The 99,678-nt window shown below is 42.4% G+C and carries 88 protein-coding genes, 5 tRNA genes, 2 rRNA genes and 1 riboswitch; of the genes, 57 read left to right on the forward strand and 38 right to left on the reverse strand.

Annotated elements, in window-relative coordinates; genetic code table 11:
- The 6 genes from FTU36_RS06035 to FTU36_RS06060 form a co-directional block, all read left to right on the forward strand.
- A 23S ribosomal RNA gene (locus FTU36_RS06035) occupies positions 1-2,352 on the forward strand; the annotation flags it as partial.
- Between the two features lie 176 nt (positions 2,353-2,528).
- Positions 2,529-2,643 (forward strand): 5S ribosomal RNA (gene rrf, locus FTU36_RS06040).
- Positions 2,644-2,804: 161 nt separating this feature from the next.
- Positions 2,805-4,004 carry an MFS transporter gene (locus tag FTU36_RS06045; protein WP_180109407.1) on the forward strand — a complete coding sequence of 400 codons (1,200 nt, stop codon included), beginning with the start codon at positions 2,805-2,807 and terminating at the stop codon, positions 4,002-4,004.
- A gap of 315 nt (positions 4,005-4,319) precedes the next feature.
- Entirely contained in the window at positions 4,320-5,150 is an 831-nt protein-coding gene (locus tag FTU36_RS06050) for a M48 family metallopeptidase (protein ID WP_180117092.1), read from the forward strand.
- Positions 5,151-5,379: 229 nt separating this feature from the next.
- Positions 5,380-7,791, forward strand: coding sequence for a YgiQ family radical SAM protein (locus tag FTU36_RS06055; RefSeq protein ID WP_180117094.1), 2,412 nt, complete (start codon positions 5,380-5,382; stop codon positions 7,789-7,791).
- A 432-nt stretch (positions 7,792-8,223) separates the two neighbouring features.
- Positions 8,224-8,766, forward strand: a complete 543-nt coding sequence (locus FTU36_RS06060) for a DUF2726 domain-containing protein (protein ID WP_180010722.1) — start codon at positions 8,224-8,226, stop codon at positions 8,764-8,766.
- A gap of 64 nt (positions 8,767-8,830) precedes the next feature.
- On the opposite strand, the gene FTU36_RS06065 is transcribed toward FTU36_RS06060, so the two are convergent.
- From FTU36_RS06065 to mdtD, 6 genes are all read right to left on the reverse strand, one after another.
- Entirely contained in the window at positions 8,831-9,187 is a 357-nt protein-coding gene (locus FTU36_RS06065; RefSeq protein ID WP_180117096.1) for a RidA family protein, read from the reverse strand.
- Positions 9,188-9,216: 29 nt separating this feature from the next.
- Positions 9,217-10,533 (reverse strand): shikimate transporter, encoded by a 1,317-nt coding sequence (gene shiA / locus FTU36_RS06070; RefSeq protein ID WP_180117132.1) that lies wholly within the window; start codon positions 10,531-10,533, stop codon positions 9,217-9,219.
- Positions 10,534-10,768: 235 nt separating this feature from the next.
- Complete coding sequence (gene dinB, locus FTU36_RS06075) at positions 10,769-11,824, reverse strand: DNA polymerase IV (protein ID WP_180117100.1); 1,056 nt, start codon at positions 11,822-11,824, stop codon at positions 10,769-10,771.
- 51 nt (positions 11,825-11,875) lie between these two features.
- The gene (locus tag FTU36_RS06080; RefSeq protein WP_180117102.1) at positions 11,876-12,901 is read right to left on the reverse strand and encodes an MBL fold metallo-hydrolase; all 1,026 of its coding nucleotides are present in this window, start codon (positions 12,899-12,901) and stop codon (positions 11,876-11,878) included.
- Positions 12,902-12,959: 58 nt separating this feature from the next.
- Positions 12,960-13,745 (reverse strand): GH25 family lysozyme, encoded by a 786-nt coding sequence (locus FTU36_RS06085; protein ID WP_180008098.1) that lies wholly within the window; start codon positions 13,743-13,745, stop codon positions 12,960-12,962.
- Between the two features lie 77 nt (positions 13,746-13,822).
- The gene (gene mdtD, locus FTU36_RS06090) at positions 13,823-15,214 is read right to left on the reverse strand and encodes a multidrug transporter subunit MdtD (RefSeq protein ID WP_180008097.1); all 1,392 of its coding nucleotides are present in this window, start codon (positions 15,212-15,214) and stop codon (positions 13,823-13,825) included.
- A gap of 200 nt (positions 15,215-15,414) precedes the next feature.
- Between mdtD and FTU36_RS06095 the strand changes: the two genes are divergently transcribed.
- Both FTU36_RS06095 and FTU36_RS06100 read left to right on the forward strand, forming a co-directional pair.
- Positions 15,415-15,552: a hypothetical protein gene (locus FTU36_RS06095; protein ID WP_180008096.1), complete on the forward strand. Its 138-nt coding sequence runs from the start codon at positions 15,415-15,417 to the stop codon at positions 15,550-15,552.
- A gap of 155 nt (positions 15,553-15,707) precedes the next feature.
- Positions 15,708-16,673: a hypothetical protein gene (locus tag FTU36_RS06100; RefSeq protein ID WP_078189479.1), complete on the forward strand. Its 966-nt coding sequence runs from the start codon at positions 15,708-15,710 to the stop codon at positions 16,671-16,673.
- An 84-nt stretch (positions 16,674-16,757) separates the two neighbouring features.
- Here the strand turns inward: FTU36_RS06100 and FTU36_RS06105 are convergent, their stop codons facing one another.
- Positions 16,758-17,378 (reverse strand): TIGR00730 family Rossman fold protein, encoded by a 621-nt coding sequence (locus FTU36_RS06105; RefSeq protein ID WP_078192607.1) that lies wholly within the window; start codon positions 17,376-17,378, stop codon positions 16,758-16,760.
- A 320-nt stretch (positions 17,379-17,698) separates the two neighbouring features.
- Here FTU36_RS06105 and FTU36_RS06110 point away from each other — a divergent pair, with 320 nt between their 5' ends.
- The 6 genes from FTU36_RS06110 to FTU36_RS06135 all read left to right on the forward strand — a co-directional run bounded on the left by FTU36_RS06110 (position 17,699) and on the right by FTU36_RS06135 (position 26,507).
- A complete protein-coding gene (locus tag FTU36_RS06110; RefSeq protein ID WP_180105626.1) occupies positions 17,699-19,270 on the forward strand; it encodes a TerC family protein in 1,572 nt (523 codons plus the stop codon).
- A gap of 389 nt (positions 19,271-19,659) precedes the next feature.
- Positions 19,660-20,127, forward strand: a complete 468-nt coding sequence (locus FTU36_RS06115; protein WP_180010708.1) for a YchJ family protein — start codon at positions 19,660-19,662, stop codon at positions 20,125-20,127.
- A gap of 59 nt (positions 20,128-20,186) precedes the next feature.
- Positions 20,187-20,831, forward strand: coding sequence for a trimeric intracellular cation channel family protein (locus tag FTU36_RS06120; protein WP_078189475.1), 645 nt, complete (start codon positions 20,187-20,189; stop codon positions 20,829-20,831).
- Between the two features lie 144 nt (positions 20,832-20,975).
- Positions 20,976-22,295: an MFS transporter gene (locus FTU36_RS06125; protein WP_180117104.1), complete on the forward strand. Its 1,320-nt coding sequence runs from the start codon at positions 20,976-20,978 to the stop codon at positions 22,293-22,295.
- A gap of 163 nt (positions 22,296-22,458) precedes the next feature.
- Positions 22,459-24,678 (forward strand): DNA topoisomerase IV subunit A, encoded by a 2,220-nt coding sequence (gene parC, locus FTU36_RS06130; RefSeq protein ID WP_180117106.1) that lies wholly within the window; start codon positions 22,459-22,461, stop codon positions 24,676-24,678.
- 149 nt (positions 24,679-24,827) lie between these two features.
- Positions 24,828-26,507, forward strand: coding sequence for a long-chain-fatty-acid--CoA ligase (locus FTU36_RS06135; RefSeq protein WP_168378241.1), 1,680 nt, complete (start codon positions 24,828-24,830; stop codon positions 26,505-26,507).
- 58 nt (positions 26,508-26,565) lie between these two features.
- Here FTU36_RS06135 and FTU36_RS06140 read toward each other — a convergent pair whose 3' ends face one another.
- A complete protein-coding gene (locus tag FTU36_RS06140; protein ID WP_180117108.1) occupies positions 26,566-26,955 on the reverse strand; it encodes a hypothetical protein in 390 nt (129 codons plus the stop codon).
- Between the two features lie 107 nt (positions 26,956-27,062).
- On the opposite strand from FTU36_RS06140, the gene FTU36_RS06145 reads away from it, so the two are divergent.
- Together FTU36_RS06145 and ppa are read left to right on the forward strand one after the other, a co-directional pair.
- The gene (locus tag FTU36_RS06145; RefSeq protein ID WP_078189470.1) at positions 27,063-27,461 is read left to right on the forward strand and encodes an MAPEG family protein; all 399 of its coding nucleotides are present in this window, start codon (positions 27,063-27,065) and stop codon (positions 27,459-27,461) included.
- A gap of 114 nt (positions 27,462-27,575) precedes the next feature.
- Positions 27,576-28,112 carry an inorganic diphosphatase gene (ppa, locus tag FTU36_RS06150; RefSeq protein WP_168378239.1) on the forward strand — a complete coding sequence of 179 codons (537 nt, stop codon included), beginning with the start codon at positions 27,576-27,578 and terminating at the stop codon, positions 28,110-28,112.
- 103 nt (positions 28,113-28,215) lie between these two features.
- Here the strand turns inward: ppa and FTU36_RS06155 are convergent, their stop codons facing one another.
- Positions 28,216-29,535 carry an OprD family outer membrane porin gene (locus tag FTU36_RS06155; RefSeq protein WP_180026517.1) on the reverse strand — a complete coding sequence of 440 codons (1,320 nt, stop codon included), beginning with the start codon at positions 29,533-29,535 and terminating at the stop codon, positions 28,216-28,218.
- A 716-nt stretch (positions 29,536-30,251) separates the two neighbouring features.
- Between FTU36_RS06155 and FTU36_RS06160 the strand changes: the two genes are divergently transcribed.
- Complete coding sequence (locus FTU36_RS06160; protein WP_168378237.1) at positions 30,252-31,028, forward strand: TorF family putative porin; 777 nt, start codon at positions 30,252-30,254, stop codon at positions 31,026-31,028.
- A 396-nt stretch (positions 31,029-31,424) separates the two neighbouring features.
- Positions 31,425-32,162, forward strand: coding sequence for a TorF family putative porin (locus tag FTU36_RS06165; RefSeq protein WP_180008086.1), 738 nt, complete (start codon positions 31,425-31,427; stop codon positions 32,160-32,162).
- Positions 32,163-32,205: 43 nt separating this feature from the next.
- Here FTU36_RS06165 and FTU36_RS06170 read toward each other — a convergent pair whose 3' ends face one another.
- Positions 32,206-33,696, reverse strand: coding sequence for a YifB family Mg chelatase-like AAA ATPase (locus FTU36_RS06170; RefSeq protein WP_180117110.1), 1,491 nt, complete (start codon positions 33,694-33,696; stop codon positions 32,206-32,208).
- A gap of 66 nt (positions 33,697-33,762) precedes the next feature.
- On the reverse strand, positions 33,763-33,990 hold the full coding sequence (locus FTU36_RS06175; protein WP_078189551.1) for an accessory factor UbiK family protein: 228 nt from the start codon (positions 33,988-33,990) through the stop codon (positions 33,763-33,765).
- A gap of 278 nt (positions 33,991-34,268) precedes the next feature.
- Between FTU36_RS06175 and glnK the strand changes: the two genes are divergently transcribed.
- From glnK to FTU36_RS06210, 7 genes are all read left to right on the forward strand, one after another.
- Positions 34,269-34,607, forward strand: a complete 339-nt coding sequence (gene glnK, locus FTU36_RS06180) for a P-II family nitrogen regulator (RefSeq protein WP_067763174.1) — start codon at positions 34,269-34,271, stop codon at positions 34,605-34,607.
- 61 nt (positions 34,608-34,668) lie between these two features.
- Positions 34,669-36,075, forward strand: a complete 1,407-nt coding sequence (locus FTU36_RS06185; protein WP_180022078.1) for an ammonium transporter — start codon at positions 34,669-34,671, stop codon at positions 36,073-36,075.
- 138 nt (positions 36,076-36,213) lie between these two features.
- Complete coding sequence (nrdR, locus tag FTU36_RS06190) at positions 36,214-36,672, forward strand: transcriptional regulator NrdR (protein ID WP_067763170.1); 459 nt, start codon at positions 36,214-36,216, stop codon at positions 36,670-36,672.
- A 36-nt stretch (positions 36,673-36,708) separates the two neighbouring features.
- Positions 36,709-37,812, forward strand: coding sequence for a bifunctional diaminohydroxyphosphoribosylaminopyrimidine deaminase/5-amino-6-(5-phosphoribosylamino)uracil reductase RibD (gene ribD, locus FTU36_RS06195; RefSeq protein ID WP_180117112.1), 1,104 nt, complete (start codon positions 36,709-36,711; stop codon positions 37,810-37,812).
- Positions 37,809-39,101: a DNA adenine methylase gene (locus FTU36_RS06200; RefSeq protein WP_078189462.1), complete on the forward strand. Its 1,293-nt coding sequence runs from the start codon at positions 37,809-37,811 to the stop codon at positions 39,099-39,101. The genes ribD and FTU36_RS06200 overlap by 4 nt, the downstream gene beginning before the upstream one ends.
- Positions 39,102-39,134: 33 nt before the next feature.
- Positions 39,135-39,794, forward strand: a complete 660-nt coding sequence (locus FTU36_RS06205) for a riboflavin synthase (RefSeq protein ID WP_078192598.1) — start codon at positions 39,135-39,137, stop codon at positions 39,792-39,794.
- Between the two features lie 112 nt (positions 39,795-39,906).
- Positions 39,907-40,452 (forward strand): VTT domain-containing protein, encoded by a 546-nt coding sequence (locus FTU36_RS06210; RefSeq protein ID WP_078189460.1) that lies wholly within the window; start codon positions 39,907-39,909, stop codon positions 40,450-40,452.
- Positions 40,453-40,514: 62 nt separating this feature from the next.
- On the opposite strand, the gene FTU36_RS06215 is transcribed toward FTU36_RS06210, so the two are convergent.
- The 4 genes from FTU36_RS06215 to FTU36_RS06230 form a co-directional block, all read right to left on the reverse strand.
- Positions 40,515-40,733, reverse strand: coding sequence for a hypothetical protein (locus tag FTU36_RS06215; RefSeq protein ID WP_180035948.1), 219 nt, complete (start codon positions 40,731-40,733; stop codon positions 40,515-40,517).
- A gap of 142 nt (positions 40,734-40,875) precedes the next feature.
- A complete protein-coding gene (locus FTU36_RS06220) occupies positions 40,876-41,514 on the reverse strand; it encodes a hypothetical protein (protein WP_180117114.1) in 639 nt (212 codons plus the stop codon).
- A 39-nt stretch (positions 41,515-41,553) separates the two neighbouring features.
- Positions 41,554-41,961: a DNA polymerase III subunit chi gene (locus FTU36_RS06225; protein ID WP_078189457.1), complete on the reverse strand. Its 408-nt coding sequence runs from the start codon at positions 41,959-41,961 to the stop codon at positions 41,554-41,556.
- Entirely contained in the window at positions 41,954-43,402 is a 1,449-nt protein-coding gene (locus tag FTU36_RS06230; RefSeq protein ID WP_111884849.1) for a leucyl aminopeptidase, read from the reverse strand. Before FTU36_RS06230 ends, FTU36_RS06225 begins: the two co-directional genes overlap by 8 nt.
- A gap of 159 nt (positions 43,403-43,561) precedes the next feature.
- Here FTU36_RS06230 and lptF point away from each other — a divergent pair, with 159 nt between their 5' ends.
- From lptF to FTU36_RS06250, 4 genes are all read left to right on the forward strand, one after another.
- Complete coding sequence (gene lptF / locus FTU36_RS06235) at positions 43,562-44,662, forward strand: LPS export ABC transporter permease LptF (RefSeq protein WP_180008067.1); 1,101 nt, start codon at positions 43,562-43,564, stop codon at positions 44,660-44,662.
- A gap of 1 nt (position 44,663) precedes the next feature.
- The gene (gene lptG, locus FTU36_RS06240) at positions 44,664-45,734 is read left to right on the forward strand and encodes an LPS export ABC transporter permease LptG (RefSeq protein ID WP_168378229.1); all 1,071 of its coding nucleotides are present in this window, start codon (positions 44,664-44,666) and stop codon (positions 45,732-45,734) included.
- Positions 45,735-45,856: 122 nt separating this feature from the next.
- Positions 45,857-47,404, forward strand: coding sequence for a 2,3-bisphosphoglycerate-independent phosphoglycerate mutase (gene gpmI / locus FTU36_RS06245; RefSeq protein WP_180004699.1), 1,548 nt, complete (start codon positions 45,857-45,859; stop codon positions 47,402-47,404).
- Positions 47,405-47,421: 17 nt separating this feature from the next.
- Positions 47,422-48,597: a S41 family peptidase gene (locus FTU36_RS06250; RefSeq protein WP_180117116.1), complete on the forward strand. Its 1,176-nt coding sequence runs from the start codon at positions 47,422-47,424 to the stop codon at positions 48,595-48,597.
- 22 nt (positions 48,598-48,619) lie between these two features.
- On the opposite strand, the gene FTU36_RS06255 is transcribed toward FTU36_RS06250, so the two are convergent.
- From FTU36_RS06255 to FTU36_RS06265, 3 genes are read right to left on the reverse strand one after another with little or no spacing between them, the layout of a single operon-like run.
- Positions 48,620-50,047: a sigma-54 dependent transcriptional regulator gene (locus FTU36_RS06255; protein WP_180117118.1), complete on the reverse strand. Its 1,428-nt coding sequence runs from the start codon at positions 50,045-50,047 to the stop codon at positions 48,620-48,622.
- Between the two features lie 19 nt (positions 50,048-50,066).
- A complete protein-coding gene (locus tag FTU36_RS06260; RefSeq protein WP_180117120.1) occupies positions 50,067-51,632 on the reverse strand; it encodes a PAS domain-containing sensor histidine kinase in 1,566 nt (521 codons plus the stop codon).
- Positions 51,633-51,654: 22 nt separating this feature from the next.
- Positions 51,655-52,290, reverse strand: coding sequence for a response regulator (locus FTU36_RS06265; protein ID WP_078189449.1), 636 nt, complete (start codon positions 52,288-52,290; stop codon positions 51,655-51,657).
- Between the two features lie 212 nt (positions 52,291-52,502).
- Between FTU36_RS06265 and FTU36_RS06270 the strand changes: the two genes are divergently transcribed.
- Positions 52,503-53,552, forward strand: coding sequence for a serine hydrolase (locus tag FTU36_RS06270; RefSeq protein ID WP_180004717.1), 1,050 nt, complete (start codon positions 52,503-52,505; stop codon positions 53,550-53,552).
- A 126-nt stretch (positions 53,553-53,678) separates the two neighbouring features.
- On the opposite strand, the gene thrC is transcribed toward FTU36_RS06270, so the two are convergent.
- The 4 genes from thrC to xerD all read right to left on the reverse strand — a co-directional run bounded on the left by thrC (position 53,679) and on the right by xerD (position 58,142).
- Positions 53,679-54,818, reverse strand: coding sequence for a threonine synthase (thrC, locus tag FTU36_RS06275; RefSeq protein WP_078189447.1), 1,140 nt, complete (start codon positions 54,816-54,818; stop codon positions 53,679-53,681).
- 62 nt (positions 54,819-54,880) lie between these two features.
- Positions 54,881-56,185 carry a homoserine dehydrogenase gene (locus FTU36_RS06280; RefSeq protein WP_180008061.1) on the reverse strand — a complete coding sequence of 435 codons (1,305 nt, stop codon included), beginning with the start codon at positions 56,183-56,185 and terminating at the stop codon, positions 54,881-54,883.
- Between the two features lie 130 nt (positions 56,186-56,315).
- Positions 56,316-57,128 (reverse strand): DsbC family protein, encoded by an 813-nt coding sequence (locus FTU36_RS06285; protein WP_180008060.1) that lies wholly within the window; start codon positions 57,126-57,128, stop codon positions 56,316-56,318.
- 96 nt (positions 57,129-57,224) lie between these two features.
- On the reverse strand, positions 57,225-58,142 hold the full coding sequence (gene xerD / locus FTU36_RS06290; protein WP_180117122.1) for a site-specific tyrosine recombinase XerD: 918 nt from the start codon (positions 58,140-58,142) through the stop codon (positions 57,225-57,227).
- Between the two features lie 172 nt (positions 58,143-58,314).
- Between xerD and FTU36_RS06295 the strand changes: the two genes are divergently transcribed.
- From FTU36_RS06295 to ftsW, 5 genes are all read left to right on the forward strand, one after another.
- Complete coding sequence (locus FTU36_RS06295; protein WP_111884859.1) at positions 58,315-58,578, forward strand: FeoA family protein; 264 nt, start codon at positions 58,315-58,317, stop codon at positions 58,576-58,578.
- Entirely contained in the window at positions 58,575-60,437 is a 1,863-nt protein-coding gene (locus FTU36_RS06300; RefSeq protein ID WP_180039942.1) for a ferrous iron transporter B, read from the forward strand. Before FTU36_RS06295 ends, FTU36_RS06300 begins: the two co-directional genes overlap by 4 nt.
- Positions 60,438-60,476: 39 nt before the next feature.
- A complete protein-coding gene (locus FTU36_RS06305; protein ID WP_180039944.1) occupies positions 60,477-60,728 on the forward strand; it encodes a DUF6587 family protein in 252 nt (83 codons plus the stop codon).
- A 159-nt stretch (positions 60,729-60,887) separates the two neighbouring features.
- Positions 60,888-62,234, forward strand: coding sequence for a UDP-N-acetylmuramoyl-L-alanine--D-glutamate ligase (gene murD / locus FTU36_RS06310; RefSeq protein ID WP_180117124.1), 1,347 nt, complete (start codon positions 60,888-60,890; stop codon positions 62,232-62,234).
- A gap of 21 nt (positions 62,235-62,255) precedes the next feature.
- Positions 62,256-63,452: a putative lipid II flippase FtsW gene (gene ftsW, locus FTU36_RS06315; RefSeq protein ID WP_180035957.1), complete on the forward strand. Its 1,197-nt coding sequence runs from the start codon at positions 62,256-62,258 to the stop codon at positions 63,450-63,452.
- On the opposite strand, the gene FTU36_RS06320 is transcribed toward ftsW, so the two are convergent.
- The 7 genes from FTU36_RS06320 to FTU36_RS06350 form a co-directional block, all read right to left on the reverse strand.
- Positions 63,441-63,701 carry a zinc-ribbon domain-containing protein gene (locus tag FTU36_RS06320; RefSeq protein WP_078189439.1) on the reverse strand — a complete coding sequence of 87 codons (261 nt, stop codon included), beginning with the start codon at positions 63,699-63,701 and terminating at the stop codon, positions 63,441-63,443. The two genes, ftsW and FTU36_RS06320, sit on opposite strands and share 12 nt — an antisense overlap.
- 86 nt (positions 63,702-63,787) lie before the next feature.
- Positions 63,788-64,705: a tRNA glutamyl-Q(34) synthetase GluQRS gene (gene gluQRS / locus FTU36_RS06325; protein ID WP_373686349.1), complete on the reverse strand. Its 918-nt coding sequence runs from the start codon at positions 64,703-64,705 to the stop codon at positions 63,788-63,790.
- A gap of 4 nt (positions 64,706-64,709) precedes the next feature.
- Entirely contained in the window at positions 64,710-65,237 is a 528-nt protein-coding gene (gene dksA / locus FTU36_RS06330; RefSeq protein WP_078189438.1) for an RNA polymerase-binding protein DksA, read from the reverse strand.
- Positions 65,238-65,446: 209 nt separating this feature from the next.
- Positions 65,447-66,250, reverse strand: a complete 804-nt coding sequence (gene cpdA / locus FTU36_RS06335) for a 3',5'-cyclic-AMP phosphodiesterase (RefSeq protein ID WP_180010667.1) — start codon at positions 66,248-66,250, stop codon at positions 65,447-65,449.
- A gap of 10 nt (positions 66,251-66,260) precedes the next feature.
- Positions 66,261-66,881 (reverse strand): NUDIX domain-containing protein, encoded by a 621-nt coding sequence (locus FTU36_RS06340; RefSeq protein WP_078192575.1) that lies wholly within the window; start codon positions 66,879-66,881, stop codon positions 66,261-66,263.
- A gap of 76 nt (positions 66,882-66,957) precedes the next feature.
- Positions 66,958-68,853 (reverse strand): phosphomethylpyrimidine synthase ThiC, encoded by a 1,896-nt coding sequence (thiC, locus tag FTU36_RS06345; protein ID WP_180117126.1) that lies wholly within the window; start codon positions 68,851-68,853, stop codon positions 66,958-66,960.
- 116 nt (positions 68,854-68,969) lie between these two features.
- A riboswitch (TPP riboswitch) is annotated at positions 68,970-69,096 on the reverse strand.
- A 102-nt stretch (positions 69,097-69,198) separates the two neighbouring features.
- Positions 69,199-70,185, reverse strand: a complete 987-nt coding sequence (locus tag FTU36_RS06350; protein WP_180117136.1) for a hypothetical protein — start codon at positions 70,183-70,185, stop codon at positions 69,199-69,201.
- Positions 70,186-70,499: 314 nt separating this feature from the next.
- On the opposite strand from FTU36_RS06350, the gene FTU36_RS06355 reads away from it, so the two are divergent.
- A complete protein-coding gene (locus FTU36_RS06355; protein WP_078189434.1) occupies positions 70,500-71,855 on the forward strand; it encodes a TolC family outer membrane protein in 1,356 nt (451 codons plus the stop codon).
- Between the two features lie 83 nt (positions 71,856-71,938).
- Positions 71,939-72,655, forward strand: a complete 717-nt coding sequence (gene phoU, locus FTU36_RS06360) for a phosphate signaling complex protein PhoU (RefSeq protein ID WP_078189433.1) — start codon at positions 71,939-71,941, stop codon at positions 72,653-72,655.
- Between the two features lie 58 nt (positions 72,656-72,713).
- Here the strand turns inward: phoU and FTU36_RS06365 are convergent, their stop codons facing one another.
- Positions 72,714-74,510 (reverse strand): ABC transporter ATP-binding protein, encoded by a 1,797-nt coding sequence (locus FTU36_RS06365; protein WP_180117128.1) that lies wholly within the window; start codon positions 74,508-74,510, stop codon positions 72,714-72,716.
- A gap of 171 nt (positions 74,511-74,681) precedes the next feature.
- On the opposite strand from FTU36_RS06365, the gene FTU36_RS06370 reads away from it, so the two are divergent.
- Positions 74,682-75,308 (forward strand): alpha-ketoglutarate-dependent dioxygenase AlkB, encoded by a 627-nt coding sequence (locus FTU36_RS06370; RefSeq protein ID WP_180008049.1) that lies wholly within the window; start codon positions 74,682-74,684, stop codon positions 75,306-75,308.
- Between the two features lie 230 nt (positions 75,309-75,538).
- On the opposite strand, the gene FTU36_RS06375 is transcribed toward FTU36_RS06370, so the two are convergent.
- Positions 75,539-76,315 carry an IclR family transcriptional regulator gene (locus FTU36_RS06375; protein ID WP_078189430.1) on the reverse strand — a complete coding sequence of 259 codons (777 nt, stop codon included), beginning with the start codon at positions 76,313-76,315 and terminating at the stop codon, positions 75,539-75,541.
- Positions 76,316-76,779: 464 nt separating this feature from the next.
- Here FTU36_RS06375 and FTU36_RS06380 point away from each other — a divergent pair, with 464 nt between their 5' ends.
- From FTU36_RS06380 to FTU36_RS06390, 3 genes are read left to right on the forward strand one after another with little or no spacing between them, the layout of a single operon-like run.
- Positions 76,780-78,879, forward strand: coding sequence for an FUSC family protein (locus FTU36_RS06380; protein ID WP_180117130.1), 2,100 nt, complete (start codon positions 76,780-76,782; stop codon positions 78,877-78,879).
- The gene (locus FTU36_RS06385; RefSeq protein ID WP_078192571.1) at positions 78,872-79,078 is read left to right on the forward strand and encodes a DUF1656 domain-containing protein; all 207 of its coding nucleotides are present in this window, start codon (positions 78,872-78,874) and stop codon (positions 79,076-79,078) included. Before FTU36_RS06380 ends, FTU36_RS06385 begins: the two co-directional genes overlap by 8 nt.
- 34 nt (positions 79,079-79,112) lie before the next feature.
- Entirely contained in the window at positions 79,113-80,117 is a 1,005-nt protein-coding gene (locus tag FTU36_RS06390; protein ID WP_180074134.1) for an HlyD family secretion protein, read from the forward strand.
- Between the two features lie 105 nt (positions 80,118-80,222).
- Here the strand turns inward: FTU36_RS06390 and ruvX are convergent, their stop codons facing one another.
- Positions 80,223-80,666: a Holliday junction resolvase RuvX gene (gene ruvX / locus FTU36_RS06395; protein WP_078192570.1), complete on the reverse strand. Its 444-nt coding sequence runs from the start codon at positions 80,664-80,666 to the stop codon at positions 80,223-80,225.
- Positions 80,659-81,213 carry a YqgE/AlgH family protein gene (locus tag FTU36_RS06400; protein ID WP_078189425.1) on the reverse strand — a complete coding sequence of 185 codons (555 nt, stop codon included), beginning with the start codon at positions 81,211-81,213 and terminating at the stop codon, positions 80,659-80,661. Before FTU36_RS06400 ends, ruvX begins: the two co-directional genes overlap by 8 nt.
- Before the next feature lie 308 nt (positions 81,214-81,521).
- Here FTU36_RS06400 and FTU36_RS06405 point away from each other — a divergent pair, with 308 nt between their 5' ends.
- Positions 81,522-82,247 carry a hypothetical protein gene (locus FTU36_RS06405; protein WP_180036126.1) on the forward strand — a complete coding sequence of 242 codons (726 nt, stop codon included), beginning with the start codon at positions 81,522-81,524 and terminating at the stop codon, positions 82,245-82,247.
- A 62-nt stretch (positions 82,248-82,309) separates the two neighbouring features.
- Here the strand turns inward: FTU36_RS06405 and recN are convergent, their stop codons facing one another.
- Positions 82,310-83,971 (reverse strand): DNA repair protein RecN, encoded by a 1,662-nt coding sequence (gene recN / locus FTU36_RS06410; protein ID WP_078189423.1) that lies wholly within the window; start codon positions 83,969-83,971, stop codon positions 82,310-82,312.
- A 597-nt stretch (positions 83,972-84,568) separates the two neighbouring features.
- On the opposite strand from recN, the gene FTU36_RS06415 reads away from it, so the two are divergent.
- From FTU36_RS06415 to FTU36_RS06425, 3 genes are all read left to right on the forward strand, one after another.
- Complete coding sequence (locus tag FTU36_RS06415) at positions 84,569-84,892, forward strand: pyrimidine/purine nucleoside phosphorylase (RefSeq protein WP_067763086.1); 324 nt, start codon at positions 84,569-84,571, stop codon at positions 84,890-84,892.
- A 177-nt stretch (positions 84,893-85,069) separates the two neighbouring features.
- On the forward strand, positions 85,070-85,828 hold the full coding sequence (gene rlmB, locus FTU36_RS06420) for a 23S rRNA (guanosine(2251)-2'-O)-methyltransferase RlmB (RefSeq protein WP_168378207.1): 759 nt from the start codon (positions 85,070-85,072) through the stop codon (positions 85,826-85,828).
- Positions 85,829-85,836: 8 nt separating this feature from the next.
- On the forward strand, positions 85,837-86,757 hold the full coding sequence (locus FTU36_RS06425; RefSeq protein ID WP_373686350.1) for a DMT family transporter: 921 nt from the start codon (positions 85,837-85,839) through the stop codon (positions 86,755-86,757).
- 14 nt (positions 86,758-86,771) lie between these two features.
- Here FTU36_RS06425 and coaE read toward each other — a convergent pair whose 3' ends face one another.
- The 4 genes from coaE to pilB are packed head-to-tail and all read right to left on the reverse strand — an operon-like array spanning position 86,772 to position 91,212.
- On the reverse strand, positions 86,772-87,374 hold the full coding sequence (gene coaE, locus FTU36_RS06430) for a dephospho-CoA kinase (protein WP_168378206.1): 603 nt from the start codon (positions 87,372-87,374) through the stop codon (positions 86,772-86,774).
- Between the two features lie 9 nt (positions 87,375-87,383).
- Entirely contained in the window at positions 87,384-88,244 is an 861-nt protein-coding gene (locus FTU36_RS06435; RefSeq protein WP_180004675.1) for an A24 family peptidase, read from the reverse strand.
- Positions 88,244-89,470, reverse strand: a complete 1,227-nt coding sequence (locus FTU36_RS06440) for a type II secretion system F family protein (RefSeq protein WP_168378204.1) — start codon at positions 89,468-89,470, stop codon at positions 88,244-88,246. The genes FTU36_RS06435 and FTU36_RS06440 overlap by 1 nt, the downstream gene beginning before the upstream one ends.
- Positions 89,471-89,502: 32 nt before the next feature.
- Positions 89,503-91,212, reverse strand: a complete 1,710-nt coding sequence (gene pilB, locus FTU36_RS06445) for a type IV-A pilus assembly ATPase PilB (protein ID WP_180004674.1) — start codon at positions 91,210-91,212, stop codon at positions 89,503-89,505.
- Positions 91,213-91,487: 275 nt separating this feature from the next.
- Here pilB and tpiA point away from each other — a divergent pair, with 275 nt between their 5' ends.
- From tpiA to FTU36_RS06505, 12 genes are all read left to right on the forward strand, one after another.
- A complete protein-coding gene (tpiA, locus tag FTU36_RS06450; RefSeq protein ID WP_180004673.1) occupies positions 91,488-92,279 on the forward strand; it encodes a triose-phosphate isomerase in 792 nt (263 codons plus the stop codon).
- A 13-nt stretch (positions 92,280-92,292) separates the two neighbouring features.
- Complete coding sequence (gene secG, locus FTU36_RS06455) at positions 92,293-92,622, forward strand: preprotein translocase subunit SecG (protein ID WP_078192560.1); 330 nt, start codon at positions 92,293-92,295, stop codon at positions 92,620-92,622.
- Positions 92,623-92,674: 52 nt separating this feature from the next.
- A tRNA-Leu gene (locus tag FTU36_RS06460) sits at positions 92,675-92,759 on the forward strand.
- 48 nt (positions 92,760-92,807) lie between these two features.
- Positions 92,808-92,884, forward strand: a tRNA-Met gene (locus tag FTU36_RS06465).
- A gap of 73 nt (positions 92,885-92,957) precedes the next feature.
- Positions 92,958-93,034 (forward strand) — tRNA-Met (locus FTU36_RS06470).
- 58 nt (positions 93,035-93,092) lie between these two features.
- Positions 93,093-93,169 (forward strand) — tRNA-Met (locus FTU36_RS06475).
- 90 nt (positions 93,170-93,259) lie between these two features.
- A tRNA-Met gene (locus FTU36_RS06480) sits at positions 93,260-93,336 on the forward strand.
- Positions 93,337-93,552: 216 nt separating this feature from the next.
- Positions 93,553-94,077, forward strand: coding sequence for a ribosome maturation factor RimP (gene rimP / locus FTU36_RS06485; RefSeq protein WP_078192559.1), 525 nt, complete (start codon positions 93,553-93,555; stop codon positions 94,075-94,077).
- A gap of 35 nt (positions 94,078-94,112) precedes the next feature.
- On the forward strand, positions 94,113-95,597 hold the full coding sequence (gene nusA / locus FTU36_RS06490) for a transcription termination factor NusA (RefSeq protein ID WP_078192558.1): 1,485 nt from the start codon (positions 94,113-94,115) through the stop codon (positions 95,595-95,597).
- Between the two features lie 10 nt (positions 95,598-95,607).
- Positions 95,608-98,301 carry a translation initiation factor IF-2 gene (gene infB, locus FTU36_RS06495; RefSeq protein ID WP_111884116.1) on the forward strand — a complete coding sequence of 898 codons (2,694 nt, stop codon included), beginning with the start codon at positions 95,608-95,610 and terminating at the stop codon, positions 98,299-98,301.
- Positions 98,301-98,708 carry a ribosome-binding factor A gene (locus FTU36_RS06500; protein ID WP_078189413.1) on the forward strand — a complete coding sequence of 136 codons (408 nt, stop codon included), beginning with the start codon at positions 98,301-98,303 and terminating at the stop codon, positions 98,706-98,708. Before infB ends, FTU36_RS06500 begins: the two co-directional genes overlap by 1 nt.
- A gap of 166 nt (positions 98,709-98,874) precedes the next feature.
- A complete protein-coding gene (locus tag FTU36_RS06505) occupies positions 98,875-99,540 on the forward strand; it encodes a M48 family metallopeptidase (protein ID WP_180039978.1) in 666 nt (221 codons plus the stop codon).
- Positions 99,541-99,678: the final 138 nt, after the last annotated feature.

Below are 99,678 nucleotides of genomic sequence, written 5' to 3' on the forward strand. Positions count from 1 at the left end.
GGTGACTGCGTACCTTTTGTATAATGGGTCAGCGACTTACATTCAGTAGCAAGGTTAACCGATTAGGGGAGCCGTAGAGAAATCGAGTCTTAATAGGGCGTTTAGTTGCTGGGTGTAGACCCGAAACCGGGTGATCTATCCATGAGCAGGTTGAAGGTTGGGTAACACTAACTGGAGGACCGAACCCACTGTCGTTGAAAAGCCAGGGGATGACTTGTGGATAGGGGTGAAAGGCTAATCAAACTCGGTGATAGCTGGTTCTCCCCGAAAGCTATTTAGGTAGCGCCTCGGACGAATACCATTGGGGGTAGAGCACTGTTTCGGCTAGGGGGTCATCCCGACTTACCAAACCGATGCAAACTCCGAATACCAATGAGTACTATCCGGGAGACAGACTGCGGGTGCTAACGTCCGTAGTCAAGAGGAAAACAATCCAGACCGCCAGCTAAGGCCCCAAAATTATAGTTAAGTGGGAAACGATGTGGGAAGGCATAGACAGCTAGGAGGTTGGCTTAGAAGCAGCCACCCTTTAAAGAAAGCGTAATAGCTCACTAGTCGAGTCGGCCTGCGCGGAAGATGTAACGGGGCTAAAACTATATGCCGAAGCTGCGGATTTACACATTAGTGTAAGTGGTAGGGGAGCGTTCTGTAAGCCGATGAAGGTGGATTGAGAAGTCTGCTGGAGGTATCAGAAGTGCGAATGCTGACGTGAGTAACGACAAAACGGGTGAAAAACCCGTTCGCTGAAAGACCAAGGGTTCCAGTCCAACGTTAATCGGGGCTGGGTGAGTCGACCCCTAAGGCGAGGCCGAGAGGCGTAGTCGATGGGAAATTGGTTAATATTCCAATACTTCAGTGTAATGCGATGAGAGGACGGAGAAGGTTAAGTCAGCCTGGCGTTGGTTGTCCAGGTGAAAGGATGTAGGCATGTATCTTAGGCAAATCCGGGGTACTTTATGCTGAGATCTGACAGCAAGCTGTACTTGTACAGTGAAGTGGCTGATACCATACTTCCAGGAAAAGTCTCTAAGCTTCAGTTACACTGGAATCGTACCCGAAACCGACACAGGTGGTCAGGTCGAGTAGACCAAAGCGCTTGAGAGAACTCTGCTGAAGGAACTAGGCAAAATGGTACCGTAACTTCGGGAGAAGGTACGCTGCTTTTGGTGATGGAACTTGCTTCCTGAGCTGAGAGCAGCCACAGAAACCAGGCCCCTGCAACTGTTTATTAAAAACATAGCACTCTGCAAACACGAAAGTGGACGTATAGGGTGTGATGCCTGCCCGGTGCTGGAAGGTTAATTGATGGGGTTAGCGTAAGCGAAGCTCTTGATCGAAGCCCCAGTAAACGGCGGCCGTAACTATAACGGTCCTAAGGTAGCGAAATTCCTTGTCGGGTAAGTTCCGACCTGCACGAATGGCATAATGATGGGGGCGCTGTCTCCAGCAGAGGCTCAGTGAAATCGAAATCGCCGTGAAGATGCGGTGTACCCGCGGCTAGACGGAAAGACCCCGTGAACCTTTACTGCAGCTTGACATTGAACTTTGATCTTACTTGTGTAGGATAGGTGGGAGGCTTTGAAACCGAGACGCTAGTTTCGGTGGAGCCAATCTTGAAATACCACCCTGGTAATATTGAGGTTCTAACTCTGCTCCATGATCTGGAGCGAGGACCATGTCTGGTGGGTAGTTTGACTGGGGCGGTCTCCTCCTAAAGAGTAACGGAGGAGTACGAAGGTGCGCTCAGCGTGGTCGGAAATCACGCGTAGAGTATAAAGGCAAAAGCGCGCTTAACTGCGAGACCCACAAGTCGAGCAGGTACGAAAGTAGGTCTTAGTGATCCGGTGGTTCTGTATGGAAGGGCCATCGCTCAACGGATAAAAGGTACTCTGGGGATAACAGGCTGATACCGCCCAAGAGTTCATATCGACGGCGGTGTTTGGCACCTCGATGTCGGCTCATCTCATCCTGGGGCTGAAGCAGGTCCCAAGGGTATGGCTGTTCGCCATTTAAAGAGGTACGCGAGCTGGGTTTAGAACGTCGTGAGACAGTTCGGTCCCTATCTACCGTGGGCGCTGGAAATTTGAGAGGATCTGCTCCTAGTACGAGAGGACCAGAGTGGACGAACCTCTGGTGTACCGGTTGTGACGCCAGTCGCATCGCCGGGTAGCTATGTTCGGAAGGGATAACCGCTGAAAGCATCTAAGCGGGAAGCCTACCTCAAGATAAGATTTCCCTTGGACTTTATGTCCACTAAAGAGCCGTTGAAGACTACGACGTTGATAGGTTGGATGTGGAAGTGCGGTGACGCATGAAGCTGACCAATACTAATTGCTCGTGAGGCTTGACTATACAACACCCAAACAGTTGTATGTAAAGCATCAATTGATTCGATATTAAGCAAAATAACTTGATTTAGTTAACGCTTAAGAACAAAATATGCAACTTAGATATGATCTGTTAATAACTCATTTGACCAAGCAACGGCACTGAAAAGATAAGACCAAATGCAAAGTCATAACAGTTGTGCTGGCGACAATAGCAAGAGTGAACCACCTGATCCCTTCCCGAACTCAGAAGTGAAACCTCTTAGCGCTGATGGTAGTGTGGGGTTACCCATGTGAGAGTAAGTCATCGCCAGCTCATTATTCGAAACACCCCCTGAGATATCAGGGGGTGTTTTTTTATGTGTGATGAAAAGGGAGGGAATGGGGAGAAAATAAAGAATTCTTCATTCATTTTTATGTGATTTTTAAATTAAAGGCAGAAAGGCGTATACTATCCTTGTCATTGATGGAAAGCTCATGTCTGATTTAGCCTCAAATTCTCCATATATTGAATATGGCACACGGCCATTTCTTGCCATTTTATTTTCTTTATTTTTAGCTGGCTTCGCAATTTTTTCATCGTTGTATTGTGTACAACCGATGATGCCCATCTTTGCGAATTTCTTTCATGTCAGTCCGACACATAGCAGCTTTCCTTTATCTTTTTCTACCATTGCTTTAGCGATAGGACTACTTTTCACTGGTTTGATTTCAGATCGATTCGGTCGTAAGCCTGTGATGGTCACCGCTTTATTTTTGGCAGCGTCACTTTCAATCATTAGTTCTATATTTCCACTTTGGGAAATATTTTTATTGAATCGCGTGCTGATCGGATTAAGTGTGAGCGGTGTTGCTGCAGTTGCAATGACTTATATAGGTGAAGAAATTGAGCAAAAAGATATAGGCTTTGCAATGGGCCTGTATATATCGGGTACTGCGATTGGAGGAATGGGTGGTCGTCTCATTGCCGGGGTATTGATTGATTATATTAGTTGGCAAAATGCCATGATGATTATTGGAATCATTAACCTATGTATAGCCACAGCATTCTTTTTATTACTTCCGGCATCTCAACATTTTCAAGCTTACCCCATTCGTTTCAACCGATTTTATGAATCTTTCGTTAAAAATTTAGCAGATCCAAAGCTGAGAATTTTATTCCTTCAAGGCTTTATCCTCATGGGATGTTTTGTCTCTATATTTAACTATATGAGCTACCACCTATTAGAAGAACCTTATCAACTTTCTCAAACTTGGATTGGGCTAATTTCAATAGCTTATTTGGCAGGAATATATAGTTCACCTCGGGCTGCAAGTTGGGGGAAACGCTTTGGACGGGCAAAAGTTTTACCTTCGATGCTGATCATGATGCTGTTGGGGTTGTTGATCATGCTCATTCCGGCATTTTGGTCAGTCATTTTGGGGCTGATTATATTCACTTTTGCTTTTTTTGCAGCGCATTCCACGGCAAGTAGTTGGGTATCAGTTCAATCCCTGCAGTACCGTGCCGTAGGTTCATCTCTGTATTTATTTTGCTACTACTTAGGTTCTAGTATCTTGGGTAGTAGTAGTGGTTTGGTTTGGGAAATGTCTGGTTGGATGGGGTTGACGAGCTTTATTGCTGTTATTTTGATGATCGGTTTATTTTTAGCAATACAATTGAATAAATTAAAATAGAAATATGTGAATAAGCTATTATTTAATATTCGTTTTACATCTATTTTTTAATATAAATAACGCTATAAAAATGGCGGAATTTACTATTTTTATGATTATACAACTTTGGTCTAATATTTCTTTTAAAAGGTGCCTCATAATAATGAAACGCATCACAATATAATAAATAAAATATTTTTGGTTATCATTTTTAAAATTTCATATATTTTTAAATAATTGATATTAAATGTTTATTTTTATTTTTTGAATGTTTTTGCATTTATTTTTGGTTAGAATTATATATAGATCATCATTGGTTTTAAACTGAAGGTGATTATGAAAAATATAACTATTTTAATGATGGCTTTAGTTTTTATCTTAATCTCAGCTTGTACAAGTACCACGAATTTAGGGACAGCAGGCGCAGAGCGAAAACAGTTTTTTATCGTTCCTCAAAAGTTATTAACTAAACAGGCGGATAGAACCTATCAACAATTTATTCATCAAGCGAAAGACAAGCAACTTTTGATCATAGATCCGAAATTGGATCAAATTTTAAATAAACTCAAGCAAAATGCGGAGTTTTACCGCCATGGTTCGAGTCAATGGGATTGGCAAGTCAGTGGGAATCTCAATAAAGATTTAAATGCACATGGTTTCCCGAGTGGGAAAATTGTTATTAACACGGGTTTGTATTGGAGTCTAAAGCTGACTGAAGATGAATTGGCATTTGTGATGGCGCATGAAATGGCACATGCATTGCGTGATCATCATCGTGAGAAGATTTCCTTGCTGTTTGCTAGTCAGGTGGCGATGATTTCTTCAACTGCAGGTATCGGCGCGCTTGCTACTGCGGCCAGTAGTGTGACTGGGCAAGCTGTTTTTTTGCCTAAAGTTTCAAAATTTGAACTGGAAGCAGATGTCCTTGCACTTGATCTGATGTCGAAAGCGGGTTTTGATCCAAATGCAGCATTGAGTTTTTGGCAGAAATATCAGCAGGAAACGACACGCCGTCAAATGCTTGATGTAAAACCATTAATGACTCAAGACAGTATAGATAAGCGTAAGATTTATATTGAAAAATATTTACCTGAAATGCACATTCAATTTCAACAGGCGCAGGCTTTAATGTTGAATAAAAATGCGATAACTCATGGCACATTCTAGGTTGATTTAAACTAAAGCAAAGTTACAAATGATTTATTTAAATCTTGTTTTATAGTCGTGCTACAGCACGATTACATCTGATGTCTATATAAAACAATTCAATGATTCTGTAGCTGTTGTATAAATTATAATCAAGCATGATGAATGGAATTCATGGTAAAATGATCGGCTTTCATCTTCTTTGATCTTTTTTCAGATCATTCCATCTGCCAGCCGAGAATTGCTAGCCATGTCTACTGCTTATACTATGCAGACTGCGCCAAAAGCGTTGTTTGATTACGACAAATATTGGGCGTCTTGTTTTGACCCTGCGCCATTTTTGCCGATGTCACGCGAAGAAATGGATCAACTCGGTTGGGACAGCTGCGACTTTATTTTGGTTTGCGGTGATGCCTATATTGACCATCCATCATTCTGCTCAGGCATTATTGGTCGTACTTTAGAAGCGCAAGGCTTCCGTGTCGGTATTATTGCACAGCCGGATTGGACAGATGTTGAAGCTTTCCGTGTGTTAGGTAAGCCGAATATCGCTTGGGGCGTGACTGCCGGCAACATGGATTCTATGATCAACCGCTATACGGCAGACCGTAAAATCCGTTCGGATGATGCGTATTCTCCAGATAATCAACCGAATAAACGTCCAGACCGTGCAGCAACGGTATATTGCCAGCGTGTGCGTGAAGCATATCCAGATGTGCCTGTATTATTGGGCGGTATTGAAGCCTCGCTGCGCCGTATTGCGCATTATGATTATTGGTCAGATAAAGTCCGCCGTTCAGTATTGATGGACTCGAAAGCCGACCTATTGATGTATGGTAATGGTGAACGTTCAATCACGGAAATCATGCATCGTTTGGCCCGTGGTGAAAAAATCCAAGAGATTACGGATGTCCGCGGTACCGCATTTATTGTGAATAAAAATAACCGGGCTTCAAAAGCGAAGTTTGTTGAAATCGCATCAAATGATGTCGATGCGATTGGCCGTGTCGATCCGATCATTAACCCGTACGTGATGACTGAAGACCTTGAAGGCTGTGAAATCGAGAAAGGCAAAGACAGCGTTACGCAATATCAGGGCTTCCAAAAAGAGGCGGTAGCAAATCCGATTGTTCGTGAAGGCGATAATTTAGACGCCGACACGCAAATCGTGCAGCTGCAACCTGCATCAAAAGCCATTAAGCATAAATTGCCGCCGCGTGAATTGGCGGTGATTCGTTTGCCTGCCTATGAAGATGTGGCGAATGATCCTGTGCTGTATGCACATGCCAACCGTATTTTGCATTTGGAAACCAATCCGGGCAATGCGCGCGCGATGGTACAAAAGCATGGTGAACGTGATGTCTGGTTAAATCCACCGCCGATTCCATTGACTACAGAGGAAATGGATTATGTGTTTGACTTGCCGTATGCACGTCTGCCGCATCCAGCTTATGGTGAAGCGCGTTTTCCTGCTTTTGACATGATTAAGTTCTCTGTAAACATTATGCGTGGCTGTTTTGGCGGCTGTACCTTCTGCTCAATTACAGAGCATGAAGGGCGTATCATTCAAAACCGTTCTGAAGAATCGATTTTGCGTGAAGTTGAAAAAATTCGTGATACCGCACCGGGATTTACTGGGATCATTTCTGACTTAGGCGGCCCAACGGCCAATATGTACCGTTTGGCATGTAAAGATCCTGAGATTGAAAAGAACTGCCGTAAGCCGTCGTGTGTATTCCCAGGTGTGTGTCAAAACTTGCACACAGATCATGCACCTTTAACCCAGTTATACCGTAAAGCACGTTCATTGCCGGGGATTAAAAAGATTCTGATCGGTTCTGGTTTACGCTATGACCTTGCGGTGTTAAACCCAGAATATGTCAAAGAATTGGTGACACATCACGTCGGCGGTTACTTGAAGATTGCGCCTGAACATACCGAAAAAGGTCCATTATCGAAGATGATGAAACCGGGGATCGGGACCTATGACCGCTTCAAACAAATGTTCGATCGTTTTAGTAAGGAAGCAGGGAAAGAGCAGTATCTCATTCCTTACTTTATTGCAGCGCATCCGGGTACGACGGACTATGACATGATGAACTTGGCGATTTGGCTGAAAAAGAATGGTTTCCGTGCCGATCAGGTGCAAACCTTCTATCCATCACCAATGGCAACCGCAACCACCATGTACTACACCGGTAAAAACCCGCTGGCTAAAGTGGCGCGTTATACCGAAAATGTCGATATCGTAAAAGGTGAAAAACGCCGTCGTTTGCATAAAGCCTTCTTGCGTTATCATGATCCAAACAACTGGCCATTGCTACGTGAAGCACTCAAAGAAATGGGGCGTCAGGATCTGATTGGGAACTCAAAACAGCATTTGATTCCGACTTATCAGCCTGCAGGCAGTGCTGAGGGTCAATACCAGTCTGCACGTAAAAAGAACTCAAGCATTGCAGGTGATTCACAAAAACGTACAGGTGAACAAGGCAATCGGACTAAGGCTGCTCAATCGCGTCCTTCGAATACCAAGAAGCGTCCTGAGCGTGGTCAAATCTTGACGCAGCATACTGGTCTGCCGCCGCGTGAAACGGGTGATGCGAAAAAACCTTTTGGTGGTCCGAAACCCAAAGGAAAATCAAAGCCTAAATCACGCGCTTAAAATGGATAAATAAAAAAGACACTTTGGTGTCTTTTTTATGGGAGTTATGCTCGGCAGCATCAGACAGTTTGTATTTTTATATCTTGTTACCATCTGAATGTAGCCTTTGAGTCAGTTATTTCAATGAAATAGGAGCGAAAAATTGACAGTTTATCGGAATTGTCTAACAGTGAGAGGAAATCCGCTTGCTGACGTTTTTACGAATGATCTAAAGTATCTGTATATAGCAATGGATGCTATTACTCTGAATGAAGTGGCATGTGATGTTTGACGCTTTAAGTTTGCAACTTTTTGTCAGTTTAAATACGTATTGTGTGAAAGTTAGAGTTATTTTTTTAATAGGAAATTAAAAAAATAATACTGGTTGTATACTTCGTATTCATAAGAAGTATGTCAAAAACCAAAAATATAAGAAATATAAAGGATTATGAGATGACTATATACATAGTAATAGGGAGTATTTTACTCTTCTGTGTGCTCATAATGGCTTGGAAAAGTTTAGAAAGTGATTCTAAGCAACAAGATAGCGCATTGAAACAACGTGCTATTTTCAACATTAATGAGCAATTAACTTACACGCGTTTAAAAGAAATTTTGCCTAAGCATACGATCCTTGCACATGTATCTTTTGATGCACTGTTGACCACGAAATATTATCGGACGCGGAACAAGTATCGAAATATGGTGGCGGACTTTGTCGTCCTTGATGAACAGCACCAAATCTTAGCGATCGTCGCTTTAGATGATCCAATGGTGCTCAAACGGATGCAGCAGTCGCAATATCAAGATGCTTTGCTCGCTTTGGCAGGCTATCGGGTCATTCGTTATGATGATGTGCCTGAGTACGTTCAATTACGCGAAGATTTCTTAAATGAGCAGCGTGTACAAGCGCCATTTGTACCGGTTAATGATTTGAAAAAATATCATTTATATTCAGATTTGGAACGTAAAAAGATCAAAATTATTGGATCTTAGGGATTCAAAGAGCAAAGCCTTTTGCAAAAAAAAGCGTGTCTTTAGACATGCTTTTTTTTAATGGTTATTTAGGCTTAACGGCTACGACGGTTAATTCTACCAGTACACGCGGGTCGTATAATTTGGCTTCAACACAAGTTCTGGGTAATGCTTCAATGTCTGACACCCACGCATCCCATACCTCATTGAATGCGGCATAATCCTGTTCAATATCTTTAAGATAAATGGTCACTGACATAATGTGGCTTTTATCTGTACCGGCATCTGCAAGAAATTGATCAATGATCTCAAATGTTTGCTGTGTTTGTCCTTTGATGTCTAAATCAAGGTCTGTTGCCAATTGACCTGCCAAATGAACCAATTGACCAGAAATAGCGATTTCGGAAAAGCGTTTTGAAACATGCAGGCGTTGGATGGTCATGCGTAATATCCTGAAAGCAAAAAGGTCACTTAATCTTGAGTTTTAGGCATTGTAGCGGCAACAAAGGCCGTCAATAAACAGCCGACAGCAAGGTAAATTGCCACATAATGCCATGAACCATCACCCCAAATCACCAAAGCTGCTGCAATCATTGGGGTAAAGCCACCACCGATAATACTGGCCACTTGATAGCCGACACCTGCGCCACTGTAGCGATAGGCGGTACCAAACAAGGAGGTAAAAATCGGCTGGTGTACACTCACCACCATATCATGGGCAATATTGGCAAGGAAAATTGCACCGACAATAATCAGCCAAGTATTTTGAGCATCAAGGGCCATGAAGAAGGGAAAAGCTGAAAGCGCACCAATCAATCCACCCAGCACGCACATTTTACGATGATCAAATCGATCTGCTAGCCACGCAAAGAGCGGAATGCTGAAGCAGCTAATTGCACCAACCATTAAGGTGATATTGAGGAAGAACTGTTTGTCCATGCCCAATTGAGCGGTGGAATAATTCAGTGCAAAGTTCGTCACCAAATACATGGTGAGTAACTCGGTCAGGCGCAGCGCAATAATGTAGAAAAAGGCTTTGGGGTGTTGGCTAATCGCTTGCAGAATCGGTAATTTTTGCGGCGTTTGCTGAGCTTTGACCACATGGTCGACGAATTCTTGAGATTCGTCTTGATCACGTCGGATCCACATCGCAATACCCAGCAAAACAATACTGGCAATAAAGGGGATTCGCCATGCCCAATCAGCAAAAGCATCTTCACCCAAAGTGGCAATAATCAACGACACAGCGCCTGTTGCCAGAACGAGTCCGACGCCATAGCCAATTTGTACACCACTACTGTAAAAGGCTTTTTTGCCTTTCGGGGCATTTTCTACGGCCATCAGAGCCGCGCCGCCCCATTCACCACCAACCGCAAAACCCTGTATTGCTCGAAGTGTCACGAGCAGGATCGGGGCCCACCAACCGATGGCCGCAAAATTGGGTAATAAACCGATACCGACAGTCGAAATGCCCATCAGGATGACGGTGAGCACCAACATTTTCTTACGACCCAGCTTGTCACCAAAATGTCCAAACACAATGCCGCCTAATGGACGGAATAGGAAGCCGACGCCAAATGTGGCTAAAGCAGCAAGCGTGCCCATATTGTTGCCAATACTAGGGAAAAACTGATCTTTGAAAATGAGTGCGGCAACAATGCCATAAAGTAAAAAATCGTACCAATCGACTACGGCACCAATGAAGCTACTTAATGCGGCTTTACGCGCACGTTGTTCTTGATTTTGTGAAATATTTTGAGGATTTGGAGCAGTTTTTGCAGAAGGCATACAGCGGGGTATTCCATGATTGACAACAGAGTTGCCCTGTAATATTCGGATTTGATCGTCACGCCAATCACAGGACAGCATGCTGAAAGTAAAGGTGATTTTCAGCATCTCAGCGCATACACGGATAATGTAGTGCGCTGATAGAGTACTCTAATTTTAGGCTTTGTGAATAGAAAATTGCTTTAAATTTGTTCTTCTGCCTAAATCTTAAGCAAATACAATCTTCATGAAGTTTTTAGAGCAGCGAAAGTTGTGTTTCTTGGTTTTGCGCACTTAATTGATAGACCCCTATGCCAATCAGGCGAAATTGATCTTCCTCAGAAATATGCATTTCATGCAGTAATTGCTGCAATACCTGCGCAAGGTCTTCACGATGATTCAGTGACGTTTTAAAACTTTTACTGTGCTGTAGCACTTGGAAATTCTTCAGTTTTAATTTGGCCGATACACCGCGCGCGCTTAACTGCTTTTTTTCTAAACTAGACCAAACTTGGTCAATCAGTTTGGGCCAATAGGGCTGACATTGGCTCAGGGTGAGATCATCATCAAAAGTGGTTTCTTTGGAAATCTGCTGACGCTCGCGGCTAGATTGGACTGGTCGTTCATCAATCCCTTGTGCATACAGATAGAGTTGTCGGCCATATTTACCGAAATGATGAATCAGAACGGCTTCATCAATTTGTTGTAAATCACCCAATGTATTGAGTTGCATGGCTTTTAATTTTTCTTGAGTCACTTTTCCCACACCGGGTATTTTTTTCAGTGCCAAGTCATGGATGAAATGCAGAACTTGTGAAGGTTTGATAATACAAATGCCATTGGGTTTGTTCCAATCAGAAGCGACTTTAGCCAAAAATTTATTGGGCGCGACACCTGCGGAGGCAGTTAAACCAGTGCTTTGTAAAATCTCTGCCTGAATTCGCATAGCGACTTCGGTGGCGCTCGGAATGTGTTGTAAATTTTCTGTGACATCCAAATAAGCTTCATCTAAAGATAGCGGTTCAATCAGCGACGTATAGCGTTGAAAAATGGAATGAATTTGCGCCGAAACGGCACGATATTTTTCAAAATTAGGTTCGATCACCACGACCTGTGGGCAGAGTTTACGGGCCTGTGCCATCGACATCGCCGAGCGTAAACCAAACTCACGTGCAGGATAGGACGCGGCACAGATGACTGCACGAGGGTGATGTGAAGACACAACAACAGGAACCTGCTTGAGTTCTGGACGTTCCCGCAGCTCTACTGATGCAAAAAATGCATCCATGTCGATATGTATGATTTTCCTCATGCCTAGTTAGATCAGTGCCTAAAAATTGAATTTCAGTATCGCACAGTCAATCTAGCGCTTTCCTGAATTTTTTAACTCAAACGACACAGGTTGACTGAGTAAAACCACCTTGGTGTTTTGAGCTGCTGCCGACTGTATCAATAGATTTAGACTTTGAGGGGTATCATCGGCAAAGCGAGGTAAAAATTCGAGCTCAGGATTCAGTGGTTTGAAAAAATTATCCCAATGAATTGGAATCACTGTGCTGGGTTGAAGAGTCGCTAAGGTTTCTTTGAAATATTGCTGTTGAAACGCTGCCGTTTGCTTGGAAAGTTGGGCGATGCCTAAAAATAAAGTATCGACTTTTAGTTTTTGCAACTGTTTGGGCACAGCACCAGTACTGGCTTTGACTAAACTGTAATGTGGCCCATGTTGGATGAGATAGTCATATGATCCACCTTCTTTAAACTGACTAAAATGTGCAGGGAGTTGCAGTGGCTGCGAAATTTCTTCCCCCAAATCATCATTAACAGCCGTTGGCGGAGTATGTTGCGAGGGGATGGCAGTAATGGTGAATTTACCGATTTGCATCGGTTGCCAAGCTTGAACTTCGTGTAATTGTGATTCAGTGATTGGCATTGCCCGTGCGATATTTAAGGTGCTTTTAGAGCCGACAATCATGGCCTTGGGGAGCTGGTGGGCCAACATTGGAATATCGAGCGCATGATCATAATGTGAATGAGTCACGAAAATAGCATGTGTACGTTTTAAGTCGTATTGGTCGATATAGCTGTGTAATAAAGGCTGATCACTTTGAATCTGAGTGAATATGGTTTGACTGAGCGAAGGTCGGCTAAAGAAGCCATCGATGAGGATTTGCTCTTGGCCATCGTCAAACAGTAAAGTCGAAACGCCAAAGAACTTTACGTGATAGGGCGCCACTGAGTGAGTATCTGTAGTGCTTTGTGCGGGATGTTGATAATGCCACGTTTTAAACGCTGCCAAGGTCCCTGAAGGTTGGATCAAATAAGCCAATATCCCGAAGGCGAGGACTATAAAGACTGAAAATATAATAAGAAAAGTTTTTAAAATACGCATCCTGCGACTCAGTTTTCATGGATTATTTTTTCGATGTTGTCCTGCGTCGGTGAATAAATCAACGGGGTTTGATCGGGGAAACGCCATTTTTGTCTAAAAAATCAGTCCATGCCTTGGCATCACCTGAAAATACATTTAAATCGACGGTGGTCGAGATGCCTTGAATTTGTCCTTGATTGGTATGTTGCCAAATCAGCCATTTCGGATTGTTTTTTAGATCGGGTAGGCCTTTATATTCGCGGACCCACAGCGGCGTCTGTTTAAACTCGCCAGCTAAGACAATATTATAAAAAGACTTCGAAGTATAAAAAATCGGTTGTTTGCCATAATGGCGGTGTAAGCGATCATGCATATAAGTGATTTCTTTGAGTAACTGCTCTTTGCTATAGGTGTTAATGCAGTTGGTGTCATATTCCAAATCAATCACGGGAGGAAGGGCATCGGCTTTTTTCGGCACGGAAGCAATAAAATTTTCCGCCTGAATCTTGCCATCACGGCACAGACGGTAAAAATGATAGGCCCCAACTAAAAAGCCGTTTTCCCGTGCTTGTAACCAGTTATCTTGAAATTTTCGATCTTTAAAATCACCACCCTCTGTGGCTTTAAGATAAACAAATTGGTATTTTTTAGGTGAAATTTTTGACCATTGAATATCTTTTTGATGATGAGAAACATCAAAGCCTTTGACGGGATATTCTTCTGCAGATGCAGGGCGATGTGGCATCACAGCTAAATAACCCAATCCAGCCACCACCATGACGCCGCTGATAGCGCTGAGTGCAATAATCGGGCTGTATTTTTTGAGTGAACTTTTTGTGGTACGTGATTTGGCTTTTTTAGGCATGAAAATGTATCCAAGTGTCCTTTTTATCATAACCCTTTAGGGGCTGAACTGTCATAGATTTGCCCGATGACACAGGTTTAGACATCCACATGTTTAGGAATTTGCCAAAAAATCGCTGCGGTAATCAGGTTAATGCAGCCGAGTAAAATCAAGGTGCTATGGAATGCCGTTTCGATTTGTGCAGGACCATAATAGGCCGTAAACACGTTGACTAAAGTCCCTGCCAAAGCCACACCGATACTCATCGACACCATCATAATCATCGACAAGAAACTGTTGCCACTGCTGGCATCTTGTTGGGGTAAATCTTTGAGGGTTAAGGTATTCATCGAAACGAATTGCAGCGAGTTTAAAATACCAAAAATAAAAAAGTGTAAGGCACGTAACCATGTGGGGGTTTCAGCCGTAGAGAGCGCAAAACTGCAAATACAAGCGCCGACCAAGCAGGTATTTACCAATAACACTTTACGATAGCCAAAGCGTTGAATAATTTGACGAATAATCGGTTTGGATGCCAATGAACCGAGTACCGTCGGTATCATCAATAAACCTGTGATAAATGGCTCAAAGCCAAAAGCCACTTGTAGCATTAAGGGAATCAAAAATGGCATGGCATTGCCGCCAAGGCGGGCAAAGAAGTTGCCGATAATACCGATGGCATAGATCCGATTTTGAAATAATTTACTGCGAAACAGCGCATTGGCGTGGGTATGTGCATGAAAGGCATAGATCAAACTGGCGATGATGCCTGCTGCGACTAAAAGCAGGCTCCACCATAGCGGCAGATGCGGGCTGGCAAAGTTTTCAATGCCTAACGATAACCCCACCATGGCGACGACCAATAAGACAAAACCCATAAAGTCGAAGCGTTGTACGCTCGGTTCGGTCACATTGGGCATGGCTTTAAAGGTAATGAGTACCCCTAGCAGTCCCATTGGAATGTTAATTAAAAAGATCCAATGCCATGTTGCGACTTCCACCATCCAACCGCCAAGGGTAGGGCCAATTAAGGGGCCCATTAAACCAGCAAGGCTCATCAGACTCATAGCCGATAAAAACTGTGTCCGAGGAATCACTTTGAGCATCGCCAAACGCCCAACAGGCAGCAGTAATGCGCCACCTATACCTTGAATTACCCGATAAACCAGCAGCTCATTCAGGCTATTGGCCATGCCGCAGCCTAGCGATGCTAACGTAAAAATAATAATGGCTGTGAAATACGTATTTCGTACACCAAAACGATCGGCCAACCAACCACTTAAAGGAATACACGCCGCAACGGACAAGACATAGGCCACGACCACACTATGCATTTGTAGCGGGTCTTCGCCCAAACTTCTTGCCATCGCTGGGATTGCTGTATTGACTATGGTCGTATCCAGCCCTTGCATAAAAAAGCCAATAGAGACCAATAGCACAAGAAGTCTAAATTCGGGTTGTAAAGCCTGATGCGTTGGCGTGCTATTCATAAGTCAATAAAGCTGAGATTTTTAAACAGTTTAAATGAATATTGCCATTCGGATGTAGTAAAAGCTTTGCATAATTGAGCCAAAAAATTGCAAGAAAAATGCAATGAAAGTTTCATCTCTATGCAACCTAATGTTTATAACTTGGTCATATTTTAATAAAAGACGAATGAAAACATGAAACTACAAATTTCGGCACTGATGTGGTTAAACAAGGCGATGTGGGACCTGAAGGTCTGATTTTTATTGCCGCCAAAGATTCGCCCAATGCTCAACCTTTGTTGGTGGTTGGAAATGAAGTGAACGGTAGCACTGCGGTTTATCAGATTAAATTGAAATAATTAAATTTTAAATTGTTGTTTTATCTAAATTTTTATTTTAATGTCGAGAAAAGCACGGCACAAAATTGTATGAACGCCAGATAAACTGTCATAATGCGCTCAAGTCCTTCATTTATTGGAGGGCTTTTTCTTTATGGCAAAGGTGTTTTGTTTTCATGACAATCGAAATTCTGATGGTCATAGGCTTCTGTCTCGCGGCCTATTCTATTGTCGGTAATGATGTGCCACAGACATTGGGAACCTTTATTTCATCCAATGCGCATCGCCCTTGGTGGCTGTTGTGGATCTATGTCAGCAGTATTTTAGCCATTGTATTGGTTTATGGTTGGTACAGTTCTGGTGTGGGGGATGCATCTTATGGTCGTTTAGAAACGATTCCATTTCCCGCAGAAGGGGTCACGTGGCTCTATATTGTGCCACCGATCTTACTGATCATTTTGACTCGCTACGGAATTCCGGTCAGCACCACATTCTTAGTGTTAACGATTTTCTCTCCGAGTAGTCTCGGCTCGATGTTAACCAAGTCCATGATGGGTTATGCGGTAGCTTTTGTTGTCGCGATTATTGTTTATCGTTTTGTGATTAAAGGCATCTCGGTTTATTTCAGTAAAACACGTGATGAAACACCCTCGAATATTTGGGTGGGACTACAGTGGGTTTCGACGGCATTTTTATGGAGTCAGTGGCTGATTCAGGATTTGGCCAATATTTTTGTCTACGTCCCTCGTCAGGTGCCGCTGGAGTTCCTGATTTTTGCAATTGTGGTGTTTATCGTACTGCTTGGGATCATTTTGTACCAACGTGGTGGGGCGATTCAGGGCATTATCGACACCAAAACGGGTGTGGCTGATATCCGCTCGGCAACCATTATCGACTTTATGTATGCCTTGATTTTATTGGTGTTCAAAGAGTGGAGTAATATTCCAATGAGTACCACTTGGGTGTTCTTGGGCTTACTCGCAGGACGTGAATTTGCCATGTCCATGCATTTACATGAAGTGAATAAATATCGAACTTCACGAAATGTCAGCAAAGATGCGATGAAATTGATGCTTGGTTTGTTGATGAGTATTTTCTTAGCGACAACATTGCCATGGTTCTATCGTGTGGTGTCAGGTTAAGTCGACACGATCTTGATTTGAAGTAACATCGAGCAATAAAAAAAGGGGAATACTTTATTCCCCTTTTTGACATCTAAAATACAGTTAGACCACGAAATTTTTCGGGCAATCTAAATTTTTCAGTGCGCTAAAGATCTGCTTCGAAGAATTACATACGATCAGTTTGGCACGATGCTGCGGCGGCAAGAAACCTTCAGCGACCGCATGGTCTAATTGTGCAATTAGTGCATCATAGAAGCCATTGACGTTATAAAGCATCATCGGTTTTTGGTGTTGATTCAACTGTCCCCAAGTGGCGATTTCTAAAATTTCTTCGAATGTACCGAGACCACCGGGCAGAGCAACAAAGGCACTTGCACGTTCTGCCATCATGGCTTTACGCTCATGCATACTGCGTACGACGTGTAATTCAGTCAAATGATTATGTGCAATTTCATAATCCAACATAAACTCAGGAATCACACCCACAGCTTCGCCGCCATGATCGACCACAGCGTCAGCAACTTGACCCATCAGGCCAATACTGGCGCCACCATAGACCAGACCAAAACCATGTTCAGCCAAGCCTTGCGCCAACGCGATGGCTTTTTCTTGATAAATTGGATTGTTCCCAGAGCGGGAGCCGCAATACAGTGCGATTAAAGGTTGTGTTGTAGCAGGAGAAGGATTACCACGTTTTTCTGTCATTTTTAATCCGCTATTCATTACGTTTTAATTTTACCTTAGCATGTTATTTTTTATGACACTACATTGGCAGCTAAATATGACAATTTAATGTCATCATTGGGTTTAAATTCTTCCATACTGAGATTGTACTTTGGTAAAAAAGGGTGAATTTTTACCTTAACTTGCTATACTTAAAACTTCATTTCAAGCTAAAGAACCGTCATGGGTAGTGGTTGTTGTCACTCAGCACACATCAAAATATTAGAAAGAACGCCATTAAAAGCGTTTGCGCATGTCCAATGCATTTCATCTTCAAATCAGCATGATCTACGTGTGAATAACATTCAGGAGATACAACCATGATCTTTGAATGGATGTCCGACCCATCTGCATGGGTGGGTTTATTGACACTGGTGGTGCTTGAGATTGTTTTAGGTATCGATAACCTGGTTTTTATTGCGATTCTTGCGGAAAAATTACCGCCAGAACAGCGTAATACCGCACGGATTGTCGGCTTATTGCTTGCACTGTGTATGCGATTGGTCTTACTGGCCTCAATTGCATGGGTGGTGACTCTAACCAATCCACTGTTCCATATTTTCGACCATCCATTCTCCGGTCGAGACCTAATCTTACTGTTTGGTGGGGTGTTCTTGCTATTTAAAGGCACCATGGAACTGCGTGAACGTCTTGAAAATAAGCCGATGCTCAAGGAAGAAAATCCTGTGCATGCGACGTTTTGGATGGTGATTGTGCAGATTGTGGTGCTCGATGCTGTGTTCTCGCTCGACAGCGTGATTACCGCTGTCGGGATGGTGAAACACCTGTCAGTCATGATGATTGCGGTCATTATTGCTGTCGGCATTATGCTGTGGGCATCTAAGCCGCTGATGAACTTCGTGAACCGTCATCCAACGGTAGTGATTCTGTGCCTGTGTTTCTTGATGATGATCGGTTTCTCGCTCTTAGTCGAAGGCTTTGGTTTCCATATTCCAAAAGGCTACTTATATGCAGCCATTGGTTTCTCCGTACTGATTGAGTTTTTGAACCAAACCATGCGTCATAATCAGGAAAAAATGGTGACAACCACAGACTTACGTTATCGCACAGCCTCAGCAGTGATGCGTATGCTCGGTGGGAAAAATGTTGCAGACAATCAAAATGAAAATGAAGATGTGCTTGCAACACGTGCTTTTGCTGATGAAGTCTTTGATGAAGACAATGGGGTTTACCACAGTGTCATGGTACAAGGGGTACTGGGTTTATCTGAGCGTCCAGTAAAGTCCGTGATGACACCTCGTCCTGAACTGGAATGGATTGATTTAGATGAAGAACCTGAGGCGATTCGTGCTCAATTACTCAGTACCACGCATTCACGTTTAATTGTGGCACATGGTGAGTTAGACAATATCGCGGGTGCGGTACTGACTCATAAAGTCATGAATGACTATATTGAAACGGGCGTACTCGATTTCGAAAAACATCTCCGTGAGCCAGTGGTGGTGCATGAAAATGCTCAAGTTTTGATGGTGATGGAACAATTGCGTCAAGCGCCGTTGCAAATGGCTTTGGTGTTGAACGAATACGGTTCAATTGAAGGGATTGCAACACCGATTGATGTCTTAGAAGCGATTGCTGGTGAGTTCCCTGATGAAGATGAACCAGAGACGGCAGCAGAAAGTCTCGATGATGGTTCATTGTTACTCGATGGCTCAACCGATATTCGCCACGTGTCTTTATTGTTGGGTCGTGACTTGGTGGATGATGCTGAACAGTATTCGACATTGTCCGGATATATCTTATTTCATTTGGGCCGTTTACCAGCCAATGGTGAAAAATTCAAAGCGGATGAACACATCTTTGAAGTGGTCACAATGGATGGTCATAAGATCGAAAAAGTGCATGTCATTCCCATGCCAACTGAAGATTAAGTTGCGTATCGGGGGGTAATCTATATAGATCACTGATGTTACGCACGTAAAAGTAATTACGCATTTTTAAAATGATTTTTAAGTCTATTCGACGGAGTCTTACATCTAGGGTTTAAATAAAGGGATTAGCCTTCGGCTGGAGGTACTTTTGTTTCGGCAAAAGTACCCAAAACCATTGTCATCCGCAAAACTCGTTCACTACCGTCAAATTATTCAAAGCATTGCAAAAACATTTTTGATTAGAAGTGGTCCTGTCTCAAACACTTGCGGATGACCTTACCGTGTATCATTCTTTTATTTGAATCGATACGGATCTACTGATGAAAATTGTGTGGAAAGATCCGTTAAAATAGCCTGCATTGTCAGGCTATTTTTTTATGGAAACAAACATGTCACAAGTCCAATGTCCATGTGGCAAAGGTGAGTATGCCAACTGTTGTCAGCCCTTACATGCGGGGCGTGAAAATGCACAGAGCGCAGAGCAGTTGATGCGTTCACGTTATAGTGCTTTTGCACAGCATGAGATTGATTATATTGTACAAACAACTGCGCTTGGACAGCAGCAAGCCTTAGATGTCAGTGCCATTGCAGCGTGGAGTCAGGTCAATCAATGGTTAAAACTTGAGGTGGTACAGGCTCAAGAAAAGCTCGATAAAAATCATGCTCAAGTTGAATTTAAAGCCCATTATCACGATGGGCAGCAAGCGCAGGTACATCATGAAATTTCACACTTTGTGAAGTTCGAGCAGCGCTGGTATTTCCTTGATCCGACCACAGAGATGAAAATCACCATGAAGCAACCCTGTATTTGTGGTTCTGGACGAAAATTTAAACAATGTTGTGCGCAATTTTTATAACATTTGAGCAGATTTAGCTTAGAATAGCGCGCATCTCAACCCTCAGTGGAAGAAGGGCGATGTTACTTACCGTTATTTATATTATCGCAATCACGGCAGAAGCAATGACAGGTGCATTGTCTGCGGGTCGGCGGAGTATGGACTGGTTTGGGGTAACATTGATTGCCTGTGTCACGGCACTGGGGGGCGGTTCGGTTCGTGATGTGCTACTTGGCCACTATCCGCTGACGTGGGTTAAGCATCCCGAATATCTCATGCTGACCTGCTTTGCTGCATTTGTCACCATCCTGATTGCAAAGTGGATGCGTCATCTTCGTAATATCTTCTTGGTTCTCGATGCCTTGGGTCTCATTGGTTTTACCATTATTGGCTGTCAAATCGCTTTAGAAATGGGACATGGTTTTGTGGTTTCTGCGGTAGCAGGGGTACTAACTGGTGTCTCTGGCGGTATTTTACGAGACATTCTATGTAACGATGTCCCGCTGGTGTTCCGTCGTGAACTTTATGCCAGTATTTCTTTTGTGTCCGTGATTTGTTATTGGCTCTGCATTGAGATTGGCTTATCGCTAGAATTGACCGTCATTGCGACGCTCATTTTCGGTTTCACCTTACGTCTGATCGCCATTTACTTTGGCTTAGAAATGCCTAAATTTATTTATAAAGATGATGATGATCAGTCAGTATCTTCAAAAGATTTGTCGTAGCCGCGTTGCTATAACATCACATTAAAATGCTGAAAAGACGGATCAATGGTCGGTCTTTTGCATGGATCTATACTAAAAAACGCAAAATCATACATCCTGTTGGGAAAGCAGTGTTCATCCTTCCACCAGTTCAGAGATCTTGTTATGGACTTAGTCTCACGTATACAACGCTTACCCATCGGTAAGTTTCACTACACTTTACTTTGGGTTATTGGCCTTGGCTGGATGTTTGATGCCATGGATACGGGACTCATTTCATTCATCTTAGCGAAAATGGCTGAAGATTGGGCCATGACACCAAATGATAAAAGTTGGGTGGTCTCGATTGGTTTTGTTGGGATGGCGATTGGCGCGGTGTTTTCTGGAGGACTGGCAGATCGCTTCGGCCGAAAAACAGTGTTTGCATGGACATTGGTGATTTATAGCTTAGCCACCGCTGCATGTGCGTTTGCATCTAATCTAACTTGGTTGTTGGTATTTCGTTTTATTGTCGGCTTAGGTTTAGGGGGGCAACTCCCTGTCGCGGTGACTTTGGTCAGTGAATATATTCCGGCGCAAGTGCGTGGCCGTTTTATTGTCTTACTAGAAAGTTTTTGGGGACTAGGCTGGTTGGTTGCTGCATTGGTCTCACGCTTTATTATTCCTGATTTTGGTTGGCATGCAGCGTTTCTAATTGGCGGTATTCCTGCATTATATGCAATCGTGATTTGGAAAATGGTGCCCGAATCGGTGCCTTATTTAATCAACCGTGGACGTTTTGATGAAGCACACGCATTGGTGAAAAAGATTGAAGCCAAATGTGGTGTGCAAGTTGTTGAAATTTTTGAGGTCAAACCGGTTGCAGAAAAGCACAACATCAGTTTTTCACAGCTTTGGTCAGGCATTTTTGCACGTCGTACTTTAATGCTTTGGCTCATTTGGTTCGGTATCGTTTTTTCTTACTACGGTATTTTTACGTGGTTACCAAGTTTATTGGTCAAAGAAGGCTACACCATTGTTCAATCCTTTGAATATGTCTTGGTCATGATTTTGGCACAATTGCCGGGTTATATTGCAGCAGCATGGTTGGTCGAAAAATTGGGTCGTAAAGCTACTTTGGCGGGCTTCATTGGGATGTGTGCCATTTCGGCATATTTCTTCGGTCAGTCTGGCAGTGTGACAGAGATTGTGATTTGGGGCTGTTTAATGTCTTTCTTTAATCTCGGTGCTTGGGGCGTACTTTATACCTATACACCAGAACAATATCCGGCCAATATTCGTGCCTTTGGTTCGGGCTGGGCGGGTGCCATTGGTCGGATTGGGGGCATTGCAGCACCTTTTGCCGTGACACATATGATGGATATGGATCAAGGTTTTAGCTATGTCTTTATGATGTTTACAGCAGTCTTAATTGCAGTTGCCGTGGTGATTTTGGTTTTAGGTGAAGAAACTAAGGGCAAAACTTTAGAATCCATCGGTCTATAAAGACTGTTGAATTTTTAGTTGATCATGGTGAATAAAATGGATATTTTTACGCCATAAGACACAATTTGTCGCAGAGTGTTAGATCATCCCCTTGTATAGGGGACACCTGCGACATAGCATAAGAACCCAATAAAGAACGAACAATTTAGGATTACAGGTTGTTATGACAAGCCTTGCGCATCATGCGACAGAAAACCGTTCCGTAGCAGAATTTACCGAACAAGCATATCTCAACTACGCCATGTACGTGATTATGGATCGTGCATTGCCACATATCAGTGATGGTTTAAAACCCGTTCAGCGTCGTATCGTCTATGCGATGAGCGAACTCGGGCTAAAGCCAACGGGTAAGCCAAAAAAATCTGCACGTACGGTTGGTGATGTACTGGGTAAATACCATCCTCACGGTGACTATGCTTGTTATGAAGCCATGGTACTCATGGCGCAGCCGTTTAGTTATCGCTATCCATTTATTGAAGGTCAGGGAAACTGGGGTTCACCAGATGATCCGAAATCCTTCGCTGCTATGCGTTATACCGAAGCGAAACTGTCTGCGTATAGTGATTTATTGCTGTCAGAATTAGGACAAGGGACCTGTGATTGGCAGGATAACTTTGATGGCTCGATGAAAGAGCCGGTGAATTTACCCGCACGTGTACCGAATATTTTACTCAACGGCACAACGGGTATTGCTGTGGGTATGGCAACCGATATTCCACCGCATAACTTACGTGAAGTGGTGAAGGGTACCATCGCCTTAATTCGCAATCCTAATTTAACCGATGAAAAAGTCGCAGAATATATTCCTGCACCTGATTTGCCGACACGTGCTGAAATTATTACCTCTCCAGAAGAATTACTTAAAATTCAAACCACGGGTCGCGGTAGTTATCGAACTCGTGCAGTGTACAGCATTGAGAAAAATGAAATCGTGATTACGGAGCTGCCGTATCAGGTTTCAGGTTCAAAAGTGATCACGCAGATTGCAGATCAAATGCAGGCGAAGAAGTTGCCATTGGTCACGGACTTACGTGATGAGTCAGATCATAAAAACCCAACACGTTTAGTGATTGTCCTGCGCTCAAACCGTATTGATGCTGAATCGGTGATGAGTCATCTATTTGCAACCACTGACTTAGAGTCGAGCTATCGTGTCAATATGAACATGATTGGCGCAGACGGTCGTCCGCAAGTGAAATCGATCCGCCGTATTTTGTTGGAATGGATTGAAATCCGTAAAAATACCGTAACACGTCGTTTGACTTATCATCTGAATAAAATTGAAAAACGGTTACATATACTTGCAGGCTTGATCATTGCCTATCTGAATATTGATGAAGTGATTCGTATTATTCGCGAAGAAGATCAGCCTAAACCGGTGTTAATGACGCATTTTAATATCGATGAAATTCAAGCCGAAGCCATTTTAGAACTCAAGTTACGTCATTTGGCAAAACTTGAAGAAATGGAAATGCGCCGTGAACAAGAAGAACTGGAAGCCAAAGCTGCCATTATTCGTGAACAATTGGCGAATCCTGAATCATTAAAAGCCTTGATCATTAATGAACTGAAAGAAGATGCGAAGAAATTTGGTGATGACCGCCGTTCTCCAATTGTGAAACGTGCAGAAGCCCATGCGATTAATGAACAAGATATGCTTCCTGCAGATCCTGTGACTGTGGTGTTGTCTGAAGCAGGTTGGATTCGCTCGGCGAAAGGTCATGAAGTCGACGCTGAGAACTTAAATTTCCGTGCAGGTGACCAATATCTCAGCCATGCACAAGGTAAATCAAATCAACGCGTTTATGTATTGGATGATGCTGGTCGAAGCTATGCTTTGGGCATCAATACCTTGCCATCTGCGCGTGGTTTAGGTGAGCCACTGAGTTCTAAGCTTGCACCTGCAAGTGGTGTCGGCTTTAAACAAGTGTTTATTGCTGAAGATGAAACAGAAGTCTTGGCAATGAGCAGTAAAGGCTATGGCTTTAAAACTCAAGCTAAAAACCTTGATACCAATGCCAAAGCGGGTAAAGCCTTCCTTAGCTTGTCCGAAGGGGCGGCGGTTATGAATTTAACAGCGATTGAGAATGCAACACATCTTGCACTCCTCAGTTCTGCGGGTCGTTTGCTGTTGGTTGAACTTGATGAATTACCAGTATTGAATAAGGGTAAAGGTAATAAATTGATACAACTTGAGGAAAAAGATCAAATTGTATCCATGACAACTTTGAATTTAGATGAAATAATTCAAGTGCTTGCAGGTAATCAACAATTAAAGCTTAAAGGCGACGATCTGCAAAAATATGTGGGCAAACGCGCATCGAAAGGCGTGTTGTTACCACGTGGATATCAAAAAGCAAATAAACTGTTCATTCAAAGATAATACTAGCATCCATGGAACGAAATACGTTATATATGCTGTTATTCGTGAAATGGATGCAATATTAAGCACAAACAAGTTAAATAATGACCGCTTAATATTGAAAAAAAACAGTTGGATTATTAAGGATTACGACAGGAGAATTGGGCGTTATGGAAAAGATTTGGTTCGCTGAATACCAAAAGACAGGGATTCCAGAAACTGTAGAATTACCCGCAGAAAATACCTCATTGGTCGATATTTTTGAGCGTAATTTCCAGAAGTTTGGCTCAAGAGATGCCTTTATCTTTATGGATAAAGTCTTAACTTTTAAAGAACTTGATGAAGCTAGCCGTAAATTTGCAACTTATTTGCAAAGTTTAGGTTTGGCCAAAGGTTCACGCGTTGCAGTCATGATGCCGAACGTTCTTCAATATCCTGTTGTCGCATTGGGTGTATTCCGTGCTGGCCTGGTATTGGTCAACGTGAATCCACTGTATACCTCTCGTGAACTTGAGCATCAATTGAATGACTCTGGAACAGAAGCTCTTGTTATTATTGAAAACTTTGCATCTGTTTACCAAGCGATTATTGGTAAAACCCCAGTAAAACACGTGATCGTGGCATCTGTGGGTGACATGCTTGGTACGCTGAAAGGTACATTGGTTAACTTTGTATTACGTTCAGTACGTAAACAAATTCCAGCTTGGAACATTCCAGGTCATATTCGCTTTAATGCAGCAATGTCTAAAGTGAGTGCAAACAATTACAAACGTCCAAACTTAACTTTAAGTGATACTGCTGTACTTCAGTATACCGGTGGTACAACTGGCGTATCTAAAGGCGCAGAATTGACCCATCGTAACCTTGTGTCAAACATGTTGCAGTGTGATGGTATTTTCCAAAGTAAATTTGGTCAGAAAGATGGTCAGCCAGATGATCGTATCTTCTGTGCATTACCGTTGTATCACATCTTTGCATTTATGGTGTGTGCACTTTACGGTATGTACAAAGGTCAGGCGAACGTATTGATTCCTAACCCGCGTGACCTACCTGCGGTAATGAAAGAATTACGTAAATACCAACCTTCATTCTTCCCAGCAGTGAACACATTGTTCAATGCTTTGGTGAACAATGAAGAGTTCAAGCAACTTGACCACAGCAAGCTAAAAATGGCGATGGGTGGTGGTATGGCAGTACTTCCTTCGACTGCAGAAGCGTGGAAGAAAGTTACAGGTACCAATATTATCGAAGGTTATGGTTTATCAGAAACTTCACCTGTTGCAACCGCAAACCCTCCAGCATCAATGGAATTCAGCGGTACGATTGGTATTCCATTGCCACTGACTGAAGTTGCTATTTTAGATGATGATGGCAATGAAGTTGCTCAAGGTGAGCAAGGTGAAATTTCGATTCGTGGTCCTCAAGTCATGAAAGGCTATTGGAACCGTCCAGATGAAACTGCCAAAGTAATGACGGCAGACGGTTTCTTCCGTACAGGTGACATTGGTGTCATGGATCCACGCGGTTATGTGAAGATTGTAGACCGTAAAAAAGACATGATTTTGGTGTCTGGCTTCAACGTTTATCCTTCTGAAATTGAAGAAGTTGTTGCAAAACATCCAAAAGTGCTAGAAGTTGCTGCGATTGGTGTTCCTGATGAAAAATCAGGTGAAGTACCTAAATTATTCGTTGTGAAAAAAGATCCATCTCTAACAACTGAAGAAGTTTTGGCATTCGCAAAAGAAAACTTAACTGGCTATAAACGCCCACGTTATGTTGAATTTATGGATGAATTACCAAAATCGAACGTTGGTAAAATTTTACGTAAAGATTTGCGTAAAACTGCATAATACGATGCATAAAAAAAGCGCCTTCGGGCGCTTTTTTTATCGCTTTAAATTTAGATCATTAAAGCTTACCTTTATTCATCGACCAGCGATCAAAGTAGCGACGTCCTACTCCAAAAACACCTAAGAAAATAAACATCGCGCCGAACTGACGACTAAAGCCGGATTGGTTATAGTTGCCATAGGTCAGGATATTGTCGACTAAACAATATAGTGCAATGACAATGACCCAATGCCAAAGGGGAAGTTGCTTGATGGAAACTGCATAGAATGCAATCCACATGATGACAAAGCTGAAAACAGTCGACCAGACATTTAAGTTGGCGCAGATCACAGCAAGTAAAAATGCAGTCACAGGGATGACGATTTTTAAGGCACGATCGACGCGAAGCTGATGGCGTTTTTGCTCTTCAAGAACTTCAAATAATTGATCTTGATCAGAAGTGCTCATAGAGGATCCTTTCATCTGCCGATTATAAAAACACTATATTTAACAAAAATTATTCACGAAATGCCATGGTATTATAGCAGCCATAAAATCTTCCTGAGAAAAAACACATGCACAGCATCAGTGGGATCATCTATCTCATTTTGGCCGCTTGTTTACTGCCATATGTATTTACATTTATTGCGAAGCGAGCTGCAGGTTTTAAGTCGAGTGATAATCAAAATCCACGTGAAGTTTTAGCGCGCTCTACAGGGTTGGCGAGCCGCGCACATGCAGTGCAGCAAAATAGTTTTGAAAGTTTACCTTTATTTATTGCGGCTATTCTAATGGCCGAATACATGGTGATTCATCAACAATACATCATGACCTTTGGGATAGCCTATCTCGTTTTACGCGTTATTTATGGGCTATGTTATTTAGCCAATTGGGCAACTTTACGTTCAATCATTTGGACCTTGTCGATGTTATGCCCGATTTGCCTGATGTTATTGGTCATTAAATTAAGCTAAATGTTCTGCTTGATGATTAAATTATCAGCATGATCGCTAAAATCACAAAAAAAGCGATAAAACCGTTATAATTGTGCCGGATTAAAAGATTTAACTTGTTTAAAGAGTGATGCTATGAGCTACAGCAATATCCCAGCGGGTAAAGATGCACCAAACGACATCTATGTCATTATTGAAATTCCTGCAAATGCAGCACCAATCAAATACGAAATCGATAAAGATTCTGATGCGTTATTTGTAGACCGTTTCATGGGTACTGCAATGTTCTACCCAGCGAACTATGGTTATGTTCCAAATACATTATCTTTGGATGGTGACCCACTAGACGTACTTGTGGTTACTCCACATCCAGTAGAGCCAGGTTCTGTAATTCGTTGCCGTCCTGTTGGTAAATTGAACATGGAAGATGACGGTGGTGTTGACGCAAAACTGGTTGCTGTTCCACACGACAAATTGACTCCGCTTTATAAAGATGTTCAAGAATATACCGATCTTCCTGCATTGTTGATCAATCAAATTGAGCATTTCTTCCAACACTACAAAGACTTAGAGCCTGGTAAATGGGTTAAGTTAAGTGGTTGGGAAGGTGCTGATGTTGCGAAACAAGAAGTACTGAGCTCAATTGAAGCTTACCAAGCTGCGAACAAATAATATTGTTTTAAGTTGAGCATCGTTTTTATATGAAAACGATGCTCATAAAAAAAACCTGCACAGTGTGCAGGTTTTTTTTCGCTATCTTAGACTAGCTGCGAAATTAAAATAATTTCACAGGGATGTCTAACCAAATACGCCATTCATTGGTATCACCAATATAGTTGTTTTGGTAGTTATTACTAGCGCGGTAGTAAGAATGACGAAGGCGTAAGCTTGCATCTTTGGCAAAACCAGATTGAACGGTATATTTCACTTGGTTAAAGAATTCGCGTTCTTCTTCATTGTCGCTAATCATTGTGCCAGCATTATTAGTGGCTTTAATATCCCAACCGTAAACAAATGCTGAAGTCCAAGATAGGCCTGGAACATTTAATGCGCCAAAGTCATAGGTATATTGAAGTTGTACAGACTTTTCATCATTACCAATAAAGTCAGATAGATACGAGTTTGGCATGTAAATAGATTGTTTACCATCACCAACGTTTGTACCTAAGCCATAGTCGTAACCGGTATTACCAAAGTTTTGTTGGTAAGCAACCATGACATTGTGTGGACCACGATTATATGTTGTAGAAAGGGCAGCGATTGAGTTATCGAATGAGTCGTTGCTTTCACCAATTTGAGAATATAAGTATTGATTAGCATCTTTATCCCATTTTGTGTGATAAGCGCTTAAATCATAAGTCAATGAGCTTTTATCAGCTAAACCTTGAGTAAAATTGGCATTGATATAATGACGATCTAAACGATCTTTAATATCTGTACCATAGTAAGCAAGATTTAATTGATCATTTGCTTTATATTTTGCACCCCAAACAATTGCGCGGTCTAACTTAGCACCATCAGAATTAATTTGATTTGATAATTGATTTTCAGTGAATTTACCAGCGATCAGGTTAAGATTATTAATCTCATTACTTTCAACCAAAACACCTGTGTAGTATTCAGGTACTAGTCGTGCAGTATTACTTGCTAAAACAGGGATGTCGAGAAGTTGTGTACCGTAAGTTGCAGTCGTATTTGAAATACGTGCTTTTACATATGCACCGCCACGCGCCCAGTGATCATAAGCATCAACTTTACCATTCGCATCTTTGCTACCATGCGTTGGAATCATATCGTTACCGGTATGAGCATTTTCACCAAGTTTGATTGATGCATCGCCTATGATACCCGCTGCAAAACCAACAGTGCCTTTGGTAAAACCTGAATCAAGATTTACGATAGCAGTTTGCGCAAAAGAGCTAGTATCATCTACGCCATTTTTTTTATCACGATGTAAATAACCTGTACGGAACAATACAGAGCCTTCGGCATCTTCCACAAAGCCTTTAGATTCGCTTTGTTCGCTAGCAAAAGCAGTAGAAATAAGAGCAGCGTTTACTAATACTGCAAGTGTTAGTTGTTGAGCTTTAAGCATTGGGAGAGAGCCTCATGCAAATTTGGTTAATATGTAGTGCGATTGTATATTTTTTCTTAAAAAAATCACTATTTTTAATGCGCTTATTACACTAAAGTTAGAAAACATTCAGATCATCGGTCAATCTGTAATAAGCAAATGTTTCGTATGTTATTGTTGTTTAACAAATAGTTTATTTAAATTGAATATATATTAAGCTAAAGAGAAGTTTCTTCATTGCTTATCATAAAAAAATATAAAAAACGGTAAAAACTTTCATTTAACTTGCTGATTTATCATTACTCTTCGCGACAATTTGTGCTGAATCTAAATTCGTATTTTGATCAAAAAGTATAAAAACTGCTGAGGTGCATGGCATCAATGTTCAGGCTAAGTAAGCACTGTTGGCGTATTTTTAGTAAATAGAGAATGACTTTTAGCGAAGTCGTCAGAAATGTTTTCCTTAAAAATCTAGCTCAATAAAAGATGATAATAATCGTGATAAATACATATAAATGAATGCATTAAATCATTGTTAAAGACTGGAACACGATAAAAGATATTTTATGAATCAAAAGCTTATTTTTTACTATTTTATATAATCTTAGCTTTGTTTTTAAATGATTTAATTGATCAAAATAAGAAAAAAGGGGCTATACAGTGCCGTAAAATCGATTAAAATCGGCGCTAAATTTTACTCAACCCAATCCACGATCGATCCGATGTGGGGACTAAACATGATTCAATTTTATAAAAAAGCAATTTTAAGTATTTTAGTGACCCTAGGTACAGTCCCTGCATTTGCAGAACAAACTGAACAAGCCACAACTGCACAAGGGAATTGGTCTGGAAGTTTGGGCGTGGTAAACAAATATGTGTACCGTGCGAGTGAAGAAAATGATCAAGCGGCATTACAAGCCGGACTTGAATATGCACACAACAGTGGGCTGTTCGCGGGCTATTGGGGTTCTACACTCAACTATGACCCTACGAACGACAGTCAGTCACATGGTTTTGAACATGATTTCTATGTTGGATATGGACGTGAACTGAATGAAGATTGGAGCTATAAGTCACAAGTGATGGCCTATGTCTATCAAGGTGGCGGTTCAGTGTATAACGACGACCGATCTGAAAAGCGTCGCACAACGGGCGTCGAATTTATTCAGGACATAAGTTATAAAGATTTAACTGCAAGCATGGCTGTATTGTTGTCTGATGTTAATTATGGCAACGCAGGAGATGTATATCTGAATGCTACTTATAGCTATGCATTACCTTATGATGTTTCATTAAATTCATCGCTTGGTGTTTCTGTTTTTAATGACAGTCGTGATGACAGCCTATTAACAACTACAGAAGATGTGGTGTTCACTGAAGCACGTTTAGGCTTGAGTAAACCGATTGTAGATACTGGGTTTGAAATTGCTGCTGACTATGTATGGGGCGGTAAAGATCGAGAAGGCGAGCAATTAGACGATAACGTTGTGGTTGGATTGACCTATTCTTTCTAACATTAACGAGTTGATCGTATTCGGTCATATTCTTGAAAGTGCATAATGGTGATTGTGCACTTTTTTTATGCATTTTTGAGATCGGTGTTGAAAAAATATACTCAAAAAAGCGCATTTTTAAAATCCTGTTACATCTATCAACCTGAAGATTTAAATAATCTAAATAGATGAAAATCTGCATTCTAAAAAAAATCGTAGAGAAAAATAGTTAAATAGGATAATTAAAAAATAATTAATAAAAACAGTATTATATTGATTTTTGATAAACCAAAATCGTGACTTTTATAAAAAAAATATGCGCTTATTTTTAAACATGGCACAGCGCTTGCTAATATCTCATTGAGTTCAACGAAATAACCAAAAAATACGTCGTCGCACGATGTGGGGGAACAAACCATGAAATTTGCACTTAAAGCTTTATCAATCGCTGTACTTGGAGCAGCATCGACGTTTACATTTGCTGAAGCACCTGCTTCAGAGCATTCTGTATCTGGAAATATCGGCGTACTGTCTAGCTATAATTTACGTGGTATTACCAATGTGCCTGAAAATAAAGATGCGACAATCCAAGGTGGTTTGGATTATAGCCATGCATCAGGCTTCTATGCAGGTTGGTGGGGTTCAACATTAAACTATGGTGATGACCTACCGAATGGTTTTGAAAATGATTTTTATGCGGGCTATAACGGTTCAATTAATGATGATCTTGGTTACACAGCAGGTCTAACTTACTACTATTACTATGATATTGATACAAGTGATGCAAACGGTTTAGAAACAATGCTTGGGCTAAGCTATAAAGATTTTGGCTTAACAGCGCAAACTTTGCTTGAAGATGTTTCATGGGGTAATGCAGGTGATACTTATATCAAAGCATCATATAGCTATGCACTTCCTAAAGACTTCAGTCTAGATACCGCGCTTGGTTTATATGCATATCAAGATTCAGGTGATTTTGAAGATAATTTAGGAACAACAGAAAGCTTTGGTTTCCGTCACTTTGATATTGGTCTAAGCAAGCCTTTAGCAGATACAGGTGTTACCGCAAGCATGAATTACACAGTTGGTGGTTATGACCGTGCGGATGAAAAACAAAAGAATAAAGTCGTATTTGGTTTGAAATACGAATTCTAATTTTAAAGAGCATTAAAAATGGCGACCTTAGGTCGCCATTTTTTTAAGCATTGAGTTGGCTTCGATAGGACAGCGCTTCAGAAACGTGTTGAGCTTGAATGTGTTCACTTTGAGCCAAGTCGGCAATGGTTCTGGCAACACGTAACACCCGATGATAGGCACGCGCAGATAAATTCATTCTCTGCTGGGCTAACTGTAAAATATTCTGTGCAGTAGCATCCAAAACCGCTTGTTGCTCCAATTGCGTCGGCGTGAGTGCCATATTGGATTTTTGCTGACGCTCTATTTGTAATTCATAGGCACGAATGACACGATGCCTAACTGTACTTGAGCTTTCAACCTCTTGCGAACTTTGTAATTCATGTGCTGCTAGTGGCGGGACATCTATATGTAAATCAATACGATCTAATAATGGACCTGAAATACGGTTTTGATAGCGTTTAATACTTTCAGCACTACATTGACAGCGGCTGTCTTGGTTGAAGGCATAGCCACATGGGCAAGGATTCATTGCTGCGATCAATTGAAAATTTGCAGGGAAGGTGATTTGACGAGAAGCCCGTGAAATCACAATTTCTTTGGATTCGAGTGGTTGCCGTAATACCTCCAATACCTTTCGATCAAATTCAGGCAGCTCATCTAAAAATAAAACCCCTAAATGTGCCAAGGTGATTTCACCCGGTTTAGGATTTGATCCTCCACCGACGAGGGCGATCGCAGATGCAGTATGGTGTGGCGCACGAAATGGACGCTGCCCAAAATGATGATTTGCACCTGCAATGGAATAAATACTCGCGACTTGCAAATTTTCTTGCATATCTAAGGGCGGAAGAATGCTAGCCAAACGTGAGGCGAGTAGGGTTTTTCCTGTACCCGGTGGGCCACGAAATAGCAGGGAATGACCGCCAGCCGCCGCAATTTCTAAAGCACGACGTGGTCTCAGTTGACCTTTCACATCAGATAAATCAAAAGGGTAACTGTGTTGATTGGCTGACGATGTTGAAGGGTGGCTACTGATTAAGGCTGAACGACTTAAATGTTCACATACATCCTTAAAATGCTGTGCAGGAAAGACTTGGAACTCCGGCAGTTGCGCCGCTTCATCGGCATTGAGTGCTGGTAGAATCAGATGATGCCCGATATGCTGACAGGCAATGGCTATACTTAAGATGCCACTGACAGGTCGTAAATAACCATCAAGTGCCAATTCTCCAATAAATTCAAAACCATCTGCTGCATTTTCAGGAAGTTGTCCCGACGCGATCAGAATCCCTAAAGCAATGGCGAGATCTAAACGTGAACCATCTTTGGGTAAATCTGCGGGTGCTAGATTAATGGTCAGACGTTTGGTCGGAAACTGAAAGCCGCTATTAATAATCGCAGAGCGGACACGGTCTTTACTTTCACGGACGGCGGCCTCAGGTAGGCCCACAATGGTCAATGACGGTAGGCCTTGGCTGACATGAACTTCAACTTCAATTTGGGGTGCATTTAAGCCGAGCAAACCCCGAGTATAGATTTTGGCAAAAGACATATTATTGTTCCGTTATGGTGCATTATTTTTAATCGTTATGCGTCTTTTGTTGCACTAAAAAGGTGCTTATTTTTTGTTCTGAATTTTTTGTTCGAGTTCTTCGACGTGTTTCAACAATTCATTTAAACGTAAATTGGCATTATTCAGTGCAGTACGTTGGCGTTCGATTTCTTCTTTAGATACGAGATCCATTTTGCTCACAGCTTCATTGAGTAAGCTGCGAAGATTATGTTCGACGTCTTTTTTCGGCTGATCGATTTGTTCTAATATCGCTTGTAATAAGGTTTCAATCATTGTTTTGACCATCCTCAGTGAATTGGTGGCAGCAGTTTAACATCGCCACATTCATGACCATAGTGCTTTTATTTAAATATGCGTTTAATCGATCAGTAAAATCGTAATTCTTCTAGTAAAAACGTCTATTTTTATAAGCATACGCAAGATTATCCGTATAAAATAGGTTATAAAGAAATCTCATGCTGGGCTGACTATTTTCCCCCGACTGTAGTCATATTGGCATGAAAATTGAACATAAAACCTTACAGGTGAAATAAGCCGAAGGAAAACAAAACATGAAGCTCGTAACTGCAATTGTAAAACCTTTTAAATTAGATGACGTGCGTGAAGCACTCTCTGAAAATGGTGTTCAAGGGATCACTGTCACTGAAGTTAAAGGCTTCGGTCGCCAGAAAGGTCACACTGAACTTTATCGTGGTGCTGAATATGTGGTTGATTTCTTACCAAAGGTAAAAATCGAAATCGCAATCAGTGATGAAATGGTCGATACCGTAATTGAATCAATTACTCGTGTTGCAAGCACAGGAAAAATTGGCGACGGTAAAATTTTTGTAAGCAATCTGGAACAAGTCATCCGTATCCGTACTGGTGAAACAGGTGCAGATGCCGTTTAAAAAATTGGCATGAAGTTTGCTGAGTAGCTAATAACTCAGAAAATCAGGTCGGGGGATACGAATGAAAAAAATGCTAATTGCACTCGGCTTGTCCAGTGCACTTTTAGGTGGTTCTGTTGCGTGGGCTGAAGAAAGCGCAACAGCACCTACAGAAGAAGTCACAGTAGTTGATACTGCAAATACAACAACGCTAAATACAACAGAAGCTGCAGTTCCAGTTGAAGCAGCGCCAGCACCTGCAGAACCAGCACCTACAGAAGAAGAACCTAAGCTCGATACAGGTGATACAGCATGGATTTTAGTATCCACTGCACTTGTTCTACTTATGACAATTCCCGGTTTAGCATTGTTTTACGGCGGTATGGTCCGTAAGAAAAATGTACTCAGCACGATGGCACACAGTTTTGTTGCGGCAGGTGTCGTGAGCTTAACGTGGGTGATTGTGGGTTATACCTTAGCATTTGGTGAAGGTAATGCCTTTATCGGTAGCTTAGACAAATTTATGTTGTCGGGCATCACCACAGAAGCCTTGTCCGGTACGATTCCAGAGATTCTTTTTGTTATTTTCCAAATGACATTTGCCATCATTACTGTTGCCATTATTAGCGGTTCGATTGCAGAACGTATGAAATTCGGTGCTTTCGTTGCGTTCATCGCAATTTGGAGTGTCGTGGTTTATGCACCAATTACCCACTGGGTATGGGGCGGTGGTTGGTTAGGTAACGACGGTGCGCTTGATTTTGCGGGTGGTACAGTTGTTCACATCAACTCAGGTGTTGCGGGTCTCGTTGCAGCGTACATGCTTGGCAAACGTATGGGGCTTGGCCGTGAATCTATGGCACCACATAACCTAACGCTAACTGTCATCGGTGCAAGCCTTGTATGGGTAGGTTGGTTCGGTTTCAACGGTGGTTCTGCACTGGGTGCAAATGGTTCCGCTGGTTATGCATTGGTGGTAACACAAGTTGCAGCAGCGGCAGCAGCAGTGGCATGGTTAATTACTGAAAAAGTGGTTCGTGGTAAAGCGTCTGTTTTGGGTGGTGCTTCTGGTGCAGTAGCAGGTCTTGTGGTGATTACACCTGCGGCTGGTTTTGTAACAGTTGGCGGCGCTCTAGCGATGGGTCTGATCGGTGGTGTGGTTTGCTTCTGGGGTATTACTGCGCTGAAACGTGCGTTGAAAGCGGATGATTCTTTGGATGCGTTTGGCCTACATGGTGTCGGTGGTATCGTGGGTGCGATTCTTACAGCATTCTTTGCCAGCGAATTCATCATGGGTGATAAAGCACCGAGCAACTTAATGCATCAATTATGGGTTCAAGTCGAAGGTGTACTAGCGACTATTGCTTACTCAGCAGTGATGACATTCATTATCTTGAAAGTGATTGATCTAGTGATTGGCATCCGTGTTGAAGCTGATGACGAACGTATGGGTCTAGACTTAAGTCAACATGGTGAACGTGTAGAATAATAAGATCACAGTAAATCAATATATTGTGTAAAACAGCCCGAAAGGGCTGTTTTTTTTCCATATCTAGCGTAAAGCTCTACAAATTTCAAAATTTTTGCTACACTCTAAATCCATTCGGATTAGTTCAATTTAACCGTTATGCATTGTCCATTTTGCAACGCTGAAGACAGTAAAGTGATTGACTCACGTCTTGCTGCTGAAGGCTGTCAGATACGCCGCCGCCGTGAATGTATTAGTTGCGGTGAACGTTTTACAACTTTTGAAAGTTATGAAGTGGTGATGCCGCGTGTCATCAAGTCTGATTCAAAGAGCGAACCTTTTGATGAAGCCAAGCTCCGCCGCTCGCTGATGCATGCCTTGCAAAAGCGTCCAGTAACGCAAGAGCAAATTGAAACGGTACTCAGTGATATTCAATTGCAAATTCGCCGTTTGGGTGAACGTGACGTGAAATCACGCACCATTGGTGAAATTGTCATGCAGTCTTTGTTTGCTTTAGATCATGTGGCTTATGTACGTTTTGCTTCTGTGTATCAAGACTTCCAAGATGTAGAAGCTTTTCGTCGTCAAATTGAACAAATGCAGCAGCGTGAGCACTAATGCACATCTGCTTCCATTTTTATCATGAGTGATTACATGTCTGAGTTAGATCAAGTGCCTTTGCAGCAGCATCAACAGTGGATGCGGCGTGCAATTGCATTGGCACAGCAGGGGCAATACAGCACTCGTCCCAATCCCAATGTGGGCTGTGTAATTGTCAAAGACGGTCAATTGGTTGGTGAAGGCTTTCATCCCAAAGCGGGTCAGCCGCATGCCGAAGTCTTTGCAATGCGTGATGCAGGTGAGGCCGCACGTGGCGCAACTGCTTATGTGACTTTAGAGCCTTGCGCACACTATGGACGTACGCCACCTTGTGCCAAAGGTTTGGTAGAAGCAGGTGTTGCTCAAGTCGTTGTAGCATGTCCCGATCCGAATCCATTGGTTGCGGGTAAAGGTGTACAAATCCTACGTGATGCTGGCATTGAAGTGATCACAGGTATTTGTCAAGCAGAAGCGCATCAATTGAACTTGGGCTTTTTAAAAGCCATGGCGACGGGCATGCCTTATGTCCGGCTCAAAGTCGCATCGAGCCTGGATGGGCGTACTGCCATGGCCTCGGGTGAGTCTAAATGGATTACCGGTGCAATGGCGCGACAAGATGTACAGCATTGGCGTGCAATCTCCGGTGCTGTGATTACTGGGATTGAAACAGTATTAGCAGATGATTGCTTACTCAACGTACGTCAACTCGATGATGCTGTTGATATGCGAAGCGTGGTTCAGCCGAAACGTATCGTGCTAGATCGTCAAGGCCGCTTGCCATTAAGCGCAAAAATATTGCAGCAACCTGAAACCGTGATGGTCATGGGGCCATATCGTCAGGAACTTGCTGACTTGGGCGTGGTACAATTTGAAATTCAGCCTTTGGCCGATCTGTTAGCAGCATGCGTTCAACAGTTCCAAATTTATGATGTCCTTGTGGAAGCCGGTGCGACACTTTCGACCGCTTTCTTACAAGAACATTTGATCGATGAAATGATCAGTTATGTTGCACCGACCTTGTTGGGTCAGTCAGCACGTGCGATGTTTAATGCGGAATTTGACCGCATGGCAGAGCAGCTTCGATTTAAGCTGAAAGATGTCACTCAATTGGGTGATGACATCCGCTTAAGGTTAATCCCTTCTCAAGAGACGCTATGAATTCAGAGTCTACGGTTTATCACAAACGTCGTCATGCGGCTCGTACCACAGACGAATATCTTTTCCATCAGTTGGTTCCTTATTTGGGAAACAAACGCCGCCTATTACATCTGATTTTAGAAGCACTTGAGCAAACGGGAACCTTAAAACGCGAAGATGGTCGTGCGCCGATATTTGCAGACTTTTTTGCAGGTTCGGGTGTGGTATCACGGTTGGCTCGTCAAAACGGCTATCGTGTTATTGCCAATGACTGGGAACCCTACAGCCATGCCTTGAACAGCGCGATTCTCTCTTGCGTTGAAGCACCTGCTTTTAAAGAGTTGGGTGGCTATCAAAAAGCCATCGATTATCTGAACCGTTTGCCAGAAGTTAAAGGTTGGGTGACCCATAACTTGTGTCCACGTAATGATGAAATCTACGATCCTGCACGTGACCGTTTATTCTTTAAACGCCGTAACGGTATGCGTATCGATGCGATTCGTCAGCAAATTGCAACTTGGCAAGCTCAAGGCGCGATTGATGATGTGGAAATGAGTGCTTTGTTAGCGCCGTTATTGTATTCAGCAAGTTTTGTCAGCAATACCAGCGGTGTATTCAAAAGTTTCCATCATGGTTGGGGCGGTAAAACCCAAGCGGCCTTAGATCGTATCGGCTCATTGTTATGGCTGACTCCAAGTCGTTTTTGTGAAATTGGTGATCCGAAAAAACCCGCCGCTGAAATGTGGTGTGTCGACGCACAGCATTTGGCTAATCAAATGAGTGGCTTTGAAGTAGATGTGGCTTATCTCGATCCACCATATAACCAGCACGCTTACAGCAGTAACTACCATGTGTTGAATGCCTTAACGTTATGGGATCAGGTGGATTTACCAACACCAGACACCAAGGGTTTTAAGAGCGGAATCGATCGTGCATGGCGAAAAGAGCGTCCAAGTCCATATAATTCTTCAAAGCATGCGAAAGAAGCTTATGAAAAATTATTAGAAACCATCAATGCACGTTACATCCTGACGAGCTATTCAACCGATGGTAATATCAGCGCCACAGATTTGTTACAAGCCAATTTAAAACGTGGCAGAGTAAGCTTATTGACGCAAGATGTACCACGTTACCGCGTGAGTAAGCAGCGTCAGTCTGAACGTGCACGCGTACTAGAGTTTATTGTCATCACGGATACGCATGCCAAATCAGGTCCACCAATCCGTCAGTTGTTGAGTCAATTGCACCATTTTGCAGAATTAGGTGGTGTCGATACCTCTGGCGTGAGCACGCAACTTGATTTGTGGTAAAAATCATCGCCCCATATTTTTCAGGGATTGAACATGTTTACAGGCATTATTGAAAGTCTAGGTAAAGTTGAAAGCATTCAAAACGTGGGTGGCGATGTCCGCTTGCGTATCCAGACAGATTTAGACATGTCGGATGTGCATTTGGGGGACTCGATTGCCACCAATGGCATTTGCTTAACCGTGATCGACTTTGGCAGCAATTGGTATGCAGCCGATGTTTCACGTGAAAGTTTAAATCGAACCACCTTGGAACACTGGAAAGCAGGGCAGGCGGTGAATGTGGAAAAAGCCATGTTGCCGACTACGCGTTTTGGTGGACATATTGTCAGTGGTCATGTCGATGCAGTGGGTGAAATCACTCAAGTTCGTTCAGATGCGCGTTCTATTTATTTTGAAGTGACCGCACCGAAAGAAATTGCACGCTATTTAGCGGAAAAAGGCTCTGTGACCGTGGATGGTATTAGTCTGACAATTAACCATTTACGTGGCAATGTGCTGAGCTTAAATTTAATTCCGCACACGGCTGAACGAACCAATATCGGTACGTGGAAGGCTGGGGCTAAAGTGAACTTGGAAGTGGATGTTTTAGCACGTTATATTGAGCGTTTATTGCTTGGTGATAAAGCCGCTGAGACCACAGCGCAATCGAAAATTAGCTTAGATTTTCTCGCTGAAAATGGCTTCTTGAAATAAGTTGATACCGAAGAAAACCAAACAGTCTGATTGAAAAATTAGACTGTTTTTTTATTTTTGGTGATAATGCGTCGCGGAATGACATATATGATGAATAATCAGACAGGTGATAATGATTGATTTCTTACTGAATCTGGAACAGTGGTTACCCATGTTATTGGAAAATTATGGTGTGTGGATTTATGCCATTTTATTTCTGGTGATATTTTCAGAAACGGGTTCAGTATTTATGTTCTTCCTGCCGGGAGACAGCCTGTTGCTTGCCATTGGCGCATTATGCTCAACGACGGAAGTGGTGCATTTACACACCATGGGGCTGATGTTATTTGTCGCATCGGTCTTGGGCTACTGCGTCAATTACTATACGGGCAGCGTGTTAGGCATTAAGTACTTTAATAAGCACACACGTTACTTTAAGCCCGAATATATGGTCAAAACCAATAAATATTTTATGAAGCATGGCGGTAAAACGATTTTAGTCGCACGCTTTGTACCTTTTGTACGTTCTTTTGCGCCTTTTGCCGCTGGGTCTGCGCGCATGAGCCTCGGTACATTTATGTTCTATAACGTGCTGGGTGGTTTCATCTGGATTGGATTATTACTTGGTATTGGTTATTTCCTAGGACATACCGTTTCTGCAGTTGCAGATTTGGTCTAAGCCAAACTTAGACATAAAAAAAGCCCACTGTTGTGGGCTTTTTTTATGGAGTCGATGACAACTTAGTGTTTTGTAACGGTCACCACATCAAGGGTTTGAAAAATCGAGCTGCGGGGCAGTTGCTGAATGCTAAAACCACCTTTTTCTGATTCACGGCTGAGATACACCGAAATACTATGAAAGTCTGAATGACTCAGCCAAAGATCTTTGGCACGAATGTCCCATTGTTCTCCAGCAGATAGAGAGGATATTTTCTGGGTAATCTGGTGAATGATGTCCATATTGAATTCCCATCTGGATGCATGATTATATTTTTAGGATGCCTGAAGCATTGTATTTTGAGGGACAATGCTTCAGCCATATGAACATCATGTTGCAAATACATGTCAGTTTAATGACAGTGACCAGATTTCGATCGACAGCTTACGATGCTTGGGATGATGTAGATTCTGTCGAAAAATTGGAGTTTTCTAAGATATAGTCAATTTCTTCTTGTGCTGCAGCTTTCAATTTTGTACGGAAATCACTGACTGCCATTTCGATTTGCGTTTCTGCCTCAAGTTCCAAACGCACGCGTACACTTTCAAGTTCTGACAACATTTGTCCTTCGCTGACCGATAAGCTTTGGCTTAATCCTGCTAAACCCGTTTCAGGATTTTTATGATAGCGAGCGGCATAGTGTTGTACTTCACGATCAAGATTATGCTGCATCATGGTGAGCGCTTGCGTTTGTGCAGCAAAGCGTAACTCTTCGTCACGTTTCAGTTGTTCTGCATAGGCTTGTTCAGCTTCACGTTTTTCTTCTAAGGCTTTTTCTAAAGCCAATTGTTTACGAATGCGAGCATCTTCTATCAACTGTGCTTTCAAATCTGCATAGGCAGACTCAATTTTGTCAAAAGACATTTGCTGTTGCTGTTGGTCATTGACTAGCCATTGTTGAATGTCTGTACTGGGATTGAGTACATCGCAAACGCGACCAAGGTCATCAATAAAGGTCTGACGAATAGCTTCAGGTACTTTTAACCAGCGCTGTTTAAAGTCTGGACCGACATTCAATGCCATGGTGCATCTCCTTGCAAATAGGGTAAAACCAATATCACGTTAAAGTTTGTGGGTCTGTGGTTGAACGCCCAAACGTCGATATTGTTTATATTTTTCACGCCCGATAATTTTAGCGGGTTCGTTATTTTCAATAATTTCGATAATGTGACTAAAACTTGCGAACTGTTCAAGTGCTTGATCGTTAAAATTAAACACAATCCAGTCGGCTTGCTCAGGCAATTGGGCAGAAATACAGACCGTTGCCTCGGCTTGATCGATACCATGGGGAATGAAACCTGTGTGATCGAAACTCCACAGGCGTTCATCAAGTTGTTGCTGTAAGTCTGGGTCAGCACAATGTAGCCAAATACGTACAGGCTGACGCAGAATCTTACGGCATAAACGACAAGTGCTTTCGACTTGTCGTTCAGGACTTTTTTCAAATAAATAAAAGCTAACTTTAGCCATTCGCTTGAGCACGATTCGCTAAGAATTGCATTAATAATGGCACAGGACGACCTGTTGCACCTTTATTTGCACCTGAGTTCCATGCAGTACCAGCAATGTCTAAATGCGCCCAACGATATTCACGCGTAAAGCGTTGAAGGAAACATGCAGCTGTTACAGAACCTGCTTTTGGACCACCAATGTTGGCAATATCTGCAAATGGAGAATCAAGTTGTTCTTGATAATCTTCAATTACGGGCATGCGCCATACGCGGTCAAAGCTATGTTGACCTGCAGCAGTCAATTCAGCCGCAAGTTCATCATCCGGAGTGAACATACCAGTAAGGACTGAACCCAATGCCACAACACATGCACCAGTGAGGGTTGCAATATCAATCACCAGTGCAGGGTTAAAGCGTTTTACATAGGTCAAGGTATCGCACAGAACCAAACGACCTTCGGCATCGGTATTTAAAATTTCAACGGTTTGACCGCTCATGGTTGTCACGATGTCACCCGGGCGAGTGGCATGACCAGACGGCATGTTTTCTGCAGCAGCAATTGCGCCGACAACATGAATCGGTAATTTCGCTTCACACAGCGCACGGATTGTACCCAAAACTGATGCAGAACCGCACATGTCGAATTTCATTTCGTCCATGCCAGCACCCGGTTTAAGTGAGATACCACCAGTATCAAAAGTCACGCCTTTACCAACAAGCACCACAGGTGCTTCTTCACGGTTTGAAAGGTATTCGATGGTAATAATACGGCCTGGACGGTCAGAACCTTTGCTCACAGCAAGGAAAGCACCCATACCGAGATCAGCCATTTGCTGTTCATCGAGTACAGTCACTTTGAGTTGATCTGGGAATTCAGCTGCAAGTGCTTGAGCTTGTTCGGCTAAATATTCAGGAAAACAGATATTGCCCGGACGGTTACCTAAGTCACGAGTAAAACTTTGACCTGATTGCACTGCAGAAATTAATTCAAGCTGTGCAGTGGTTAATGGGCTTTCAGTAGCGATTAAATGGATCTGCTCCAAAACAAATTCATTTTTTTTAGACTTGTATTCATCAAATGCATAAGCCGCTTGGGTCAGGCTAAGTGCAAATAAATAATGTTGTTCTTGTGGTAGAGCAGAGATATCGACACTGATCTGTTTGAATTTTTTTTGTGACGCTTTAATAATGGTTTGTGCAATTTTTGCAAATTTATTGACCTGTAATTCAGCAACTTTGCCGAGGCCTAAAAGAGCGCTATTGCGACAAGCGGCAATGTTCGCCACCAAAGGCAGGCTTTCATTGAGTGCTGCTTTAAATTGAGTTGCTTCAATTAAATTATCTAAATCATTGATTTGATATGAAGTAGCTGCATTTGTAACGTGCTCAGAATCTACTAATATCAACAAATATTGGCTGGACGCATTCGCTTGGAATGACGTATTAATAGAAAGTTTCATGTGCGGTATTTATGCCTTTTTAAATTTATAAACCATTAAACCATTGAAACATTTATATGAATAGAGTTTCAATGAGCAACAAGGGTATAGGTTTTATATTTTCTACATTCGGGTAAACTAACGCTAGTTTTTATTGGCCCTATTTTTGGAAGAATTAATTTGATTATTCGGCGTTATCTGGTCAAGCAAGTGGTGTCGACATCACTGGTTGTGATTGCCTTATTGACCTTGATCATGATGGGTGGTCGTTTGATCAAGTACTTTGGTGTGGCGGCTCAGGGCCGTTTAGATGCAAGTATTTTATTTAGCATCATTGGCTACCGTTTGCCTGAATTTTTAACCTTAATTCTTCCGCTCGGTTTCTTTATTGGTCTGATGTTGGTCTTTGGTCGTCTGTATGTCGATCATGAGATGGCTGTGCTCAATGGTAGCGGTGTCAGTCGAAATCAATTGTCACGTTTATTGGTGCCGATGACCGTGGTCTTTATGGCTGTTCAAGCATTTTTGATGCTGTGGGCGTCGCCTTGGGGCATCCGTCAGTTTGAAGCATTAACGACTTCACAAGCTGTACGAACAGGCTTTGACTTGGTTCGACCGAAAGAGTTTATTTCCTCTGGGCCCTATACTATTTATGCAGGCGACTTGTCAGAAGACCGTAAAAACTTAAAAGATATTTTCTTCTATCAACGTGCAGAAAAAGAGGGTAAACCCGATGTCATTATTTTGGCGAAAGAAGCCACGCGTGTTGAAGTGCCCGATGACAATGCCAATGTGGTTGACCTAGTTGAAGGTCGTCGTTACGAAATTTATCCGGGGCAACCGCGTTATTCTCAAGCAGAATTCCAAAGTTATCGTTTACGTTTAGAAAATGATAAAGAAGCAAAATTTGAAAGTACTGAAGTAGAAGCTTTACTAACCTCGAAGTTATGGGATAACCGTCATGATCCTGTGGTTGCCAGTGAACTTGGTTGGCGAATCTTTGTGCCGTTCGCTATTTTGGTGGCGTTATTACTCGCTACCGCTTTGTCTGAAGTGAGTCCTCGTCAAGGGCGTTACCTGAAACTGTTCCCAGCTTTACTTATTTTTGCCAGTTTAATCGTAGCCTTAATGGCGATCAAAACGCGGATCAGTAAAGATGAAATGGGCATCTGGGCTTATCCACTGGTCTTAGTGATTTACGGCATTGCAGCAGCATTGTTCTCGCGTAAACAAAAATTAGCGCCCAAAATTAAGAAACAAATTCAGCGAGTGAGGTCTTAAAATGTTGGCACGTCGTATAGTTGCAAAACATGTGACCAAAACTACTGCTTTAGCCATGCTTGGTGCGACCGCGGTATTGGCTGGCTTACAAGTGCTTTTTACTTATTTAGGTGAATTGGGCTCGCTGAAAGAAGGCTATAACGCATGGAATGCTTTGCAGTATGTGTTATGGAGTTCACCGAATTATTTATATGAAATTTTGCCGATTTCAGCCTTGATTGGTGCAGTACTGGGTTTAGGGACTCTAGCTTCAAACAGTGAATTGATTGTGATGCGTTCGGTCGGCATCAGCCTTTGGCGGATTGTGGGCTGGGTGATTCGTTCGGCACTCATTTTGGTGGTTTTATCCTTTGCATTAAGCGAATGGGTCATTCCCTATACCAATGAACAAGCCAAAAGCGTCAAAAGTCACCGCACTGCGGCTGAACTGGGCGAAGTCAAAGGCTATTGGTCACGTGAAGGCCAGCGCTTTATTTATATTGACTATGCCAATTCACAAGGTCAAATTAAAGATGTTCAGGTTGTTGATTTTGATGAAAAATATCGTTTGCGAGGCACTTTGGATGCGGAGCAAGGGAATTTTGTCAAAAATGGCTCTTGGACACTGCAAAATTCAACCCAAGTCGACCTATTAGCGACGGGTGATGCTGTAGCTAAGCAAAATGCTGAACAGCCGCTTTCATTGGCATTGCAACCTAAATATGTGCATATGGTTACCATTGACCCTGAAGATTTATCACCAAGTCAATTGGTGAGCTTTATGAGCTATATGCATGAATATAGCCAAGTCCCGAAAACTTACCAATTGGCGTTTTGGCAAAAGTTTGGTTCGCCCTTTGCTTTAATTGCCTTAGTGGTGATTGCGTGTTCATTTATTTTTGGACCTTTACGTCAACAGTCGATGGGTTTCCGCTTGGTGATTGCCTTATTTGCTGGACTGGGCTTTTACTACTTACAAGATTTCTTGGGTTATGCAAGTTTGGTGTACGCTCCATCGCCTGCATGGTTCGTCTTTATACCAATTATTTTGATGTTTGTAGCGGGTGGCTATCTGCTGCACCGCGCACGTTAAGTGCATGCAAGATTGAGTAAAACAATGTTGATGACCTAGATAAACCATGGTTGTCACATAGAGTCTTCACCGAAAATTCGGTAAGATAGTATGATTAATTTATAAACGAAAGAGTGTTCATTATGACGGATGCAACTGCTGGCAAAATCCCACACGTATTAGTAATTATGGATGGTGTGGGTCATCGCGAAGCGGTCGAGGACAATGCCTTTTTAGCAGCAAAACGACCAAACTTGACTGCAATGCAGGAAAAGCATCCGCATGGATTGATTTCAGGCTCTGGCGAAGACGTTGGTTTACCTGATGGTCAAATGGGTAACTCTGAAGTGGGCCACATGAACCTTGGTGCAGGACGTGTGCTGTATCAAGACTTTACTCGTATTACCAAAGATATTCGTACCGGTGCATTCTTTGAACATGATGTTTTAGTTGATGCGGTTGAAAAAGCCAAAGCTGCAAACCGTGCTGTACATATCATGGGCTTGTTGTCTGAAGGTGGCGTGCATTCACATGAAGATCACATTGTGGCGATGGCTGAATTGGCATTAAAACGCGGTGCAAAAGTTTATCTTCATGCATTCCTTGATGGTCGTGATACGCCACCAAAAAGCGCACAACCTTCGCTTGAAAAATTAGATGCGCTGTTTGCTCAGTATCCGGGTCAAGGTCGTATTGCCACCATGATTGGTCGTTACTTTGCAATGGATCGTGACAACCGTTGGGATCGTGTTGAGCAAGCCTATCGCCTATTAACTGAAGGTGAAGCAGTGCGTACAGCAGCGACTGCTGTTGAAGGTTTAGAGCTGGCTTATGCTGCTGAAGAATCAGATGAATTTGTAAAAGCGACGCGTATTGGTGATTTAGCACCGATCCAAGATGGTGATAGCGTTGTCTTCATGAACTTCCGTGCTGACCGTGCGCGTGAAATTACCAAAGCTTTTGTGGAAAAAGATTTTGCAGGTTTTGAACGTAAAGTGGTTCCTGCTTTATCAAAATTTGTCATGTTGACACGTTACCAAGCAACAATTGATGCACCTGTGGCTTATATGCCAGAAGCGTTGCATAACTCGATTGGTGAATACCTGTCTAATTTGGGTAAAACACAACTTCGTATTGCTGAAACTGAAAAATATGCACACGTGACCTTCTTCTTCAGTGGTGGTCGTGAAGATGAATATCCGGGTGAAAAACGTATTTTGATTCCATCACCAAACGTTGCGACTTATGATTTAAAACCAGAAATGAGTGCTTATGAAGTCACTGATGAATTGGTTGCCGCAATTAATTCAGGTGAGTACGATTTACTGGTTGTGAACTATGCCAATGGTGATATGGTTGGTCATACTGGTGTGTTTGATGCAGCAGTCAAAGCAGTTGAGGCCGTAGACACGTGCTTAGGTCGTGTATATGAAGCTGTGATGGCAAATAAAGGCCACATGCTAGTGACTGCCGATCATGGTAACGTAGAGCAAATGCAGGATTACCAAAGTGGTCAGGTGCATACTCAACATACCACTGAACTTGTGCCATTTATCTATGTTGGTCCGACCAATGCAACAATTGCAGAAGGTGGTGTTTTGGCTGACGTAGCGCCGACACTTTTAACTCTTATGCAGATTCCTGTACCAACAGAAATGCAAGGTCGTAACTTGATTACTCTTGAAGCTTAAAATGTAAGGAAGCATGAATGACTAAAGCACACTGGACGTCAGTTGTAAGCCTTACAGCCTTGCTGCTGTGTTCTAGTCATTCGACATGGGGAGCCGACAAAGCAAAGTCGGCTTTCGATGAATTTGATGGCAGCTATGAACAAAGTTATGCCGAAGTACCTGTCGAATCGATCCAACAATTTGTTCAAATCTATGGCATTGTCAAAGAAAATTATGTAGTTGAAAAAAATGACGATGCATTATTCCAACAAGCCATCAAAGGCATGGTCAGTGGTTTAGACCGTTATTCACGATATCTTTCACCTGAAGACTATAAGCAGCTTTTGCAATACACCGAAGGGGATATTGCGAGTGTCGATTTCAATTTGCGTTTTGATGCAGGTCTACAGCAATGGGTCATCACCAATTTAAAGCCTGATGCCGATTCAGCAAAGCTAGGTCTGAAAAATGGCGCGGCGGTGTTTAAAATTGATGATCAAGAACTCAAAAAACTCAATCAAGATCAAGTGCGACACTTACTCACCGGCAGTATCGGCTCGACGCTGAATCTACAGCTGATAACTGCAAGTCAACCGATCAATTTGGTCAGAAACACTAAAGTTGAAACAGATATAGAATCTAAATTATTAAATAATCAGGTTTTAGTATTACACGTTAAAGTTTTTCAACAAGATACTGCCAATGAAATAAAGCGTTTAATTGAAAGTCACGGTTCACGTGTCAAAGCCGTATTGTTTGATTTAAGAAATAACCCCGGTGGGTTACTGTCCGCAGCAGTAGAGTCTGCCGATTTATTTTTGAGTCAGGGCATTATTGTGTCGACTCGAAGTCGATCTGAGGGTGACCAACAATTTCAGGCTTTACCAAGTTTTGAATTTCAAAATATGAAAGTCGGCATCTTAATCAACAATCGTTCTGCTTCTGCCGCAGAGGTCTTTACCGCAGCCTTAAAAGAGCATAAACGTGCATGGGTAGCGGGTGAGAAAAGTTATGGTAAAGGTGTGGTTCAAAAGCTATTTCCATTGAGTAATGGTGCGGCTTTACAAATGACTGTGTCGCAATATCTGACACCGAATGGCAAAATGATTGAAGGAATTGGAGTGCAGCCAGACTATAACTATCCGCTGCAACATGATGCACGTGAAGATCACTATGTCGATCATGTTGCAGAGTTATTGCTGAATCAAAAATAAACAGCAATACGCTGGAAAACTTTTACTCTTCGTCTTCGGTATCTAAACCGAATTTTTTCAAACGATAGCGCAATGAACGGAATGACATGCCTAATTTTTTTGCGGCAAGGGTTCGGTTCCAGTGGGTGATGTTCAACGCATTCATGAGCACTTCTTTTTCGATATTTTCTAAAAAGAGCTCTAAGCCTTCTTCAGGTAGTTTGCGAGGGACCACACTCTGTTCGTTGCTGTTTGCAGCAAGCTGAGCAGAATCATTCGTTGTTGGAGCGGAATTGAACTGAGCACTCGGTTGTCTTAATGGCGCACTTTGCAGATGTTGAAGATCAATTTGCTCATCATCGCAGAGGGTCATGGCACGTTCGATAATATTGCGGAGTTCACGGACATTACCCGGATAATATTGGTTGAGTAGGAAGTTTTTCGCTCGTTCAGTCAGAGGCTTAGTGGCAATTTCCCATTCATGGCTAATTTTTTGAATAAAATGTTGTGCCAATAAGAGGATGTCGTCGCCACGTTCACGTAAGGCAGGCAACACTAAATCCATCACATGGATACGGAAGAATAAATCTTGGCGGAATCTACCTTGTTGGACGAGAGCTTCTAAGTCCTGATGACTGGCGCTGATCACACGGAAATCAACATCAATTTCACAGTCTGAACCTACGGGGCGAATACGTTTTTCCTGTACCGCACGTAGCAGTTTAACTTGCATGGCTAAAGGTAATTCGGCAATTTCATCCAGAAATAAGCTACCACCATGTGCAGATTGAATCAGACCTTGTTTGTCTTGGGTGGCACCACTAAAGCTGCCTTTTTTATGGCCAAAAAGTTCACTCTCCATTAACTCTGTGGGAATTGCCCCACAGTTAATAGCAATAAAGGGCCCTTCATTACGGTTGCTTAAACGGTGAACCAGATTGGCCACGACCTCTTTACCGGTACCAGATTCACCCGTAATAAAAACAGGTGCTTGTGAACGCGCAATTTTCTTTAGAGTTCGACGCAATTGCTGGATTGGGAGTGATTCACCAATCAACATTTTATGTTCTAAAGCATCTTGCGAAGTAATGTCTTCGGCCAAAGGCTTATTCAGGGCTTTTTGTAGCAGTTGTTCAAGATGTTTTGGATTGATCGGTTTGCTGACAAAATCGAAAGCTCCCGCCTTTAATGCGGCAATGGCAATGTCCATGTTGCCATAGGCTGTTAGCACAGCAACGGGTAGGGCAGGACAGTGTTCATTCATCCAATCTAAGAGCTGTAGACCATTACCATCCGGTAAGTTGAGATCGGTTAGGCAGGCATCGTAGCTATAGGTAGACAAGGCTTTTTTAGCTTCGTCGAGGCGATGTGCAACATGCGTTTTAACCCCCATCCTTGATAAAGACATCTGCATCAGCATACATAAGTCTTCTTCGTCATCAACTAACAATACCAGTGGTTGTGAATCCACAGTTTTCCCCTAAAAACAATTAAATAACAGCTTGTAAGCACTCAATCCTAAAGCAAGCTCCCTGTTTTTTTTCTACATAGGAAAGCTGTGCTTGATTCGCTTCACAGAAGCTATGAGCAAGATATAATCCTAAACCAGTTCCAGTAATTTCGGTACTAAAAAATGGTTGAAATAACTGTGCGCGGTTTTGTAAAGCAACCCCATGACCGAAATCTCGGACATCGATCTGGACTTTTTTCTGATCCGTACGCGCCACCACTTCGATATACGACATGTCCGGATTGTTATGGCGAATCGCATTACGAATTAGGTTGATTAAAATTTGTCTGAACTGTGCCTCATCAAAATCGATTAAAGTCTTGGCTTGTACATTGAGCCGAATGTTCTGTTGAATGTCTGCCAGATCTTCGTGCAGGAATAACGGTAAAAATTTTTCTAGATTCAGACGAGTCGGATGGGTTTCCTTATTGCGCACCATATTTAGGGTGTCTTGAATAATTCGGTCAATCCGCACCGCTTGACGTGAAATCATATGATTCAACATGTGCTGTTGTTCGGTATCACTTTGCGGATATAAATCATTGGCATGCACAATTGCGGCTAAAGGATTACGAATTTCATGTGCAATACTGGCGGAGAGTTGCCCTAAAGCGGCTAATTTTAGTTGTTGCACTTGCTGATTGAGTTTTTGTGCATCTTGTAAAATCAGCAAGGTCAGCATTTGATGCGGCACAACGAGTTTTTGTACGAGTACCTGAATGTGGTATTGGCTTTGTTGCGATTCAAATTGAAATTTTTCCCCGCTTTTTAAATCTTCAAACTTGAGTAATTCAAATAAGTCGGGCTGCGTGGTATACAGCGGATATTGGTCATGATGATAAGAATTTGGCATGCCGAGTAAATGGCAAGCAGCAGGATTACTCAGCACCACATGACAGTTTTCATCCAAAACCAAATAGCCCGTATCAATCTGTTCTAAAATATAGCGGTTAATGTTTTGTAGTCGATGTAGCTCTAAAGATTGCGAAAAATTCAGATTTTCTAATAACTGGAAACGTTTCACGGCAATTTGCGCACTGCCATACACTACACAAAATAAAAAAGCCAAAATCGCACTGTTGGTTAAATTTTTAAGTGAGGTAAATTCAAGAATTGAACCTAAAAACAGTTGATATACTACACAGATCACAGCGATGAGGGTGATGACCAAGGCTTTTTGGGCATCTAATAACAGGGATGCTGCAAAAATCGTAATCACAAACAGCAAACTCAAATGTAAATTGGGTCCATCGATGGCTAAGGTCAGTAAGCTCAGCGAAATCACATCTACGATGAATAACAGCAGTAGCTGGTTTGGGATCCGGACTTTGAAACGTCCAAGCGACATGAATTGAATGCTGGTAAACAGCAAATAAATCGTCAATACATATAGGTATAAACGTGGGTATTCATAATCTGAAGTGAATTGAGTGTAGGTCAGTAAAAAGACCAGTAACAGACAGGCACTGATGATAAAGCGATAAGCACTGTACCAAAGGCCCAAATGATACTGGTTCAATTCACTATGAATTGAACGCTGTGTCATAAGTAACTGGATGTACGTGGTGTTAAGGTTTGATTAACCCGTAGCGAATTGCCAAGTGAGTTAGTTTGACATCACTATCAATATTCAGTTTTTCAAAAATGCGGTAACGGTAGGTATTCACTGTTTTAACACTAACGAATAATTTATCAGAAATTTCTTGTGCACTTATACAATTGACCACCATCATGGCAACTTGCATTTCACGCTCAGACAGGGCGTCAAAAGGTGATTGTTGTGTATCAGACAAATATGAGCTGGCCAGTTGTTCCGCAATGTCTGCACTGAAATATTTGCCACCTTGCATCACTTTATTAATCGCACGGACCATTTCAGTAACTGGTGCACCTTTGGTGATATAGCCTTTGGCACCTGCTTTTAACAATAAAGACGGGTAGGGTTCTTCAGCAAGTCCACTGACTGCGAGGACTTTTGTATCTGGCGCTGTTTGGAGTAGGCGACGTGTGGTTTCTACCCCCCCGATCCCCGGCATATTGACATCTAATAAAACGACATTTGGATGGTGTTGGCGAACAAGTGTAATCGCATCTTCACCCGATTCGGCTTGTCCAATGACTTGGACATCTGCATGGTCTTCGAGCATACGGCAAATACCAGTACGGACTAATTCATGGTCATCTACCACCAAAACTGTAATCACCTACACTCTCCCTCAAATCAAAATCTGTTTTTTTTGTTACATAAAGCAAAATAAGCTTGCAATGAAACGACAAAATTAGCAATCCTATTCTTATATGAAATGAAAAACTTCATACACAATGTGTGAGCAAAAAATGTTCGTAGTTGTGACCAATGTACGGCATATTGCTGGTCTTGCGCAAATGTTTAGTATCCTGAGTTGAGTGAGCAATGGTGAAAAAATTAAATAAATCCTTCATGCACGTTTTGGGCATGTCAATTTTATTCAGTATGAGCAGTTTCAGTTCTGCTGAAATTGTGATGAATAGTGCTGCAAATCAGCAGTCAAATATTAGCTGGTCATCTGAAGATGCAAACCAGTTACTCAACGGTGACGTGTCTTATAGCGCTGAAGAGCCATCTCCTCAAGGGTCAACGAAAGTGACTACTTCTGTACGTAGTACAGGCGGTGTGGTACAGACAGCACCATCGAAAACGGTCCGTATCATTGATACCAATCAATACGCAGGTCAGCCTTCTGTAAATGCACGTGCGGCATTGGTTATGGATGGGCAAACTGGTGAAGTGCTATATAGCAAAAATAGCAATACCGCTTTACCGATTGCATCGATTACCAAACTCATGACAGCAGTAGTGATTTCAGATGCCCGATTAAACATGTCCGAAAAGATTACCTTACAACAGTCTGATTTCTCATGTTCAGGTTGTAAAAGCTCAAGTTCAACACTTCGTGCTGGCGACAGTATGAACCGTGCAGAAGCATTGCTGTTTGCTTTAATGAAGTCTGAAAATCCAGCGGCTTCGGCATTAGCACGTACTTATCCAGGTGGTCGTTCTGCATTTATTTCAGCGATGAATGCGAAAGCACGCTCATTGGGGATGAACTCGACTCATTATATGGAATCGACTGGCTTGCATCCAGGCAATGTTGCTTCGGCACGTGACTTAGGTATTTTGGTGAATACCGCTTCGCAGTATGGTTTGATTCGCCAATTTTCAACCACACCAAGTTATGACTTTAATTTGGGCTACCGCGTGTTGAAATCAAACAATACCAATGCTTTAGTACGTAATGGTGGTTGGAATATTAATATTTCAAAAACAGGATTTATTAATGAAGCAGGGCGCTGTGTTGTGATGCATACCACACTGAATAACCGTCCAGCGGTGGTGGTGTTATTGGGTGCGGATTCTTCAGTGGCACGAACCAATGATGCGACTCGTTTAATGAACTGGGCGAGCCAGTTACCAAAACGTATTTAACAAGATTTCAGATTTTTCATTCTTTCAGTATTTAGATTTACTCAACGTTTAAATGCTGAAGTGAATGCAAGATATAAAAAAAGCCCTGCAAGAGCAGGGCTTTTTTTTATTCAGTCAGCATATAAATTACATATTTGACAGAATTGAATCACGAACTTGATCCATAGTTGCATCAATCGACAACATTACGGCATCTTGGCATTGCTTGATGGCAGTGTCAGGATCTTTTAAACCGTTACCTGTTACAGTACATACGATCACAGAACCTTCAGCAATTTTACCTGCTTTGATGTCACGAATCGCGCCACCGATAGAAGCTGCAGAAGCAGGTTCTACGAATACACCTTCGTACATAGATAGTAGACGCTGTGCTTCTAAGATTTCAGCATCTTGCAGTTCGTCAAACCAACCTTCTGAGTCGCGGACTACGGCTTTAGCATGGTTCCAGCTTTGTGGATTACCAATACGGATCGCAGTTGCTACAGTTTCAGGGTTTTCTACAGGTGCGCCGCGTAGGAATGGTGCCGCGCCAGCAGCTTGGTAACCCACCATTGTTGGTAGACCCGCAGGTTTTGGACCTGTGAATTGATCAGTTTCAGGATCATAAACCACTTGTACAAATTCTTCTTTAGGCTGATTCGCCACAGCTTCGGTATAACCCATCCAATGTGCTGTGATGTTACCCGCATTACCTACAGGTAGGCAGTGGTAGTCTGGTGCACGACCTAATTCGTCAACGATTTCGTAAGCAATGGTTTTTTGACCTTGCAGACGGTATGGGTTGATTGAGTTTACAATCGTAACTGGTGCTTGATCCGCAACTTCTTTTACAAGACGCATACCGTCATCGAAGTTACCGTGGATTTGCATCGTTACCGCGCCATACATCATCGCTTGTGCCATTTTACCCATGGCAATTTTGCCTTCTGGGATTAACACGAATGCTTTAATACCCGCACGTGCAGCATACGCCGCTGCGGCAGCAGATGTATTACCTGTAGAGGCACAAATAATCGCTTTTGAGCCTGCTTCCACTGCTTTTGTTACGGCCATGGTCATACCACGGTCTTTAAATGAACCAGTCGGGTTTAAGCCCTCGTACTTCACATAAATTTCAACATTTTTGCCAATAATGCGTGGAATGTTCTCAAGCTTAATCAGTGGCGTATTACCTTCGCCCAAAGAAATTGCGCGAGTAGTTGCAGATACGGGTAAACGGTCGCGATAGCGGTCAACTAAACCAGTATAACGATTGGCATTAGACATGATGATGTTCCAATTGTGTGTAGAGCTTGGCGAGAGGAACTGAAATATTCCCCTCGACCCGATTAATTATCAAGCGATTCTAAACGAATTCGTACAATTTCGCCATGAATGACAGGCAATGCTTGAATTTGTTGAAGGGCTTCATCCATTTTAGATTCTTTGACTGGATCAGTCAGAATCACGATAGGAATAAGGTCTTTTAAGCGCGGCTGTTGCATGATCGCATCGATGCTGATTCCTGCACGGCTTAAAATCGTAGTGACATCAGCAAGAACGCCAGTTTGATCTTCGGCATTAATACGGATGTAGTATCCTGTGGTCATTTCTTCACGTGGAAGAATTGGTAAATCGGTCAGTGCTTCAAAAGCAAGCTGTGGAATTGTACCAGCGCCATCTTCGGTATATGAGATGTCACGGACAATATCGACAACGTCAGCAACCACCGCTGATGCTGTCGGGCCTGCACCTGCGCCTGCGCCATAGTAAAGCGTTGGACCAACAGCATTGGCTTGAACCAATACAGCATTTTTAACGCCATTTACATTGGCAATCAGTTGGTCTTCAGGGATCAGCGTTGGATGAACACGAAGCTCAATACCCGTTGCAGCACGACGTGCAATACCTAAATGTTTAATACGGAAACCAAGGTCTTCTGCATATTTGACATCTTGCGCAGTGACTTTGCTGATGCCTTCAGTGAAGACTTTGTTAAACTGGAGTGGGATACCAAAAGCAATAGAAGCCAACAATGTTAACTTGTGCGCTGCATCGATTCCTTCGACGTCGAAAGTTGGATCTGCTTCGGCATAACCGAGTTCTTGCGCTTCTTTGAGAACGTCTGCAAAGGCACGACCTTTTTCACGCATTTCAGTCAGGATAAAGTTACCTGTACCGTTAATAATACCTGCAAGCCAGTCAATTTTATTGGCTGCCAAACCCTCACGGAGGACTTTAATAATTGGGATACCGCCTGCGACAGCTGCTTCATAAGCAATCTGAACGTGATGATCATCGGCCAATTTAAATAATTCATTGCCGTGTTCAGCTAATAAAGCTTTGTTGGCTGTAACCACTTGTTTGCCATGAACGATTGCTTCACGAATCACTTCATACGCAGGGTGAATGCCGCCCATAACTTCAACCACAACGTCTACATCGGGTTGACGGACGATATCTAATAAATCAGCACTTTGCTTCACTGAAGCAGGTAGTTCTAAATCAGGACGAGGGCGACGCGTACCCACATGGGTAATTTCAATTTCACGACCGGTGCGACGTTTAATCTCAGCAGCATTTTCTTTTAGTAGTTTAAGGGCACCACCACCCACAGTACCAAGACCGAGGATTGCCAGACGAACTGGTTTCACGTCACACTCCATTTATTTCATCATTGCTTTAAGTGAGTTTAGATCATAGCTAAAAAAACGTTCGGACTCTAGGGTAGAAATCACTTTATTCCTACCCATAAAAAATATTCATTTAGCCTATAAAAATTAGTTATTTAAGCGCACTTTCAAGTTCGGAAGCCGACATGTAAGCACCGATGTGTTTGCCTTCTGCGTTATAGATCGCTGGCGTACCATTCACACCGATATTCAGACCCATTTCATACATGCTGCGCACTGGGTTTTTACATGATGCTGGCTCGATTTGCTCACCGGCAATGGCTTTATCAAATGCGGCACGACGGTCTTTACTACACCAGATATTTTCCATCATTGGCATGTGTTGTTCACCACGTGGCCAAGCGATGTAACGGACTTCAATGCCACGGGCATTAATATCATCCATTTGTTCATGTAACTTATGGCAATAAGGACAGCTGACATCGGTAAACACATAAACCACGTGTTTGGTTTTACCTTTGGCTTTATAAATCAGTAGGTCTTCAGTTTTTAATTGATCAAATAATTTTTTGTTGGCCTCTGCTTGTAGGGTATCGCCTACATTAAAGAGTTGTTTTTCACCTAAACGAACCACGTCGCCTTGGAAAATGTATTTACCATCTGCTGTAGCATAGACTGCAGGCATGCCTTCAAAGCTGACCCAAAACAAATTAGGAACTTCAGTCGCTTTCACCCCAGTGACTTTGGCATTGATATTGGCTTTTTGCAGATTGGATTGCAAAGTATCAATTAAACGCTGCTGAGCATTACGTTCAGATAAATTCGAAGCTTCACCAGTTGCAGGTGTACTTGCCGTTAATGTCGCGTCTTTCTTTTCGTCATTATTTGAATTAGAACAAGCCACTAACGCCATACTGGCAACAAGTGTCGATGCGAGAAAAATTTTTGAACGGGTAAATAACATAAACAACCCTTTTCTTTTAGCTTTATCAAACAGGTGAGTAAGCATAGCAAAAAATATCGGGCACAATAGAACTTCTTGGTCTGATATTTCCTGCCGTTAAGCTCTCGGATGATAGTCTGCATGTAATTTTTGCATACGAATCTGCGCGACATGGGTATAAATTTGCGTGGTAGACAAGTCACTGTGGCCGAGCAGCATCTGCACGACACGTAAGTCGGCACCGTGGTTGAGCAAATGCGTGGCAAAGGCGTGGCGTAAGGTATGTGGTGATAATTCGGCTTGAATGCCTGCAATGAGCGCATAGCGTTTAATCGCGTACCAAAAGTTTTGGCGACTCATCATTCCACCGAGTTGAGTGAGAAATAAAGCATCGGTTGCGCTTTTGTATAAGACGGGGCGTGATTCGGCTAAATATTTCTCGATCCATTCCACCGCCATTTGACCTAAAGGAACTAAGCGTTCTTTATTGCCTTTACCGGTAATTCGTAAATAGCCTTGTTTAAGATTGATCAGTTCTAATCTTAAATTTAATAACTCAGAGACACGTAAACCACAGGCATACAGCACTTCGAGCATGGCACGATCACGTAGACCCAATGCGGTGCTGAGGTCTGGGGCATTAATCAGGGCTTCAACATCTGCTTCAGATAAATCCTTTGGTAGGGCACGACCCAATTTGGGTGTTTTATGGATTGCAACAGGATTGTCACTGCGTATTTTTTGTTCACGCAAGAACTTGAAAAATGAACGCAGTGCAGAAAGTGAGCGGGCGATCGAGCGAGGGCTTTTTCCTTGTTTAGTCAGGCTGAGCAAGACATCTGAAATGTCGTCACTACTCCAATCTGTCATGATATGCGTATGACACTCACTGCATTGAATTAAATCAGATAAATATGCATTTCGAGTGTGTGGACTGACGGTTTGAGCAATTAAATCATCACGATATCCGTGTAAAAAACTGAGTGATTCTGGAATTTGGACTGGGGTTGGAATACGTGGTTTTTTATTTAACATGTGCCGCTCATTTTCGAAATTAAACCAAGAAATCACAATGGTTTAATGCAATGTAATTTAAAAAAATAGTCGTGTCGATGCTAGATTGTTAAATGAGAATTGAAATCGAATCCGATTTGTTAATTATTCTCATTTGTTTGTATAATATTCAAAATTTTTTAGGGTTAGTTGCGTGCGATTATCTGATTTGAAAGTGAAACAAAGCGCAGTCATTCATAAGGTACATCGTAACCAGAATGGCAACAATGCTCCGGCTGATTTAGTCGCTAGCCGTTTAGAGACTTTGGGTTTTGTTCCCGGAACAAAAGTACAGGTGATTACCAAAGGTATTTTTGGTGGTGACCCGATTTTAATTCAAGTTGGGTTTACTCGTTTCGCACTGCGAAAAATAGAAGCTGAAAAAGTGGAAATAGCAATGGAAGGTGCATCAGCATGAGTGATGCGTTACGTATTGCCCTCGTTGGTAATCCAAACTGTGGTAAAACTTCATTATTCAATCATTTAACGGGTACACGTCAGAAAGTTGCGAACTATGCTGGGGTAACGGTTGAGCGCAAGGTTGGTCAATTTACGTTGCCATCGGGTAAATCTGTTCGAGTTTTGGATTTGCCGGGGACGTATAGCTTAGAAGCGACGAGTCCTGATGAAGCCATTACGCGTGATGTCGTGCAAGGTAAAATTGCAGAAGAAGGGCATCAAGATGTCTTTTTATGTGTAGTTGATGCGACAAACTTAAAATTGCACCTCGGTTTGGTCATGGAAATGATCGATTTGGGTCGTCCAATTTTACTTGTCCTCAATATGATGGATGAAGCACGCCGTCGTGGCATGCAAATCAATACCCAAAAGCTGTCTCAGCGTTTGGGCGTTCCTGTTGTAGAAACCGTTGCTGTACGTAATGCGGGTATTGAAAACTTAATGGGTGCTTTGGATGCTGAAGGTTTCAGAAAACCAGATGCGTCATTAAGTGATACCAATCTTTCTGGGACTAACCACGAAAAAATTGAACAAATTTTAAAAGACGTGGTGATGTTTGTTGATCATGAAGATAAACGCTCAGACTTCCTTGATAAAATTTTTCTACATCCAGTCTTTGGTTTAATTACCTTAGCGGTGATGATGTTTATTATCTTCCAAGCGGTGTTTGCGTGGGCTGCGCCGTTTATGGAAGGTATTGAATGGGTGCAGGATTGGGTTGGTGAAGCCGCAGGTGGCATGATTTCCAATCCATTACTACAGAGCTTGGTTGTTAAAGGGATTATTGAAGGTGCGGGTGGCGTAATTGTCTTCCTCCCACAAATTATTATCTTATTCTTCTTTATTTTGGTTTTAGAAGAATCAGGCTATTTACCACGTGCAGCATTCTTGCTAGATAAGCTGATGTTTAAAGCGGGTTTGAGTGGACGTGCTTTTATTCCTTTGCTGTCGAGCTTTGCCTGTGCTGTACCGGGCATCATGGCAACCCGGAGTATTCAAGACCCCCGAGATCGTCTGGTAACGATTTTAGTTGCTCCATTGATGACCTGTTCGGCACGTTTACCGGTTTATGCTTTGTTGATCTCGGCATTTATTCCACAGCAAATGGTCTGGGGCGTCTTTAACTTACAAGGCTTGGTGCTATTTGCATTATATGCAGCCGGGATTGTGAGTGCCTTAATTGTGGCAACAGTGCTGAAATTCTTCCAAAAAGATAAATCACAGCATGCCTTATTGATGGAACTTCCAAGCTACCGTTTCCCAGATATTAAGAGTGTTTGGATTGGTTTACTGGACCGTGCCAAGATCTTCTTGAAACGTGTTGGTGGCATCATCTTCGCTTTATCGATTTTGTTATGGTTCTTGTGTACCTTCCCGCAACCGCCAGAAGGCGCAACCTTGCCGGATATTGATTATTCATTGGCAGGTATGCTTGGGCATGTGCTACAACCGATCTTTGCACCATTAGGTTTTAACTGGCAGATCTGTATTGCCTTAATTCCAGCGATGGCTGCACGTGAAGTTGTTGTAGCGGCATTGGGTACGGTGTATGCCTTGTCTGCAACAGATGAGGATGCCATGTCTCAAGGTCTGGCAAATTTAATTAGTAGCGATGGGTCATTGGGTTGGTCATTGGCAACCGGTCTATCATTATTGGTGTGGTTTATTTATGCGCCACATTGCTTGGCGACACTGGCGACAGTTAAACGTGAAACTGGTTCCTTGAAAACGGTGAGTTTCATGACCATCTATTTATTTGGTTTGGCTTATTTAATGGCATTCATCACGTATCAAATTGCAACACGCTATTTTGGATAGTGAATCTTGAATGGCAAAAGCTGAACAAAGGAGAGAGACATGCTTGAATCAATAATTATTGCGGTATTGGTGATTTGGAGTGCTGTCGTGGTGTTTAAGAAGGTATTTCCAAAAACATCAAACTCAGTCTTCACAACTTTATCTGAGCACTGTGCAAACCGTGGTTGGAACAGTTTAGCCAAATGGTTAAAGCCCAAAATGGTCGCAGGCTGTGCAGGCGGTTGTGGATGTTCAGCTTCGGATAATCCATCTGCAAAAAAAGCTGAAGTACAAGCGGTGAAATGGAAATAAGCTCACCGTCAATTGCTTGAAGAAACCGCCCAAGATGGGCGGTTTTTTTACGAGCGGACACAAAAAAACTGCGAGAAAGTGAAAACATAAAAAGCATTCAAAACAGCAAAGTGCTAACATTTTGTCAGATTTAAAAACCGACCAAAAAATGGGGCGAAAATGTTAATACAGCGTGGTGGATTGAAGGTTGTTGCCGGATTAGGGATTTCTGGTGTTTCCGCAGTGAATTTCTTACATAGCCATGGCTACCGCGTTGCAGTCACCGATTCACGAGCAGTCCCACCGGGTCATGATCAAATTCCAAGTGATGTACAAACTAGTTTCGGTCAGTTGGACCAAGATTTATTACTTCAAGCAGAAGAAATTATTATCAGTCCAGGGCTAGATCCAAAATTACCGCAAATTCAGGCGGCCATTGCAGCCAACATTCCTGTGGTTTCAGAAATTCAAATTTTACGTCGTGCGACAGATAAGCCAATTGTCGCGATTACAGGTTCGAATGCGAAAAGTACCGTAACGACTTTATTTGGTCTTATGGCAGCAGATGCAGGCAAAAAAGTGGCAGTGGGTGGCAACTTGGGTCGTCCAGCTTTGGATCTCACCAAAGATGATCCTGAACTTTATGTTTTAGAGCTTTCAAGTTTTCAATTAGAAACCACGTCGAACTTGGCCGCAGAAGTGGCTGTTGTGTTGAACATGAGTGAAGACCATTTGGACCGTCATGGCGATATGATGGGCTATCACACTGCGAAGCATCGTATTTTCCAAGCGGTGAAAAAAGTCGTGTATAACCGTGATGACTCATTAACACGTCCATTGGTTCCAGATATTACTCCAATGCAAAGCTTTGGCCTAAATGCACCAGATATGAATCAGTTCGGTATTTTACGTGATACTGATGGCACAATTTGGTTGGCATGTGGTCGTGAGCGGTTACTGAAAAGTACAGACATGTATATTCAAGGGACTCATAATGTGGCAAACGCCTTGGCATGTTTAGCTTTGGGTGAAGCGATTGGTTTGCCACTAGAGGGCATGTTGGAAACTTTGAAAACATTTAAAGGTTTAGAGCACCGCTGTGAATTTGTCAAAGAAGTGCATGGTGTTCGTTATTATAATGACTCTAAAGGCACCAATATTGGTGCGACTTTAGCTGCGATTGATGGTCTAGGTGCTGCGATTGAAGCCAAAGGCGGTAAAGTGGCGATTATTTTAGGTGGTCAAGGCAAAGGGCAGGACTTTACTGCGCTGCGTGATTCACTTTCAAAATATGCCAAAGTTGCGGTATTGATTGGTGAAGATCGTCCAATTATTGAAAAAGCGATTGAAGGGACAACCACGCTGATTCATGCTGAAAGTTTGAAACAAGCGGTTGAGCTGTGCCAACAAAATGCGGTAGCCAATGATGTGGTGTTATTGTCTCCAGCGTGCGCAAGTTTTGATATGTTTAAAGGTTACAGTGAGCGTGGACACCAATTTGTTGATTGTGTGAATGCACTCGTTTAAAAGAACGATAAGGAAAGTTGTATGGCTGGGTTAGCTCAGACGACCATAAATAGAATAAATGAAGTTGTAGAGCGTTGGATTCCTCGGTTACCTGCCGAGGTCAACGTGCGCAATGTTTTAATGTTCTGTGTTTTGGCATTGTTGTGTATTGGGTCGATCATGGTGGCATCTGCTTCGATGCCTTATGCAGAGCGCATGCATGAAAATGCCTTCCATTACATTTCACGACACGGGATTTCGATTGCCGCTGCCGCCATGGCTGCGTATATCGCCTATAAAGTGCCGTTAAATGTGTGGTTTAACAACACCTTCTTTTTATGGATTGTGACCATTGTCCTGTTAGCTGCCGTTTTGGCGGTAGGTACTGAAGTCAATGGTTCTAAGCGTTGGATTCGGATCGCAGGTTTTACCTTACAGGCTTCGGAAGTCGCCAAAGTCATGATGGCGATATTTACCGCAGACTATGTGGTACGGCGTGCCGAAGAAGTCCGCAATAACATCAAGGGCTTGGTACGTTTGGCAGTGATTATGGCTGCAACTGTCGGTTTGGTCATGGCTGAGCCCGATTTAGGGGCGACGGTGGTGATTGCCTTAACCATGCTAGGGGTATTCTTCCTCGCAGGAGCACCGTTGATTCAGTTCGCAATTGCCTTTGGTGCGATCATCATGGCCTTTGTGTTCTTGATTTTATTTGAACCTTATCGTTTAGAACGTTTGATGTCCTTCTCAAATCCATGGAATGATCCATTAGGCGCAGGCTACCAGTTGTCGAATGCATTAATGGCTTTTGGTCGCGGTGAATGGTTTGGTGTCGGCTTGGGTCATAGTATTCAAAAAATGTCGTATTTACCTGAGGCTCATACTGACTTCATGTTGGCGGTTTTGGGCGAAGAATTTGGCTTCTTTGGGATTTTGACCGTATTGACGCTGTCATTTGTGATGTTGATCTGCTGTATTCGCATTGGTCATCGTGCTTTACGTCATCAATACTTACGTGCAGGCTACTTGGCTTATGGCATTAGTATTATCTTCTTGCTGCAAATTTTGGTGAATGCCGGCATGAACATGGGCATGCTTCCTACCAAGGGTTTGACCTTACCGTTTATTAGTTATGGAGGGTCTTCTCTGATTATCTGTGCGGTTATGGTGAGTCTGATCTTAAAGATCGATGCGACGACCAAAGAAGTGAACCCAAGTAAAGAAGAATCAAGCTTCTAAATTGGTATCTCGTTGCGGATCGGGAGATGCATGGTGCAGTACACTCGCCGGCATCTCCGTTCCACAATGGAGACATTTGACCAAGCTCGCCTTGGCTTTAGATAGTGGAATCAATGGAATAAAAAATAAAGAAAAATAATTACGTTGCTGTTTCAACTCATACTGAGTTCTGCTGCGGCAGACAGGGCAAGTAAATTGGCTCTTTTCAATGACTTTGGTTTTCGGACCAACTCCAAAAATAAAAAACATTAGGCTCTCCAATGGTCAATTGATCACTTTAATTAAAGGATAATTCAATTGAATATCGAGTGATTGGCTCAGATAGGGATGTGGGTTTATTGATAGATTTGAGGCAATGCTGTGCCATGGGGAATTTGTTGAATATCCCACTGCGCAATCGCCTGTTGTAGCATAATGCGCGGCGTGTCTAAGTCGACTGGCGGTTGATGTAGGGCCTGCAATGCTTGTTGCAATAAAGGTGCTGCTTGGTTTAAATCAAGAGCTTGAGCCATATTCTGTTTTGACAGTTTTTGTCCCTGATTATTCATTGCCAATGGCAAGTGCATGTATTCAAGGCGTGGATAACCCAAAACCTGTCCGAGCCAAATTTGACGTTCGGTATTGTCCAAAAGATCAGCCCCACGTACGACATGGGTCATCCCTTGTAGGTAGTCATCCACCACGACAGCAAGTTGATAATTGATAATGCCATCACGGCGTTTTAAGACGAAGTCGCCCAAATCTTGTTGCAGATTGGAGCAATGCGTCCCTTGTAAGCGGTCGGTAAAACAAATGTTCTGTGCATCGACTTTGATCCGAATGGCCTGATCCTGAAGGGGAAGGCCTAGATTGCGACATGTGCCTTGATAGATATGATTCGAACCAAGCATTTTTCGGGTGCATTGACAGGCATAGACCAAGCCTTGTGCATGCAAATGCGCAATGACTTGCTCATAGATTTCAAGGCGGTCTTTTTGGAAAATGATCCCGGTATCTGGTTCGAATTGAAATGCATCAATACAACGTAAGATATGTTCTTCGCTGCCGGGGAATATACGTGGAATGTCGGTATCTTCGATACGAACCACCCATTGCCCTTGATGGGCACGGGCATCGCAGTAGCTTGCAACTGCTGTAATTAAAGAGCCAAAATGCAAAGGGCCGGTTGGCGATGGCGCAAACCGACCCACGTAATGCTCTGCAGCTTTCCCTCCCTTTTTTAAAGGTAGGGCTAGAGAGGAATTACTCAACACAGAATTAACCGTTATTTTGCTTCTCTTTGATCTCTGCAAGTGTTTTGCAGTCGATACATAAAGTCGCTGTTGGACGTGCTTCTAGGCGACGTAAACCAATTTCGATACCACACGTTTCACAGAAACCGTAGTCATCATTTTTGATCGCTTCAATTGATTGTTCAATTTTACGGATCAGTTTACGTTCACGGTCACGTGTACGAAGTTCAATCGCAAATTCTTCTTCTTGCGTTGCACGGTCGTTCACATCTGGAAGCGCAGTATTTTCGTCTTGCATGGTATTCAAAGTACGGTCTACTTCTGACATTAACTCAGCTTTCCACGCCAATAAGATGTGGCGGAAATGCTCAAGTTGCCCTTCAGACATGTATTCTTCATTCTTTTTAGGCTGATAAGGTTCAATACCAAATAAGCTTGCAGTAGAACCACCTTCAGTCGCCTTTGGCTTTGATTTGCGCACGCGTTTGGTAGACTTTTCGTCTACTACATCAGTTTGTTCGTCTAAGACTTGATTTTGGTTGTCATTCGCCATATAGGGCATTCCTCATCATATGCATATATCTATACGCAAAAAATATGGTGATATGCAAGTTTTTTATCCACCCAACACAGAGTTTCCTTCTGTGGGGGTCGTCATCATATAGACTTTTTCTGCTTATTGATAGTCTTTGATGTTTGGATTCTAACTATCACTTTTCCTTTAGAAGGCATAAAGTAAAGCAAAAAAATCAAATTGAAAAGTTAATAACCTGAAATTTCAACATTAATTTGAGGTTGTTTCAATTTGACCCGAACAACTTCTGTTTTAAATTCACCATTATCATTCAGATAGAGTGCACGATACCCCGGTAAAGCTTCATCTAAGGCAAAATTTTCACTATGCGGTTTGAACTGAACACTGGTCGAAGGTGTCGATAAAAACTGAATATTGTGCCATTGATTAGATGAGTCTTGATGCACGTGTCCGCATAGTACAATTTTGACATTGTCATGGCGTGAAAGCACATCCATCAGATGTTCAGCATTTTTTAATTTGTGCTGATCTATCCAATGCGATTGCATGGCAAAAGGGTGGTGGTGGCATGCCACAATGATGTGTTGCTGTGGGTGTGTTGTGAGCAACTGGTCTAATTGTTCCAACTGCTGTTGTGATACCCAACCATCCACTTTTCCCTTGACCGCACTGTTCAGTAAAATCAGACACCAGTTGCCTAATTCGATGCAGTGTGCCCGATCTTGCTGTTGATGAAATGGGAAGCAAGATGCTTCGTCATGGTTACCCGGAATCTGATAAAATGGAAACGGCTGCTGTTGCATATATTCGCGATAACGCGCATAGGTGCGCTCTACCGGCACTTGTGCAAGATCGCCAGTATGGACAAGCGTATCGATGTGATGATGGTTCAACTGAATTTGTTGAATCACATCGTGAAAACTCTGCTCTGGATTCATGCGGACAAACTCAAGATCTTCCTGATCCATTAAATGTGTGTCCGAGATCTGGATCAGTGTCCAGTCGTATTGTGGTGTGTCCCTTAAAGTCATGTCCTTCCCCTTAGACATTCCTTGTAGTATGTATTTGTTGTTGTAACCATTGCAAGGCCATAATGACAGGTGCGTTTTTTAGCCGACCATTGGTTAATAATTCAGGAATATCAGCATAATCTAAGATATGCAATTGAATATTTTCTCCTTCATCAGGCATACCAAAGACTCCACCATGTTCAGGCAGTTCAGCTTCAGCACTATATAGGTGGAATAATTCCGCGCAGGCACCCGCAGAGGGATAAAAACTAAATAAATGCTGTAGCGCATCTAATTCACAGCCTGATTCTTCCAAACTTTCACGGCGGATACAGCTTTCAGCAGATTCATCACCATCGAGCACGCCGGCAATGATCTCAAGTTGCCAAGGTGAAGTTTCATCATCAATCGCCCCAATGCGGAATTGTTCAATTAAGGCAAATTTTTGTTGTTGATGACTATAGATCAGCACACCTGCTGCTTCAGGACGATGAATCAATTCACGCTGAATGGTTGGAATCATGCTGTCTTGATGGAATAAGCGGTGTCGAAGCTGAACTTTTTCAACTTGAATAAAGCCTTTATAAAGATGTTCACGCCCTTCAATGCTGTAATCTTTTTTGTTATATGTGGCCTGTTTAATAATATTCATAAGCGCTAATTAGGATGAAATCTTCCATTTCATCCTAACCGAGATTTTGTTGAATACAAAAGATTTTTTTTAAGCTTTACACTTTGTGGTACAACTTTTGACCATGTTCATGATAGGCCGCTTTCATGCTCTGTAAACCTGTTTCAATTTCAGGATTAGATTCTGAAGAAAGCTGCATATCTTGCTGATTTTTTGCATAATCTCTCACATTTTGTGTGATTTTCATCGAGCAAAATTTAGGTCCACACATGGAACAAAAATGGGCCGATTTATGTGCTTCTTTCGGCATGGTTTCATCATGCATGCTGCGCGCTGTATCAGGGTCTAAGCTCAGATTAAATTGGTCTTCCCAGCGGAATTCAAAGCGTGCTTTCGACAATGCATTATCACGAGCCTGCGCACCGGGATGACCTTTGGCAAGGTCTGCGGCATGGGCTGCAATTTTGTAGGTGATAATGCCATCTTTGACGTCTTTTTTATCTGGTAGACCAAGGTGCTCTTTCGGGGTCACATAACACAGCATCGCGGTGCCATACCAACCAATCATTGCTGCACCTATCGCAGAGGTAATGTGGTCATAGCCCGGCGCAATATCAGTGGTGAGTGGTCCAAGGGTATAGAAAGGTGCTTCTTTGCATACCTCGAGCTGTAGATCCATATTTTCTTTGATCATGTGCATAGGGACATGGCCTGGGCCTTCAATCATGACTTGTACATCATGCTCCCATGCACGGTGAGTCAATTCACCTAAGGTGCGTAATTCACTAAATTGGGCTTCATCGTTGGCATCTTGAATACACCCCGGACGTAAACCATCACCTAAACTAAATGACACGTCATAGGCTTTCATGATTTCGCAGATTTCATCAAAATGCGTATACAGGAAGTTTTCTTCATGATGCGCTAAGCACCACTGCGCCATGATGGATCCGCCACGTGACACAATCCCTGTTAAACGGTTGGCGGTGAGTGGGACATAACGAAGCAGCACACCTGCATGGATGGTAAAGTAATCGACACCTTGTTCGGCTTGTTCAATCAGTGTGTCTTTGAAAATTTCCCAGGTTAAGTCTTCTGCGACACCGTCAACTTTTTCTAAAGCTTGGTAAATCGGTACGGTGCCAATCGGTACAGGGGAGTTGCGAATAATCCATTCGCGGGTCTCATGGATATTTTTACCTGTCGATAAATCCATAATGGTGTCAGCGCCCCAACGAGTTGCCCAAGTCATTTTTGCCACTTCTTCATCGATGCTTGAACCAAGTGCTGAGTTACCAATGTTGGCATTGATTTTCACCAAGAAGTTACGACCAATAATCATCGGTTCACATTCAGGGTGGTTAATGTTGGCAGGGATAATGGCACGACCTTCAGCCACTTCTTGACGTACAAATTCTGGGGTGATTTCAGTTAAATTGCGTGCGCCAAAATTTTGACCGGCATGTTGGCGCATATCAACACCTTCATGTTGGCGCTGATTTTCACGAATCGCAATGTATTCCATTTCAGGAGTGATGATGCCTTGTTTGGCATAGTGCATTTGAGAGACATTGTGTCCACGACGAGCGCGACGGGGTTTTGAAATATGCGCAAAACGAATCTCTGCAGTACGAATATCTCGAAGACGCTCTTGTCCAAATTTTGAAGTTAAGGTATCGAGTATTTCCGTATCATTTCGAGACTCAATCCAAGATTCACGGACATTAGGTAGACCTTGATTCAGGTCAATTTGAATATTGGGGTCGGTATAAGCACCAGAGGTGTCATAGACCATAAGCGGTAGATTTTTTTCTCCACCCAGACCTGTAGGCGTATCTGTAAGGCTAATTTCACGCATTGGTACGCGAATATCTGGACGTGAGCCTTGGATATAGACTTTCTTTGACGCGGGGAGAATACGAGTGAGATCTTTAGCATCTTGTTCATGTTGAGCAGCGCGATCTGAAGCGGTGAGATTCGTTAATTGGTTCATTGCAATGATCCTTATGAATGACATCAACGAATCAAGCACGACCAAAAACGTGGCAGTTTATCTGATGGATTCACCTGAAAATAAAGGCGTAAAACCAAGAGATAAGAAGGGCTTAAGTTTTTAGATGGCTTGATTCCTACGCAGGTATTAACCTGATCAGGTTCAACGGTACTCATCCTTAAATTTAGCGAACTAAATTTAGATGATCTCAGCAGGAAATTACCTGCGCTCCGTCAAGCTTTGTGCAGATATTAGCATGAAGGCTGTTTTAAAACAGTGTTATTTTTCATCGATTTTGCAGTGCAGAATTTTAGGCAGGCCCGTGTGCAATTGAACTTGCATTGGCTAAGTAGAGGACTGATTTACACAGATGGCGTCACTAAAACAGTCTTTCTTATAATGCGGATCAGGATTGCGGACACCAATGAAATTCAACAGCTGCGCTTCTGATCGCTGATTAGATGCAGCAGTATTTTGATCTAATAATTTTAAAAATAAACGCGCCTGATCTGCCAATGTGGAGTTTTTTAGTTGAGCCAAGCGTTCAATTTCTTCTAAAGAACTGGCTTGAATACTGAGGCGGTCTGAAAAATCATTAGAAACGGGACTATGTGTCGAACCAATAAATAACAATTTGCTATATTGATATAGCAATTGTTGTGCATCTTTTTTGTAGGGGCTATTTGGATATTGTTTGAGATAGTCTTCCCAAAAAATGGCACGTGTCGCAATCTCTTGTGGCTCAATGGCTAAACTTTGTTGCAGCAAGGCAGGTTGTGCATTTTGTTCAGCCAGTTTTTCAATAAAGACCTGCTCAGATTCTTGCATATAAGGCGCAAAAATTTTGGCTAAATATTCAGGACTACGGCGATAGCGTAACTGTCCTTCACCTGCATCGAACAATTCCACATAGGCTTGGCCTTTATGTTTCAGTAAATACTGATCTCGGGCGGTGAGCTGCTCATAATGATTTTGTTGAATGGTGGGATGCTGAGCCATATCAAAGGCAAATTGTTCGAACGCCATTTGCTGTTGAGCCGTACGTTCAACATGTAAAAAGTTGCGATACATTTGATTGGACAAGCGCAGTAATTTTTTTTGTTCGTCCGCTTTTAACAGCGGTAAGCAGACTTTGAGATCTTGGTTGATTTGTTCTAAAGCGAAAGTTGTGCGTTGATCGTCTATTTCCAGCATGTTTTTTTCCAGTTTTTTGCACAGCAAAGACAAATCGACTGCTTCTTTTTGAACAGTCTTATTGTTGGGAAACTCTGGTGCAGGTTGTGGTTCAGGCTGTTGTTGGCATCCATTCAACATACTGAAACATAAAAACATTGCACTAAACTTTGCAGGCAGCTGAAAAAATTTTGACACAGGAACTCGATGCGCTATAGAAGTGGTATTGTCCGATGGAATGTCGACTATTCTATAGATGAAACACGTGCAATATGTGTACTATTGTACAGTTCTTTGTTATAGCGTTGTGAGTAATGTCCGAAAACGACTGAAATTATCTGATTTTGTCGCATTTGATATAAAAAATTAATAAAAATCATACGGAAATTTGCAAGGATATGATTAGTATCTGCTTAGTTTTAGGCTTGAATATTCAATCTCGGGTATTTGAATATTAGGAATTTACAAAAAAAATGAACAAAAAAGTTGTGGTGGGTCTTTGTTTGCTTTTCACGAGTCAATGGGCGTGTGCGCTAGATCTTGTGCAAGCTTATGAACGCGCAAAACAAGAAGACCCCAATTGGCAAGCCAATAAACTACAATATGAAGCGGATAAATTGAATTTGGGGATTGCCAATGGGAACTTACTCCCGACGGTAACAATCTCCGGAAATGTGACCCGAAAAAATCAAAATTCCAACCAAAGCGGCGCTCAAGCCGGGCTGATCATGCCAGACAGCACCACAACAAGACAAATTGCGCTCACTGCCCGTCAGCCCATTTTTCGTTGGGATGCATGGGAAGGGCTGAAGCAAGTCAAGACCTCGATTAACTTAAGTGAAATCAATCTGCGGATTCAAAAACAAGATCATATTTTAAATGTTTCTGAAGCTTATTTTAATGTCCTACGTCAACAAGCTTTGACGGTTGCCAACCTACAAGAAGAACAGGCGCTATCTGAACAGTTGCGTATGATGAATGGCAAATTAAAAGAAGGTTTGGTGGCAAAAAGTGATGTCAGTGAAGCCAATGCACAATATCAAAATGCACGGGCTAACCGCATGGCGACCAATGTTCAATTGGTTTTGGCGCAGGAACAATTACAACAGTTGATTGGACCATATCGAGAAAATTTGGCGGTGTTACGTGAAGATTTTCAGTTTGAAAAACCGATTCCAAACAATGTACAAGCGTGGGAAGAACTTGCTCAGGGGCAGAACCTAGGCATTTTACAAGCGCGTATGCAACAACGTTATGCGGAAGATGGTAAACGCGTTGAAAAGGCCGCCTTATATCCTCAGATTGAAGCGGTAGGGACCTATGGGTATAACAAGCAAAGTCCACAATCCATCATGTCGCAAGATGGTCAATTTGATCAGGTGGGGATTGAAATGAACTGGAATGTGTTTAATGGTGGACGGACACAGAAATCCATTAAGCAAGCAGCGATCAATGTTGAAAAAAGCCAAGCACAGGTGGATGCAGCGATTCGAAAAGCACAAACCGATGTAAAAAAATCTTATATGCAAGTCGAAACGGATCAAAGTAAATTACAGGCACGTAAAGCCGCAATGGATTCTTCCGCGCAAGTGTCTTTGGCTTCACAAGCCCAGTACCAAGAAGGTCTGAAAACTATGGTTGATGTGCTACTGGCACAGCGTAATGCTTTTTCAGCCCGTCAAGATTATTTAAATTCCAAGTACGATTATTTAATTCATGTTCTACAACTTAAAGCCTCCGTTGGGAAATTAACGGAAGCTGATTTAGTGGAAATGAATGCGTGGTTGGTCGATCAGAAAAATCAGCCATCGATCCTATTAAAGAAATAAGCCATGGTCATAAAAGTTTCACAATCAATATGCTTTAATATGGCACTAAAATCTGCCGATTCACGTTGTAGTGGAGACTCGCTTTGCCTAATAATCCTGTTTTAAACCATCATATTTCTTCGCAATTCAATGAAGAGTTGCAGGATGTGCATACCAAATTTATGACCATGGGTGGTTTGGTTGAGCAGCAGGTTGCAAATGCCATTCATGCCTTATTGGATACGGATGCAACGATGGCGATCGATGTTCAATTTCAAGACAATACGGTGAACCGTATGGAAACTGAAATTGATGAAGCGCTTACCCTAATTTTGGCGCGTCGTCATCCTGCAGCGATTGATCTGCGCATGGTGATTGCGATGTCGAAAGCCAATACCGATTTAGAACGGATTGGTGATGAAGCGGCAAAAATTGCCCGTATTGCACAAAGCTTGTGTGAAGAGGGGGGGTCACCGCGTGGTTATATGGAAACACGGCATATTGGCAACCAAGTCCGTGTGATGATTCATGATGCGCTCGATGCCTTTGCACGTTTGGATGTAGATCAGGCTTTACGTGTCCTTTTGGCCGATGCCGATATTGACCGTGAGTACCAATCGGCAACCCGTACCCTCATGACGTATATGATAGAAGATCCACGCCACATTACTCGGGTCATGAATGTACTTTGGGTGCTGCGTTCACTTGAACGTATTGGTGACCATGCTCGAAATATCTCTGAACAAGTGATTTATATGGTGAAAGGTCTAGATGTCCGTCACACCAGTGTTGAAGAAATTGAGCAAAAAGTTCAGCGTTAATTGATAAAAACCAATATGAACGAAGCCCATCACACGATGGGCTTTTTTTTGTCTAAAATTAACTATGTGTTTCTTCGTCTTCCTCAAAAGCTCGGGCAATTTTGTCAATATTCAAACTTTTCGCCATCGCATCGAAGATTTGCTTATAGGCACCTTCTTGATGGTACAAATCATGATGCTCCCCGTGTTCTACGATTTGTCCATCTTTCATGACGTAGGTGTAATCGGCATCGATAATTTGCGACAAACTATGCGAAATCATGATGACGGTACGACCTTGCTTAATTTGATCCAAACTATTTTTAATTTGTTCAGCAGCGATAGCATCTAAACTTGCAGTCGGTTCATCCAAGAAAATAATCGGCGGATTTTTCAAGAACATGCGTGCCAAGGCAATGCGCTGTTGCTGTCCACCTGAGAGCAGTAAAGCATCGGCTTCATAGGCATGCGGAAGTTTTAAGATCTGATCATGGATCGAGGCTTTCCGTGCTGCATCGAAGACTTCTTGCTCTGTAGCTGTACTTTTGCCATAGCGAATATTTTCAAAAATTGAACCTGGGAAAATATGATTTTTTTGCAATACCAAACCAATATTTTCACGTAAATACTGTGTATCAATCTGTTCTAAATCGATGCCATCGAGTTTGATATTGCCCACTTGAGGATGATAAAACTTATCCAGTAAGCTAATTAATGTCGATTTACCAGCGCCAGATAAACCAACCAAGGCGGTAATTTTATTTGGTTGGATGCTCATATTGATACGGTGTAATGCCTGAAAACCATTGGGATAACTAAAGTCGACATTGCTCAATTCAAATTGACCTTGAATCGGAGGTTGGGCAGTACCACTGGTTTCAATTTCATGATCCGCTTCTAAGATGTTAAAGAAGCTTTCTGAATAAATCATCGCAGAGTTAATTTCATCATAGATACGATGCAGCGAGCGAATCGGGGCAGAGACATTATTAAATAACAACACGTGATACATAATCATCCCGATACTCATTTGCCCATCCAAAACAAAATAGGCCGTCAGAATGATGATCAGCACTACACCGACCTGTTCAATAAAGGTTTTGAGTCCGTCAAAGATATAACTGGTTTGCCGTGTCTGCATCTGGTTTTCAGTCAGTGACTTTTGCAGATTTAATTGCTTTTTCGATTCGACGGCTTCTTTGTTAAAAGATTTAATGACCGTTATCGAATTGATAATACTCAGAATACCTTGATTTTTCTTTTCAAAATTATCGCGTAGGGCACGGCGTTTGCCTGCCAGTTTTTGTGATTGTTTAAAGGTCAGCCAAAAATAAATCGGCACGATAATTGTGGCCACCACGCCAACCCAAACATTGGCATAATACATTAAGCCCAGTGCAATAATCGCACTGGTAAAAAGCGGTAAAATATCAATAAAAAAGATTTGAACTAGTCGTGTGAGCGAGCTGACACCCCGATCAATTCGAGTTTGGAGCTTACCTGCTTGGTTGTCTTGTTGATCGAAGAATGCCAATCGATAGGTGATAAATTTTTCAATAATGCCTTGGGACAAATCCTGAGAAATTAAAATACGTAATTTTTCACCAAACGATTTTTGTCCAAATTGCACGATGGCATTGATGACTTCTTTTCCCAGTAAAACTACGGTGATGGTGATTAATATATGCCAACCATTGGCTAGACCGAGGCCTTGCTGTAAAAGCTGATTGATGCTGTCTACGGCATATTTGAGTGTCAGGGCATTCACCTGTGCCGTGAGTGAGCCAATTAAGGTCAAGATCAGCGTCACGACCACCAGCCAGCGGTATGGCTGTACGAATGGACGTAATTTTTGGAAAAGCTGCCACAGGTTCATAAGCAATTATTTTTATTGTGAATATGAGCTTTAGTCTAAGACTGAAAATTCTATGCGACAAGCGATGACAATGTTTTGATTTGTGACGAGAGATTTTCAGCTAAGATATTTTTAAATGTGCTCACGACATCAGCATCACGGTGCTGCGCCTAACAGTGTTGAGTTGAACCGATGAATTTTGAATTATTTACGCCTGAACCGCATGCAAATCTGTTGCCCTATGATGGTGAAGTTGAAGATTATGGATTGATCTTCAATGCTGAAGACAGTGAAAAATATTTACGCTATTTCCTCACGCAGTTGGCTTGGCAGCATGATGAAGTCATTTTGCATGGACAGTATTTTCAAACGGAACGAAAAGTGGTTTGGTATGGAGATGCTCATTATGAGTATCACTATTCAGGCATGCAAAAGCAGGCATTGATCTGGAATCCAGCTTTACTGCGCTTAAAGCAACATATTGAGCAACGGGTGGGTCAGACGTTTAATTCCTGTTTGGCCAATTTATACGAAAATGGTACGCAAGCGGTGGGGTGGCATAGTGATGATGAGCCATCTTTGCTTTCACCCACACAGCAGGTGGTGATCGCATCTTTGAGTTTTGGTGCAAGCCGAAAGTTTTGCTTTAAACATAAAAGCACTCAAGAGAAAGTACAGCTTTTACTGCAAAGTGGCCAGTTGATTGTGATGCGTGGGAAAACCCAACGGTATTGGAAACATGCCCTAATGAAGTCGATGAAAGTGACCGAGCCGAGGGTGAATTTAACCTTTCGTTATTTCTATGATCAACAGCCGTAAAAAAAGCCCATATCTAGATGAGCTTTTTTCTTTCTCTGAGGAAGAGTATAGCGACAATCAACTGAAATCATGGAACACATGGTTGAGATGGCTGCTAAAGAACAATAATCATATTATGATAATCTTTCTGGGATTTATAATTAATAAATTCAATTAATAATATGAATTTATCAGATTAATTAAATATCATCTTTACAACATCGCATCAGTTGTGCGCAAACTGATCAGATTTAAATGGCGTCCGATTCTTCCATCATACTGCTGTATTTTTTCTCAATACGCGCTGTACAGTCTTGCATCATTTCTACGACTTTTTGAAAGTTCATAAATTCAAAACGATTTTTAGACGCCAATAGGGTCAAAGCAAGTGGGGGTTCTTTACTGGAAAATTTAATCGGAATCGATAGGCTCGACATATTCGGGTCAACTTCACCATTGGAAAAATAATAACCCTGCTTTTTAATCTTTTTCATTTGCTGCATAAATTCTTCTTCATTATGCGCAAAACCAACTTGAGATAACTCGTCCGCAAAACGGTGGTAATAATCTAAAATCCGTTGCTTAGGTAACTGAGACAAAATTACTTTAGACGATGAGCCTTTATACATTGGACGCGGGCTACCTCGACCATAAGCCAATGCGGCATAGTCTTTATAAAGTTCATGATGTACATCAATGCAAGAGTCGATATTTAGATGCGTCAATAAGCAGCAAGACTCTGTGCGTTCCACAATTTCTTTCATGAAGGGGATGCTAATTTGCACCAATGGATCGGTGGTGCGAGAAATAAAATCAAGCACAGCAATTTTTGAACCCAGTGTGTAATCGCCAGAAGTCCCACTGAGGCGCTGCAATAATTCAGCAGAAACCAGTTCTTTTAAATAGCGATAGCTCGTTGGTTTAGATAAGCCTAATTCTTCACTAATAATGTCGACATTGATGATGGGACGAGCAACTGAAAATAAGTCGAGTACGGTGAGAATTTTACCAAAACTGGAAAGCGCCATAAGAACCTGCTTGGTCACAATAAAAAATGAATCGTTAAGTTACTTTATAACAAATTGCTCGGCCTGATGTTGCGCTTTTCTACATTTGAAATGAAACAAATCTGAAATATCACAGGGTTTCTTAGGGCATCCTGATAAAAGCATAAGAAAAACCTAAAATATGCATTTAAAATATAGTTAAATTATCAAAATAAGATATTTATATTGACTATTATTTACTTTTTTAGCAAAATTGCTATGAAAATATCCTATATTGAATAAATATTGCTCATCCATGTGATGCACAGGCAATGTTGTACATTACTTTTTGTATTCAAATGGTTTGAAACACGATTTGAATCGCTTCTTTACTTATTGAAATTTCTAGTCATTCCTGTGCCGTGATACAGGCTGTGCTATCGAATGTTTAAGCATTCGATACGAGGCCGTTTTCACTAAAAAGAAGCAAGCCACCGAGATCCATCATGCTGCTGACGAAACAAATACTCGCTTTTCGGCCCAATAAAATGGACTGGATTTTTGCGACCAAAACGTTCATCGCGGGCATGCTTGCATTGTATGTGGCCTTTGTACTGAATTTGGCATATCCGATTTGGGCGATTGGCACCGTTTTCGTGATCGCGAATCCATATTCAGGGATGACGTCTTCAAAAAGTTTGTATCGTGTATTAGGGACGTTCTTAGGGGCGGCCGTGTCGGTGGTGGCACTGCCACATCTCATTCACATGCCTGTACTGTTTACGGTGTTTTTAGCGGTTTGGGTTGGGTTTTGCCTGTATTTGTCACTGCTAGACCGTACGCCTCGTAGTTATGTTTCCATGTTGGCGGGTTATACCACGGTCATTATCTGTTTTAACGTCGTGTATTTTATTGATACCGCTTCGATCTTCGATATGGCCTTGGGGCGTTTTCTAGAAATTACGGTGGGTGTGGTATGTAGTGCCATCGTGACCACGACATTATTTCCAATGCATATTGGCCCTGCAGTCGAAACACGCGTGAGCAAAACCTTTGCCGATACCAAAGAAATATTTGATCAGATTTTATTAGAGCCTGCCGAACTAGAAAATTATTCTAAAAATCTTGGCAATATTGCACGAGATATCGCGGATATACATGTCATGGCGGTGCATTTGTCATATGAAAAATCTACCTTAAAAGGCATGACACGTCCATTGCAGGAAATCTTGCATCAGTTGAGTTTGTTGGTCAGTAACTTGGTGGCCATGTCTGAACGGATGAAACAATTAGACGGTCTGGACACACATTATCGGACGGCACTCAAGCAAGCCCATGAACATATTGCCGCGTTTTTATTAGATCAACATCAGATTGAGGAAAGTGAACTTAATCAATTGCCTGAACAGTTTGAGCAAGATTTTCAACAGATTCAGGCACAGGCATTGCCATCACAACAGGTGATTTTGGGCAGTCTAAAAATGGATATTCGCCATTTTATTCAGAATATTCGTGCGATTCGCTTGCTTTGGCAGCGGGTACAACAAGGCGACTCCACTTTACCGGCCACACTAACCGCCTTGGGCAATAGTCATTATCCGACTTTGTACCGAGATGCGGGGGTTGCCATTCGTGGCGGGGTGTCTGCATGTTTGATTATTTTAATTTCTACGGGTTTTTGGATCGTTAGTGGTTGGAAAGCTGGATTTATGATGGCCGAAATGGCTGCGATCAGTGCCTGTATTTTAACTGCAATGGATAACCCTGTTCCTGCATTGAAAATGTTTATTCGCGCCAATATGTATGCGGCTTTTATGGTGTTCATCTACGCCTATGGCATTTTCCCGCATGTGACCGCTTTTTGGCAGTTGATCGTGGTGTTAGCACCATTTGTGATGTTCTGTCTGATGCTATTTTTACATCCGCCTTTGATTGGGATCAGCTTGCCGCTTTTGATGGGCACCATCATGGGACTGAATTTTCAAAACCGCTTTAGCCTCGATCAGGTGTTTTTCTTTGATGCATCGATTGGGACGGTTTTGGGACCCATTATCTCGGTATTTATTATTCATTTAGTACGTGCAATGTCACCAGATATGACGGCCCAACGCATACTTTCACAGCATTACAAGGCACTGCGTCAGGCTTTATATCTGCCGTACGGCTTACCGTTTCGGGTGCATTTACGTAGTATGTTGGACCGAATCGGCATCCTAAACAGCAAAATGGTGCAATCAGGGAACTTGAAACAACAGATCGAGTGGGCTTTGGTGGAAGCCAGTGCGGTGATTGATTTGACCCGCTTGCAAGAACTGATGAATAAACTCGATCCGAATGATGCACTGCTCAGCGAACTCGAAGAGTTACAACAAGATTTAGATGACTATTTTCGTGCCATGGAACAAGGGCAAAAGAATGTGTCTATGAGCTTGAAACAGCAAATTGTAGAGCGAATTCAACGATTGAATCAGGCCGTTCAGGGTATTGAGAATGATGATGTTTTACATCGTATTCAGTATTCACTGAACAATATTCAAAGCAGTTTGTGTCATGTCCTAACACAGCAGATTCCAAATCATTTACAGATCGAGGCACAACATGGGTGAGCTAAATGTGTATGGCGTCTATGTGCCCATTCTATTGATTCAAGCGGTATTGGCCTATCTGTTATTGCGGATCATCATGCGTTTGCTTGACCGATGGATGGCGCAAGATTGGGTGCCGATGCCCAATATTTTTTATTTGGGTGTATTTGTGATGTTGCTTTGGCTGGTGCATGAAATCTTTATTTTCTGCCAGTTCTAAGCCCCTAAAAAAATGAAATGATTGAGGTAATCGTATGACCAATTTGAATGTCCGAAAATATGTTCGGCCTGTATTGTTGATAATCGTGCTATGTGGCGCATTACTTGCGCTGAAACATATTTGGGACTATTACAATTCGGAACCATGGACGCGTGATGGACGGGTACGTGGTGACGTGATTCAAGTGTCATCGGATGTTTCAGGTTTGGTCACAGACGTTTTAGTTCAAGACAACCAACAAGTGAAAAAAGGCCAAGTGTTATTTCGTATAGATGTGGCACGTCAAGCTTTGGATGTTGAGCAAGCCAAATCTGACTTGGCGAAAGCCAAAGCAGGACTGGCAGGGGCTGAAGCGCAGCTTGCTGAAGCTAAAGCCAATCTAGTGAAGTCACAAGCCAATATTAATCTTGCAGATAAAAATGCAAATCGTTATGCAAGTTTGATGGACGGTGCGATTTCAAAACAAGAACAAGATCAAATGTTTGCAGTACGTGATCAATCACATGCAGAGCATGAACAAACTCAGGCCGCGATTGAGCAAGCCAAAGCCAGTGTGGTGCAGCAAAAAGCCCTGATTGAAGCGGCGAATAGCAGTTTGCATTTGGCAGAATTGAATTTAAAACGTTCGGAAGTGGTTGCACCGACTGATGGAACATTGTCTAACTTTGAACTCAAAGCAGGGAATTACGTCAAAGTAGGACAAGCCGTAGCGGCCTTAATTGACCGTCAACAATTGTATGTTGTGGGATATTTTGAAGAAACCAAACTGGATAAAATCTATGTTGGCGCACCTGCAACAGTCCAACTGATGGGAAGTTCTGAAGTTTATAAAGGCCATGTACAAGGCGTTGCAACAGGGATTGAAGACCGTGAACGTACATCGACTGATAGTTTACTGGCCAATGTCAATCCAACCTTTAGTTGGGTTCGTTTGGCACAGCGTGTACCAGTGAAAATTGTACTGGATGAAGTGCCGCATGATCAGTTGGCTTTTGTCGCGGGTCGAACCACCACGATTCATATTGTGGATAAAAACTAAGTTATCCCCAATCATTTCATTTGCGCAGCATTGAGTGATCAATCTTGCGCATAAAAAAGCATCCTTTTTCGGATGCTTTTTTATTTGCCTGTTTGTTGAAAGCGCTTAAGGTTTCAGTCCCACTGGATTTCGATACCAACTTTCAATAAATAATGCTGCAGCAAGGCTGTCGGCAGAAAGATTCTTCGCACGGCCTTGGGCTTGATAATGATCTAATTCATCACGCGCTTCACGTGTAGTTAAGCGTTCATCGACCATCAAGGTTTCAATATTGGTTTGGTGGCGAAGGCGTCGTGCAAATTTACGCGCACGTGTGGAGAGTTCAGATTCGCTATCATCCATATTGAGCGGTAGACCCACGATAAACAAATCCGGCTGATACTGTTTCACAATCTTGAGTAGATTATCCCAATTGGGAATGCCATCTTTCATGGGAAAGAGTGGTAGAGGATTTGCACTTTCAATCAGGGCTTGTCCCACAGCCATTCCTGTTTTTTGTGTGCCAAAGTCAAAGGCCATAATCATTTGATATTGTGGTAAATCAGGCATGTCCAATCTCAGATGATAACCACATGCGGTCTACCCCCATTTTTTTATAGGCAGCGTCCCAGCGGTCGTCATAAGGTAAGTTAAATATTAAATCCATGTCTGAGTCACAAATGAGCCAATCACCCCGAGCAATTTCTTCTTCTAATTGGCTTTTACCCCAACTGGCATAGCCTAGAGCCACCTGATAACGACCAACACCTTCATTGTGTGCAATCGCATCTAAAATATCTTTAGACGTGGTAATGCAGACATTTTCACCTACAGCAATAGACGAATGCCATGTCGGTTGACCTGTATGAAGAACAAAACCTGCCTCTGGGCGCAAAGGACCACCTTGCAACACTTCATGAGGATGCACATTATCTGCCTCAATTTCCAAATCATTCAAGAGTTCTTTGATCTGCAAGCCCGAAGGACGATTAATAATGATGCCTTGAGCACCATCTTCATCATGTCGCGCTAAATAAATCACCGTATTGGCAAAGAATTCATCGTTCATTTCAGGTGGAGCAATCAGGCAGCGGTGTGTGAGGTATTGTTTAGTCACCTAATGGCTTCTCCTTATTGGGGTAAGTTTCATTCTTGGGGTGAATTGCATTCGAATAACGTTGTATTTATCAACATACTAGACTCACAAGTTTTCAACAATGAGTTTTTCTGCAAATTCAATATTTGTCATGCTCGACCAGTGAGGGACATGCTAAAAATCTTCATCGTAAAGGCAGGTCTACAATGCGGTGAATCGTGAAGCGATGATTGGTAATTTGAACAACAGCAGTACAAAAGCGAGGAGAAGATATACGTGATGGATGACTGAGATTGCTTAAAATAGCAGGATAAACTGAGGGTAAAACAATGACACATTTTTCAAAAATAATAGGGATTGCACTCTGTGCAAGCCTACCTATTTCAGGCTTTGCAGGAAGTGCTGACTTACAAAAACATGAATCTCAGGTGATTAAAAAATATAAAAACTTAAATTTTTATGAGGTCAATGAAGCGATAGAACGTGAAATTGTGGATGTCATTGCGGCAGATCCGAGCAGTTTTCACTACGGATTTACGCAACTCGAAAAGCAAGGTTTTGTTCATGTGCAATATTCTCCGGATAAAAAACTAAAATTTTATAGTTTTGATGTGTCTGGCGGAGGCACCATGGGGGAGTGGAGCAGCTATGTGCAATATGCAACGGGAAAAACGCAACATTTAGATCAATTTGACTCAGGCTATATCAATCAAATTTTGCCGATCAACATCCAAAATAAAACCGTATATTTGGTGAAGAGTTATTATAAAGGTGATAATTGCAGTGGATTACATCATCTAAGAGCTGTTGAAGTTGGGCCAAAACAGTTACTTAAATCTTATGTATTTCAAACTAAGCAAAAGAAACTAGATCAAATCTCGGTAGATTATGACTGCCATTATGAAACCGATCGTCGTAGCGGTAATGAATATCTCAAAATCAGTCCGAAACACGTGGATGTAATGTTGCTCAATCAACAACATCAGCCGCAATATAAATATTTACGCTATACCTTAGGCTCGAAAGCCTTTGTGTATCAGGGAGTTGTCAAATAGTGTGTTTAAGAAAAAAGCCTGTGTTGTTTTTAATCCACAGGCTTTTTTGAAAGCATCAAAAATTAACTATGTTGAAATTTTAATTGTCGCAACTGTTTTGCGTGTTGTAAGGTCGTTTGACTAATCTCCACACCACCGGTCATTCGAGCCAGCTCTTGAATCCGATCATCTTCTTCTAATTCGATAATGGTACTGCTTGCAGGATCCGTTTGACGTTTTTTCACCAGGAGATGTTGGTCAGATTGAGCAGCGACTTGGGCTTGGTGAGTAATACATAAAATTTGAACATGCTGTGCCAAATCAGCCAACAAACGTCCGACAATTTCTGCCGTTCCGCCACTGATCCCGACATCAATTTCATCAAAGACTAACACTTCGGATTCGGTTTTTTCAGCATTCATCACTTGCATGACTAATGCAATACGTGACAATTCACCCCCCGATGCCACGCGTGCTAAAGGCTGAGCAGGAATCCCTTTGTTTGCGGTGAACAGAAGTTGAATAAAGCTTAAACCTTCACTTGAAGCTTGTTCTAGAGGCTCAAATTTAAATTCAAAATGAGCCTCTGGGAGCGCGAGCTGCTTCACTTGTTCAGTCAACTGCTTCGCCAATGGGGTAGACGCTTCACGACGAATATCATCCAAATGCTGTGCTTTGGCTAAAAAGTCTTGATGAGACACTTCTACTTGTTCAGCTAAGGTTTCAGGATCTTCAAGTTGATGTAATTGTTCTAGCTCAAGTTGCCACGCATCATAATCATTTTTTAAGTCTTCAGGCTGAGTACGATATTTACGCGCTAAGCGATGAAAAACTTCGAGTTTAGTGTTTAATTCGTCCATACGTTCAGGATCGAAACTTTGACGATCAATAAACTGACGTAAATTTGCGGTGGCATCTTCAATTTCACTTTGAGCGTTCAGTAGCGACGTATAAATTTCAGAAAGTTGTTCACTACGTCCTGCATGCGATTCAATCCGACGAATGATCGCGCCCATTTCTTGATTGATATTTTGCTCGGCGTCATCGAGGGCATTTAGACCATAGCTACAATCTTGCATGATATGTTCATGATGACTGAGACGGTCAAATTCTTGCTCGATTTCTTTGTAGTCCGTTTGCACAACGTCTTCAAGTTCTTCCAATTGAAGTTCAAGCGTTTCTATCCGTTGCTTACGTGTGGCTTGGGCGTCGAGTGCTGCTTGGTGCTGACGAATGTCCTTTTGCCATTTGCTATAGGCATCACGCACGGCTTGAGCAGGCTGATAAAAATTGTAATAGCGATCTAGCCAATGTTTTGGGTAGGGCGGTTCTAAGAGTTGTTGTTGGCTGTGTTGGCTATAGAGTTGTACCAATAAGCGGCCAATTTCTTTTAATTCTGATAAGCTGCTCGGACGTCCATTAATCCATGCTTTGCTGCGACCTGTTGCAAAAATTACGCGACGTAAATGGATTTCGCCAGACTCATCATCTAGTTCGTGTTCTTTGAGCCAAAGCGCTTCAGGACTGTGCTCTTGATAGCTAAAGGTCGCTGTCACATCGGCTTTGTCTGATCCATAGCGCACATAGTTGGTGTCTGTACGTTCACCTAAGCAAGCTGATAATGCGTCTAGAAGTAAAGATTTACCTGCACCCGTTTCACCCGTCAGGACATTAAAGCCTTGTTCAATGTCGATGGCTAAATGGTCGGCTAATGCAAAATTGATCAGAGTTAAATGTGTCAGCATAAACGCATCCGAGCTGCGAAAAGTTCTAGTTAAAGATAATTAAGTTTTGTTTTAGTCACAAGACAAGTTTTATTTTAAGATGACGAAAAACCTCATAATTCTATCTTAAATTCAGTTTAACAAGAAATTAGTTTCTTATCCGCTGTATCCATGCAGTGTTGTGATGCAAAGGGTAGATGATCTTGCATAACGTGAGCTGAAACCATCCAATATCCTGCCAATTCCTCACAAAACACGTTTGTGTATGTATTCTTGTATTTAATCTAGCGTGTTATTGCCATAAAACGTCATGATTTGGTCACTCAAATCCACCAATATGATTCATTACGCTGCTATTTTTTTGAAATGAGTTTGCAGCGTTTCAATTAACCCTAACTAGGACTTTAGTGGATGAAACAAAAAAGTATTTTGTACAACAGCACAGCTTGTTTTAGACTCTAAATGTTGAGGTGGTGGGATGAAATAGGGGCACATCCAGTACTCAGATTTTTGTAATTATCTATCGCACAGTTTTCAACACAGATTGATTAGTTTTTGCAGCACAATTAAACTACATCGATCAAAATATTATAAATATGCTTTATCTGGAGAAAACGCATGTCAGCACAGTTTGATCATGTATCGGTAATCAAAAAATCAAATGTTTATTTTGGCGGTCTATGCATCAGCCATACTGTGCAATTTGAAGATGGAACAAAGAAAACACTGGGTGTGTTGCTTCCAACTGAACAAGCGCTGACTTTTGAAACTCATGTACCTGAACGTATGGAAATTATTTCAGGCGAATGTCGTGTTCAAATTGCAGATAGCGAAGAAAGCGAATTATTCCGTGCGGGCCAATCGTTCTACGTGCCAGGTAATAGCCGTTTTAAAATTGAAACAGATGAAGTCTTGGACTATGTGTGCCACTTAGAAGGCTAATGATTCAATCAATTTAGGCACAGTTTTTTAACCTTAAATCGGTTAAACTATGTGTCATAGCATAAATCCTGTAAAGCTTGCTTTGCAGGATTTTTCTTTTTGGCAGCCTATGCTGTGCTCTAGGGATATCATACCCTGTTCAAAAGTTTATCGAAGTTTGCAATTTAGAGGTCGTTCATGGCGAAACCGGAATATTATTATGGCGTTCATTCAGTGGAGTCATTACTGGAACTTGAGCCAGAACGCGTTTTAACTTTATTTGCGTTAAAAGGACGTGATGATCAGCGTTTAAAACGTATTTTTGAGTTGGCAGAACCGTTTGGTGTCAGCATTCAAAAAGCTAGCCGTGATAGTTTGGAAAAACTTGCGGGACAACCGTTCCATCAAGGTGTGGTCGCAGCTGTACGCCCACATCCAGTCTTGAACGAAAAAGATTTAGAGGCTTTATTACAAGCCAATCCAAATGCGTTGCTATTGGCATTAGATCATATTACAGATCCACATAACCTTGGTGCATGCATTCGTACAGCGGCAGCCATGGGTGTTGAAGCCGTGATTGCACCGCGTGATCGTTCAGCGACACTTACCCCAACAGCCCGTAAAGTTGCTGCTGGTGGTGCTGAAAAAGTGAAGTTTATTCAGGTGACCAACTTGGCACGTACATTGGCTCAAATCAAAGAAGATTTTAACGTGCGTGTGGTCGGCACCATGCTAGATGAAAAAGCGTTGCCGATTCAAAACTTTGACTTCACAGGTACGGGTGTATGTGTGGTGATGGGCGCTGAAGATACAGGTTTACGTCCCATTACGCAGGCGCAATGTGATCAAACTGTGTACATTCCAATGGCCGGCAATTTGCAAAGCTTAAATGTCAGTGTCGCAACAGGTATGGCATTGTATGAAGCATGTCGTCAACGTAATAATGAATTGAAATAGCAGTGATGATGTCTCCCCAAAAGCAAGGTTATTTATATGTTTTCATTACCATGTGTATTTGGGGGGGATTCACCTTAACGGCGCGTTTAAGCGCCAATTGGGGAATCAGTGCTTGGGATATCACGGCACTTCGGTTTGCTTTGGCATTTTGCATCTTAATGCCAATTTTGATTTATAAAAAAGATACGGCTTTTTTATGGAAGAAAGAGCCTTTTATCCTCGCTATGCTCGGTGGGGTGACCTATTGCTTAACGGCCTATAGCGCATTTCATTATGCTCCTGCGGCCCATGCTGCAATCTTCCTCAATGGTTGTATTCCCTTATGTACGGCCATAGCCGCATTCCTGATCTTCAAACAGCCACTCGATAAGCATACCTGGATCAGTGTGGTGATTATGGTCTCTGCCATTAGCTTAATGAGTTATTTGATGTATGTGGAAACCGGTGTAGCGTTTGGTTTAGGTGATTTGCTGTTTTTTATCAGTGCCATTTGGTGGGGAATATTTACGGTATTGCTTAAGCAATGGAAACTCTCTGCTTGGCATGCCATGGCAGGGGTTGCGATTTGGTCTGCCGTGGTATTTGTGCCAATTTATCTAATATTTTTCCCTAAACATTGGTCCGATCCTGAGCCATTGCAACTCATTGGACAAGTTATCTTTCACGGTATTTTTGTGGTGATTATTGCGACTTTAACGTATGTAGAGGCGATCAAGCGCCTGGGTGCATTTAAAGCCGGAAGTATCGTAACTTTGGCACCTTTTATTGCTGCAATTTTAGCGGTACCGCTGCTGAATGAACCCTTAAGTTTTGCAATTGTGTGTGGATTGGTCGGGATGGGGATTGGAGCGATTCAACCGTGGAAATGGTTGGGACGAAAGGATAGTCTAGAGCAGCAACTCGAACAACAAAAACAGCAGTCTGAGTAAGACTGATTTTTTATTTAGCTTTTTTCAGCGTGCGCTAAGTACTTGAGATGCAACGGCCGAAGCTGTGCATAAAGATGATCTAAATGACCATCATTCAGCACGATATCATCTGCAATTTTTTGCTTTTCCTGACGTGACATTTGAACTTGAATAATTTTTTGGATTTGCTCGATATTTTGACCATCACGCTGTGATGCACGCTGAATTTGCAATTGTTCTGTGGCATCAATCAGCAAGGTGTGATTGGCCAATTCATGTTGATTGGTTTCAAATAATAACGGCGAAACCAAGATGACATAGGGGCTGGTGGCTTCGTTTAATTGTTGGATAATGGACTGGCGTATTGCAGGATGGGTAATGGCTTCAAGTGCTTGACGTGCTGTAGGATCTTTAAAGATATGCTCGCGTAATGCACGCCGATTTAACTCACCATTTGCAAGTAAAACCCAATCACCAAATTGTTGCTGAATTTGATTCAGTGCGGGTTGCCCCGGTTCGACAACTTCCCGTGCAACGATATCAGCATCGACGACTTGAATGCCTTGGAGTTCAAACCAATTGCTTGCAGCAGATTTACCGCTACCAATACCACCTGTTAAACCCAAGACAAATGTCATACAACGACCTTACTGACCCAAATAAATTTTCATAATTTGATCACCCCATAAAAAGGCGATCCATCCGGCGATGGCAATATAGGGACCAAATGCAAAAGGTTGGTTTTCTTTACGAACCTTGAGCAAAATAATGCCAATGATTGCACCTACCAGTGAAGAGAGTAATACAATCAGTGGAAGCAGGAAAGGGCCCATCCATGCACCCAAGGCAGCTAAAAGCTTAAAGTCACCATAGCCCATACCTTCTTTGCCAGTGATAATTTTAAATAAATAGTAAACGATCCATAGGCATAAGAAGCCGATGATATATCCCCAAATGGCTGAGGTTGCAGAGGTATAAATGGCATAGCTATTCACGCCAAGCCCGAGTGCAGCTAAAGGAAGGGTATAACGGTCAGGTAAAAGTTGGGTGTCAAAATCAATAAATGTTAATGCAATCAATACATAAGTCAGCACCAGACCAAACAGCATTTGGATGGTTGGGCCAAAAACAGCAACAACAATCAGCGCGCAGATCATGGTGAGTAGCTCGATCAGTGGATAACGGCTACTGATCGGGTTTTGGCAACTTCCACATTTTCCGCGTAACACAATCCAACTGATGACCGGAATGTTTTGATACCAACGAATGGGCGTTTTGCATTTTGGGCAGGTTGAAGCAGGGGTACTTAGTGTGATCTTTGTTTCATCAATAATCGGTTGGTCTGGATGTAAAAACAGTTGGCAATCTGTGCGCCATTCTTGTTCCATCATCTTTGGTGTGCGGTAAATCACCACATTCAAAAAACTACCAATACAAAGACTAAAAATCCCAACTGCGAAATACATCGCAATTGGGGTATTGATTAAATATGTTATTAATTCTTGCATTAAACCACAGAACCCATTTGGAAGATTGGAAGATACATTGCAATCACAAGACCACCAACGAGGACACCCAGTACCGCCATAATTAAGGGTTCCATCATCGAGGTTAAGCCATCTACGGCATTATCAACTTCGTTTTCATAATGCGTTGCCACTTTATCTAGCATGGCATCTAAAGCACCTGATTCTTCACCAATAGCCACCATTTGAACCGCCATAGAGGGAAATTTATCGGTGACACGCATGGCGAATTGCAATTGCTGGCCGGTCGCCACATCTTCACGAATTTTTAACACAGCTGTTTCATATACCACGTTGTTGGTTGCACCTGCAGTTGATTCAAGCGCATCAATTAAGGGTACACCGGCTGCAAATGTGGTTGCCAAGGTACGGCTGTAGCGGGCAATAATTGCTTTATAAACCAAATCACCAAAAATCGGTGCTTTCAGTGCAGCTTTGTCCAAGAAGTCACGGAAAGCCTTGCTACGTTTTTTCGCTTCCATGAAACCAGCAATCACAGCTCCAATTCCAATGATGAGGAAGAACCAATATTTTTGCATCCATTCCGACATGTTGACCACCATTTTGGTAAAGGCAGGTAAGTCTGCACCAAATGATGAAAACAAGTCTTGGAATACGGGAACCACTTTTACCATCAAAATAATCGTCACAATAACAGCGACAACGATGACCGCTGCTGGGTATTTCATGGCTTTTTTGATTTTTTGCTTAAGCAATTCACTTTTTTCTTTGTAAATGGCAACACGGTCTAGCATGGTTTCAAGTGCACCCGACTGTTCACCTGATTCAACCAAGGAGCAAAATAGGTTATCGAAATACTGCGGATATTTGCGCAGCGCACCAGCAAAGGTATTACCGCCTTCAACTTCACCTTTGATCCCCAAGACCACTTCACGCATGGCTGGGTTTTCTAGGCCTTCCGCCACGATTTCAAAACCCTGAACGAGCGGTACACCGGCTTTCATCATGGTTGCAAGTTGGCGCGTGAATACCGTGATATCCAAAGTGGATACTTTCTTTTTCATCAAGCCTTCGAGAATATTTTTGCGTTTTTCTCGAATGGTTTTAATGGTGATGCCTTGCTTACGTAAAGTGACTTTGGCTAAAGCCATATTACGCGAAGGCATTTCCCCTTTGATTTTCGCCCCTTTGCGATCCACGCCTTCATAACTGAAGGTTGGCATCATCTGCGCTTTTTTTACAGCCATGAATTTATCCTTATTTTTAAATACTAATTCACTTACTCACTGGTCACACGATTGACTTCTTGAAGTGAAGTCACCCCCTGCATGACCTTAATTAAGCCTGAACGGCGTAAATTGTTAAAACCTGCTTGATTTGAAGCTTCGGCAATTTGTAAGGCATTGCCATCTTCCATAATAATTCTTGAAATTTCAGGTGTCACTTTCATGACTTCATATATACCGACACGACCTTTATAGCCTTCGCGGCATTCGGAACAACCGACAGGTTGGTATATTTGAAATTCTGGTGTATTTAAATCGTCTTCAGTAAAACCAAGTTCCAGTAGACTTTGTTTTGGTACCTCTACTGTTTCTTTACATTGTGAACATAGGCGACGCGCAAGTCGCTGCGCAATGACAAGGTTCACGGATGTCGCAATGTTAAATGAGGGCACGCCCATATTGCGTAAGCGTGTCAATGTTTCAGGTGCACTATTGGTATGTAGTGTAGACATCACCATGTGACCCGTTTGAGCTGCTTTAATGGCAATTTCAGCCGTTTCTAAATCTCGAATCTCACCGACCATCACAATATCAGGGTCTTGACGTAAGAATGACTTCAATGCTGCAGAGAAGGTGAGGCCGACTTTATTATTTACGTTGACCTGATTGATCCCTTCTAAGTTAATTTCCACAGGGTCTTCGGCCGTTGAAATGTTGGTATCTTCACGGTTAAGAATGTTTAGACCTGTATATAAAGATACGGTTTTACCGGAACCCGTTGGACCGGTAATGAGCAACATGCCTTGCGGTTTTTCTAAAGCCTGCATGAACAGTTCTTTTTGATCCGGTTCATAACCCAACGCATCAATCCCTAACATCGCACTAGAAGGGTCAAGGATGCGTAGAACAAGTTTTTCACCAAACAAGGTCGGTAAGGAGTTCACACGGAAGTCGATGGCTTTGTTCTTTGACAGCTTTAACTTGATACGACCGTCTTGTGGAATACGTTTTTCCGAGATGTCCATTTGTGACATGACTTTTAAACGCGAAGCAAGTCGAGTCGCAAGTTGCAAGGGCGGATTGGTAATTGTTCTTAACACGCCATCGACACGGTAGCGGACGCGATAGGTCTTTTCGTAGGGTTCGAAATGTAAGTCAGATGCACCCATACGAATCGCATCGACTAGCAGCTTATTGATGTATTTAACAATCGGCGCTTCATCACCATTGTCTTTTTCATCTGCTTGTTCAGCTGGGTCTATCGTTTCCTGTTCTAAATCAAGATCAAAGTCATCATCAAAGTCGAAAGTACTTTCTTCAGCGAAGTTCTGCTCAATTAACTTTTCAAGTTTGTCATGTTCAACAATAATGGTTTCGGTATTGAGCTTACTACCAAATCGGATAGCATCTACAGCTTCAATATTGGTGGGATTACTGATCGCAACGAATAACAAATTGCCATGTTTAAAAATGGGCAAAATACGATGCTTGGTAATTAACTTATCTTCAAACTCATCACGAATGATTAAAGACGTGTCATAAGTTGAAATATCAAAAACCGGTTCACCGAACTCTATCGAGATGGTTTCTGCAATCAGGCGTGCTGAAAGTTGATATTCCTGAATCAAATGCGGCACGATATCTTGATGAGCCTTTTTTGAATTTTGCAGCGCTGTTTGCATTTTTTCGGCAGACAGATGCCCTTCGTCAACTAAGCGACGAATAAACCCCGTAAATCTTGAAGAACCTTGAACTGCTGTCATGCTTTTACTTGCCTATGCTTCAGTCTGTTTATAATTGGTATAGCAAAATTATACTTTTGTTGCACAAAAATACCATATCTTAAAGTGTTGTCACTAGCTAAGAATTGGTAAAAAGCATGAACCAGTCCTTAAATCTGCTTAATTTTTTTACAGAAAAGTGAAGATCTTGGAATGACTAGAGTCATTCGAACACGCAAATGTGTTGAAATTTATCTTCAAAATTATGAATTACGTGTAGAATGTGCCCGATTTCATCTTTGTCATGTGGGATAAATATGTCGGGTTCGACGATTACGCCTTGGGTAGTGGGTAACTGGAAAATGAACCCATTGCAAGCCGATGCTGGCGCACTTCTTAAGAATTTTAAGCAATTATTAGATGAACAAAATATTGCTGAAGCGGCATGCCATATTGGGGTTGCACCAACAGCTATTGCTCTGACCACGGTGCAAAATGAATTAGCACAGGCTAGCCGTCATATTATGACTGTTGCACAAGATGTTTCTCGCGTCGCAGGTACAGGTGCATATACGGGTGAGCTCAGTGCTGAGCTATTAAAAGATTATGGTGTTGAATTTGTACTGATTGGTCATTCAGAACGCCGTGAAATTTTTGCTGATCAACCGCATATCATTAATGAAAAAGTAAAAAATGCATTAAACGCGGGTTTGACTGTGATTTATTGCGTGGGTGAAAGCTTAGAACAACGTGAAAGCGGCCAAGCAGAACAGGTTGTGTTACAACAAATATGTGATATTGCTGCTGTCGTACAAGCAGAGCAGTGGAAACAAATTGTGGTGGCTTATGAGCCAATTTGGGCCATTGGCACAGGGAAAACAGCGTCACCTGAAGATGCGCAAGCGATGCATGCTAAAATTCGTGAAGGTTTAAGCCAAATCACCCCGATGGGACTTCATACTGCGATTCTTTATGGTGGTAGTGTAAAACCTGAAAATGCAGTAGAGTTGGCAGCCTGTCCGGATATCAATGGTGCGCTGGTCGGTGGTGCATCATTAAATGCAGAGTCGTTTTATAAAATTGCTCAAGCATTTGCAAATACAAAATAATTAGGAGTTCAGCATGCATACGTTTGTGCTGGTGGTACATATTATCTTAGCGATTTTAATGATCGTGCTGATTTTAGTTCAGCATGGTAAAGGCGCAGATGCGGGTGCATCTTTTGGTGGCGGCGGTGCTGCAACTGTATTTGGTGCATCGGGTTCGGGTAACTTTATGACCCGTTTGACTGCGATTTTAACGGCTTTGTTCTTCGTTACGAGCTTGACACTTGCTGTGTTTGCAAAGAAACAAACGACAGATGCTTATAGTCTGAATGCGATTTCTTCAGTACCGACTGCGCCAGCAAAATCGGCTGAAACTTCGCCAACTGCACCAAAAAGCGCTGAATAATTTATTTAGCGCTTTCTTTTTTGACGTGTTGCGACTAGAATGCGTCACAGCTGCGGTGGTGGTGGAATTGGTAGACACGCTACCTTGAGGTGGTAGTGCTTTCGGGCGTGGGGGTTCAAGTCCCCCCTTCCGCACCAACTTATAATCCAGAACATAAGTTGGTGTATGCAGCAAAACTCTGTTGATGCGGGATGGAGCAGTCTGGTAGCTCGTCGGGCTCATAACCCGAAGGTCGTTGGTTCAAATCCAGCTCCCGCTACCAATCAATTCTATTTTTAAGATGCAAACTTTTAAATGGACAGCTTTTAAAGCTGAGAGAACTATTTGCATATTGATGCGGGGTGGAGCAGTCTGGTAGCTCGTCGGGCTCATAACCCGAAGGTCGTTGGTTCAAATCCAGCCCCCGCTACCAATCTTATATAGCGCACAATTTATATAAGCAGTTTATCTGAAAGTCATTGTGATGTTGATGCGGGATGGAGCAGTCTGGTAGCTCGTCGGGCTCATAACCCGAAGGTCGTTGGTTCAAATCCAGCTCCCGCTACCAATCCTCTGAGATGCAACTCAGTAGGGCAATTCTTCAGGTTGTTTTAGATTGAAAATGACCAAGAAATTGTATATAATTTTTGCATGTTGATGCGGGATGGAGCAGTCTGGTAGCTCGTCGGGCTCATAACCCGAAGGTCGTTGGTTCAAATCCAGCTCCCGCTACCAAGTTTCTAAAAGAGGCTCACAACTAGGTGGGCCTTTTTGCACAGTGGACTATGGTTTTCTGTGTAATAATGGGGCGATTTACGCCCTTTTTTATTGGCTATCGTGTAGTGTCGACAGTATTTTGGTCAAACCGTCATGTTTCACTACTACTATAGTTTCGTATTGGTCTGTAGTGGTCATTTCGACCATCGAATCGCACAAATTTGACGAGAGTAAATGAAGCTATCAAATAAAACTCAAGCACTTCAGGACTTAATTGCCCCAGCGGTGCAAGCATGTGATGTAGAACTTTGGGGGATTGATTTCCAACCTCAAGGAAAACGTTCACTGTTACGTATTTATATCGACCGTGAAGTTGATGAAAATGCAGAACCTGTCATCAATGAAGATGGCGAAGTTGAGCAAGGCCGTGGTATCGGCGTGCAGGACTGTGTTCGTGTCACTCAGCAAGTGGGTGCGATGTTGGATGTACATGATCCAATTTCAGGCGAATATGCATTAGAAGTGTCATCTCCAGGTTGGGATCGTCAGTTCTTTAAATTGGAACAAATGACGGCATACATTGGTCAGCAAGTCGCTTTGCGTTTGATCAGTGCTGTGGATAATCGTCGTAAATTCCAAGCCAAACTTGTTAACGTAGACCTTGAGAACGAAATGATTCAGGTTGAAGTTGAAAAGCAACAAGTGTTGGATATTGACAGCCACAATATTGATAAAGCAAATCTGGTTTTCCAAGATTAATTTAATAAATAAGAATCTGAACGAATAGGTGACTTATGGCTCGTGAAATTCTTACCGTAGTAGAAACGGTTAGTAACGAAAAAGGTGTAAGTCGTGATGCAATTTTTGAAGCGCTTGAACAAGCTTTAGTTGCAGCGACTAAGAAGAAATTCTACGAGGGAACTCACTCGGAAGAAGCTCGTCTACGTGTAGAAATCGACCGTCGTACTGGTGATTACCGTACTTTCCGTCAATGGGAAGTGGTTGCCGACGAAGATCACGAAATGCCAGCATGCCAAGATGCGATCTCTGATGTAGATCCTGCAAAATGGGCAATTGGGGATATTCGTGAACTTGAAGTTGAATCGATTGATTTCGGTCGAATTGCGGCACAAATTGCGAAACAAGTGATTGTTCAAAAAATTCGTGAAGCAGAGCGTGCACTAATTGCAGATGCTTACGAATCTAAAGTTGGTGAACTCATCTACGGTGAAGTGAAAAAACAAACCAAAGATGGCTTTATCATTGATTTAGGTGACAATGCAGAAGCATATCTTGCGCGTGAAGAAATGATCGCTAAAGAAATTCTACGTCCTAAACAACGTGTAAACGCGATTTTGTTTAATGTGAACCGTGAAGGCCGTGGTGCTCAGTTATTACTTTCGCGTTCTAAACCAGAAATGCTAATCGCATTGATGAAGAAAGAAATTCCTGAAATTGCTGAAGAAATCATTGAGATTAAGGCAGCTGCACGCCAACCTGGCGTTCGTGCTAAAATCGCTGTGAAAACAAACGATCACCGTATTGATCCTGTAGGTGCATGTATTGGTATGCGTGGTACACGTATCCAAGCGGTTCAGTCAGAGTTGAATGGTGAGCGTATTGATGTAGTCGTTTGGTCGGATGACGCGGCACAGTACATTGCAAGTGCTTTAGAGCCTGCTGATGTATCAGGTATCGTGATTGATGAAGAAGAACGCACTGCAGATATTATTTTTGCAACGAGTGATCAGTTAGCGCGTGCAATTGGCTCTCAAGGTCAAAACGTACGTTTAGCATCTGAATTGACTGGTTACAAGCTCAATATGATGCTTGAAGAAGAATATCACGCACGTCAACAAAACGAAGCGCAACAATATTTAGATATGTTTGTTACACGTCTAGATATTGATGAAGACTTAGCGATGGCGTTGGTTGAAATGGGCTTCACATCATTAGAAGAAATCGCGTATGTTCCTGCGGAAACATTCGATGAGATCGAACTTGATGCTGAAACTGTTGAAATGCTACAAGGTCGTGCAAAAGAAATTGCATTGGCTGATGCATTGAAGCAACAAGAAAACATCCAAGAGCCAAGCGAAGAGCTTGCTGCAATGGAAGGCGTGACTAAAGAAATCGCATATGCGCTTGCCGCTCGCGGTGTGGTAACTGTAGATGATCTTGCAGATCAAGCCACTGACGATATCTCTGATATCGAAGGTTTAGGTGCTGAAAAAGCAGGTCAACTTATTATGAAAGCGCGCGAATCATGGTTTAACTAGGAGGTAATATATGACGGACAAGTCGATTAAGGAGTTAGCTCTCAGCGTGGGTCGTCCAGTTGAGAAGCTGCTGGAACAGGTTCGTGATGCGGGTTTACCACAAACTAAACCTGACGATATTATCTCCACTGAACAACAAAATGCCCTCGTTAACCATTTGAAAAAAGTTCATGGTCAGGATGCGGGCAATGCAGGACAAATCACGTTGAAACGTAAAACTACCAGTACTGCTAAAGTGGCGAGTACATCGGGCAAGGCAAAAACGATTAATGTAGAAGTTCGTAAGAAACATACATTTGTTAAACCGGATCCTGAGCAAATTAAAGCTGAAGCATTAGCGAAAGCACAAGCTGACCAACAAGCACGTAAACAGGAACCTAAGGTTGAAGCGAAAGCTGAAGAACCGAAGCAACAACCAGTATCTAAAGCGAAACAAGCTTTAGAAGCAATGCGTGCTGCTGCGAAGCAAGAACATGCGAAGCAAGAAACACCGAAAGCTGCGGTTGTTGTAAAACGTAAGTCAAACAACAAGCCAATTACAAAACCTGTTGAAACTCTAGAACAGAAAAAAGCACGTGAAGCTCAAGCAGCACAATTGAAAGCTGTAGAAGAAGCGGCGCGTCGTAAAGCCGCTGAAGAAGCGCAACAACGTACGCTTGAGCAAATGCGTCAAATGGCGTCTAAGTATTCTAACGAAGACACTACTGCGACCATTCGTGTTGTAGATGATTCTCCGCTTGCTGCCGGCCTTGTAGGTCAGGCATATGAAGATTCATTTGCGAAAGAAGACCGTGAAATTAAACGTGGTACCAATACCAACAATTCACGTTCACCTAAAAAAGGTGGTCGTCGTGGCGAAGAGCAATCTTTCCGTGATAACTCACATAAACGTGGTTTAAAAACAAGTCAAGCGAACAAGCATGGCTTTGAAAAACCAGTTAAAAAACAAGTTTATGATGTTGAAATTGGTGAAACAATTGTTGTTGCTGACTTGGCTGCGAAAATGGCGGTTAAAGTTCGCGAAGTTATCAAATCACTCATGAAAATGGGCGAATTGGTTACTCAAAACCAAGCGATTGATCAAGAAATTGCAGCACTTGTTGTTGAAGAAATGGGTCACAATCCAGTACTTGTTTCGGATACACAAGCAGAAGACAACTTACTTGAAGCAGCTGAAGAAGCGCGTGGTGTCCAAACCACTCGTCCGCCAGTTGTGACAATTATGGGTCACGTTGACCATGGTAAAACATCACTTCTTGACCGTATTCGTCGCTCTAAAGTGGCTGCAGGTGAAGCAGGTGGTATCACACAGCATATTGGTGCTTACCATGTGAAAACTGAAAAAGGTATTATTACTTTCTTAGATACACCGGGACACGCAGCATTTACTGCAATGCGTTCACGTGGTGCGAAATCTACAGATATCGTAGTGTTGGTTGTTGCAGCAGATGATGGTGTTATGCCACAAACTGCGGAAGCGATTGACCATGCACGTGCAGCAGGTACGCCAATTATTGTTGCTATCAACAAAATGGATAAAGAGTCTGCTGATCCAGATCGCGTATTGAATGAGTTGACGACGAAAGAAATCGTACCTGAGCAATGGGGCGGTGACGTTCCAGTGGCAATGGTTTCTGCGCACAGCGGTGCAGGTATCGACGAACTTCTTGACTTGATCTCAATTCAAGCCGAACTTCTTGAGCTTAAAGCATCTGAAGAGGGTGCGGCACAAGGTGTTGTAATTGAAGCACGTGTAGACAAAGGACGTGGTGCGGTAACATCGATTCTTGTTCAAAACGGTACATTGAAAGTGGGTGACCTTGTTCTTGCAGGTTCGTCATACGGTCGTGTACGTGCAATGACAGATGAAAATGGTCAACGTATTAAATCTGCTGGTCCTTCGATTCCTGTGGAAATCTTGGGTCTACCAGAAGCGCCAATGGCGGGTGATGAAGTTCTTGTTGTAAATGACGAGAAAAAAGCACGTGAAGTTGCTGATGCGCGTATGGATCGTGAACGTCAAAAACGTCTTGAGCGTCAATCTGCGATGCGTCTTGAAAATATCATGGCGTCTATGGGCAAGAAAGATGTGCCTATTGTCAACGTGGTATTGAAAACAGACGTACGTGGTACTTTGGAAGCATTACACGTTGCACTTGCTGAACTTGCAACTGATGAAGTGAAAGTACGTATTATTGGTTCAGGTGTTGGTGCGATCACTGAGTCTGACGTAACACTTGCTGAATCATCAGAAGCGGTTCTTCTCGGCTTTAACGTACGTGCTGATAATACTGCACGTCAAAAAGCTGATGCTGATGGTATCGACATTCGTTACTACTCGATCATCTATCAATTAATTGATGATGTGAAAGATGCGATGAGCGGTAAATTAGCGCCTGAGCACCGTGAAACAATTCTTGGTGTTGCTGAAGTACGTGAAGTGTTCCACTCAAGTAAATTCGGTGCTGCTGCAGGTTGTATGGTACTTGAAGGTACATTACACCGTAATAAACCGATTCGCGTATTACGTGATGACGTGGTGGTATTCCAAGGCGAGCTTGAATCTCTTCGTCGCTACAAAGATGTGGTTGAAGAAGTTCGTGCCGGTATGGAATGTGGTCTTGCGGTGAAAGGCTATAAAGACATCAAAGCACAAGATAAGATCGAAGTGTACGATGTTCAATTGATTAAACGGAGTCTTTAATGGCGGGTAGTCAACGTCTGAAGCGTATGGCGGATACAGTACAACGTGAGTTGTCAGAACTGATCCGTCAGGAGCTGAAAGATCCACGCTTAGGTGGTCTTGTGACCATCTCTGCCGTGAAGGTGAGCCCAGACTTAGGATATGCCGAAGTTTATGTGACTGTAATGGGTCGTGAGCTAGGCGATGAGCAAAGTGAAGCCGCAAATAAAGAGACTTTAGATGTCTTGAATAAAGCATCTGGTTTCTTGCGTCATGAACTAAGCCGTCGTATCAAAACACGTATTACGCCACGTTTGCGTTTCCATTACGACAAAACAAATGCTTATGGCAACTATATGTTTGGTCTAATTGCGGAAGCGGTCAAGGACTTACCTCCTACTGACGAAGCAAAAAAAGATGATGAATAATTCAGTTCGCTGAATGAAAAAAGCCACCTTCGGGTGGCTTTTTTATGTTTGAATAGCAGTAACTTAAAAACTCAATCACTTTAAAATTATAATGTGCTAATGAAAGACAGGTCGAACATGATATTCAATCCGCCTATCTGTAAAAACAATGAAATGAAAAAAAATCATGCTATTGAGCAGCATATTACTCATCACTATGCCAAGTTGGGCATGTTTAAATACCTATGTAGAAGATTTTTATACATCTGATTCAGAAAAAGAAAATCAACACGAAGAACATCATGACGAAAAATTGAAGAACTTTGTCTCAAGGCATCCTAGCCCAATAGACTATCAGGCAGAAAATGATTATGCCGTACATCAGATCTACGCAGGCCGTTACGATTTAGCCATTAAGGTTTTACGTGCAATTGAAAATGAGCATCCAGGTTTACCGAAGACGGCAGTGAATTTAGGCACAGCTTATGAGTTGATCGGCAATATTTCACTAGCCAAAAAATGGATTGCTGAAGGTATGAAGCGTGATCCATCGATTCATCTTGGCAGTGAATGGATTCATCTGAATATTTTAACAGCCAAAGAAAAACGTGCGACAGCAAAATATTTTCATGAATTGCCATTGTTGAATGTACATTATGGAACAGGTTATGTACCTGATGCGCACTGGAAGAATCAGCGAAAACTCACAACAGCGGAATACGATGCCATACGAGAGCAGGCCAGTTTACAGATTAATGAGCGGAAAAATTTTGTTTCAAGACAGAATGCCGTGATGGCACAGCTGTTTTATCAAATGGAGCGTAAAACTCTGTCCTTCAGGTCAGAGATATAAGCGACACGACCTGAAGTGTCGTTTGATTTAACTAAGGACTATTTTCCTTGAGTTTTGATTGTTAATATAAGTACATGAAAACCCTTAAATTACGTATAAAAGACAAACATTGCAAGGTGTTAGACCAACTAGCATCAG

The organism is Acinetobacter sp. YH12096, assembly GCF_013419215.1.
Taxonomy (GTDB): Bacteria; Pseudomonadota; Gammaproteobacteria; order Pseudomonadales; family Moraxellaceae; genus Acinetobacter; species Acinetobacter amyesii.

Coding starts and splice junctions, on each gene's coding strand:
- FTU36_RS06045 (WP_180109407.1), top strand. CDS start 2,805: ATGTCTGATTTAGCCTCAAATTCTCCATATATTGAATATGGCACACGG.
- FTU36_RS06050 (WP_180117092.1), top strand. CDS start 4,320: ATGAAAAATATAACTATTTTAATGATGGCTTTAGTTTTTATCTTAATC.
- FTU36_RS06055 (WP_180117094.1), top strand. CDS start 5,380: ATGTCTACTGCTTATACTATGCAGACTGCGCCAAAAGCGTTGTTTGAT.
- FTU36_RS06060 (WP_180010722.1), top strand. CDS start 8,224: ATGACTATATACATAGTAATAGGGAGTATTTTACTCTTCTGTGTGCTC.
- FTU36_RS06065 (WP_180117096.1), bottom strand. CDS start 9,187: ATGACCATCCAACGCCTGCATGTTTCAAAACGCTTTTCCGAAATCGCT.
- shiA (WP_180117132.1), bottom strand. CDS start 10,533: ATGCCTTCTGCAAAAACTGCTCCAAATCCTCAAAATATTTCACAAAAT.
- dinB (WP_180117100.1), bottom strand. CDS start 11,824: ATGAGGAAAATCATACATATCGACATGGATGCATTTTTTGCATCAGTA.
- FTU36_RS06080 (WP_180117102.1), bottom strand. CDS start 12,901: ATGCGTATTTTAAAAACTTTTCTTATTATATTTTCAGTCTTTATAGTC.
- FTU36_RS06085 (WP_180008098.1), bottom strand. CDS start 13,745: ATGCCTAAAAAAGCCAAATCACGTACCACAAAAAGTTCACTCAAAAAA.
- mdtD (WP_180008097.1), bottom strand. CDS start 15,214: ATGAATAGCACGCCAACGCATCAGGCTTTACAACCCGAATTTAGACTT.
- FTU36_RS06100 (WP_078189479.1), top strand. CDS start 15,708: ATGACAATCGAAATTCTGATGGTCATAGGCTTCTGTCTCGCGGCCTAT.
- FTU36_RS06105 (WP_078192607.1), bottom strand. CDS start 17,378: ATGAATAGCGGATTAAAAATGACAGAAAAACGTGGTAATCCTTCTCCT.
- FTU36_RS06110 (WP_180105626.1), top strand. CDS start 17,699: ATGATCTTTGAATGGATGTCCGACCCATCTGCATGGGTGGGTTTATTG.
- FTU36_RS06115 (WP_180010708.1), top strand. CDS start 19,660: ATGTCACAAGTCCAATGTCCATGTGGCAAAGGTGAGTATGCCAACTGT.
- FTU36_RS06120 (WP_078189475.1), top strand. CDS start 20,187: ATGTTACTTACCGTTATTTATATTATCGCAATCACGGCAGAAGCAATG.
- FTU36_RS06125 (WP_180117104.1), top strand. CDS start 20,976: ATGGACTTAGTCTCACGTATACAACGCTTACCCATCGGTAAGTTTCAC.
- parC (WP_180117106.1), top strand. CDS start 22,459: ATGACAAGCCTTGCGCATCATGCGACAGAAAACCGTTCCGTAGCAGAA.
- FTU36_RS06135 (WP_168378241.1), top strand. CDS start 24,828: ATGGAAAAGATTTGGTTCGCTGAATACCAAAAGACAGGGATTCCAGAA.
- FTU36_RS06140 (WP_180117108.1), bottom strand. CDS start 26,955: ATGAGCACTTCTGATCAAGATCAATTATTTGAAGTTCTTGAAGAGCAA.
- FTU36_RS06145 (WP_078189470.1), top strand. CDS start 27,063: ATGCACAGCATCAGTGGGATCATCTATCTCATTTTGGCCGCTTGTTTA.
- ppa (WP_168378239.1), top strand. CDS start 27,576: ATGAGCTACAGCAATATCCCAGCGGGTAAAGATGCACCAAACGACATC.
- FTU36_RS06155 (WP_180026517.1), bottom strand. CDS start 29,535: ATGCTTAAAGCTCAACAACTAACACTTGCAGTATTAGTAAACGCTGCT.
- FTU36_RS06160 (WP_168378237.1), top strand. CDS start 30,252: ATGATTCAATTTTATAAAAAAGCAATTTTAAGTATTTTAGTGACCCTA.
- FTU36_RS06165 (WP_180008086.1), top strand. CDS start 31,425: ATGAAATTTGCACTTAAAGCTTTATCAATCGCTGTACTTGGAGCAGCA.
- FTU36_RS06170 (WP_180117110.1), bottom strand. CDS start 33,696: ATGTCTTTTGCCAAAATCTATACTCGGGGTTTGCTCGGCTTAAATGCA.
- FTU36_RS06175 (WP_078189551.1), bottom strand. CDS start 33,990: ATGATTGAAACCTTATTACAAGCGATATTAGAACAAATCGATCAGCCG.
- glnK (WP_067763174.1), top strand. CDS start 34,269: ATGAAGCTCGTAACTGCAATTGTAAAACCTTTTAAATTAGATGACGTG.
- FTU36_RS06185 (WP_180022078.1), top strand. CDS start 34,669: ATGAAAAAAATGCTAATTGCACTCGGCTTGTCCAGTGCACTTTTAGGT.
- nrdR (WP_067763170.1), top strand. CDS start 36,214: ATGCATTGTCCATTTTGCAACGCTGAAGACAGTAAAGTGATTGACTCA.
- ribD (WP_180117112.1), top strand. CDS start 36,709: ATGTCTGAGTTAGATCAAGTGCCTTTGCAGCAGCATCAACAGTGGATG.
- FTU36_RS06200 (WP_078189462.1), top strand. CDS start 37,809: ATGAATTCAGAGTCTACGGTTTATCACAAACGTCGTCATGCGGCTCGT.
- FTU36_RS06205 (WP_078192598.1), top strand. CDS start 39,135: ATGTTTACAGGCATTATTGAAAGTCTAGGTAAAGTTGAAAGCATTCAA.
- FTU36_RS06210 (WP_078189460.1), top strand. CDS start 39,907: ATGATTGATTTCTTACTGAATCTGGAACAGTGGTTACCCATGTTATTG.
- FTU36_RS06215 (WP_180035948.1), bottom strand. CDS start 40,733: ATGGACATCATTCACCAGATTACCCAGAAAATATCCTCTCTATCTGCT.
- FTU36_RS06220 (WP_180117114.1), bottom strand. CDS start 41,514: ATGGCATTGAATGTCGGTCCAGACTTTAAACAGCGCTGGTTAAAAGTA.
- FTU36_RS06225 (WP_078189457.1), bottom strand. CDS start 41,961: ATGGCTAAAGTTAGCTTTTATTTATTTGAAAAAAGTCCTGAACGACAA.
- FTU36_RS06230 (WP_111884849.1), bottom strand. CDS start 43,402: ATGAAACTTTCTATTAATACGTCATTCCAAGCGAATGCGTCCAGCCAA.
- lptG (WP_168378229.1), top strand. CDS start 44,664: ATGTTGGCACGTCGTATAGTTGCAAAACATGTGACCAAAACTACTGCT.
- gpmI (WP_180004699.1), top strand. CDS start 45,857: ATGACGGATGCAACTGCTGGCAAAATCCCACACGTATTAGTAATTATG.
- FTU36_RS06250 (WP_180117116.1), top strand. CDS start 47,422: ATGACTAAAGCACACTGGACGTCAGTTGTAAGCCTTACAGCCTTGCTG.
- FTU36_RS06260 (WP_180117120.1), bottom strand. CDS start 51,632: ATGACACAGCGTTCAATTCATAGTGAATTGAACCAGTATCATTTGGGC.
- thrC (WP_078189447.1), bottom strand. CDS start 54,818: ATGTCTAATGCCAATCGTTATACTGGTTTAGTTGACCGCTATCGCGAC.
- FTU36_RS06285 (WP_180008060.1), bottom strand. CDS start 57,128: ATGTTATTTACCCGTTCAAAAATTTTTCTCGCATCGACACTTGTTGCC.
- xerD (WP_180117122.1), bottom strand. CDS start 58,142: ATGTTAAATAAAAAACCACGTATTCCAACCCCAGTCCAAATTCCAGAA.
- FTU36_RS06300 (WP_180039942.1), top strand. CDS start 58,575: ATGAGTGATGCGTTACGTATTGCCCTCGTTGGTAATCCAAACTGTGGT.
- FTU36_RS06305 (WP_180039944.1), top strand. CDS start 60,477: ATGCTTGAATCAATAATTATTGCGGTATTGGTGATTTGGAGTGCTGTC.
- murD (WP_180117124.1), top strand. CDS start 60,888: ATGTTAATACAGCGTGGTGGATTGAAGGTTGTTGCCGGATTAGGGATT.
- ftsW (WP_180035957.1), top strand. CDS start 62,256: ATGGCTGGGTTAGCTCAGACGACCATAAATAGAATAAATGAAGTTGTA.
- FTU36_RS06320 (WP_078189439.1), bottom strand. CDS start 63,701: ATGTTTTTTATTTTTGGAGTTGGTCCGAAAACCAAAGTCATTGAAAAG.
- dksA (WP_078189438.1), bottom strand. CDS start 65,237: ATGGCGAATGACAACCAAAATCAAGTCTTAGACGAACAAACTGATGTA.
- cpdA (WP_180010667.1), bottom strand. CDS start 66,250: ATGACTTTAAGGGACACACCACAATACGACTGGACACTGATCCAGATC.
- FTU36_RS06340 (WP_078192575.1), bottom strand. CDS start 66,881: ATGAATATTATTAAACAGGCCACATATAACAAAAAAGATTACAGCATT.
- thiC (WP_180117126.1), bottom strand. CDS start 68,853: ATGAACCAATTAACGAATCTCACCGCTTCAGATCGCGCTGCTCAACAT.
- FTU36_RS06350 (WP_180117136.1), bottom strand. CDS start 70,185: ATGTTTTTATGTTTCAGTATGTTGAATGGATGCCAACAACAGCCTGAA.
- FTU36_RS06355 (WP_078189434.1), top strand. CDS start 70,500: ATGAACAAAAAAGTTGTGGTGGGTCTTTGTTTGCTTTTCACGAGTCAA.
- FTU36_RS06365 (WP_180117128.1), bottom strand. CDS start 74,510: ATGAACCTGTGGCAGCTTTTCCAAAAATTACGTCCATTCGTACAGCCA.
- FTU36_RS06370 (WP_180008049.1), top strand. CDS start 74,682: ATGAATTTTGAATTATTTACGCCTGAACCGCATGCAAATCTGTTGCCC.
- FTU36_RS06375 (WP_078189430.1), bottom strand. CDS start 76,315: ATGGCGCTTTCCAGTTTTGGTAAAATTCTCACCGTACTCGACTTATTT.
- FTU36_RS06380 (WP_180117130.1), top strand. CDS start 76,780: ATGCTGCTGACGAAACAAATACTCGCTTTTCGGCCCAATAAAATGGAC.
- FTU36_RS06385 (WP_078192571.1), top strand. CDS start 78,872: ATGGGTGAGCTAAATGTGTATGGCGTCTATGTGCCCATTCTATTGATT.
- FTU36_RS06390 (WP_180074134.1), top strand. CDS start 79,113: ATGACCAATTTGAATGTCCGAAAATATGTTCGGCCTGTATTGTTGATA.
- ruvX (WP_078192570.1), bottom strand. CDS start 80,666: ATGCCTGATTTACCACAATATCAAATGATTATGGCCTTTGACTTTGGC.
- FTU36_RS06405 (WP_180036126.1), top strand. CDS start 81,522: ATGACACATTTTTCAAAAATAATAGGGATTGCACTCTGTGCAAGCCTA.
- recN (WP_078189423.1), bottom strand. CDS start 83,971: ATGCTGACACATTTAACTCTGATCAATTTTGCATTAGCCGACCATTTA.
- FTU36_RS06415 (WP_067763086.1), top strand. CDS start 84,569: ATGTCAGCACAGTTTGATCATGTATCGGTAATCAAAAAATCAAATGTT.
- rlmB (WP_168378207.1), top strand. CDS start 85,070: ATGGCGAAACCGGAATATTATTATGGCGTTCATTCAGTGGAGTCATTA.
- FTU36_RS06425 (WP_373686350.1), top strand. CDS start 85,837: ATGTCTCCCCAAAAGCAAGGTTATTTATATGTTTTCATTACCATGTGT.
- coaE (WP_168378206.1), bottom strand. CDS start 87,374: ATGACATTTGTCTTGGGTTTAACAGGTGGTATTGGTAGCGGTAAATCT.
- FTU36_RS06435 (WP_180004675.1), bottom strand. CDS start 88,244: ATGCAAGAATTAATAACATATTTAATCAATACCCCAATTGCGATGTAT.
- FTU36_RS06440 (WP_168378204.1), bottom strand. CDS start 89,470: ATGGCTGTAAAAAAAGCGCAGATGATGCCAACCTTCAGTTATGAAGGC.
- pilB (WP_180004674.1), bottom strand. CDS start 91,212: ATGACAGCAGTTCAAGGTTCTTCAAGATTTACGGGGTTTATTCGTCGC.
- tpiA (WP_180004673.1), top strand. CDS start 91,488: ATGTCGGGTTCGACGATTACGCCTTGGGTAGTGGGTAACTGGAAAATG.
- secG (WP_078192560.1), top strand. CDS start 92,293: ATGCATACGTTTGTGCTGGTGGTACATATTATCTTAGCGATTTTAATG.
- rimP (WP_078192559.1), top strand. CDS start 93,553: ATGAAGCTATCAAATAAAACTCAAGCACTTCAGGACTTAATTGCCCCA.
- nusA (WP_078192558.1), top strand. CDS start 94,113: ATGGCTCGTGAAATTCTTACCGTAGTAGAAACGGTTAGTAACGAAAAA.
- infB (WP_111884116.1), top strand. CDS start 95,608: ATGACGGACAAGTCGATTAAGGAGTTAGCTCTCAGCGTGGGTCGTCCA.
- FTU36_RS06500 (WP_078189413.1), top strand. CDS start 98,301: ATGGCGGGTAGTCAACGTCTGAAGCGTATGGCGGATACAGTACAACGT.
- FTU36_RS06505 (WP_180039978.1), top strand. CDS start 98,875: ATGCTATTGAGCAGCATATTACTCATCACTATGCCAAGTTGGGCATGT.